Here is a 112,499-nt window from a genome sequence, read left to right as displayed (position 1 = left end):
GGGCAGCCGCGAGGTGCGCTTCGCCGGCGCCCCGGTCTCGGCCGGCCGGGCCACCTCCGCCCCGGCCCGCGGTGCGGGCAGCTGCTCAGACATCGACGTCCTCCTCGCGGACGGGGGCCGGCGCGCCGGCGCCGACGGGTTCACGGGTGCGCAGCCGCGGTGAGGGCGGCACGACCAGGTCCAGCGGGGGCACCGGGAACCCGCCCTGGGCGGTGGGGCGGCCGCGGGGCGGCAGCACCTCGGTGGCGGGCGGCCGCAGCGCACCGGCCGCGGCGGCCCGGGCACCGAGCCGGGTGTCGCGGTTGCGGCGGCGCGAGGCGACGAGCAGCCCGGCGATGACCAGCAGGGCGATCGGCACCCCGACGACGACCGCGACGACGCCGCCGTCCAGGCCGGCCTCGCGGGAGACGGTGCGCATCGTGGCGACGACGAGGATCCAGACCAGCGCCGTGGGCACCAGCACCTTCCAGCCGAAGCGCATGAACTGGTCGTAGCGCAGCCGGGGCAGGGTGCCGCGCAGCCAGATGAAGACGAACAGGGCGGCGACGACCTTGCCGAAGAACCACAGCAGCGGCCACCAGCCGGTGTTCGCGCCGTCCCACCACGAGATGGGCCACGGTGCGCGCCAGCCGCCCAGGAAGAGGGTCGCGGCCAGCGCGGAGACGGTGACCATGTTGACGTACTCGGCCAGGAAGAAGAGCGCGAACTTCAGCGACGAGTACTCGGTGTGGAAGCCGCCGACCAGCTCGCTCTCGGCCTCGGGCAGGTCGAAGGGCGCCCGGTTGGTCTCCCCCACCACGGCGATCACGTAGATGACGAAGGACACCGGCAGCAGGACGGCGAACCAGCCCGGGCCGTTGCCGGTGCCGCCGAACAGCGACGTCCCGTTGGCCTGGGCGGCGACGATCTCCGAGGTGGACATCGACCCGGCGTAGAGGAACACCGCCACGATCGACAGCCCCATGGCGATCTCGTAGCTGACCATCTGCGCCGCACTCCGCAGCCCGCCGAGCAGCGGGTAGGTGGAGCCCGACGCCCAGCCGGCCAGCACGATGCCGTAGACGCCCATCGCCGAGCAGGCCAGCACGATGAGCACCCCGATGGGGGCGTCGGTGAGCTGCAGCGGGGTGCGCTCGCCGAAGATGCTCACCGTCGGGCCCAGCGGGATCACCGAGAACGCCAGGAACGCCGGGATGGTGGCGATGACCGGGGCCAGGAAGTACACCGGCCGGTCGGCCAGCGCCGGCATGATGTCCTCCTTGAACGCCAGCTTCAGGCCGTCGGCGAGGCTCTGCAGGTAGCCGCGCGGGCCGACCCGGTTGGGGCCGGTCCGCTGCTGCATGCGGGCGACGACCTTGCGCTCGAAGACGATCGCGAACAGCGTCATCGCGACCAGCACGCCGAAGATGCCGACGATCTTGATCAGCACGATCCACCAGACGTCCTGCCCGAAGTCGGCCAGCGTGGGCTGGTCGGGGCTGGCCAGGGTGCTCATGCCGCACCGCCGCTCAGGGTCACGACGGCGCCCGGCCGCAGGCCCGACCCCATCGGCAGCCAGACCACGTCGTCCGGCAGGTCGGCCAGCTCCAGCGGCAGCGTGACCGACCCGGCCACGGTGAGCGGGTCGCCCTCGGTCAGCCCGAGCCGGGCGGCGGTCGCCGCCCCCAGCCGGGCGACCGGCCGGCGGGCGGTGCCGGCCAGCGCCGGCTCGTCGCGCAGCAGGGTGCCGCCGTCGAGCAGCTGCCGCCAGGAGGCGAGCACCGCCTGGCCCGGGGCGAGCCGGGGCACGGGCGCCGGGGCGACGTCCGGCCCGGGCGGTGGTGCCTGCGCGGCGCCGCCCAGGGCGACCAGCTCCCGCCGCGCGTCGGCGACGGTGGCCAGCCCCAGGTCGACGCCCAGGTGCTCGGCGACCCCGTGCAGCACGCGGGCGTCGGTGAGCTGGCCGGTGCCGTGCAGGGTGGCGTCGAAGGGCCGCACCCGGCCCTCCCAGTCCAGGTAGGCCCCGGCCTTCTCCGGTGCCGCGGCGACCGGGAGGACGACGTCGGCGTGCGCGGTGACCGCGCTCGGGAACAGCTCGAGGCTGACCACGAAGGGCGCGGCGGCCAGGGCCTGGGCAGCCAGCGCCGGGTCGGGGCAGTCGGCGGGGTCGACGCCGCCGACGAGCAGCCCGCCCAGCACGCCGTCCCGGGCGGCGGTGAGGATGCCGGTCAGGTCGCGGCCGGGCGAGGTCGGCAGCTGCACGCCCCAGACCCGCTCCATCTCGGTCCGGTCGAGCAGGGTGGCGAGCGCCCGACCGCCGGGCAGCAGCCCGGGCAGCGCGCCGGCCTCGACCGCGCCGCGCTCCCCGGCCCGCCGCGGCACCCACGCCACGCGGGCCCCGGTGGCCCGGGCGAGGGCGGCGACCGCGGTGAACCCGCCGGGCACCTCGGCCAGCCGCTCCCCCACCAGGACGACGGCGCCCGGGCGGCGCAGCTCCTCGCTGGCGTGCAGGCCGGCCAGGGTGCGGGGCTCGTCGCCGGGGACCGTGGTGAGCACGGTCGCCTGCAGCTTGGCCGCGGCGCGGGTGCCGAACGGGGCGACGTCCAGCACCTGCTGCCCGCCCTGCCGGACCGCGCGGCGCAGCCGGAGGAAGACGATCGGCGACTCCTCCTCCGGCTCGAACGCCACCAGCAGCACGGCCGGCGCGGCGCTCAGGTCGTCGTAGGTGACCGCGCCCGCGCCGGGGGCCGTGCCGGCGACGGCGCTGGCGAGGAAGGCGAGCTCCTCGGCGGAGTGGGCGCGGGCGCGGGCATCGACGTCGTCGGTGCCGAGCGCGACCCGGGCGAACTTGGCGTAGGCGTAGGCGTCCTCGACGGTGAGCCGGCCGCCCGGGAGGACGCCCACCCCGCCGGCCGCCCGCGCCGCCGCCAGCCCCGCGGCGGCCGCGGCCCAGGCCTCGGGCCAGGAGGCGGGGACCAGCTCACCGTCCCGCCGGACCAGCGGCGTGGTCAGCCGCTCGGCACTGGCGGCGTAGCGGAAGGCGTAGCGGCCCTTGTCGCAGGTCCACTCCTCGTTGACCGCGGCGTCCTCGCCGGCGAGGCGGCGGGTGACCTCACCGCGCCGGTAGTCGGTGCGCTGGGCGCAGCCGCTGGCGCAGTGCTCGCAGACGCTGGGCTCGCTGCGCAGGTCGAACGGGCGGGAGCGGAACCGGTAGGTGGAGCTGGTGAGCGCACCGACCGGGCAGATCTGGGTGGTGTTGCCGGAGAAGTAGGACTCGAAGGGCTCGTCGTCGTACACCGCGACCTGCTCCAGCGCCCCGCGCTCGAACAGCTCGATGAACGGGTCGCCGGCCACCTGCTGGCTGAACCGGGTGCACCGGGCGCAGAGCACGCAGCGCTCGCGGTCCAGCAGCACCAGCGGGCTGATCGGCAGCGGCTTGGGGTAGGTGCGCTTGACCTCGACGAACCGGGTCTCGGTGCGCCCGTTGCTCATCGCCTGGTTCTGCAGCGGGCACTCCCCGCCCTTGTCGCAGACCGGGCAGTCCAGCGGGTGGTTGGCCAGCAGCAGCTCCATCGTGCCCTGCTGGGCCTTGTCCGCGACCGGGCTGGACAGCTGGGTGTGCACCTCCATGTCCGGGGCGACCGGGGTGGTGCAGGAGGCGATCGGCTTGCGCTGCCCGCCCACCTCGACCAGGCACTGCCGGCAGGCGCCGACCGGCTCCAGCAGCGGGTGGTCGCAGAACCGCGGGATCTGCACGCCGATCTGCTCGGCGGCCCGGATGACCAGCGTGCCCTTCGGGACCGCCACCGGGAAGCCGTCGATGGTGAGGTGGACGGCGTCCGCGGGGGTGTGCGGGCCGGGGACCGCGGGCGGCGTGGCCGGGGCCGGGGTGGGGACGGTGGTGGTCATGCCATGGCTCCGACGGGCACGGCCGCCACGGGCTCCAGGCGCAGCGAGCGGCCGAGCCGGACCTGCTCGTCCGGGGGCAGCAGGGCCACGTAGTCGTCGCGGAAGTACTTCATGGAGCTGGCGATGCAGCTGGTGGCGCCGTCGCCGAGGGCGCAGAACGACCGGCCGAGGATGTTGTCGGCGATGTCGGTCAGCAGGTCCAGGTCGGTGGCCTTCCCCTGCCCGTGCACCAGCCGTTCCAGCACCTGGACCAGCCAGGACGTGCCCTCCCGGCACGGGGTGCACTTGCCGCAGCTCTCGTGGGCGTAGAACTCGGTGAACCGCAGGGTGGCCTCGACGATCGAGTCGGTCTCGTCGAAGACCATCAGCGCGGTGGTGCCGAGCATCGACCCGGCCTTGCCCACGGAGTCGAAGTCCAGCGGGACGTCGAGGTGCTCGGGGGTGAAGTACGGGGTGGAGCTGCCGCCCGGGGTCCAGAACTTCAGCCGGTGCCCGGGCCGCACGCCGCCGGCCATCGCCAGCAGCTCGCGCATCGTCGTCCCCATCGGGGCTTCGTACTGCCCGGGGTGCACCACCCGGCCCGACAGCGAGTAGATCTTCGGGCCGGGGCTCTTCTCCGGGCCGAACCGCTTGAACCACTCCGCCCCGCCGCGGACGACGTAGGGCACGGTGGCCAGCGTCTCCACGTTGTTGATCACCGTCGGAGAGCCGTAGAGGCCGGCGACGGCGGGGAACGGCGGCTTGAGCCGGGGCTGGCCGCGGTAGCCCTCCAGCGACTCCAGGAGCGCGGTCTCCTCCCCGCAGATGTAGGCGCCGGCGCCGGCGTGCACGACCAGCTCCACGTCCCAGCCCGAGCCGAGGACGTCGGTGCCGAGGTAGCCGGCGGCGTACGCCTCCTGCACCGCGGCGACCAGCCGGCGGTGGGCGTGCACGGCCTCGCCGCGGACGTAGATGACGGCGAAGTGCGAGCGGATGGCGTAGGCGGCGATGGCCACGCCCTCGATGAGCGAGTGCGGGTCGGCCATCATCAGCGGGACGTCCTTGCAGGTGCCCGGCTCGCCCTCGTCGGCGTTGACCACCAGGTACTTGGGCGCGGCCGCCGGGCCGGTCGGGGTCTCCCCCGGCTTGGGCTGCGGGATGAAGCTCCACTTCATGCCGGTCGGGAAGCCGGCGCCGCCGCGGCCGCGCAGGCCGGAGTCCTTGACCAGGGCGACCAGCTCGTCGGGCGTCATGGCCAGCGCCTGCCGGAGCGCGGCGTAGCCGTCGAGGCGTTCGTAGGTCTCCAGCGTCCACGAGCGTTCCGCGGCGAATCGCTGGGTGAGGACCGGGGTCAGGGGCATCTCAGACCTCTCGCTCGACGGACGTGCCGGACCCGGCCTGGCCCTGGGTGGCGGGCCGGTCGGTGCCCTCGGCGCCGCGCTCGGCGGGCTGCCGGCCGGCGGGCTCGGGGGTGTCCGGGTGGTGCTGCTCGGCGCCGGCCCGCTCGGCCGGGTTGCCGGCCGCCGCGACCGCGGTGTCGGCGGCCTGCTCGGCGGGCGTCTCCCCCGTCGTCCCGGCCGTGGGCACGTCGGGTGCCGGGGCGGGCTCGGGCTCGGGGGTGTCGTAGGGGGGTGCGGTCTCGCCGCGCTCGGCGGCGAGCCGGACGCCGACCAGCGTCGGGACGCCGGCCGACGGTCCGTCCACCGCGGCCTGGGCCGCTGCGGCGTCGGCGTGCTGGGACAGGCCGGCGAGCTGGCGGGAGACGCCGCGGAAGTCGGTCAGCGGCGCGCCGCGGGTGGGCGGTGGCTTCTCCCCCATGCGCAGGGCGGTGACCAGGGCGCGGGCGGACTCGACGTCCTGCTGGTCGTAGAACTCGTAGTCGACGGTGACGACGGGGGCGTGGTCGCAGGCGGCCAGGCACTCGGCGTGCTCGAGGGTGATCGTGCCGTCGGCGGTGGTCTGGTCGTGGCCGACGCCGAGGTCGGCCGACAGCGCGTCGTAGATGCGCTTCCCGCCCAGGACGGCGCACAGCGTGTTCGTGCAGACGCTGACCAGGTGCTCACCGGTCGGGTGCCGCTTGAACATCGTGTAGAACGTCGCGACCGCGCCGATCTCGGCCTTGGTGAGCCCGAGCAGCCGGGCACAGAAGCCGACGCCCTCGGGCGAGACGTACCCCTGCACGGACTGGACCAGGTGCAGCATCGGCAGCAGCGCCGAGCGTGGCTGCGGGTAGCGCGCCATGAGCTCGCGGGCCTCGGCCTCGGTCTGCGCGGTCAGCGGCGGCAGATCTGCGACGTGCGCGGTCGGGCCCGCGTCCAGCCCGGTGGTGGCCTCGGCCTCGCGGGACGACCCCAGCGCCGTCATCGGTCCACACCCCCCATGACCGGGTCGATCGAGGCGATCGCGGCGATGACGTCGGCGATCATGCCGCCCTCGCTCATCGCCGCCGTGGCCTGCAGGTTCACGAAGCTGGGGTCGCGGACGTGCACCCGGAACGGGCGGGTGCCGCCGTCGCTGACCACGTGGTAGCCGAGCTCGCCGCGGGGGGACTCGATGGCCTGGTAGACCTGCCCGGCGGGCACCCGGAAGCCCTCGGTCACCAGCTTGAAGTGGTGGATCAGGGCCTCCATCGACTGGCCCATGATGTGCCGCACGTGGTCGAGGGAGTTGCCCATGCCGTCGGCGCCCAGCGACAGCTGCGCGGGCCAGGCGATCTTCTTGTCCTCCACCATCACCGGGCCGGGCTCGAGCCGGTCGACGGCCTGCCCGATGATCTTCAGCGACTCGCCGATCTCGGCGACCCGCACCAGGTACCGACCCCAGGCGTCGGCGGTGTCGGCGGTGGGCACCTCGAAGTCGTAGGTCTCGTAGCCGCAGTAGGGCTCGACCTTCCGCAGGTCCCAGGGCAGGCCGGCCGAGCGCAGCACCGGGCCGGTGACGCCGAGGGCGAGGCAGCCGGTCACGTCGAGGTAGCCGACGTCCTTGAGCCGGCGCTGCCAGATCGGCTGGCCGGTGAGCAGTCGGTGCATCGCGGCGATCCGCTCGGGCATCACGGTGAGCAGCTCGCGGATGCGCACCTCGACGCCGGCGGGCAGGTCCTGCGCCAGGCCGCCGGGGCGGACGTAGGCGTGGTTCATCCGCAGGCCGGTGATCTCCTCGAGCACGTCGAGGACCAGCTCGCGCTCGCGGAAGCCGTTGGTCATCCCGGTGAGGGCGCCCATCTCCATGCCGAAGGTGGCCAGGCCCACCAGGTGCGAGGCGATCCGGTTGAGCTCCATGACCAGCACCCGGATGGTCTGCGCGCGCTGCGGCACCGCGATGCCCAGCAGCTTCTCCACGGCCAGGCAGTAGGCGGTCTCGTTGAACAGCGGGGCGAGGTAGTCCATCCGCGTGACGAGCGTCGTCCCCTGCGTCCAGGTGCGGTACTCCGTCGTCTTCTCGATGCCCGTGTGCAGGTAGCCGATGACGACTCGGGCCTTCGTGACCGTCTCGCCCTCGAGGTCGAGCACCAGGCGCAGGACGCCGTGGGTGGAGGGGTGCTGCGGGCCCATGTTGACGACGAGCCGCTCCTCCTCGTGCAGGTCGGTGCCGAAGGTCTGGTCCCAGTCGCCGCCGGTGACCGTGTAGACGCGACCCTCGGTGGTCTGGCGCGAACCGGCGTACGGGTCGCTCGTCGTCGTCATCGGTAGCTCCGGCGCTCGTCGGGCGGCGGGATCTGGGCGCCCACGTACTCGACCGGGACGCCGCCGAGGGGGTAGTCCTTGCGCTGGGGGTGGCCGTCCCAGTCGTCGGGCATGAGGATCCGGGTGAGTGCGGGGTGGCCGTCGAAGACGACGCCGAACATGTCCCAGACCTCCCGCTCGTGCCAGTCCGCGGTCGGGTAGACGCCGGTGACCGAGGGGACGTGCGGGTCCTCGGCGGTGACCGCGACCTCCAGCCGGATGCGGCGGCGGTAGGTCATCGAGGTCAGGTGGTGGACGACGTGGAAGCGCGGTCGGCCGGCGTTCGCGGCCGGGCCGCCGGAGTCCAGGTAGTCGACCGCGGAGACGCTGCTGCACAGCTCGAAGCGCAGCGCCTCGTCGTCCCGCAGGGCCTGCACCAGGGTGAGCAGGTGCTCGCGGACGACGAAGTAGGTGATCTCGCCACGGTCGACCAGCACCCGCGGGACGGCGGCCGCCCAGGTGGCCTCGCCGACGGCGTCGATCAGCGCGTCGGTGACCTCGTCGAACCAGCCGCCGTAGGGGCGGTCGGTGGAGTGCAGCGCGACGGCGCCGCCGGGCTCGACCCGGACCAGGCCGCCGAAGCCGGAGGTGTCGCCGCTGCCGGTGACGCCGAAGGCGCCGCGGCGGAACCCGTCGGTCACCGGGGTGCTCCCGTCCCCGGCAGGAGGAGCGCGTGGCCGCCGCGCTGCTCGCTGGCGAACTGGCCGGTGCGGCCGGCGGCGGCCGCCGCCTCGTAGGCGCGGCGCTTCTCCGGGTCGAACCGGACGCTGGAGGGCATCTCCAGGTGCAGGTCGGGTGCGGTGCCATCGGCGCGGGCGGCGGCCTGCTGGGCGGCGCGCTTGGCACCGAGCGGCTCGTGCTGGATCTTGTAGTGGAGCTTGAGGATGGCGTCGGTGAGCATCTCCGGCCGCGGCGGGCAGCCGGGCAGGTACATGTCCACCGGGACGACGTGGTCGACGCCCTGGACGATCGCGTAGTTGTTGAACATGCCGCCGGAGCTGGCGCAGACGCCCATCGCGAGCACCCAGCGGGGTTCGGGCATCTGGTCGTAGATCTGGCGCAGGACCGGGGCCATCTTCTGGCTGACCCGGCCGGCCACGATCATCAGGTCGGCCTGGCGGGGCGAGGCGCGGAAGACCTCCATGCCGAAGCGGGCCAGGTCGTAGCGCCCGGCGCCGGAGGCCATCATCTCGATGGCGCAGCAGGCCAGGCCGAAGGTGGCCGGCCACAGCGAGGACTTGCGGGTCCAGTTGACCAGCTTCTCCACGCTGGTCAGCAGGACGCCGGACGGCAGCTTCTCTTCCAGGCCCATGGTCAGCTCACTCCCACTCGAGCCCGCCGCGGCGCCACACGTAGGCGTAGGCGATGAAGACGGTGCCGATGAAGACGGCCATCTCGACGAGGCCGAAGACGCCCAGGGAGTCGTTGGCGACGGCCCAGGGGTAGAGGAAGACGATCTCGATGTCGAAGACGATGAACAACATCGCGGTCAGGTAGTACTTGACCGGGAAGCGGCCGCCGGTGAGCGGCTGGTCGACCGGCTCGATGCCGCACTCGTAGGCCTCGAGCTTGGCGCGGTTGTACCGGCGCGGGCCGATGAACGGCGCGGCCGTGACCGAGAACAGCGCGAAGGCGGCGGCCAGGACGAACAGGCCGACGAGCGGGACGTAGTTCGCGAGCATCAGGCGTGCTCCCCGCCCACGGGGGTCGGCGGCGGACCAGCCGCCGGACGACCGCCGCGGGGTGTGCACCTCGTTGTGCAGACCACCGGACGACCTCTCTCCCGCACCCGGCGGACCGGGACGGCGCTTGTGAACTACTTCACAAAGTCGAGCGATCGGAGCTTATCGCCGCCGGAGTCCGGCACACCAGTCCTTTCGTGACACATTTCACAAACGGTTGGTCAGGCAGCGCTGAGCAGCGCGTTCGGGGGTCTGCGGAGTCCTCCCGGCCACGGCGGCGGGACGGGAGGTCGAGCAGCAGGGCTCCAGGGGTCGGTGGACGGCGGTGCGGGAGGCCCGGCGGTCAGCCGAGCTCCGGTGCCGGGGCGGGCGGTGGTGCCACGGGGTCGGTCGGGGTCGGTGTCGGCACCGGCGCCGGTGACGGCGGGGAGACGGGGTCCATGGGCGACGGGGACGGCGAGGGCGGCTGGGGCGCGGGCGGCGGCGGGAACGTCATGGCGGCAGGGTGCTCCTGCCACGGGTCCCACGGCGGGGTCCGTCGCGCCGTTCGCTGAGGGCGTGGACCGCTGTCCCGCACACTCGATCGCGGGCTGCCGCTCGTCGGGGTGCTCGGGTGCGCACCCGGCAGCCGAGCCCCTCCCCCGCCGCGGTCCGTCGTGGTCGGCAGTCGACGCCGCACCGACCGGGCGCAGCAGCGTGCGTGGCGTCCGGTCGGCGCGGTGGTCAGAAGGGCGGCGGGTCGTCGGCGTCCGGTGGGGCGCCGCTGGTCACCAGCTGCGGGCCGGTCAGCCGTCGCTGTCCGGTGAGCATCCGCAGGCCCGGTGGCCGGGTCGTGCGGGTGACCCCGCTCGGCATGGTGACCGACAGGACCCCGTCGCCGGTCATGGTGAACCGCCAGCCGGGGGCATGGGTCTTGAGCCGGTGGTGTCGGCGGCACAGGCAGCAGAGGTTGGCGCAGTCGGTCGGGCCGCCGTCGCCGTGGGCGTGCACGTGGTCGAGGTCGGTGCGCGCGGCGGGACGACGGCAGCCGGGATGGCGGCACGTTCGGTCCCGGGCGTGGACGAACCGGCGTTGCGCTGGGGTGGGGCTGTAGCGGTGGACCGGCGGTGGCCGGTCCAGCACTGCACACCGGCACGACCCTGGCGGGTGGTCGGAGCACCCGCGCCGGACCAGCCGTTGCAGCTCCGGCCGGGTGACCGTGGCCTGCAGCGCTCCGGTGACCGGGTCGACCAGCGCGACGTCCATCGAGCCGCCGGCCGGCGCCTGCAGGCCGCCGGGGCACAGCGAGTCCAGCTGTCCGAGCAGCTCACGCAGCTGCTCGTGGGTGATCGGTGCCCCGCCGACCGACGCAGCGTCCTCGTCGATCGCCGCGCCTGCCGGCGATGGCTGCTGCTCCTCCACACCCGCAGAGCGCGCGCCCGTCGCCGGCAGCGGTGCGATCACCTGAAGGTGCGCGGTCACCGGCGCCCGGCTGGTGTCCCACGGACGCAGGATCAGGTCCGAGAGCACGAGTGCCCTCAGCTGACCGATCGACCGCTGGTCGCCGTCGTCCTTCGCCATCCGCGCGTAGGTGTCCACGGTCTCCCGGCACGCCGCAGCCACCGGCGTCGGCAGGTCGGCGATCAGCTCGGACATGCCGTCACCCACTGCCCGCACCCGCACGTCGGCGGCCCGTTCCGCCTTCTTCCGCCGACGGTCGGCCGCCGCAGCATCCAGGGCGATCAGCGCCGCCGCCGTCCGCTCCCGCAACCGCACCGGCGTCTCCCCCGCCCGAGCCCAGCCCAACGCCTGCGCCTCGACCTCGGCCACCACGGCCGGCTCCACCGGCCCACCGGCCGCCTGGGACTGACCGGCGAGTGCCCGCACGATCGCGTTCGCCCGCGGCTCGTCGACCAGCCCGTCCGCCAGCGCCGCCCACGTCTCCGGCAGCTCCTGCACCAGTGCCAGTGACCGCTCCGCGAGGCCCGTCGCCGCGGCCAGCGAGATCCCCCGCAGCAGGGCCAGCTCATCGACCAGGAACTCCGACACACCTGCCTGCACGCGGGCAGGCGACCAGCCCTCCACCCCGTGGCCGGGCTGGTCCTCGGTCAGGTCGGTCTGCGCCGGCCGACGAGCCGCCAGCTCCGCGACCAGCACCGCCTCGTAGGCGGCCAACTGCGCCCGCGCGTCAGCGACCGCGGCCATCTCCCGCACCAGCTCCGCGTCCGAACTCGACTCGGGAGCCAGCACCTCCGCCAACCGCGTCCGCCGGCGGGTCACCCCCGCCGGAGGCGGCGGCAGGGCAGGCAGGGACTCGGCACGGTCGACGACCGTGAGCCCCATCCCGTATCCGCTGAACACACCCCGAACTTAGGCGAGGGGTACGACAGATCCTGCAGGTCGGAGCCCTGTCGCGCGGCTCCCTCGCACAGCGGGCCCAACGCTCGGGCAACACCGCGTCGCGAGGGTTCGAGCAGCACGACGCAACTCCCTCGGGCAGCGGCTCGAGTCCACGGACACGTGGGGACCACGGCCAGGCGACGTTGTGACCGGAACGTCCTGACCCCACCGCGCGAAGCGCCCCACAGCGGGAAGGGCCGAGCGCACGAGGAGGACGCCGACCGACGCCGGGCCGACAGGGTCCGAGCCACCCCGCGCGCCCCGTCCGCACTGTGTCCTCGAGCCAGGCGCACGAGAGCGACGACGCCCGGCCGGGGCGGAAGTCGGTGGCCCCACCCAGCGTCAGCAGGCAGGGTCCGGGGCGTGCAGCCGACCGCGCTCGACGAGGCCCTGGTGCGTCGGCTGATCGCCGCGCAGTTCCCTCGGTGGGACGACCTGCCCGTTGCCCGCGTGGAGCCGGGCGGCTGGGACAACCGCACGTTCCGCCTGGGCCCGGACATGCTGGTCCGGCTGCCGAGCGCCGCCGAGTACGCTGAGGCCGTCGCGAAGGAGCAGCGCTGGCTCCCGGTCCTCGCCCCCCACCTCCCGCTGCCGGTCCCGGTCCCGCTGGCGCACGGCACACCCGGCGCGGGCCTTCCGTGGCCATGGTCGGTGTACCGCTGGCTCGACGGCGAGGACGCCGCCCGCTCACCGGTCCGCGACCTCGCCGCCCTCGCCACCGACCTGGCCGCGTTCCTGCGCGCCCTGCAGGCGATCGACCCCGCCGGCGGGCCCGCCCCCGGCGTGCACAACTGGTTCCGCGGCGCACCGCTGACCCACTACGACGACGAGACCCGGCAGGCGCTCGACGTCCTCGGCGACACCGTCGACCGCCGCGCCGCCGCGAGGGTCTGGGACACCGCCCTCTCGACGTCCTGGCGAGGCCCACCCCGCTGGTTCCACGGCGACGTCGCGGTCGGCAACCTGCTGGTCCGCGACGGCCGCCTCGCCGGCGTCGTCGACTTCGGCACGTGCGGCGTCGGCGACCCCGCCTGCGACCTCGTCATCGCCTGGACGCTCTTCGGCGGCCCGAGCCGGACGGCGTTCCGCGAGGGCCTCGACCTGGACGACGACACCTGGGACCGGGCCCGCGGCTGGGCGCTGTGGAAGGCGCTGGTCGTCCTGGACGGGACGTCGAACGGCGACGTCGGTGACGCCGAGCGCGTGCTCGGGGAGCTGCTGGCCTAGCGCTTGGTGCCGCGGTGCAGGGCGACGACGCCGCCGGTGAGGTCGCGCCACTCGACGCCGGACCACCCGGCCTGCTGCAGCCACGAGGCCAGCTCGGCCTGCGCCGGCCACGCCCGGATCGACTCCGCCAGGTAGACGTAGGCCTCGGGGTTGCTGCTCACCGCACGCGCGATCGCCGGCAGCGCCCGCATCAGGTACTCGGTGTAGACGGTGCGGAACGGCCTCCAGACCGGGCTGGAGAACTCGCACACCACCAGCGTGCCGCCGGGCCGGGTCACCCGGGAGAACTCGCGCAGCGCGGCCACCGGGTCGGCCACGTTCCGCAGCCCGAAGGAGATGACCACGCCGTCGACGCTCTCGTCGGCCAGCGGCAGCGCCATCGCGTCCCCGGCGACCTTGGGCACGTCCCGCGCCGCCCCGGCCCAGAGCATGCCCTGGGAGAAGTCGCAGGCGATCGCGTGCACGCCCCCGGCGGCGAGCTCGACGGTGGACACCGCCGTCCCGGCCGCGACGTCGAGCACGGTGGCCCCGGGCCGGGCGCCGAGCGCCTCCCGGGTGGCGCGCCGCCAGCCGGCGTCCAGGCCCCCGGAGAGCACGGTGTTGGTCACGTCGTAGCGGCCGGCGACGCGGTCGAACATCGCGGCCACCTCCGCCGGGCGCTTGTCCAGCCCGGCCCGCACGCCCGTCGCCTCTGTCCGTCCACCGGTCGCCACGTCGGCGACGCTACCCGCGGGCCTCCTACCCTGGAGCGGTGACCACGACCGCCGCGAGCACCGCTGCGGTGACCACGACCCCCCTGGGCACCCGCCGCACCCCGCTGCTCTCGCTGGTGCCCGCCGACGGCGCCCTGGCCTGGGTGCGCCGCGGCGAGGGGCTGGTCGGCTGGGGCGAGGCCGACCGCCTGGAGGTCAGCGGACCCGACGCGCTCGCCGAGGCCGCCGCGTGGTGGGCCGACCGCTGCGCCCGCACCGCGGTCACCGACCCGCTCGGCGTCCCGGGGTCCGGACCGGTCGTCTTCGGCTCGGTCGCCTTCGACCCGGCGGCCGGGACGTCGGTGTTCGTCGTCCCGGAGGTCGTCGTGGGCCGCCGGGGCGGCGTGACCTGGGTGACGGTCACCGGCCAGGACCCCGACGCGGTCGTCGAGACCTCCGAGCAGCACGCGGCCACCTCGATCGGCCGTCTCGCCTACGCCGACGGGGCGCTGGACCCGGTCGCCTGGTGCCGCGCGGTCGCCGCCGCCGTCGCCCGGATCGAGGCCGGTGAGCTGGACAAGGTGGTGCTGGCCCGCGACCTGCTGGTCTCCGCCGACCGTCCGCTGGACCCCCGCCGGCTGCTGCTGCGGCTGGCCGAGCGCTTCCCCGACACCTGGACCTTCGCCGTCGACGGGCTGCTCGGCGCCACCCCCGAGCTGCTGCTGCGCCGCACCGGCCGGGACGTCGACTCGCGCGTGCTGGCCGGCACCGCCCCGCGCGGCGCGGGCGCCGAGGACGACCGGCTGGCCGCCAGCCTGGAGGACTCGGCCAAGGACCACGCCGAGCACGCCTACGCCGTGGACTCCCTCGCCGACGCGCTGCGCCCGCACGTCGAGGAGCTGTTCGTCCCCGAGCGCCCGTCGGTGCTCACCCTGCCCAACGTGCGGCACCTGGCCAGCGACGTGCGCGGCCGCCAGCGGGACGACGACCCCACCGGGCTGCTGGAGCTGGTCGCCGCCGTGCACCCCACCGCCGCCGTCTGCGGCAGCCCGACGCCGGCCGCCGCGCGGGTCATCGGCGAGCTCGAGGGCATGGACCGCGGCCGGTACGCCGGCCCGGTCGGCTGGCTGGACGCCCGCGGTGACGGCGAGTTCGGGCTGGCCCTGCGCTGCGCCCAGCTCACCGGCGCCGACGGCGGGCGGCAGGCACGGCTGTTCGCCGGCTGCGGCATCGTCGCCGGCTCCGACCCGATCGCCGAGCTGGCCGAGACCCAGGCCAAGCTCGCCGCCTTCCAGGCCGCGCTGGAGGACTGACCCTCCCCCTCGTCCGGGGGGAGGACGCCTCCGGACGCTGGAGCCCCACCCCCGAGCTGCCGACACCTCACGGGACGACATCCGTCGACCGGGAGGACAACGCAGTCATGGGCACCACGCCGGTCACCACTCGCGGACGGGCGATCGTCGGCGGCTGGCTGCTGGCCGCGACCGCCCTGGTCCTGGTCCCCTCCTTCGCGACCGAGTCGCTGTTCACCGAGACGAGCTACGTGCTGGTCAGCTCGGGGGCTGCTGCCGCGGCCTGGGTCGCCACGCGGCGACGCGGCCCCGGTGGAGGCGTGCGCCGACTCGCCGTCGCCCTCACCCTGAACGCCGTCGGGGACCTGGTGTGGCAGCTCGAGGACTGGGTGACCGGCAACACCCCGGACGTGTCCCTGGCCGACGTCGCCTACCTGCTGAGCTACGTCGCCCTCGGCGCCGCGCTCATCGGCCAGGCCGGGGGCCGGTCCGCCACCCCCCGGGACCGGCTGCACGCCCTGCTGGACTCCGCTGCCGTGCTGGTCGCGGCCCTGCTGATGGTGTGGCAGGCCTCGATCGGCACCACCCTGGCCGACGACTCGCTCCCGCTCTTCAGCAAGGTGGTGCTCGCGGCCTACCCGGTGCTGGACGTGCTGGCCCTCGGGCTGGTCGTCCGCGCCGTGGTCCTGCGCGCCCGGCTGGACCGCCAGGCCGTCCTCCTGGCCCTGGGCGCCGCCGCCTGGACGGCCTCGGACCTCGGCTGGCTGCTGCTGGCCTCCGCGGACCAGGTCGAGGACTGGCTGAGCGCCGGCTGGCTGGCCGGCGCGGTGGCCCTGGCCGCCGCGGCCTGGGCCCCCCGCCCGGCCACGGCCGAGCAGTCCACCGACTCGGTGATCGGCCACTGGCGGCTCACCTGCGCGTTCCTGCCGCTGCTGGTGCCCGGCATCATCGAGTTCGACGCGTGGCTCACCGGCGTCGACGTGGACCCGGTGCCCGGCCTGCTGGCCACCGTCCTCCTCACCGCGCTGGTCGTCGTCCGGGCGCAGCGGCTGCTCGCCGACGCCGTCCGCTCCCGCGCCGACGTCCGGTCGCTGGCCCGCCGCTACGAGGCGCTGGCCCTGAACTCCTCCGACGCCGTGGTCGTCGTCGACCCCGCCGGGGTGCTGACCACGGACTCCGCGTCGCTGGCCGAGCTGCTCGGCCAGCCCGGCGAGGCCGGCCGGTCGCTCCCCGCGCTGCTGGGCAGCGTGGGCGTCGACCCCGCCGACGTGCACGCCGTCCTCGCCCGGGCCACCGCCGCGCCCGGCGAGCCGGTCGAGCTGGAGCTGCGCGGTGGGCACCCCACCGGCGGCGTCGTCTGGCTGGGCGGCCGCGCCGTCGACCTGCGCACCGACCCCGACGTCGAGGGCGTCGCGGTCAACCTCTACGACATCACCGCCCGCAAGCTGGCCGAGGCCGAACTCGCCCACCAGGCCTTCTACGACGGCCTGACCGGGCTGGCCAACCGCGCGCTGTTCCTCGACCACACCGAGCAGGCACTGCGCCGGGCCGCCCGCACCGGCAGCCCGCCGATCGTGCTGTGCCTGGACCTCGACGGCTTCAAGGACGTCAACGACAGCCTGGGCCACCTGGCCGGCGACGAGCTGCTGTGCACGATCGCCCGACGCCTGCTGGGCGCGGTGCGGTCCGCCGACACCGTGGCCCGGCTGGGCGGGGACGAGTTCGCCGTCCTGCTCGACGACACCCGCGGCGGCGTGCCGTTCGCCACGACGCTGTCCCAGCGGCTGCTGGACGTCATCGGCGAGCCGGTCGAGCTCGGCGGGCACCGGGTGCACGTCGCCGCCAGCATCGGCATCGTCACCGCCGACACCGGCGCGACCCCGCTGTCGATGTTCCGGGACGCCGACATCGCCATGTACCGCGCCAAGGCCGCCGGCCGCGCCCAGGCCGTCGTCTTCGACCCGGGCATGCGGGCGGCCGCGCTGCAGCGGATCGAGCTCGAACGGGAGCTCGCCGGCGCCCTGTCGGCCGGTCAGCTGCGGCTGGTCTACCAGCCCGTGGTCGACCTGCAGACCGAGTGCGTCGTCGGGTTCGAGGCGCTGCTGCGCTGGCAGCACCCCACGCTCGGGGCGATCGGGCCGGACCGGTTCGTCCCGGTCGCCGAGGACGCCGGCACCATCGTGCCGATCGGCCGGTGGGTGCTCGCCGAGGCCACCTGCACCGCCGCACGCTGGCAGCGGGCCCACCCCTCGGCCACCCCGCTGTCGATGGCGGTCAACGTCTCCGCCCGGCAGCTGGCCGACGGCACGCTGCTCGCCGACGTCGCCGAGGCGCTGACCACCAGCGGCATCTCGCCGTCCTCGCTGGTCCTGGAGGTCACCGAGACGGCGCTGGTCACCGACCCCGACGCCGTGGCCGAGCAGCTGTGCGCGCTGCGCGGTCTGGGCGTGCGGCTGGCGCTGGACGACTTCGGCACGGGCTACTCCTCGCTCAGCTACCTGCGCCAGTTCCCCGTCGACGTCCTCAAGATCGACCGTTCCTTCGTCGACCTGCTCGACGGCTCGGCCGAGGACGCCGCGATCGTGCACGGCCTCGTGCAGCTGGGCCGGACCCTGAGGCTGGAGATCGTCGCCGAGGGCGTGGAGACCGTGGCGCAGCGCGACCGGCTGCGGGCCGAGCGGTGCCAGCTCGCCCAGGGCTGGCTGTTCGCGCCGGCGCTGGAGGCCGACGAGGCCGAGCGGCTGCTGCTGCAACGAGCCGTGCCCACCCCGGCGCTCCCCCGTCCCCGGGACGGCCGGACGCCGGGCGAGACGCCGCTGTCCCTGGCCTGACCGGGAACGGCGGGAGCCGCTAGCCCAGGGCCTCGGCGGCGGCGTCGCGCAGCCGGGTGGCCAGCGCCGCCTCGGCGGCGGCGTCGGTGCGGACGACGACCACCCGCGGACCGCCGGCGCCCAGCGCGGCCACCAGCTGCGCCGGGTCGCTGACCGCGGTCGCCGCCCAGCCCAGCGCGCGGGCCACCGCCACCAGGTCCCGGCCGTGCGGGGTGGCGAACACCCGGCGGAAGGAGGCGGCGTGCTGCGGCTGCCCGGGTTCCAGGGTGTTGAAGATGCCGCCGCCGTCGTTGTCCGGCACGACGACGGTGAGGTCGGGCCGCTGCTCCCCCGACCCGGTGAGCAGGCCGGTGAGGTCGTGCAGGAACGTCAGGTCGCCCATCAGCGCGAACGCCGGCCCGCCCCCGGCGCCCTGGTGCGCCAGCGCCGCGCCCACCGCGGTGGAGATCGTGCCGTCGATGCCGGCCACCCCGCGGTTGGCCAGCACGGTCAGCCCCGGCCGCGGCACGGCGAGCCGGTCGACGTCGCGCACCGGGGTCGAGGAGCCGAGCACCAGCAGCGCACCGGCCGGCAGGGTCGCCACCAGGTCGCGGGCCAGCCGCGCCGCGGTCAGCCCCCGCCCGGGGACGTCGTCGAGCTGCGCGTCGACCGCGCGGCCCACCCGGTCGGCCGCCGCCGACCACTCCGCGGCCCACCCCCCGGCCGGCGACCCGGCACCCGGACGCAGCCCGGCGTCGCGCAGCGCCAGACCCGGGTCCAGCTGGGCGCTGCCGACGACGGCGGTGCTGCGGGACGGGTCGGCCCAGCGCGGCGAGGGCGTGTAGGTCTGCACGGTCACCGCCGGGTCGGCCAGCAGCGCGTTCACCGGCCGGGACAGCGTCGGGCGGCCCACCACGACCACGCGGTCGGGCCGGTGCGCGGCCAGCCACCCGGGTGACCCCAGCAGCAGGGCCGGCCCGCGCAGCGCGCCCGCGGCACCCCAGGCACCGCTGCTGGGCTCGGCGAGCACCGGCCACCCCCGCTGGTCGGCGACGACGGCGGCGGCCCGGCCGACCGCGGTCGGTGCGTCACCGGCGACCACCAGCGTGCGGCCCGACGCCGCCGGGTCCGCGCCGGGGAACGGGGCGCTGCGGTGGCCGCCCTGCCCCGCCACCACGGTCCACGGCTCGCCGTCCGGCCGTCCGGAGAGGTCCCCGGCCAGGGCCGCCGGCCGGTTGCCGGGGCCGGCGTCGTCGGGCATCAGCGGCTCGCGCAGCGCCAGGTTCAGGTGCACCGGGCCCGGGTCGCCGGACAGCTCACCGCGGGCCACCACCAGCGCCTTGGCCACGACCGAGCGCCAGTACCGGTTCTGCGCGGCCTCCCGGCCGGCTTCGGGCGCCCCGACGTCCAGCGCCCAGCGCACCGCGCCGCCGTAGAGCCCGACCTGGTCGATCGTCTGGTTGGCGCCGGTGGCCCGCAGCTCCGGCGGCCGGTCGGCGGTGAGCGCCAGCAGCGGCACCCCGCTCTCGTGCGCCTCGAGCACCGCGGCGTGCAGGTGGGCGGTCGCCGTGCCGGAGGTGGTGAGCACCGGCACGGGCCGGCCGCTGGACTTGGCCAGCCCGAGCGCCAGGAAGGCCGCCGTCCGCTCGTCGATCCGCACGTGCAGCCGCAGCCGGCCGGCGACCTCGGCGTCGGCCAGCGCGACGGCGACCGGCGCGGACCGGGACCCCGGGGAGAGCACGGCGTCGGTGACCCCGCCGCGGACCAGCTCGTCGACCAGGACCCGGGCGAACGCGGTGGCCGGGTTCACGCCTGCACCGCCGCCAGCCGGGCGAGCCAGCGCTGGGTCGTCTCGGCGTCCGCGGCGGTCTCCGCGAGCCGGTCGGGGGTCACCGCGCGCACCGGCAGCGCCCCGTCGACCGGCAGCAGCGGCTCGGCGGTGACGTCGTCGGTGAAGAGCGCGACGGTGGCCAGCCCGCAGGCGAAGGGCAGCTCGGGCAGCGCCGCGGCCAGCGCGACGCCGGCGGCGATGCCCACCGAGCTCTCCAGGGCCGAGGAGACGACGCAGGGCAGGCCGTGCGCCTGCGCGACCTCCAGCGCGGCGCGCACCCCGCCCAGCGGCTGCACCTTCAGGACGACGACGTCGGCGGCCTCGCGCAGGTCGACCCGGCGTGGGTCGGCGGCGCGGCGGACCACCTCGTCGGCGGCGATCCGCACGTCGACCCGGCGGCGCAACCGCGCGAGCTCCTCGACCGTGGCGCACGGCTGCTCGACGTACTCCAGGCCGACGCGGTCCAGGGCGGTGATCCGGGCGACCGCCGTGTCGACGTCCCAGGCGGTGTTGGCGTCGACCCGGATGGCGCCGTCGGGGCCCAGCGCGTCGCGGACCGCCTCGACCCGGGCCTCGTCCTCGGCCGGGGCCTGCCCGGGCTCGGCGACCTTGACCTTGGCGGTGCGGCAGCCCGACGCGGTCACGATCGCGTGCGCCCGCTCGGGCCCGACGGCGGGGACGGTGACGTTCACCGGCACGCTGCTGCGCAGCGGCGCGGGCCAGCCCAGGACGGCGGCCTCGTGCGCGGCGGCCCACCAGCGGCGGCTCTCGGCGACGTCGTAGTCCCAGAACGGGGAGAACTCGCCCCAGCCGGCCGGCCCGCGCAGCAGCACGCCGTCGCGGACGTCGATGCCGCGGAAGCGGGTGCGCAGCGGCACCCGGTAGACGTGGGTCTCGCTCGCGGGCGCGGGATCGGGAACCACGGGCCCAGCCTAGGCGCGCCACGACCGGCGTCCTGGCGCACGATCGGTGTGCCGTGCACCCGGGTGCCCTACCGTTCCCCCCGGCTGCGGGCTCGTCGGCCCCGGTCCCGTGCACGTCGAACCACCCGGAGGTCGCTGTGGCAGCTCGGACGGGGCACCCGCCCGCCGCGGACCGCTCGCCGCGGTACCCCGGTGGCCCGGTGCGGTGCGGGGTGCGCGGCTGCGGCTGCGAGGACCCGCGGGTGCTGCTCAACGCCGCCAACGCGGTCACCGTGCTGCGGACGGTGGCCTCGCTCGGCCTGGTCGTCGCCGCGTCCGTCGCGCACTCGTGGCCGCTGCTGCTGGCCGCCTACCTCACCTACTGGATCGGCGACTCCGCCGACGGCAACATCGCCCGGTTCCAGCACCAGGAGACCCGGTTCGGCGCGTACTTCGACGTCATCTGCGACCGGATCAACTGCATCAGCTGCGCCCTGGTGTTCCTGCAGTTCGTCGACGCGCCCTGGCCGATCGCGGTGTTCCTGTTCCAGTTCGTGATCGTGGACCTGCCGCTGACGCTGCTGCCCATGCGCTGGCCGGTGCTGTCCCCGAACTACTTCCACCTGATCGACCCGCTGGCCTACACGCTCAACTGGCACGTGGTCGCCAAGGTCACCAACACGACCCTGCTGATCACCCTGCTGGTCGTGCTGCCCGACCAGCAGTGGATCGCCCTCGTCGCCGCCTCGACCGTGCTCGTCATCAAGCTCTGGTCGCTGAACCGGGTGCTGCGGCTGACCGTCCCGAAGGACACCCCGCACGTGCCGCAGGGGATGCCCGCCGGTGCCTGATGCCGGCACGATCGGCCTCGTCGCGCTCGGCCTGCTCGTCGGCGCGGTCTCGGCCGTCACGCCGTTCCTGCCCGTCGAGGCCTACGTCATCGGCCTGGCCGTGCAGAACACCCAGACCGTGGCCGTCGCCGGCGCGGTCGCCGCCGCGGTGGGCCAGACCGTGGGCAAGGTGCTGCTGTTCTCCACCGCCCGCGGGGCCACCAGCTCGCGTTGGCTGACCCGGCTGCGGGAGCGCGGCGCGAGGGAGGCCGCGGCGATCGAGGCCGCCGAGCAGGCCGGTGAGCAGCCGCCGGGCGGGCCGGTGAAGCGGGCGCTCCGGCCGGTCGGCCGCTGGCTCAAGCGGGTCAACTCCCTCGGCGTCCGGCTGCTGTCGGGCCGCTGGGGCCCGGCGGTGGTGTTCCTGTCCGGCTCGGTCGGCATCCCGCCGCTGCTGGCCATCGCGTTCTACGCCGGGACGTCGCGGATGAGCCTCAAGGCGTTCATCGTCACCTGCCTGGCCGGCCGCACCGTCCGCTTCGTGGCACTGGCGCTGGTGCCCGACCTGGTGCCCGACCTGTTCTGAGCGGGACCGGCCGGGGCGCGCCGTAGCCTGACTCCTCGTGGTGGTCCCGAGCGCGCGGCAGCTGGCCCTGGTGCCCGCGCCGCCCCCCGAGGCCGCCGGCACCGTGCTGACCACCGTCTGGCCGGCCCTGCGCCGCGCCCTGGACGGCGGCGCCCCGCTCGCCGTGCTGCCCGCCGGCCCGGGTCCGGCCGAGGCGGCCCGCGCCGTGCTGCGGCCCGACGAGACGCTGGAGCCGGGCACCGACGTCGTCGTCGTCACCTCCGGCTCGACCGGCGGCAGGAAGGGCGTCCTGCTCTCCTCGGCCGCGCTGCGCGCCTCGGCCACGGCCACCCTCGACCGGCTGGGCGGTGCGGGCAGCTGGCTGCTGGCGCTGCCCACCTCGGCCGTGGGCGGGCTGCAGGTGCTGGTGCGCAGTGCGCTGGCCGGCCGCGAGCCCGCCGTCCTGGCCCGTGGCGAGCGGCTCGCCGACGCGGTCAACCGGCTGCCCGACGGCGACCGGCGCTACACCTCGCTGGTGCCCACCCAGCTGCGGCGGTACCTGGCCGAGGAGCCCGAGGTGCTGGCGTCCTTCGCCGCGGTGCTGGTCGGCGGGGCGGCCACCGACGCCGGGCTGCTCGACGCGGCGCGGGCCGCCGGGGTGCCGGTGCGCACCACCTACGGGATGAGCGAGACCGCCGGCGGCTGCGTCTACGACGGGGTGCCGCTGGACGGGGTCTCGGTGCGCATCCGCGAGGGCATCGAGCTGGCCGGACCGGTGCTCGCCCACGGCTACCGGCTCGACCCGGCCGGCACAGGTACGGCCTTTCGCGACGGCTGGTTCGCCACCCGGGACGCCGGCTCGCTGGCCGCCGACGGCACCCTCACCGTGCACGGCCGGCTGGACGACGTCGTGATCAGCGGCGGGGTCAACGTGTCCCCACAGGCGGTCGAGGCGGTGCTGCGCGAGCACCCCGCGGTCGCCGACGCCGTCGTGGCCGGGCTGCCCGACCCGACCTGGGGGCAGCGCGTGGTCGCCGCCGTCGTGCCCGCGCCCGGCGCGGTGCCCGACCTCGCCGAGCTGCGGCCCTGGGTGGCCGGCCGGCTCGGCGCCGCCGCCGCCCCGCGTGCCCTCACCCTGATCGACGCCGTGCCCACCCTGCACACCGGCAAGCCCGACCGCCGTTCCGTCACCGAGACGCTCGCCCGAGGAGACCTGTAGTGGCCACCCCCGCCCAGTGGCTGGAGGGTGCCCGTCCCCGCACCCTGCCCGCCGCGCTCGCCCCCGTCCTCGTCGGCTCCGGCGTCGCCGCCGCCCTCGACGGCTTCCGGCTCGGACCGGCGCTGCTGGCCCTCGTCGTCGCGCTGTCGCTGCAGGTCGCGGTCAACTACGCCAACGACTACTCCGACGGCAAGCGCGGCACCGACGCCGTCCGGGTGGGGCCGATGCGGCTGGTGGGCTCCGGCGCCGCGACGCCGCAGCAGGTGCTGGTCGCGGCGATGATCGCCTTCGCCGTCGCCGGGCTGGCCGGGCTGGCGCTCGCCGCGGTCTCCAGCTGGTGGATGGTCGCCGTCGGTGCGGTGTCGATCCTGGCGGCCTGGACCTACACCGGGGGGCCGATCCCCTACGGCTACCGGGCGCTCGGCGAGGTGTTCGTCTTCGTCTTCTTCGGCCTGGTCGCCGTGGTCGGGACGACGTTCGGCCAGACCCGCAGCCTCGACGGGCTGGCGTTCGCCGCCGCCGTCCCGATCGGTCTGCTGTCGGTCGCGCTGCTGGTGGTCAACAACCTGCGCGACGTGCACGGGGACGCCGCCGTCGGCAAGCGGACCCTCGCGGTCCTGCTCGGCGAGGCCCGCACCCGGATCGCCTACACCGGGCTGCTGGTCGTCGCGTTCGCCTGCATCGTGGCGATCGGGGTCGAGCGGCCGTGGGCGCTGCTGGGCCTGCTCGCCGCACCGCTCGCCGTGCCGCCGGTGCGCACCGTGCTCGGCGGCGGGCGGGGCCCGGTGCTGATCGGCACGCTCAAGGCCACCGGTCAGCTGACCCTGGCCACCGGCGTCCTGCTGGCCCTCGGCCTCGCGCTCAGCTGAGGTCGTCGCCGCCGCGCAGCTCGGTGCGGAGGCGCTCCTTCTGCTCGGCGCGGACCACCAGCGCGGTGGTCAGCCGGGTGCGCACCGGGGCGAGCACCAGGTAGGCGACCGGCATGGCCAGCAGCACGCCGAAGAGGAAGCCCGGGGTGCCCGGCAGGCCGAGGACCCACAGCAGGGCGATCAGCGCGGCGGCGATGGCCAGCCGGCCCAGCGTGTAGACCGCCAGCCACTTCCCCACCTGGGGCTTCTCCCCCAGCACCGGGGTCGCTCCGGTGGTCTCGGCGGGTGCGGCCTTGATCGGTTCAGCCATGACGGCCCTCCCACTTGGTCGACAGGACGACGGTCGTCCGGGTGCGGGCGACGCCCCTGATCCTGTTCAACGCACTGATGGTGTCCTCGAGTGCCCGGATGTCGGGGACCCGGACCTTGAGCACGTAACCCTCGCTGCCGGCGACCCGCCAGCAGTCCTCCACCGACGGCAGCTCGGCGAGCGCCTGCTCGAGCCCGGTGTCGTCGACCTGGTCGCTCTCGATCACCCCGACCAGGGCGGTGACGCCCAGGCCGACCGTGGCCGGGTCGACGACCGCCTGGTAGCCGGTGATGACCCCGGCGGCCTCCAGCTTGCCGACCCGTTCGTGCACCGAGGGGGCCGAGAGCCCCACCTGGCGGGCGAGCTCGGCGTAGCTGGCCCGGCCGTTGGCCCGCAGCAGCCCGACCAGCTGCTCGTCCACCGCGTCGATGTCGGCCTCCGGCTCCTCGGGGCGCCCGCCGGGGCGCTGCTGTGCGGGTCCCGCCCGGACGGGCGGTGCGATCCCCACCCCCGAGTATCGCCGCGGTCGTACATTGGGGGAGATGAGGGGGGTGGCCGGATGGTCTTCCTGGTCCTGATGGTGATCGCGGTGGTCGCGGTCGTGCTGGTGATGCGTGCAGGTTCTGCCCCGGGTGGCGGTCCAGGCGGCTCCGGACGGCCGGGGAGCGGCCCGCGCGCCCCCCGGCCGCAACGGCCGACCCGGATGATCGCCCCCGACGACGACCCGGACTTCATCCGGGAGCTGGAGCGCCGGACCCGCAGGGACGACGGCAGCCTCAGCTAGACGCCGGCCCCCCGTACGCAGCACGAGCCGTCAGCCCACCGGGCTGACGGCTCGTCGCGTCCTGCGGTCCCTCGGCCCCGCTGCAGGGTCCCACCACGAGCCTGCGAGTGGTGGGGGGCAGCGGGGTCCTTACATCAGGCCGCGCTGTCCTGTCGTGCGCCGCCGAACAGCCGACGCCAGCCCCCGCGGCGGCGGGCGGGGCGCTGCTCCACCGCGTCCGTGTCGCGGGCCGGCCAGCCCAGCCCGGTGCCGTCGGCCGGGTCGCCGGGCCAGCCGAGGCCGCTCGTGCCGTCGGCGCCGACGGGGACCAGCCCGGGGGCGTGCCGCGGTGCGGCCGGCTCCACCGGGGCGGGGCGCTGGGCGAGCGCGGCCGCCACGAACGGGTCGATGCCGGCTCCGTCGTCAGCTGAGTGCTTACCCACCGTGAACAACACCGCCTTCAGTCATGCCGTCAGGATGACACGGACCGCCCGCCAGCGGCCCGTCCCGGACGTACCGCGCGGTCTCGTTTCACCCGTTCGTGACTGCCAGTGAGGTGCTCGCCTCACTCGGCAGTGGTCAGACGCCGCCGTAGCTGTGCAGACCGGTGGACACGAAGTTCACGTACAGCAGGTTGAAGACCATGACGGCCAGGCCCACGACGTTGATCCACGCCGAGGGGCGGCCACGCCAGCCCGACGTCGTCCGGGCGTGCAGGTAGGCGGCGTAGACGACCCAGGCGATGAACGCCCAGGTCTCCTTGGGGTCCCAGCCCCAGAACCGGCCCCAGGCGCTCTCGGCCCAGATGGCACCGGCGATGACGGCGAAGGTCCAGATCGGGAAGCCGAAGACGGCGGTGCGGTGTGCGGTGCGGTCGAGCACGGCCGCCGAGGGCAGCCGGTCCAGCAGCGAGGGGGCCGTCACCGCGCCGGAGGCGGCGCGCTCGTCGCGACGGCTGCGGACCAGGTACAGCAAGCTGACGATGCCGCTGACGAAGAAGATGCCGAAGCCCAGCGTGGCGGTCGAGACGTGCACGGCCAGCCACCAGGAACGCAGCGCGGCCACCAGCGGGCCGGCCTCGACGTAGAGCACCATCCGGATCAGGGCCAGGGCCACCACGACCGGGCCCATGACGAAGACGCCGATGTGCCGCAGCTCCGGGGCGCGCACCGCGAGCGCCAGGTAGGACAGCACGGCGACGAGCACGACGACGGTCGAGAACTCGTACATGTTGCCCCAGGGCAGCCGGTCGGCCGCCATGCCACGGGTGACCATGGAGGCGGCGTGGGCGAGCGCCCCGAGGCCGGTGAGCAGCATGCCGACCGCGCCCAGGCGACGGGCCCGGGAGGGCTCGGCGGCCGGGTCGGCGGCGGAGGACCCCTCGACCGGGGCGCCGGCACCCACCAGCTGGCGGCTGCGGGCGGGGCGCCCGAAGGCCAGCTCGGCGCAGAACGCCACCACCGCAAGCGAGTACACGACCACCGTGATCGTGAAGAACGTGTCGGACATCCTGGCCAGCGACTCGTCGATCACGACGGCGGAGCCTCCTCGGAGAGTGGTGGTGCGGCGGCCGGTCGCTGGGCCGCACGGGTGGCCAGCGCTGCACCGACGTCGTCGGTGAGCGCGGTGAAACGGGGCCCGGTGTCGGCACTCCCCCGGGTCAGCGAGCCGATGGACAGCACGGTACCCCCGCCGTCGGGGCCCGGGACGACGCGGGCGAACACCCGCTCGCGGCGCACCAGCAGCATCCCGAGGAGGCCGGCGAGCACCGCGATCGAGGCGCCCAGCACGTACACCTGGCCCGGGTCGTGGGAGACCTGGATCGCGGCGAACTCCTTGAAGCCGCTGAAGGTGACCACGGTCCCGTCGGGGAGCGTGGTGGACTCCCCCACGGCCAGGTTGGCCCGGCCGACCCGGGTCAGCGCGCCCCGGTCGATCAGGTCCTGGTCGAGGGAGTAGACCGACTGCGGCAGGCCGGAGTCCAGACCCAGGTAGCCGGTGTAGACGTTGATGCCGACCTGCGGACTCAGCGGCCGCGGGTCGACCGAGGTGAGCAGCCCGGCCTGCAGCACGCCGGTCGGGGCGAAGAAGCCCTCGACGGCCAACTGCTCGGTCGACCCGGCGCCCAGGTCGGGGACCTTGAGCACTCCCTGGCTGAGCATCGTGCCCTGGTCAGAGGGCAGGAACGGGGCGGACAGGTCGGTGAACGCCGTCCCGTCCGGGCGGGTGATGCTGAACGCCGGGGTGTAGCCGTGTCCGGTGACGTAGACCCGGTCACCGTGGGTGCGCAGCGGGTCGTTGACCCCGATCGTCCTGGCGATGGACTCGCCGCCGTCGACGTCGTAGCGGATGTCGGCGGTGAAGGAGGCCGCGGTGAGGTCCTGCTCGTACTGCGCCTCGAAGTCCTCGAGGTCCACGCAGAGCCCGGTCAGGTCACCGCCGCTGACCAGCGGCCCGGCGGAGTAGGTGTCGTACTGCTGGGCGGAGTTGCAGAACCCCTGGCCCTCGGTGACCAGGATGCTGCCCTCGTAGCCCCACATCTTGCCGCCGGCCAGGCCGAGCAGCAGGGCCAGCAGCGACAGGTGGAACAGCACGTTCCCGGTCTCGCGCAGGTAGCCCTTCTCGCCTGACACCTCGGGGCCGCCGCTGCCCTCGCGGCGGACGACGCGGAAGCGGCGGACCCGCAGCTCCTCCTCGACCACGTCGAGGGCGGCCGGGCCGGCGAGCGCGGTGGGCAGCGTCGCGTTCTCCGGCAGCCGCTGCAGGTGCCGGGGCGCCGGCGGCGGCGGGGTGAACAGCGAGCGGCCGTGCTCGATCGCCCGCGGCACCACGCAGCCGATGAGGGAGATGAACAGCAGCAGGTAGATCGCGGCGAACCACGGCGAGCTGAAGACGTCGAACAGGAACAGCCGGTCCAGCCACTGCGCCAGGGTCGGGTGCTCGGCGAAGTACCGGTTGACGTTCGTCTGCGACAGCGAGCGCTGGGGCAGCAGCGAGCCGGGGATCGAGGCGACCGCCAGCAGGAACAGCAGCATCAACGCGGTGCGCATCGCGGTCAGCTGCCGCCACCAGCGCAGCAGCCGGGCCAGCACCCGGCGCCCGGGTGAGGGCCGGGACGGCGGGGTGGCCGGCGAGGCCGGGCGGGGTGGGGCGGTGGTGGTCACCGGGCCTCCTCGCAGGCGTCGGTCAGGTGGGTGGCCGGGAGCGGCAGGGCGGTCACAGCGGCGCGGACTCCGCCAGGCCGCTGCTGGCCAGCCAGCTGCGCAGCCACCCCATGAGCTCGGTCCAGGCGCCGGTGACCAGCATCAGGCCCACCACGATGAGCACGATGCCGCCGACCCGGGTGACGGTGCCGGCGTTGCGGCGCAGGAACGACATCGCCCCGACCGCCCAGCGGGCGCCCAGCGCGACGAGCACGAACGGCACGCCGAGCCCCAGGCAGTAGGCCAGGCCGAGGAACGCGCCGCGGCCGGGGGTCGCCTCGCTGAAGGCCAGGTTCTGCACGGCGGCCAGCGTCGGGCCCAGGCACGGGGTCCAGCCCAGGCCGAACACGATGCCCAGCAGCGGGGCGCCGGCCAGCCCGACGGCGGGGCGGGCCTGCAGCCGGGCGGTGCGCTGCAGGAACGGCAGCCAGCCCAGGAAGCCCAGCCCGACCAGGATGGTGACCACGCCCATCGCCCGGGTGATCTCGTCGTTGTACTGCAGCAGCAGCCGGCCCAGCCCGCCGAACGCGCTGCTGATCGCGACGAACACGACGGTGAAGCCCAGCACGAACAGCACCGCGCCCAGCACCATCCGGCCGCGGGTGGAGCGCTCGTCCGTCGTCCGGACGGCGGTGGCGACCGGGCCGCCGGCCGGTGCGGGCGCAGGGGCCGCGGTGCGGGCGCCGCTGCCGACCAGGCCGGTGACGTAGGAGAGGTAGCCGGGGACCAGCGGCAGGACGCACGGCGAGGCGAAGCTGATCAGCCCGGCGAGCGCGGCGACCGCTGCGGCCACCAGCAACGGACCGTCGCTGATCAGGTCCGTGATCCCCTCGACCATCTCAGGCCTCCGCCGTCAGCCGTGCCAGCACCGCGCGCAGGTCGTCCTGGCGCACCTCACCGGTGTACACCGCCGCGACCCGGCCCTGCCGGTCCAGGACGATCGTGGACGGGATCCGGTCGGCCGGGTAGTCGCGGAACGCCAGCGCCACGCGCCCCTTGGGGTCGTACAGCGAGGGGAACGTGATGCCCTCGTCCGCCACGAACGCGTCGGCGAACTGCTGGTCGGTCTCCTTGACGTTCAGCCCCAGGAACTGGACGCCGTCGTCGCGGACCTCGTCGTAGACCTGCTGGAACTGCGGGGTCTCCACCCGGCAGGGCGGGCACCACGAGCCCCAGAAGTTGAGCACCGCGACGTCCCCGGCGAGCTCGGTGGAGCTGAACGTCTCACCGGTGAGCAGCGTGCCGGAGAACTCCGGGGCGCTGGCCCGCTCGGTGTCCGGGATCACCTGCGCGGCCGGGGTGCCGGCGACGAACCGGAACTCCCCGCCGTTGTTGACGTCGACGGCGTCCGAGCCGCTGGTGCACCCGCCGAGCAGCGCGACCGCGGCCACCGCGGCGAGCCCGGCCAGCCGACTACGCACCGGGCACCGCATCCGGGTCGGTGGCCCCGGCCGGCTCGGCGTAGGTGAGCCCGACCATCCGGTCGCCGTCGTAGGTGACCGAGGTGACGCTGGCCAGCCCGCACTGCCGCTTGCGCGGGTCGTGGGCGTAGCTGCGGCCCTCCAGGTGCAGCCGGACGGTCCAGACCGGCAGCTGGTGGCTCACGCAGACGGCCTCGTGGCCGCGGGCGGCATCGCGGGCGGTGGCGATCGCGCCGATCATCCGGGCGGCGATCTCGCGGTACGGCTCGCCCCAGGACGGCTTCCACGGGTTGCGCAGCCGCCACCAGTTCTCCGGGTGCCTCATCGACCCGTCCCCGACCCCGAAGGTCTTGCCCTCGAAGGAGTTGCCGGCCTCGATCAGCCGCTCGTCGGTGGCGATCGACAGCCCGAGGGTGTCGGCGATCGGCTGGGCGGTCTGCTGGGCGCGCTCCAGCGGGCTGGCGACCAGGTGGGTGACGTCGCGGGCGGAGAACCACTCGGCCACGGTGCGCGCCATGCCCTCGCCGGCCTCGGACAGCCGGTAGCCGGGCAGGCGGCCGTAGAGCACGCCGGCGGGGTTGTGCACCTCGCCGTGCCGCATCAGGTGGACGACGGTCTGCTCGCTCACGAGCTCTCCTCGCTGGCGCTCGTCGTGCGCGTTCGCGCAGCTGCGGTGCACATCGGTTCGCTCGCACGCTCGCTCACGGCTGCAGCTCCTCCGGGTTGCGCGCCTCGGCGGAGACCGGCGCTCCCCCGGCGGCGGCCGCGGCGGCCTGCGCGGCGGCCGGCAGCGCGGCCAGCACGTGCTCGACGGCGTCGTCGTCCAGCGCGGCGCTGACGAACCACGACTCGAAGGCCGAGGGCGGCAGGTAGACGCCGCGGGCGAGCATGGCGTGGAAGAAGGCGGCGTGCGCGGCGACGTCCTGGGTGCGGGCGTCCTCGTAGTCGCGCACCTGGCGCTCGTCGGGGACGAAGAACACCGAGAACATCGAGCCGGCCTGCTGGACCCGGTGCGGGACCCCGGCGGCGAACAGCGCGGCGCTGGCCGCGCCCCGCAGCACGGCGGCCACGGAGTCGCAGCGCTCGTAGACCTCGTCAGTGCACAGCCGCAGCGTGGTCAGGCCCGCGGCCACCGCGACCGGGTTCCCGGACAGGGTGCCCGCCTGGTAGACCGGCCCGGAGGGGGCCAGGTGGTCCATGACGTCGGCGCGGCCGCCGAAGGCCGCAGCCGGCATGCCACCGCCCATGACCTTGCCGAAGGTGAACAGGTCGGCGTCCACGGGGTCCAGGCCGTACCAGCCCGCGCCGGTGACCCGGAAGCCGGTCATCACCTCGTCGACCAGCAGCAGCGCGCCGTGCGCGGCGGTGATGCGGCGGAGTGCGGCGTTGAACCCGTCCAGCGGCGGGACGACGCCCATGTTGCCGGCCGCGGCCTCGGTGACCACGCAGGCGATCTCGGACCCGCGCTCGGCGAAGACGGCCTCGACCGCGGCGACGTCGTTGTAGGGCAGGACGACGGTGTCGGCGGCCGCGCCGGTGGTTACGCCGGGGGTGTCGGGCAGGCCGAGGGTGGCGACGCCGGACCCGGCCGAGGCCAGCAGCGCGTCGACGTGTCCGTGGTAGCAGCCGGCGAACTTCACGATGACCGGCCGGCCGGTGTAGCCGCGGGCCAGCCGGATCGCCGAGAGCACCGCCTCGGTGCCGGAGTTGACCAGCCGGACCCGCTCGACGGGTGCGACCCGGGCGACGATCTCCTCGGCCAGCTCGGCCTCGGCGGCGGTGGGCGTGCCGAAGGTGAACCCGCGCCGGGCGGCGTCGGTGACCGCGGCGACGACCTCGGGGTGGGCGTGGCCCAGGATCATCGGGCCCCAGGAGGACACCAGGTCGACGTAGCGCCGGCCGTCGGCGTCGGTGATCCACGGACCTGAACCGGAGGCCATGAACCGCGGGGTGCCGCCGACGGCCTTGAAGGCACGGACCGGGGAGTTGACGCCGCCGGGGGTGACCCGTCGGGCTCGCTCGAACAGCTGCGCCGACGCGGGCGCCTCGTACGGGTACGACTCAGTCACGGTCCCACTCTCCCAGGGTCAGCTGTGTGCCCGGTGGCACACCCTGGGTCCCCCGGCGCGGGGGGACCCAGGGTCCTCCATCAGCGGAGCCAGCGGGCGGCCTCGACCGCCCAGTAGGTCAGCACCGAACCGGCGCCGGCCCGGCGGATGGCGGTGAGCGTCTCGAGGACGGCGCGCTCGCGGTCGATCCAGCCGTTCGCGGCGGCCGCCTCGACCATCGCGTACTCACCGCTCACCTGGTAGGCCGCGACCGGCACGTCGACGGCACCGGCCACCGCCGCGACGATGTCCAGGTAGGGCCCGGCCGGCTTGACCATCACCGCGTCGGCACCCTCGGCGAGGTCCTGACGGACCTCCCGCAGCGCCTCGGCGGTGTTCGGCGGGTCCATCTGGTACGTCGAGCGGTCGCCGAACTGCGGCGCGCCCTCGGCGGCCTCGCGGAACGGGCCGTAGAAGCCGGAGGCGTACTTGGCCGCGTAGGCCAGGATCGGCGTCTCGGTGAACGCGCGCGAGTCCAGCCCCGCCCGGATCGCCGCGACCTGGCCGTCCATCATCCCGCTGGGGGCGATCACGTGCGCCCCGGCCTGGGCCTGGGCGATCGCGACCGCCGCGTAGCGGTCCAGGGTCGGGTCGTTGTCGACCACGCCGGCCGGGGTGACCACGCCGCAGTGCCCGTGGTCGGTGTACTCGCACAGGCACAGGTCGGCCATCAGCACGAGCTCGTCGCCGAGGTCGGCGCGCAGGTCCTGCAGCGCGACGTTGACGATGCCGTCGGCCGCGTCGGCCTGGGAGCCGACGGCGTCCTTCTCGGCCGGGATGCCGAACAGCATCAGCCCGCTGATCCCGGCCTCGGCCGCCTCGTGGGCGGCCTGCCGCAGGGAGTCCCGGGTGTGCTGGACGACGCCGGGCATCGAGCTGATCGGCTGGGGGGCGGAGATGCCCTCCTTGACGAACACCGGCAGCACGAGGTCGGCCGGGGACACCCGGGTCTGCGCCGTCCACCGGCGCATGGCCGGGGTCGAGCGCAGCCGGCGTCCCCGCGCGAAACCGGGGTTCGCGCCTCCCTGCAGCGAGCTCACTTCGAGGCCTCGCCCTCCGCCTCGGCCCGGCGGGCCTGGGCGAACGCGGCGAGCGCGTCGACGAGCGGGCCGACGGCGGCGGTCTCGGGCTGCACGTCCACGCGCAGGCCGAACTCGACGGCGCTGGCCGAGGTGGCCGGGCCGATCACCGAGACGACGGTGCGGGCGTGCGGCTTGCCGGCGATGCCGACCAGGTTCCGCACGGTGGACGAGGAGGTGAAGCACACCGCGTCGAAGCCACCGCCCTTGATCGCCTCGCGGACCGCGGCCGGCGGCGGCGCCGCCCGGACGGTGCGGTAGGCGGTGACGTCGTCGATCTCCCAGCCGCGCTCCTTCAGGCCCGCGGCGAGGGTCTCGGTGGCGATGTCGGCGCGGGGCAGCAGCACCCGGTCGATCGGGTCGAACACGTCGTCGTAGGGCGGGAAGTCGGCCAGCAGGCCCTCGCTGGACTGCTCACCGGTCGGGACCAGCTCGGGCACGATGCCGAACTCGCGCACCGCGTCGGCGGTCTGCTGGCCCACGCAGGCCACCTTGACCCCGGCGAAGGCGCGGGCGTCCAGGCCCAGCTCGGTGAACTTCTCCCGCACCGCGCGGACGGCGTTGGTGGAGGTGAAGACGATCCAGCCGTAGCGGCCGGTGACCAGGCCCTTGACGGCGCGGTCCATCTGGGCCGGGCTGCGCGGCGGCTCGACGGCGATGGTCGGGACCTCGACCGGCACGGCGCCGTAGGCGCGCAGCCGCTCGCTCATGTCGCCGGCCTGCTCCTTGGTGCGTGGCACCAGCACGCGCCAGCCGAACAGCGGGCGGCTCTCCCACCACGACAGCTTGGCGCGCTTGTCGACGGCCGCGCCGACGGTGACCACGACCGCACCGGTCAGGCTGTCGACCCCGGCGGACTTCTCGGCCACCGCGGACAGCTTGGCGGCCACGCTCTTCTGCGCCGTGCCGGTGCCCTCGGTGGTGACGACGACCGGGGTGTTGCCGGACAGCCCGCCCTCGACCAGGCCGGCGGCGATGGTCGTCAGCTGCTCGGCCGCGGCCTGCAGCACCAGCGGGCTGCCGGTGCCGTTGGCAGCGGCGGCCAGCGCGGCCAGCCGCTCGGGCGCGTCGGCGTCGACGGCGCGCAGGTCGGCGTGCACCGAGCCCGCGCCCAGCGGCACGCCGGCGTAGGCCGGGACGGCGGTGCCCACGGCCACACCGGGGACGACGTCGAACGGGACGCTGGTGCGGGTGACCGCCAGCGCCTCCTTCACCACGGCGTCGCTGGTGAACGGGTCGCCGGCGACGAGCCGGACCACCACGTTGCCGTTCTTGGCACCAGCCACGGCGCTCTTGGCGACCTCGGCCGGCTCGCCGGAGACGATGCTCAGCTCGAGGTCGGGGTGGGCCTCCAGCAGCGCCTCGCGCACGGCGACGGAGACGTCGGGGTCGGCCAGCACCGTGTCGGCGCCGGCGATCGCCGCGCTCGCCCGGGTGGTGAGCAGCTCGGGGTCACCGGGACCGGCGCCGACGAAGACCACCATGCCCTTGCCGGTGCCGTTCTTGCGTGAGCGCGTCATCGCGTGCTCCTGTTCTTCTGCCCCGGAGTGGGGCGCTGCGGGTGGTACGGGACGGGTGGGGGTGCGGAGGTCGCTCACCGGCTCATCGCCATGAGCGAGGCGGCGCCGCGGTCGAGCAGCTCGGCGGCCAGCGCGCGGCCCAGCTCGGCGGCCTCGGGCGCGGGCCCGGAGATCGAGCCCCGGACGCCGTCGCTGCCGTCGATGGCGGTGACCGAGGCGCGCAGGTAGAGCTCGGTGCCGCCGTCCTCGGCCTCGGCGAGCTCGGCGTAGGCGGCCACGGGGGCGCTGCAGCCGGCCTCGAGCGCGGTGAGGACGGCGCGCTCGGCGGCCACGCAGGCCCGGACGGCGGGGTCGTCGAGGACGGCGACCAGCTCCATGACCCGGGTGTCGTCGGTGCGGCACTCCACGGCCAGGGCGCCCTGGGCGGGGGCGGGCAGCACCTGGATCGGGTCGAGGGTCTCGGTGACCGCCGACAGCCGGTCCAGCCGGGCCAGCCCCGCGCGGGCCAGGACGACGGCGTCGAGGTCGGCGTCGGGGCCCAGCGCCCGGGCCATCCGGGTGTCGACGTTGCCGCGGATCGGCACCACGTCCAGCCCGAGGCCGAGCGCGCGCAGCTGGGCCATCCGGCGCGGTGCCCCGGTGCCGACGCGCGCGCCGACCGGGAGCTCGCCGAGGGTGAGGCCGTCGCGGGCGACCAGGGCGTCCCGGGGGTCCTGCCGGGCCGGGACGGCGGCCACGGTGAGGCCGGCGGTCGGCGCGGTCGGGAGGTCCTTGAAGCTGTGCACGGCCAGGTCGACCGTGCCGGCGTGCAGGGCCTCGCGCAGGGCGGTGACGAACACGCCGGTACCACCGAGCTGGCTGATCGCCTCGGTCGAGCGGTCGCCGTAGGTGCTCACGTGCACCAGCTCGACCGGCACCCCGCTGGCGGCGGTGAGCGCGTCGGCGACGTGCTGGGACTGGGTGAGGGCCAGCGCGCTGGCCCGGGTGCCCAGCCGCAGCGGCGCGGTCACGCGGCACCGCCGTGCATGCCGTCGCCGGTGGCGTCGATGCGCGGGTCCAGCGCCGACAGCGGGGTGCCGGCGGGCACCTGCGGGTCGACGGTGACCGCGTCGGACAGCGTCGTCCGGTCGTCGCCGGTGGCCCCGGTGAGGCCCAGGCCGAACAGGGCGCGCAGCGCGTCGGCGTAGTCGGTGCCGCCCGGCGCGCTGGCCAGCTCCTTGACCCGCACGGTCGGCTCGTGCAGCAGCTTGTCGACCACCCGGCGCACGGTGCGGGCGATCTCGCTGCGGGCCTTGGCGTCGAGGTCGGGCAGCCGGGTGGACAGTCGCAGCAGCTCGGCGTCGACGACCTCGGCGGCCTGGCTGCGCAGCGCGGACACCGTGGGGGCCACGGCCGCGGCCTGGCGCTCGGCGCGCAGCAGCGAGGTCTCCAGCTCCACCAGCGCGTGCGCGGCGGCGATGTCGTCGGCGGCCACGGAGCCGGCGACCGGCCGGCCGGGGTGCGCGGCGCGCTCGCCCTGCAGCATGGCCAGGTCGATCAGGTGCACCCCGGGCAGGGCGGCCACGGCCGGCTCGACGTCGCGGGGAAGCGCCAGGTCGACGACCGCGAGCGGGCGGCCGTGCCGGTCGCCGACCTCGTCGGTGCCGATCACGGTGCCGGTGGCGCCGGTGCAGGTGACCAGCACGTCGGCGGCGGCGACCTCCTCGGCCAGCTGCTCGAGGTCGGCCTGGCGCCCGCCGATCGACTCGGCCAGCCGGGCCGCGCTCGCCGGGGTGCGGCTGCTGACGGTGACCGCGGCGCCGCGGCGGGCCAGGGTGGTCGCGGCGAGGGCGCCCATGGAGCCGGCACCCACCACGAGCACGGGACGGCCGGTCAGGTCGCCGAGGACGTCGGTGACCCGGTCGAGGGCGACGGACACCAGCGAGGCACCGGCCTTGTCGATGCCGGTCTCGGCGTGCACGCGCTTGCCCACCCGCAGCGCCCGCTGGGTGATCGGGTGCAGCTCGCGACCGACCGTGCCCTCCTCCTGCGCCAGGGCGTAGGCGGCACGGAGCTGGCCGAGCACCTGGGTCTCCCCGACGACCATGGAGTCCAGGCCGGCGGCGACGGTGCACAGGTGCCCGATCGCCTGGTCCTCGTAGTAGACGGTGACGTACGGGGAGAGCTCCTCCACCGTCGCGCCGGCGTGCCGGGCGAGGACCCGGCTGACGTCGGTGATGCCGCCGTGGAAGCGGTCGACCTCGGCGAAGACCTCGATCCGGTTGCAGGTGGCCAGCACCAGCGCCTCGGAGACGTGCTCGCTGTCGACGAGCTCGTGCAGGGTCTTGACCTTGTCGTCGCCGGTCATGCTCACCTGCTCGAGCAGGGCGACCGGCGCGGTCTGGTGGCTGATGCCGACGGCGAGCAGGCTCATCGGGCACCCGCCCGGGCCGGCAAGGGGCGGACGACGTCGGGGACGCCGAGCTCCGGGGAGGTGTCGCGCTGCTGGTCCAGGAAGGCCAGCACCTGCAGCTCCACCGAGAGGTCGACCTTGCGGACGTCGACGCCCGCAGGCACCGCCAACGCCACGGGCGCGAAGTTCAAGATGCTCCTCACCCCCGCCGTGACGAGCCGGTCGCAGACCGACTGGGCCACCTCGGCGGGTGTCGTGATGACCCCGATGGAGGCCCGGGTCTCGGCCACGACGGTCTCCAGCTCGGCGACCGGGCGGACGGTCAGCCCGCCCACCGCGGAGCCGACCGTCGCAGGGTCGGTGTCGAGCAGGGCGACGAACTCGAAGCCCCGGCTCGGGAAGCCGCTGTAGTCGGCCAGCGCGGAGCCCAGCCGGCCGGCGCCGACGAGGACGCAGGGCCGGGACCGGGCGCCACCGAGGGTCTCGGTGAGCCGGTCGCGCAGGCCCGCGACGGAGTAGCCCACGCCCCGGACGCCGCAGGGGCCCAGGTGCGAGAGGTCCTTGCGCAGGCCGGCGGGGTTGACCCCGGCGGCGGTGGCCAGCTCCCCGGAGGAGACGTGGCTGCGACCGTCGTCGGCGAGACCGGCCAGCACCCGCAGGTACACGGCCAGCCGGGCAACGGTGGCCTCCGGGATGTTCCGGGGCCGCGACTCGGGCACGGGCAGACTCCACAGCGTTCCGAGGGCGACCGGCGGGGAGCCGGGGACGCTCGGGAGGACTTCGGGAACGCGGGCGCGTCGGCGCCCGGCGAACGCAACGGTAACCGCTTGTGAACGCCTGAACAAAGTCGGCGAGCCCGTATCCGCAGGTCGGCGGCCCTGCTGTGGTGAGGACCACGCCCGCGCCACCCGAACGGGTGCCCGGGGGTCAGCCCGGACCGGGTGGCACCCCGAGGTCGCGGCGCAGCCGCGGGACGTCGACGGTGAAGTGGCTGTGCTCCCGGCCATCGAGCAGCACCACCGGCACCCGGTCGCCGTACTCGATCCGCAGCTCGACGTCGGCGTCGACGTCGACCAGCTCGACGCCGAGGCCGGCCTCGGCCCCGATCCGGGTGAGCGTCTCGGCGGCCACCACGCACAGGTGGCAGTTCTGCCGGGTCAACAGCTGCAGGCGGGCGCCGGGCTCAGTCACCGGACACCGCCCCGGCGGCCGCGGCCCGCTCCAGGCCCAGCTCGCGCAGCCGGGCGCGGCTCACCTTGCCGGCCAGCGAGTGCGGCAGCTCGGGCACGAAGTGCACCGCGACCGGCACCTTGAACCGGGCCAGCGAGCGGCCGGCGTGCTCGCGCAGCTCCTCCTCGGTGAGCGCGGCGCCCTCGGTGCGGACGACGACGGCGTGCACCGCCTCCCCCGTGGCCGGGTCGGGCACACCGATGACGGCGGCCTCCACCACCTCGGGGTGCTCACCGAGGACCCGCTCGACCTCACCGGGGTAGACGTTGAACCCGCGCACCAGCACCAGGTCCCGGCGCCGCTCGACCAGGTGCAGGTCGCCGTCGGCGTCGCGGTGGGCGATGTCGCCGGTGGCCAGCCAGCCGTCGGCGTCGGGCCCGTCGGCGCCGTCGGGCCAGTAGCCGCTGAACAGGTTGGGCCCGCGGGCGCACATCTCCCCGGCCTCCTCGGCGTCCTGCTCGCCGTCCGGGCCGGTGAACGGGTCACCGAAGACCCCGGGGCGGACCCGGGTGCCCGGGTCGTCCCCGGCGGACGGGCCGCCGGCGGTGTCGCGCAGGACCAGCTCGACGCCCGGCAGCGGGCCGCCGATGCACTCGGGCTTGGCCCGGCCGGTGGCCAGCGTGCTGGCCAGCACGGGCGCGGCCTCGGTGAGGCCGTAGCCCTCCCAGACGGTCACCGCGGCCCGGTCGCGCATGGCGGTGAACAGCGCCCCGGGCATCGGGGCGGCGCCGCAGCTGGCGGTGCGCACGGCGGCGAAGCCGCGCCGCAGCACGGCGTCGCTGCCGGCGGCGTCGGCGACCGCGAGCCAGGCGCCGTACATCGGCGGCGCGCCGACGACGGCGGAGACCTCCTCGGCGCTCATCAGCGCCAGCGTCGCCGCGGGGTCGAACTCCTCCACGACCACCCCGCAGGCGGCGGTGGCGGCGACCAGGCCCCAGCCGACGTTGAACCCGTAGACGTGGAAGAGCGGGAGGACCAGCAGCACCCGGTCGCCGGCACGCACCGGCGGCGGGTCGAGGGCGAGCAGCTGCTGCTGGTTGGCCAGCAGGGCGGCGTGGGTGAGCATCGCGCCCCGGGGGCGCCCGGTCGTGCCGCTGGTGTAGGCCAGCAGCGCCAGCGCGGAGGGGTCGTCGGGGTCGGCCGGGGCGGGGCCGTCGGCGTCGGGCGGGCCCACGCAGACCGGCACGCCCGCGATGGCCGGCCGGTCCGCGGCGACCACCAGCAGCGCGGCGCCGGAGTCGGTGAGCAGGTGCTCGACCTCCGGGCCGGTGTAGGCGGTGTTGACCGGGACGACGACCAGCCCGGCCCGCAGCGCGCCCATGACGGCGACCACCCAGTCGACGCCGTTGGGCAGCTGCACCGCGAGCCGGTCGCCCGGCTGCAGCCCGCGGGACACGCAGCCCGCGGCGGCCCGGTCGACCAGTGCGTCGAGCTCGGCCCAGGTCAGCCGCCGGTCGCCGTGCACCAGCGCCGGCGCGTCCCCGGCGGTGGCCGCCGCCCGGCGCACCAGCGTGGGGAACGTGCGCACGTCGTCGACCGGCACAGGAGACCTCCGCGGGGCAGCAGCCGTCTCGGACGGCGGGAACGTGGACGCAGCGGCACGATGTTGTCACCATGGTCGCCGGGCCGCACTGCGCCCGGACGGGGCCGACCGGCTCGACGGGGTGGGAGGGGTCGACGCCAGCATGTCCCGTCCCCGGCCGGCCGCGCCCAGCGTCGCCCCGCCCCCCTCGCCGGCGGCCGCCCGACCGGTCCGGTGGCCGCGCGCGTCGGCCCGCCCCCGGCCGGCCCCGCAGCCGCGCACCCCGCTCGACGCCGTCCCGCCCGGGCAGGCCGACGTCTGGGAGCTGGTCCGCCGGACGCAGGACGGCGACGCCGAGGCCTTCGGCCAGCTCTACGACCGCTACGTCGACGTCGTGCACCGCTTCCTGTCCGCCCGGGTGGGCGACCGGGCCACCGCGGAGGACTTCACCAGCGAGACCTTCGTCCGGGCGCTGCGCCGGATCGACTCGCTGAGCTTCCAGGGCCGTGACGTCGGGGCCTGGCTGGTCACCATCGCCCGCAACATCGTGCTCGACCACGTGAAGAGCAGCCGCTTCCGGCTGGAGGTGCCCACCGCCGACATGCGGGACGCCGACCGGGCGACCGAGGGCCCGGAGGACGCGGTCCTGCAGCGGCTGACCAACGCCGCCCTGTTCGCCGGGATCGCGCAGCTGTCCGAGGACCAGCGGGTGTGCCTGGCGCTGCGCTTCCTGCAGGGGCTGTCGGTCGCGGAGACGGCGGCGGCGATGGGCAGGAAGGAGGGCGCGGTCAAGGCGCTGCAGCACCGGGCCGTGCGCCGGCTGGCCGCCCTGTTGCCCGAGGGTCTGGCATGACGTGCCGTTGACCACGCGGCGACTCCCCGTGCCGACGGCCTGCACGTCCCCGTCGACCGCTCAGGGACACCGCCTCGGCCGGGGCGGTGGCTCGCGTCCGCCGGTGCCGCGGGTGTGCCTGCCCCTGGTGGTCACCGTCGACTGCAGGCCCTCCGGCGGCTGAGCGGGCGGCGGCGCTAGGGTCGCCGGGACCGGGAGCCGAGGCTCGGAGGGTGGTGCGGGGTGGCGCGAGTTCCCTTCCTGGGGCGGGCTGCACGCAGCCCGGTCGAGCTCGAGGACGAGGAGGCGCGCGCGCTCCTCGCCGGTGCGGCCTCGGCGGCTGCGGCGGAGACCGAGTTCACCGCCCCGGAGCCCGACCGCACGGCCGCGGCGTTCTTCGACGTCGACAACACGATGATGATGGGCGCCTCGCTGTTCTGGTTCGCCCGCGGTCTGGCGGCCCGGAAGTACTTCACCTCCCGGGACGTGGCCTCCTTCGTGTGGCAGCAGGCCAAGTTCCGGGTCGCCGGCAGCGAGAGCGCCACCGACATGCACACCGTGCGGGACAACGCGCTGGCCTTCGTCGCCGGGCGGTCGGTGCACGAGATCGTCGAGGCCGGCGAGGAGATCTACGACGAGCTGATGGCCGACCGGGTCTGGTCGGGCACCCGCGCGCTGGCCCAGCAGCACCTCGACGCGGGACAGCGGGTCTGGCTGGTCACCGCCACCCCGGTCGAGCTGGCCTCGATCATCGCCCACCGGCTGGGCCTGACCGGTGCGCTGGGCACCGTCTCGGAGATCGTCGACGGCCGTTACACCGGGCGGCTGGTCGGGGAGATGATGCACGGGGAGTCCAAGGCCCAGGCGGTGCGCGCGCTGGCCGAGCAGGAGCACCTGGACCTCACCCGGTGCACCGCCTACAGCGACTCCACCAACGACCTGCCGATGCTCTCCCTGGTGGGCAGCGCGGTCGCGGTCAACCCCGACGCCGAGCTGCGCGCGGTCGCCCGCTCCCGGGGCTGGACGGTCAAGGACTTCCGCACCGGGCGCAAGGCCGCCAAGATCACCGGCTCCACGGTCGGGGTGGCCGCGGTCTCCGGCGGTGTGGTCGGCGGACTGGTCAGCCTGCGCCGCAACCAGCGCTGGCCCTTCTGACCCAGCCCGGCCCGCGGCCGGCCGGATCGGTGCGCGCGCCGGGTCGCACGTCCCCGGGCGCACCCCGTCGTCGGTCGGGGCCGTCGCCGCGGGCCGGTGCCGTCAGGAGAAGACGGAGCGGCGCTGCAGCAGCAGGCGGTAGAGCGAGTGCTGGATGGTCTCGCGGACCTGGTCGGTCAGGTTGAACACGACCATCGGGTCGTCGGCGGCGGCCGGGCCGTAGGACGCGGTCTCGATCGGCTCGCCGAAGGCGATGAACCACTTCGAGGGCAGCGGCACCGCGCCGAGCGGACCCAGCAGCGGGAACGTCGGGGTGATCGGGAAGTACGGCAGGCCCAGCAGCCGTGCGGCGGTGCGGGCGTTGCCCAGCATCGGGTAGATCTCCTCGGCGCCGACGATCGCGCAGGGCACGATCGGCACCCCGGTGCGCAGCGCTGCGCTGACGAAGCCGCCGCGACCGAAGCGCTGCAGCGTGTACCGCTCGCTGAACGGCTTGCCGACGCCCTTGAACCCCTCAGGGAACACCCCGACCAGCTCACCGGCGCTCAGCAGCCGCTCGGCGTCCTCGTTGCACGCCAGCGTGACGCCGAGCTTGCGGGCCATCGACCCGATGAACGGGTACTGGAACACCAGGTCCGCGCCGAGGAGCCGCAGCCGCCGGGCCGCCGGGTGGTCGTCGTGCAGGGCGACCGTGGTCATCAGCGCGTCGACCGGGACGGTGCCGGAGTGGTTGGCCACCACCAGCGCGCCCCCGACGTCGGGCACGTTCTCCAGACCCTGGGTCTCCACCCGGAACCAGCGCTGGAACCACGGCCGCAGCGCGGGCAGCAGCAGGTGGTCGGTGAGGTCGGGGTCGAAGCCGAACTCGTCGGTGTCGTAGTCGCCGGTCACCCGCCGCTGCAGGAAGTCCAGCACGCCGGCGAGCTGGTCGTCCCAGCCCGGCGGCGTCTCCGGCGGCGGGGGCTGCTCGCCGTCGGGGCGCAGCGGGATGACCCGTGCCTCAGGCATCGTGCACCGCCCGCAGGCCCGGTACCGAGGGGGCGGGCTGCGGCCGGCTGCCCCGCAGCGTCGTGGCGAGGTTGCCGAGCACCGCGGCGCCCCGCGCGACCTGATCGATCGCCGCACGCGCCGAGGAGGCGGCCGACCCGACGACCTCGGGGGGCAGCACCGGCGACAGCGTGCGCCCGAAGTCGGCCAGCGCCTCGGCGGTGCTGTGGCGCGGGGTGGAGCCGAACTCCTCGCGCAGCACGCGGGTGTCGACGACCCGGCCGGCGTCCAGGTGCCGCAGCTGCTCCGGGGACCACGCGGGCAGCCCGGCCCGGCGGGAGAGCCGTCCGGCGGAGCCGAGGGCGGACCCGGGGAGCGGCAGCGCCACCCGGCCGAGCCGGCGGACGGCCTGCGACAGCAGCACCGTCCCCTCGGCGGCGACGTTCACCGTGCCCACGTGCGCACCGGTGGCGGCACGGGTCAGCACGGCCACGGCGTCGTCCTCGTGCAGCAGCTGCAGGCGGGCGTCGTGGCCCAGGACGGTCGGGACGACCGGCAGCCGGAGGAAGGCGGCCAGCTGAGAGTCGATCCGCGGGCCGATCACGTCGGTGAAGCGCAGCACCGAGACGCCGACGTCGGGACGGCGGCGGGCGAAGCCGCGCACGTAGCCCTCGATGTCCAGGCTGTCCTTGGCGAAGCCGCCGGAGGGGACACGGCGGGCCTGCATGGTCTCGGTGAAGACGGCCGGGTCGCGCGGGCTGGAGCCGTAGACGGCCGTGGTGCTCTTGAGCACGAGCCGGCGGACCTGCGGCGAGCGCTGGCAGGCGGCGAGCAGCTGCATCGTGCCGATGACGTTGAGCTCCTTCATCGACACCCGCCCACCGGGCGCGGCCGGCGAGGCGCTGATGTTCATGTGCACGACGGTGTCCACCGACGCCGACTCGATGACCTTGCCGATCAGCGGGCTGCGGATGTCGGCACGGACGAACTCCGTGCGACCGAGGCGGCGGAGCACCTCGGGGGCCGGGGGGACGGTGTCCACCCCGATGACACGGCCGATGGCCGGGTCGGAGGCGAGCTCGGCCGCCAGCGCGCCGCCCAGCCATCGGCTGACGCCGGTGACGAGGACGACCGCGGGCGGCACGAGCGTCAGCTCACTTCTTGTTGCGCCGCTGCACGCGGGTCTTCTTGAGGAGCTTGCGGTGCTTCTTCTTCGCCATCCGCTTGCGGCGCTTCTTGATGACCGAACCCATGTCCTGCTCCCGACGTCGTTTCGCTGGTGCCCGGGGCTGCGGACCGAGGTCGTTCCGCAGGTCCGTCGTCCGTGCACCGAGCGAGGTGATCAGCTCGTGCGCGGGCCACCCCATCCGGGGCTGCACCGCTCAGCGCACGAGACTACCCGGAAGGTGAGGTGCTGGAACGGCCGCCTCGCAGGGCCCCGCCCTGAGCGTGCGAAGGGTGGGGGGCGAGGTGGTCCTTTTTCAGGCGATGTCGGTGTAGGCGTCGCGCAGGTACTCGTGGACGGCGCGCTCGGGCACCCGGAAGGACCGGCCGACGCGGACGGCGGAGAGCTCGCCACCGTGGACCAGGCGGTAGACGGTCATCTTGGACACGCGCATGAGGGCGGCGACCTCGGCGACGGTCAGGAAGGCGACGGCGGCGCGGGGGGCCGGGACGGCGGCCTGGCGGCCGACGGGCATGGCGGCCGGGTGGGCGGCGGGCACGGGGCGGGACATCGAGGCTGCCGAGATGGGCCGGCCCATCGGACGCGGCGCCGGGACGCCGGGACGGGAGGTCTGGATGGTGGCGCGCTGGGGCATGGTCACGTCGTTCGTCTCCGTAGTCAGCACGCTCCGTTGCCACCGGCTTCCCCACCGGCGGGCGTGTCACGTTCGTGCTGGAAAAGACCCTAGGGCGACCGGAGTGACAGAAGCGATGGGTGAAACGGACAGGCGGACCGGTCCGTACTGGGCACAAGTGGACAGAGACACCCTGTGACCTTCCCGTGACGGCGTGTTGTCCCCAAGTCGACTCGTCCGTCGCACGGCCCGTCCACAGGAATCTGGGGACAACCACACACCTGTGAGTCACCTGGAGCCGCGTGGGACGAACGGTGCGTCGTGCAACGGGAGCCGTGGGGACGGTGGGATGAGTGGGGTCTGACGCCCTTCTCGTCGCAGAGCGTCACCGGACGGCCCGGCAGGTGTCACGCCGGACGGGCGTCCGACCCCGGAGGAGCTCCCCGGCGGGTCAGTCGGCCGTGCGGCCCAGCTCGACCGAGCGGTCGTGCGCGGCCTCCAGCGCGGCGATCAGCGCGGCCCGCACGCCGTGGCGCTCCAGCTCCCGGACGGCGGCGATCGTCGTCCCGCCGGGGCTGGTGACGGCCTCCCGCAGCTGGACCGGGTGCTCGCCGGACTCCCGGAGCATGACCGCCGAGCCGTAGGCGGTCTGCACGATCAGGTCGGCGGCCAGGGTGCGCGGGAGGCCCAGCAGGATCCCGGCGTCGATCATCGCCTCGACCAGGAAGAAGAAGTAGGCCGGCCCGCTGCCCGACAGCGCCGTGACGGCGTCCTGCTGGCTCTCCGGCACCCGCCGCACCGCGCCCACCGAGGACAGCAGCGCCTCGGCCTCGTCCAGGTGCGCCTCGGTGGCGTGCGCGCCGGCCGACAGCACGCTCATCCCGGCGTCCACCAGCGCCGGGGTGTTGGGCATGACCCGCACGACCGGGGTGCCCGCCGGCAGCGCGGCCTCGATCCGGGCGGTGGGCACACCGGCGGCCACGGACACCACGAGGTGCTCGGGGCCGACGTGCGGGGCGAGGGAGTCGACCAGGACGTCGACGTCCTGGGGCTTGACCGCCAGGAGCAGCACCCGGGACCGGGCCGCGGCCGCGGCCAGGTCGGTGACCTCGACGCCGTACCGGGTGGCGACCGCGGCGGTGCGCTCGGGGCTGCGCCCGACCAGGACGATCCCCGCCGCGCCGCCCGCCCGCCGGACCAGCCCGGCCAGCAGCGCCTCGCCGATCTTCCCGCCCCCGACGATGGCCAGCCCGGTGCGGCGTCCCTCTCCCGGTCCCTCTCCCGCGATCATGCCCGCGACCGTAGTGCCCGGCCGTGTGTCCGGTGGGGGCGCGGGGTAGGCGCCGGGGCATGTCCGGAGAACTGAACGGCAAGCGGGTGGCGGTGCTGGCCACCGACGGTGTGGAGCAGGTCGAGCTCGAGCAGCCCTGGCAGGCGCTCGTCGACGCCGGGGCGACGCCCCAGCTCATCGGCCTGGAGCCCGGCAGCATCACCGCCTACCAGCACATCGAGCCCGGCGACAGCAAGGACGTCGACCTCGCCCTGGCCGACGCCGACCCGGCGTCCTACGACGCCCTCGTGCTGCCCGGTGGGGTCGTCAACGGCGACTTCGTGCGGGCCGAGCCGGCCGCCGCGGCGTTCGTGAAGGCGTTCTTCGACGCCGGCAAGCCGGTGGCGGCGATCTGCCACGCCCCGTGGGTGCTCATCGAGGCCGACGTCGTGCGGGGCCGGCGGATGACGTCGTGGCCCTCGCTGCGGACCGACCTGCGCAATGCCGGCGCGGAGTGGGTGGACGAGGAGGTCGTCGTCGACGGCAACCTGACCACCAGCCGCAACCCCGACGACCTGCCCGCCTTCGGCCGCACGATCGTGGAGCAGTTCGCCCGCTGACCCGCCCCCCTCGTCGCCGCCGGCTCAGCCGGCGGCGATGAGCCCGGCCGCCGGGGCGACGGTCAGGACCGTCCCGGCCAGCAGCAGGACCGCCAGCAGCGGGACGCCGGGTGCCCCCTCGCCGTGCCGCTGCCGCCAGACGTGCACACCGGCGACCAGACCGGTGATCGTCAGCGGCGCCACCACCATCGCCACGTAGGGCATCACGCCCCAGAGCACGGTGAAGGCGAAGTACAGCCCGATGCCGACGGCCAGGGCGACGACGAGCTCACCGACGAACCGCAGCCAGGCGAGCACCCCCTGCCGGCCGGTGAGCGGCTCGGCGTCGGCCTCGGCCAGCTGGGCGGCGGTGACGACCGGGATCGGGCCGGTGACCGGGTGCTGGGCGGCGCGCCGGGCGCGCTCGACGCTGTCGGGGAGCGCGGTCGAGCCGGTGACCCCCGAGCGGACGGCGGAGGTCGCGGGCCCCGTGCCGAACAGCGACGGGGAGTCGGCCGCGGGCTCGGCGGTGTCCAGGTCGCCCTTGCGCCGCCCGGTGCGCACCGGCGGGGGCGCCGTCGCCTCGGACCTGCCGTTGACCCGGCCGGTGCCGGCGGGCCCGTCCCGGTCGTCGAGGTCCCAGGCGGCCGGCAAGGAGGCCGACGTGCGGGCCGGCTCCGGCGTCCGGGCGGGTGCGGGGGTGCGGGCGGGGGCGACCGGCCCGGCGAGGCCGGCCGCGGGCCGGGCCGAGGGCTCGGGTGCGGGGGTCCAGCTCTGGCCGGACGGACGGGACGGCGCGCCTGAGGCCGGACGCGCGACCGGCGCCTGGGCCTGCGCCCGGGCCTTGGCCTGCGCCTGTGCCGCGGCGCGCGCCGCGGGCGGCCGGACGGGCGGCTCGGCCCGGGGGGTGTGCGGCGAGGACTCGACGCGCGCCGACCGGCCGGTGGACTCGACGTCCTCACCGGGACGGCGGCGACGCCCCGGGCGGGTGCCGAGCTCGCTCTCCAGGCCGTGCTCGCGGAGGATCTCGGCGAGCGAGCGGACGCTGTACTCCCCCGAGTCGGGCTGCGACATCAGGCTCCCTCCAGCTGGTCCATCCGGCGGAGGATGACTCCCTCACGCAGTGCCCACGGGCAGATCCGCACAGACGTTACGTCCACGGCGCGCATCGCGGCCTGCGCCACGACGGCACCGGCCGGGACCTGGTGCGCGCGTTGCGCCGACACGCCCTGCAGCTCGGCCAGCGCGGTGGCCTCGATCCGGGAGACGAAGCCCCGCACCTGGGTCAACCCGGTGGCGGTCATCCCGCGGGGCGTGCGCAGCCCGGCCCCCGACGGCGCGGCGCCGGCGAGGCGGGCCAGGGTGCGGAAGGTCTTGGAGGTGGCGGCCACCAGGTCGGGCTCGCCGGCGGCGCGCAGCTTGTCGCCGACCGGGGCCAGCACCTCGGCGGCGTGCTCCTCCAGGGCGGCCAGCGCCTTGAGGTCCGGCCGGCCCCCGGTCTCGGCGTCGGGCAGGAAGCGCCGGGTCATCCGCCCGGCGCCCAGCGGCACCGACAGGGCGACGTCCGGGTCCTCGTCGATGCCGGTGGCCAGCTCCAGCGAGCCGCCGCCGATGTCGAGCACCAGCAGCCGGCCCGCGCTCCAGCCGAACCAGCGGCGCACGGCCAGGAAGGTCAGCCGGGCCTCGTCCTCACCGGTGAGCACCTGCAGGTCCACGCCGGTCTGCTCGCGGACCCGGCGGAGCACCGCGGCGCCGTTGTCGGCCTCCCGGATCGCCGAGGTGACGAAGGCCAGCAGCTCGTCGCAGCGCTGCTCGGCGGCCTGCTGCTTGGCCCGCAGCACCGCGTTGAGCAGCGTCCTCTCCCCCGCCTTGGACAGCTTGCCGTCCTCGCCCACGTGCTCGGCCAGCCGCAGCACGGACCGGTCGTCGTGCATCGGCGTGGGGTGGGCACCGACGTGCGCGTCCACCACCAGCAGGTGCACCGTGTTCGAGCCGACGTCCAGAACCCCGAGTCGCATGCCGTCAGTCTGCCTGGCCCCCTCCAGGGGCTCGCGCCGAGCGGAGCGAGGCGTGAGGAGGAGGGGGCCCTGTCACTACCCTGCTCCGGTGGACCCGAGCACCGCCGTCGAACCGCCGCCCGAGGTGGGCCTGGACTTCCCCCGCGAGTGGGTGGAGTTCCCCGACCCGGCCGACCCCGAGCACTGGGTGCGCGCCGACCTCACCTGGCTGACCAGCGCCTGGACCTGCGTCTTCGGCCGCGGCTGCGCCGGGGTGGTGGCCGGGCGCGCCGAGGACGGCTGCTGCAACCACGGCGCCTTCTTCACCGACACCGACGACCTGGAGCGGGTGGCGGCGTCGGTGGCCGACCTGACCCCGGCCGACTGGCAGCGGCACCCGGGCACCGCGGTGGGCCGCGACGACTGGACCGAGGCCGACACCCTCGACGAGCCGGCGGAGGACGGGACGGCCGAGCAGGCGCTGCGCACCCGGGTCGTCGACGGCGCCTGCGTCTTCCTCAACCGGCCCGGCCACCCCGCGGGCGCCGGCTGCGCGCTGCACGCGATGGCGCTGCGCCAGGGGCGGCACCCGCTGGAGACCAAGCCCGACGTGTGCTGGCAGCTGCCGGTGCGCCGGGAGCAGGAGTGGGTCGACCGTCCCGACGACACCCGGGTGCTGGTGTCCAGCATCGGTGAGTTCGACCGGCGCGGCTGGGGCCCCGGCGGGCACGACCTGCACTGGTGGTGCACCGGCTCCCCCACCGCGCACGTGTCGGCGCAGCCGCTGGTGGAGACCTACGGCCCCGAGCTCACCGCGCTGCTGGGGCCCGCGGCCTATGCCGAGCTACGCCGGCTGACCGAGGCCCGCATGGACGCCGGCCTCGTCGCCCCGCACCCGGCCAGCCCCCGGCCCGTGCCCGTGGAGCTGCACCGCCGACGTCCCGGCTGAGCCGGCGGCCGGCCGGAAGGTCTGCCGGTAGGCCCGCGGGGAGACACCCCGGCGGCGGCCGAACTGCTCGCGCAGCCCGGCCGCGGTGCCGAAGCCGACCAGCCGGGCGATCTCCTCGACGGGGGCGTCGCTGTCCTCCAGCAACGCCTCGGCCGCGGCCAGCCGCTGGGCCAGCAGCCAGGCGTGCGGCGTCGTCCCGGTCGTGGCCTTGAACCGGCGGGCGAAGCTGCGCGGGCTCATCAGCGCGCGGCGGGCCAGCAGCGGGACGCTGATGTCCTCGGCCAGGTGGGCCCGCGCCCAGTCCAGGACGACGCCCAGCAGGTCGTCCTCGCACCGCGCGACGGGGGCGTCGATGAACTGCGCCTGCCCGCCGTCGCGGTGGGGTGGCACGACCATCTCGCGGGCCAGCGCGTTGGCCGCGCTGGTGCCCCACTCGCGGCGCACCAGGTGCAGCAGCGTGTCCACCCCGGCCGCGGTGCCGGCGCCGGTGACGACCTGGCCGTTGTCGACGTAGAGGACGGCGGGGTCGACGTGCACGGCCGGGTACCGGGCGGCCAGCTCGCCGGCGAACCGCCAGTGCGTGGTGGCCCGCTGCCCGTCGAGGAGCCCGGCCTCGGCCAGCACGAACGCCCCGGTGCAGGAGCTGATGATCGTGGCGCCGCGGGCGTGGGCGGCCCGGAGACCGTCGAGCAGCTCCGGCGGCGGGACGGCGTCGACCAGCTCCCAGGCGGTGACCAGCACGATGTCGGAGACGGCCAGGCGCTCGAGCCCGTGTTCGACCAGGACCGGGATGCCGGTGTCGGTGCGGACGACGCCCGGCACCGGCGCGACCATCGCGAAGTCGAACAGCGGCAGCCCCATCGCCCGGCGGTCGTAGCCGAAGAACTCGGCCACCACGCCCAGCCCGAAGCCGCCGACCAGCCCGTCGTCGACCACCACACTGACCACCACGGGGGAGCTCGCTGTCGGCATGGTGCACACGATGGCAGAAGTGACGCGGTCGCGGTCAGCTCTGCCACTCGTCGTCCTGCGGCGTGCCTACCAGGCTCGGGACATGATCCTGATCACCTGCCCCGTCACCCGCACCGACGAGCTCGTGGCCGACCGGCACGTGCGCTCGGTGACCAACCACCCGACGCACGTCGCGCTGGACGTCGCCTGCCCGTGCGGCGGCGTGCACGTCTACCGGACCGCCGCCGGTGGGAGGAGGCCCGGGCACGCGTCGCGGCCCGCGCCACCGCCGCAGCACTCGAACTCCAGCGCGTGTGAGCCGCCGGACCGCCGGGTACTTCGAACACATGAGCGAAGACAACGCACCTGTGAACAGCGGCCAGCCCGGCGACCCCAGCGCCGAGAAGGACCCCTCCGACTGGGTCACCGGCGGCGAGCCGGCCACCGGCGCCCAGAAGAGCTACCTCCACACCCTGGCCAACCAGGCCGGTGAGGACGTGCCGGACGACATCAGCAAGGCCGACGCCTCGATCAAGATCGACGAGCTCCAGAACGAGACCGGCCGCGGCAAGTGACACCAGGCTGGTGTCCACGGACACCAGCCACCGGGGCGCTGCCGCAGCAGCCCCCCGGAGCACCACCGACCGACCACCGCCACACCCAGGCAGGAACGGCGCAGCCGGTCAGCCCGGACGGTGGGCCCGCAGGGTCCACCTCCGGGCTGACGGGAAACGGCTCAACGCAGAGTGCCCCGCACGCGAGTCGCGGGGTCCGTGACGCCGCAGGCGGTGACGCCGGACGGTGGGCCCGCAGGGTCCACCTCCGACGTCACGGCAAGCGGCTCAGGGCGAGGCGACCCCGCTCCTGGCCGCGGTGCGACCCGGAGGGTCGCGATGTGTCACGCCTCGAACTTGTAACCCAGGCCGCGGACGGTGACCAGGTAACGCGGGTTCGCCGGGTCGGGCTCGAGCTTGGCGCGCAGCCGCTTGACGTGGACGTCGAGGGTCTTGGTGTCGCCGACGTAGTCCGCGCCCCACACCCGGTCGATGAGCTGACCGCGGGTGAGCACCCGGCCGGCGTTGCGCAGCAGCAGCTCGAGCAGGTCGAACTCCTTCAGCGGCAGGGACACCGGCGCCCCGTCGACGGCGACCACGTGCCGGTCGACGTCCAGGCGGACCGGGCCGGCGGCCAGGGTGGCCTCGGTGGACACCTCGGCCTCGGACCCGCGCCGCAGCACCGCCCGCATGCGGGCGACCAGCTCCCGGGCCGAGTAGGGCTTGGTGACGTAGTCGTCGGCGCCCAGCTCCAGGCCGACGACCTTGTCGATCTCGGTGTCCTTGGCCGTCAGCATGATGATCGGCACGGAGCTCTTCGCCCGCAGCGACCGGCAGACCTCGGTGCCGGACAGACCCGGCAGCATGAGGTCCAGCAGCACGATGTCGGCTCCGGCCCGATCGAACTCGACGAGCGCGTCCGTGCCGGTCGCCGCCACGACGGTGTCGTAGCCCTCCCGACGCAGCATGTAGGACAGCGCATCGGAGAAGGACTCCTCGTCCTCCACCACGAGCACTCGGGTCATTGCCGTCCTCTCCTCGCAGCCCCAGCGGGGCCGTGGTCGGTGTCCCCGGCGGCGTCGGCGCCGGTGGCGTCGATCCCCCGGGGGGAGTGCAGTGGGGGGACCGGCGGGCGCTCGGGCGCCGCCTGGTCGTGCGGTTCCTCGGCGTCGGCGTCGAGCGGGATCCGCAGCGTGAAGGTCGAGCCGAGGCCCTCCTCGCTCCAGACGGTGACCGAGCCGCCGTGGTTGCTGGCCACGTGCTTGACGATGGCGAGCCCGAGGCCGGTGCCGCCGGTGGCGCTGGCCCGGGACTGGTCGACCCGGTAGAAGCGCTCGAAGACCCGGGAGCGGTCCGAGCGCGGGATGCCGATGCCGGAGTCGGTGACGGCGATCTCGGCGAAGCCGGACCGGGCCCGGGCGCCGACGGCGATCGTGGTGTCCGCGGGGCTGTAGGCGACGGCGTTGGCCAGCAGGTTGGTCAGCGCGGTGGCCAGCTGCGCCTCGTCGCCGCGGACGACGAGGCCGGGCTGGGCGGCGACGGCGAGCTGGATGCCCTTGGCCGCGGCCGCGGCGCGGGTGCGGTCGACGGCCTCGGCGACGACGGTGGCGACCGCGACCGGCACCAGCTCGGGCAGCGGCTCGGCGCCCTGCAGCCGGGAGAGGTCGATGAGCTCGCGGACCAGCCGGGCCAGCCGGTCGGCCTCGTGCTGCATGCGGGCGGCGAACCGCTGCACGGTCTGGGGGTCGTCGGCCGCGCCCTGGACGGCCTCGGCCAGGAGTGCGAGCGCACCGACCGGCGTCTTGAGCTCGTGCCCGACGTTGGCGACGAAGTCGCGCCGGACGGCCTCGACGCGGCGCGCCTCGGTGACGTCCTGCAGCACCAGGGCCACCGGACCCGGCTGGACGACGGGTCCGGTGCCCAGCCGGATGCCGTGCACACCGACCATCCGGGGGCCGGTGCCCACCAGGTCGCCGGGCAGGGCGACGTCGGAGCGCCGGCTGCCGGTGACCTGCACGTTGCGGGCGACCTCGACCAGGCCGGGCACGAGCACCCGGTTGCCGCGCAGGACGCCCAGCGCGCGGGCAGAGGGGTTGGCCATGAGCACGGCGTCGTCGGCGCCCAGCACGATGACGGCGGGGTCCATCAGGTCGACCAGGCGGCGGCTGAGCGCGCCCTCCTCGTCGGCCCGGAGCCCACTGCGGTCGTCGTCCGCGCCGGGGGCACCGAGGCCCTTGCGGCGTTCCTCCCGCCGCTGGCGGGCGCGCGGGGACCGCACGGCCACTGCCACCGAGGCGAGCAGCAGGCCGAGCACGAGGCCCACCAGCAGGGCGACCAACGGGTCCACGGGGCCGATGCTAGACACGGACGGGCCCGTCACCGGACCCGCAGGTGATCATCACCCACCCGAGGGTGATCTGTTCACCGCGGGGTACCAGGGCGTTCACCGGCCAGCCGCCTGTGTCCGGCGCGGCGGTCTCTACCCTCGGGGCACACGTGTCGCGCACAGCCCGGGCGCGCACGGCTGGGGAGCGTCGCCGCCGTCGGGCGCCACCTGGGCGCAGACGACGCTACGAGGAGGAACCGTGCGCGAGAGCTACCGCGAGGAACTGGACGACATCAACGCCTGCCTGGTGGAGATGTCGAACTCCGTCGGGTCGGCCATGAGCACGGCGACCACCGCCCTGCTCGACGCCGACGTGGCCCTGGCCGACCTGGTGATCGCCGGGGACGAGCGCATCGACGCCGTCCGGGAGAGCATCGAGGAGCGCTGCTTCACCCTGCTGGCCCGTCAGCAGCCGGTCGCCACCGACCTGCGCGCGATCACCACCGCGATGCGGATCGTGGCCGACCTGGAGCGGATGGGCGACCTCGCCGAGCACATCGCCAAGGTCGCCCGGATGCGCTTCCCGGAGCACGCGGTGCCCCAGGAGGTGCGCCCGATCTTCCTGGAGGCCGGTCACGTCGCGGAGAGCCTGGTCACCAAGGCCGGCCAGGTCATCGCCAAGCGGGACGTCGAGGCGGCCATCGAGCTCGAGGCCGAGGACGACGTGATGGACCAGCTGCACAAGTCGATGTTCCGCGAGCTGCTGAGCGAGGACTGGCCGCACGGCATCGAGGCCGCCATCGACGTGACGCTGCTGGGCCGCTACTACGAGCGCTTCGCCGACCACGCCGTGAGCGTCGCCCGCCGGGTGGTCTACCTGGTCACCGGCGAGCGCCCGCTGCCGGCCCCGGCCGAGGCGCACTGACACCGACGACGGAGGCCCCACCCGCTCAGCGGGTGGGGCCTCCGTCGTTCCGGCCCCTCTGCAGGGTCCCGTCCCGAGCTTGCGAGGGGTGGGGGCAGAAGGGTCCTCCTACTTCTTGCCCTGGTTCTTGACGGCCTCGATGGCGGCGGCGGCCGCATCCGGGTCGAGGTACTGGCCGCCGGTGGTGAGCGGGCGCAGGTCGTCGTCGAGGTCGTAGCGCAGCGGGACGCCGGTCGGGATGTTGAGCCCGACGACCTCCGCGTCGCCCATGCCGTCGAGGTGCTTCACCAGGGCCCGCAGGCTGTTGCCGTGCGCGGTGACCAGCACGGTCTTCCCCGCGCGCAGGTCCGGCACGATCGCGTCGTACCAGTAGGGCAGCATCCGGACGACGACGTCGGCCAGGCACTCGGTGGCCGGCCGCACCTCCGGGGGCAGGGCGGCGTAGCGCGGGTCGGCGTCCTGGCTGAACTCGCTGCCGGCCTCGATCGGCGGCGGCGGGGTGTCGTAGCTGCGGCGCCAGGTCATGAACTGCTCCTCGCCGTACTCGGCGAGGGTGGCGGCCTTGTCCTTGCCCTGCAGGGCGCCGTAGTGGCGCTCGTTGAGCCGCCAGGAGCGGCGCACCGGGACCCACTGCCGGTCGGCGGCGGCCAGCGCCAGCTCCGCGGTGGTGATCGCCCGCTTGAGCAGCGAGGTGTGCAGGACGTCGGGCAGCACGTCGTGCTCGGCGAGCAGCCGGCCGCCGCGGGCTGCCTCGGCGCGGCCCTTCTCCGACAGCTCGACGTCCACCCAGCCGGTGAAGAGGTTGGCCTTGTTCCACTCGCTCTCGCCGTGGCGGAGCAGGATGAGGGTCCCAGAGGAGGTCACGCCGCCATCCTGCCCGACCGGGGCCGGGCCGGTGGGGTGGCCACCCCCGGGGCCCACCCCGAGCACGATCGGCTAGGCCATGACCGCGACGTCGCGGTCGCGCGCCGGTGCGCGGCCGGCCAGGACGGCGGCGGCCACGATCTCACCGGCCCGGACCAGCTGCTCCTGCGTGTGGGTGGCCATGGCCACCAGCCGCAGCAGCCCCTTGCCCCGCGGCACGGCCGGGTGGGCGACCGCGTTGGTGTAGACGCCGGCGTCGTGGGCGGCGGCCCAGGCGCGCCGGGTGACGTCGTCCTCGCCGGTGGGGACGGCGATGACCGCACCCCGGCCCGGCAGCGGCGCGGCCCCGCACTCGGTGAGCACCCGGCGGAGCAGGTCGCCGTTGTCGCGCAGCCGCTGCATCCGCTCGGGCTCCCGGCGCAGGACGCGCAGCGAGGCCAGGGCCGCAGCGACCGCGGACGGGTCGTTGGCGGCGCTGAACACGTAGGGCATCGACGTGCAGCGGATGCCCTCGGCGACGGCCCGCGAGGTCATGACCGCACCGCCCACGCTGGCCAGGGACTTGCTGAAGGCCACGGTCACCGCGTCGACCCGGTCCAGCACCCCGGCCTCCTCGGCGGCGCCCCGGCCGTGCTCGCCGAGCACGCCCAGGCCGTGGGCCTCGTCGACGACCAGCCGCGCCCCGAACCGCCGGCAGAGGCCGGCGATGGCCGCGAGCGGGGCCGCCTCCCCGCTCATCGAGTAGACGCCGTCGACGACCACGACCGCGCCGGCCTCGGGGGCGAGCGCGGACAGCCGCCGCTCCAGGGAGGCCGCGGAGTTGTGGGTGAAGCGTGCGACGGTGCCCCGACTGGCGGCCGCGGCGGCGTGCAGGCTGGCGTGCGCGTGGGCGTCGACGAGCAGCACGTCGCCGGGGGCGCAGCTGGTGGACAGCACGGCGAGGTTGGCGTTGACCCCGGCGGAGGTCAGCACGGCGTCCTCCGTGCCGTAGTGCTCGGCGAGCTCCTGCTCCAGGGTGAGGTGCAGGCGCGTCGTCCCGTTGAGCATGCGGCTGCCGGCGGCGCTGGTGCCGTACTGGCGCAGTGCGCCCACCGCGGCCTCGACCACCTGCGGGTCGCCGGCCAGGCCGAGGTAGTTGTTGGTGCCCAGGTTGATCCGCGTGCGGCCGTCGTCGAAGACGGTCATCGGCTGCGGCGCGCCCGCGGTCGGGACGGCGTGGGTGGCCAGGCCCGCCCGGTCCAGCCGGCGCAGCATCGCGGCGAAGTCGCTGTCCAGCAGCGGGGCGAACGGGTCCCGTCGGACCGGGTGGGCGTCGAACACGTGGGTGGCCTCCTCGTCGCCGCGAGGGCCGCGGCGGTGCTGCGTCGACCCTGACCGTCCGCACGCTCCGTGGTCAACGACCTTCGCTCAGTCCGGTCGAGGGTCACCCGACCCGGCGAGACGCAGGTCACTCCCGCACGCTCGGTGACGGCACGCGGCAGCACCGAGCCGAGTGGGTGTCACCCGGCCGTGCTCACCCGGTGGTGCGCACGGCCGGCGGTCCCGGCGGGCAGCGCCCGGCCGGTCAGCGGGCGCGCAGCCTCATCGGGGTGCGGAAGCGCTCACCGGCGCTGCGGGCGACCTGCCGGGCGGCCCGGCGGGTCTCGGCCGCCGCCCGCATCTCGGCCATCGCGGCGGCGTAGGCGTCGACGAGGGAGTCGGTGGTGCGGTCCCAGCTGAACGCAGCGGCGTGCCGGCGGGCGCCGACAGCCAGCAGCGCGCGCCGGGCCAGCACCCCGCGCACGGCGGCGGCGTAGTCCTCCGGGTCCCGGCTGTCGACCAGCAGACCCGACACCCCGTCGTCCACGGCGGTGGGCAGGCCGCCCACGGCGGCGGCCACCACGGGCGTGCCGCACGCCTGGGCCTCCAGCGCGACCAGGCCGAAGGACTCGTTGTGGCTGGGGACGACGGCCACGTCGGCGGCCCGGTAGTGGTCGGCCAACCGCTCGGCGCGCTGCGGCGGGAGGAAGCGCACCACGTCGGTGATGCCCAGCGCCACGGCCAGCTCCTGCAGCCGCTGCGGCTCGGCGAGCCCGGAGCCGCTGGGGGCGCCCACGACGAGCACCTGCAGGCGGCGGCGCAGCGCCGGGTCGGCGGCGAGCATCCGCGCGGCGGTCTCCAGCAGCAGGTCCGGGGCCTTGAGCGGCTGGATGCGGCCGACGAACAGCAGCACGACGGCGTCCTCGGGGACCCCGATCCGCCGCCGGGCCGCCCGCTGGTCGCCGGGGGCGAAGCGCTGCAGGTCGACCCCGGGCGGGACGACCAGGGTGCGGCGGGGGTCGGCGTCGTAGAAGTCGACGAGCTGCCGGGCCTCCTCGGCGGTGTTGGCCACCAGCCGGTCGGCCTCGGCGACCACCTGCTCCTCACCGATCACCCGGGCGCGCGGCTCGGGCTCGTCGCCCTCGGCCAGCGCGGCGTTCTTCACCTTGGCCAGGGTGTGCGCCGAGTGCACCAGCGGCACGCCCCACCGGTCACGGGCCAGCCAGCCCACCTGGCCCGACAGCCAGTAGTGGGAGTGGACGACGTCGAAGTGCCCCGGGTCGTGCTGGGCCTCCTCGCGCAGGACGGCGGCGGTGAACGCGCACATCTGGGCGGGCAGGTCGGCCTTGCCCAGGCCCTCGAAGGGGCCGGCGCTGACGTGCCGCACGGTCACGCCGGGCGCCATCTCGACGACCGGCGGCTGCTCGCTGGAGGTGGCCCGGGTGAACACGTCGACGGCGATGCCGCGCTCGGCGAGCCGGCGGGAGACCTCGACGACGTAGACGTTCATGCCCCCGGCGTCACCGGCGCCGGGCTGCTCCAGCGGGCTGGTGTGCACCGAGAGGGTGGCGACCCGGCGGGGCAGCACGAGGCGGGCCGGGTCGGGCACCGGCCCGGCGCGCCAGGGCGTGGGCTGGCGGGGGTGACGGCGAGCGGGCACAGGACTCCTCCCCCGCTCGGGCGCCGGGACGCATGTGGCTGGTGTGCCACCCGGTCGGGCACCCCTGTCTCGTTCCCAGTGTGCAACAGCGCCAGGATGGACACATGTCCAGCCCCGAGCTCCCGCCGTCCCCCGTCCGTGGTCAGGGCCGTGTCGCCGTCGTCACCGGTGCCTCCAGCGGCATCGGTGCGGCCACCGCGGAACGCCTGGCCGCGGACGGGTTCACCGTCGTGCTGGCCGCCCGCCGCGTCGACCGGCTGACCGCCCTGGCCGAGCGGATCGGTGGCCGCGCGGTGGCCCTCGACGTGACGGACCAGTCCTCCGTCGACGCCCTGGCCGCGGGGCTGGAGCGGGTCGACGTCCTGGTCAACAACGCAGGTGGGGCGTTCGACACCGCGCCCGTGGCCGACGCCGACCTGGACTCCTGGCAGCGCACCTACGAGGTGAACGTGCTGGGCACCGTGCGCGTCACCCGGGCGCTGCTGCCGGCGCTGCGTGCCTCCGGCGCCGGGGACGTCGTCTTCATGAGCTCGACCGCCGCGCTGATCAGCTACGAGGGCGGGGCCAGCTACACCGCCGCCAAGCACGGGGTGCACACGCTGGCCGAGACGCTGCGCCTGGAACTGGTCGGCGAGCCGGTGCGGGTGATGGAGATCGCACCCGGGATGGTGAAGACCGAGGAGTTCACCCTCAACCGGACGCAGTCGCAGGAGAAGACCGACGCCGTCTACCGCGGCGTGCGCGAGCCGCTGGTCGCCGCGGACGTCGCGGACATCGTGAGCTGGGTCGTCACCCGCCCGCACCACGTCAACGTCGACCTGCTCGTCGTCCGCCCCCGCGCCCAGGCCGCCCAGCACAAGGTCGCCCGCGACCCCGAGTGATGAAGGACCCCGTCCTCCCCACCCCTCGCGAGCTCGGGGCGGTGCCCTGGACGGGGCCTACTCGGCGTGGTGCAGGAGGACGTCGTAGGCGCGGGTCACCCGCGCGGAGTCGGCGGCGGTGCCACTGCGCTCGAACAGGGCCTGCGCGTCGGTGACCTCGACGGTGGTCGCGGTCCCGGAGTGGAGCACGCGGGAGATCAGGCCGGACAGCGCGGCGTCGGCCTCCAGGCGGGCCATCCACCCGGTCATCTGCCGGGGGTCGGCCGGCATCGGGGCGGGCGTGCGCAGCGCGTCGTAGAGCGCCCCGAGCTGCAGGGACTCGTCCGGACGCATGCTCACGGCCGCACCTGCGTGGGCTCGGGCACCAGCGTGACGCCGAACTGCGTGCGCACCGCGGAGACGACCTCGCCGGCGAAGGCCATCAGCTCCGCGGCGGTCGCGCCGGGCTCGGTGGTCAGCGCCAGGCTGTGCCGGGACGACGTCCCGACCCGCCCCGCCCGGGTGCCCTTGCCGTAGCCGGAGTACTGCACCAGCCAGGCCGCGCTCAGCTTCACCTGCGCGGCGCCGTCGGCGCCGATGCCGGCCGGCCAGGACGGGCACTCGGGCACCGCGGTGCCCACCGGCACGACCGGGTTGGTGAAGAACGAGCCGGCGCTGCGGGTGTCGGGGTCGGCGGGGTCCCAGACCATGCCCTTGCCGCGGCGCAGCTCGAGCACGGCGTCGCGCACCTGCGCCAGCGGCGCGGTGTCCCCGAGCTCCACGCCCAGCTTCTTGGCCAGCTCCGCGTAGCTGACCGGACTGGAGGAGTCCGAGGCCCGCAGCGCGAAGGTGACCGACAGGACGACGAAGACGCCGGGGCGCTGCTTGAGCATGCTGTCCCGGTAGGAGAAGGCCAGCTCGGCGGGCATGAGCACCCGCTCGGTGCGTGCCGTCCGGTCCCAGACACGGACGGCGGTGATCAGCGCGGCGACCTCCTGGCCGTAGGCGCCGACGTTCTGCACGGGGGTGGCGCCGGTCGAGCCGGGGATGCCCGAGAGCGCCTCCATGCCGGCCAGCTGCTCGGCGACGGTGAGGGCGACCAGGGCGTCCCAGTCCTCCCCCGCCTCGACCTCGAGCTGCACGGCGTCGGCGGTGTCGGTGCGGGTCACCCCCCGGCTGCGGACCAGGACGACGTCGCCGGGCCAGCCGCTGTCGGGGGCGACGATGTTCGACCCGCCACCCAGCACCAGCAGCGGGCGGCCGGCGTCGTCGGCGTCCCGGACGGCGGCGACCAGCTCGGCGCGGGTGGCGACCTCGACCAGCCGGTCGATCGGACCGCCGACCCCCAGGGTGGTCAGGTCCGCCAGGCGGGCGTCTCGGCGTTCCAGCACGCACCCACGGTAACGGCCCGTGCGGCTAACCTCGTCGTCCGTGAGCGACCACACCCAGCGTGCGTCGCTGCCCCCGGTCCGCAAGGTGCCGAAGCTGGCCGCCGGCCGGGCCCGCGCGCTGGGTCTGCCGACCCGTGGCACCACCAACGCCAACCGGCTGCGCCGGGTCGACCGCTGGCTGGTCGCCACCCAGGTCGCCCGGCTGCGCGACGCCGCCCGCCCGCTGGTCGTCGACCTGGGCTACGGCGCGTCGGCGGTCACGACCCTGGAGCTGGTCGACCGGCTGGCCCCGGAGGTCGAGCGCCTGGAGGTCGTCGGGCTGGAGATCGACCCGGAGCGGGTGGCCGCGGTGGCCGAGGACCGCGACCCGCCGCGGGTGGACTTCCGGGTCGGCGGGTTCGAGCTGGCAGGGCTCCGGCCGGTGCTGGTGCGGGCGTTCAACGTGCTGCGCCAGTACGACGAGGAGTCCGCCGGCCGCGCCTGGGACACCATGCGCGCCGCCCTGGCCCCCGGCGGGCTGCTGGTGGAGGGCACCTGCGACGAGTGGGGACGGCGGGCGAGCTGGGTGGCCCTGGACGAGGACGGCCCGCTCACCCTGACCTTCGCCGCGCGGGTGTCGGACCTCGACCGCCCCTCCGACCTGGCCGAGCGGCTGCCCAAGGCGCTGATCCACCACAACGTGCCGGGCCAGCCGGTGCACACGTTCCTGCGCGCCTTCGACGCCGCGTGGGCGGCGGCCGCGGGGCTGTCGGCGTTCGGCCCACGGCAGCGCTGGGCGGCGGCGTGCGAGGCGCTGGCCGCCGACGGCTGGCCGCTGCTGGGCCCGACCCGGCGCTGGCGGCACGGCGAGGTCACCGTGCGCTGGTCGGCGGTCGCCCCGACGTGAGCGGGGGCTCCCCCAGCTCCGCCACGAACGTCGCCCAGGCCCGGTCGACGCGGTCGGTGTCGCCGGTGGCGTCCAGGTCGACGATCAGCCCGCGGACGACGGCCAGCACCAGCGTCGCCAGGTCGGGCCGCCCGATCGTGCGCAGGCCCTCCTGGAGCGGGGCGAGCCAGTCGGTCGTGGCCTCGCGCCGGAAGCCGGGCCACAACTGCTGCTCGGCGTCCTCCCGCAGCCGGTTGAAGACCGCCAGGTAGCGCTGCCCCGCAGGCCCCGTCATACCTGCCCAGGCACGGGCCAGCGTCGTCCGGTAGTCCTCGTCCGGACGCACCCGCAGCAGGGCCTCCCAGTCCCGCCGCTGGCGGGCCCGGGCGCGCTGCAGCACCGCGCGGAGCAGCGCCTCCTTGGTGCCGAAGTGGTACAGCAGCATCCGGGACGACGTGCCCGAGGCGACGGCGAACGGCTCGAGACGGTCGGGCAGTCCGCCGGCCAGCGCCGCGTCGGTGCACACCTCCAGCAACCGCTCCCTGATCTCCGGCTGCCGCTGACGCCCCACCGCCGGATCATTTCGCGTAACTGGCGGTACGTCTAGCGTCGATCGCGTCGGTCCGACGTCGTGGAGACTCAGATGCGAGTGGTGTTCGTGCACGGGGCGTGTGTCCGGGACGGCGCGTGGTGGTGGCACCGCACCGCCGCACTGCTGACCGAGCGAGGCGTGGCCAGCGTGGCGCCCGCGCTGCCCAGCTGCGGGGAGACCGGCGTCGCCGGCCTCGGGTTGGACGCGGACGTCGCCGCCGTCCGGGCGGTGCTGCAGGACGGCGGTGACGAGCCCACCGTCGTCGTGGCGCACAGCTACGGCGGCATCGTCACCGCCGAGGCCGGGGCCGGGGTGACCGCGGTGCAGCACCTGCTGCTCGTCTCCAGCTACCTGCCCGAGGTCGGCGAGAGCCTGTCCACCTTCGGCGGACCCGAGCCCGCGCCGTTCCTCGACGTCGACGTCGAGGCCGGCACGTTCGGCGTCCGACCCGAGCTGCTGACGGAGACGTTCCTGCAGGACTGCCCCGAGGTGGCCGCCGACGCCGGCGAGCGGCTGGTCCGGCAGAGCCTGTCGGTGCTCGGGACGCCGGTGACCACCGCCGCCTGGGCGCACGTCCCGACGACCTACCTGGTGTGCACCGACGACCGGGGCACGCCCGCCGCGGCGCAGCGGGAGTTCGCCCGCCGCGCCAGCACCGTCGTCGAGCTCGATGCCGGGCACCACCCGTTCCTGTCCCGGCCGCGGGAGGTGGCCGACCTCGTGCTCGACCTGCCGGCCTGAGCGGTCAGAGCGCCGCGACCCGCCGCCCGAGGGCCCGTGGCGCCAGGCGCAGCCCCGTCGGCAGCATCCGGGTCTGCCCCGGCAGCGCCATCGGCCGCCGCCGGCGGAGCGCGTCGAGCGTGACCGCCGCGACCTCGGCCGCGGACAGCATCGGCCGGGTGAGTCCGGCGTTCATGGGCGTGTCGGTGGCCGGCGGGAGGAGCTCGAGCACGTGGGTGCCACGGGGGGCGAGCTGGCGGCGCAGCCCGTCGGCGAAGGCGTGCAGCCCCGCCTTGACCGCGCCATAGGTGGGCGCACGGGTGGGCGAGACCAGCGCGAACCCCGACGTAACGAACACCACGGACTCCAGCGAGGGCCAGGTCCGCAGCACCTCTCCGGTCAGGTGGATGGGCGCGGTGAGGTTGAGGTCGACCTCCTCGTCGAGCGCCACGGTCGCGTCGTCCGCGGCGAAGTCCCGCTCGACGAACGTCCCGGCGTTGTTGACCAGCACGTCGAGCCGGCCGAACCGGTCGGTGACCGCCGCCAGCAGCGCGGCGCGCGCCTCGGGCACGGTCACGTCGGCCCGGACGGCGAGCGCCTGCGGGTGCGCCCGGCCGAACCGGTCGAGGGCCTCCTGCGACCGGCCGCACACGGCGACCGACGCCCCCTCGGCCAGGAACGCCTCCGCCAGCGCCAGACCGATGCCCGACGTCCCCCCGGTGATGAGCACGACCTTCTCCACGACTGCCTCCCAGATTTTTGCACCGATCGGTACCGAAGGGACGCTAGCACCTCGGTACCGGTCGGTACCGAACGCGCGTAGGCTGCGCCTGTGACGAGCGGACGGACGGCGACGGTCGGCAGGCCGCGGGGCTTCGACGTCGACGAGGCGCTGGACGCCGCGGTGCGGGTCTTCTGGGCGCAGGGCTACGAGGGCGCCAGCCTGGACGACCTGACCGGCGCGATGCGCATCAACCGCACGAGCATGTACCGCGCCTTCGGCAACAAGGAGGAGCTCTTCTCCCGGGCGCTGGCGCGCTACACCGAGGGCCCGGCGTCCTACGTCGCGCAGGCGCTGGCGCAGCCGACCGCGCGCGAGGTGGCCGCCGCGTTCCTCGGCGGGTCGGTGCGGGCCACCACGCTGCCCGACTGCCCGACCGGGTGCCTGGGCGTGCAGGGCTCACTGGCCGCCGGCGCCTCCGGCCGACCGGCCCGTGACCTGCTGGCCGCCTGGCGGGAGTCGGGCACCGCCCACCTGCGGGACCGCTTCCAGCGCGCCGTCGACGGCGGCGACCTGCCGGCCGACGCCGACCCCGGACTGCTCGCCCGGTACCTGATGACCGTGGCCAACGGGATCGCCGTCCAGGCCGCGGGCGGCACCTCCCGCGACGAGCTCCAGCTGGTGGCCGACCTGACGATGCGGAGCTGGCCCCCGGTCAGCTCCTGACGGAGATCTCTCCGCCCGCGCGGGCGAACCGCTCGGACAGCGTGCGGAAGGCCTCGGCCAGCGCGGGCGGGCCGACGGTCAGGACGTCGGTGTCGTAGCGGGCGACGGCGGCGGCGAGGCCCACCCACGACCACGCGCCGAGGGTCAGCCGGCAGCGGTCGGGGCCCAGCGCCTCCACCACGCCGTCGGCGGCGAACGGGGCGACCCGGGCGGCCGGCAGCCCGAGCTCGACGGTGCCGGTGCACGGCCAGGCGCCGTCCGCGCTGCCACGGAAGGCACCGTCGACGAAAGCGGCGAGGTCACCGCCGGGCAGCTCGCGCGGGCCGAAGCGCGGGCCGTTCGGGGTGCGGAGGGCCATCCGGTCGCAGCGGAAGGTCCGCCAGTCGGCCCGGTCGAGGTCGAAGGCGACGAGGTACCAGCGACCGTTGCGGGCGACCAGGTGGTGCGGCTCTGCCCGTCGCGGCGGCGCCTGCTCACCGGCGTACCCGAAGCGCACCACCTCGCGGGCGCGGACGGCTGCGGTCAGCCCCACCAGCACCGCCGGGTCGACCTCCGCCGTCGGGCCGCCGGCGAGCGGGGTGACCTGGACGGCGTCCACGCGGTGCCTCAGCCGGGCGGGCATCACCTGGCGCACGGTGGTCAGCGCGCGGGCCGCCGCCTCACCGACCCCCGCCCCGCTGGTGGTCGCCAACTGCAGCGCCACGGCCAGCGCGACGGCCTGCTCGTCGTCGAACAGCAGCGGCGGCAGGTCGGCGCCCGCGCCGAGGCGGTAGCCGCCGTCGGGCCCCTTGGACGCCTGCACGGGGTAGCCGAGCTCGCGCAGCCGGTCGACGTCGCGGCGCACGGTGCGGCTGGTGACCCCCAGCCGGTCGGCCAGGGTGGCGCCGGGCCAGTCGCGGCGGGCCTGCAGCAGCGACAGCAGCACCAGCAGCCGGGACGACGTCCCGCTCGTCGGGGGCATGTTCTCGATGGTGCGCAGAGTAGAGGACAAGACCTGTCCGCTACCACTGCGACTGTCCTCTCGTCGCCACCGGAGGGGTGGCGGGTAACCGAGGAGCCGGACATGAGCATCACCACCACCACGCACCTGAACTTTCGCGGCCAGGCGCGCGAGGCACTGGACTTCTACGCGTCGGTGTTCGGCGGGGAGGTCATGGCCTTCACGTTCGCCCAGGGCGGCGACGAGCGGGACACCGCCGACGGCGCGGTGGCCGAGCAGGTCCAGTGGGGCGGCGTGCAGGCCCCGAACGGCTTCGCGGTCATGGCCTTCGACGTCCCGCCGGGCCGGGCGTACGACGCCGGCACCGACGCCGTCTACGTCTCCGTCCGCGGCACCGACACCGAGGAGGTCACCCGGTACTGGCAGGCGCTGGTCGTCGGGGGCACGGTGCGGGCCGAGCTCGCCCCGGCCGGCTACGCCCCGCTGTACGGGATGGTCACCGACCGGTTCGGCGTCACCTGGGTCCTGGACGTGCTCCCGCCGTACAACGGCTGACCCCGTTCCGGGTGCGGGTGGACCTCGGGCCACCCGCACCCGGTGGGGCACGATGGACGGCGTGCCCGACGAGCTGTTCGACACATGGACCGCCGCCGTGGAGCGGGAGGGCGAGCGCTTCGGCGTCGTCGCCCAGGAGCTGGACGCCGGCCGCACCCCGGCAGTCGGTGGGCTGCAGACCGCGGCGCCCTCGCTGACCGACTGGACCGCCCGCGACCTGGTGTCCCACCTCGGCGTCGTGCACCGCTGGGTCCTCGGCATCCTGCGGGCCGGCACGACCCAGCCGCCCCGCTCACCCCGCGAGATCGCCACGCCGGACGAGGACCTGCACGGCTGGTACGCGCAGGGCCTGATCGAGCTGGTGGCCACCCTGCGCACCACCGACCCCGGCACCCCGGCCTGGCACATGAGCCCGGCGGCCGCGCAGACCGCGGCGAGCTGGGCCCGGCGGCAGGCGCACGAGCACACGGTCCACCGGCACGACCTCGAGGCGGCCGCGTCGCTGGCGCACACCCCCGTCGACCCGGTGCTGGCCGGCGACGGCGTCGACGAGCTGCTGACCGTCGTGCTGCCCCGCTGGCAGCACACCGCGCCGCTGGCGACCGGCCGGGCCCGGGTCGGCGTGGTCGCGACCGACCTGTCCCGCAGCTGGACCGTCGAGGTGGCCGACGGCGCCGTGCGGTGCACGGCCGGTCCCGCCGCCGACCCCGACGCCGAGGTGTCCGGGACGGCGACCCAGCTGCTGCTGCACCTGTGGGGGCGGCCGGGCGAGGTCGCGGTGCGCGGCGACCGGTCCGCCGAGGCCCTGCTGCGGGGGCGCTGAGGATGAGCCGCAAGGACCGGGCGCACCTGTCCGCCCTCCCCGGGCCGACCCAGGTCGCCGGGGGCACCGCCGAGCTGCTGGCCGACGCCGACCGCGAGGGCTCCTGGCAGCTGATGCTCGACGGCGTCCCGCAGTCGCACGTGGACCTCCTCGACCCCGCGTACCTGGAGTTCGAGTACGTCCGCCGGATGGGCCACGTGCTCGACCTGGCCGCCGAGCCGGGCGAGCCGCTGGACGTCGTCCACCTGGGCGGGGGTGCGCTCACGCTGGCCCGCTACGTCGCCGTCACCCGGCCCGGCTCCCGGCAGCGCGTCGTGGAGCTCGACGAGCCGCTGACCGAGCTGGTGCGCCGCGAGCTGCCGCTGCCCCGCAACGCCCGGGTCCGGGTGCGTGCCGCCGACGCGCGGGAGGGGCTGGCCGCGCTGCCGGACGCCTCGGCCGACGTCGTCCTGGTCGACGTGTTCGCCGGTGCCCGCACGCCGGCGCACCTGACCACCGTCGAGTTCGCCGCCGACGTCGCCCGCGTGCTCACGCGCGGGGGCGTGACGGCGTGGAACGTCTCCGACGGCCCGCCGCTGCGCTTCGCCCGCGCGGAGGCGGCGACGCTGCGCGCGGTCTTCGGGCACGTGGCGCTGCTGGCCGAACCGGGGACGCTGCGGGGACGGCGGTTCGGCAACACCGTGGCGGTCGGCTCCGACGCCGAGCTGCCCATCACCGGACTGACCCGCCGCTGCGCCGGTGACCCGATGCCGGCCCGGGTGGTCAGCGGTGCGGACCTGGAGGCGTTCGTCGGCCAGGCGTCGCCGGTGACCGACGCGGACGCCCAGCCCTCACCGCAACCACCGGCCGGGGTCTTCGACTGAGGCCCGCGGCGTCGTAGGGTCGGGCGATGACGACTCCCTCGTACGGTCGGCTCACCCGCGACACCCGGCACAAGGTGGTGGCCGGGGTGTGCTCCGGCCTGGCCCGCAGGTTCGGGCTCTCCCGGGGCGGCCTGCGCGCGGCCTTCGTGATCTCCTGCGTGCTGCCGGGCCCGCAGTTCATCGCCTACGTCCTGCTGTGGGCGCTCATGCCGGCCGACGACAGGTACTGACGGCCGGCCGGCCTCACCAGGGGTTGTTGCCCGGCTTCAGGCTGCGCACCGCGGGCCGCACGTCGACCAGGTAGACCACCGCGGCGACGACGGCCGGCAGCCCGAGGAAGCTCAGCGGGCCCAGGACGAACAGCAGCAGCGCGGCGACACCGGTGATGCCGAGCCAGGCGGGCTTGCTCAGCTTGCCGGCGGCGACGTAGGCCGACGCCGGGCGGATCACGGCGTCGACGAGAGCCCAGAGGGCCAGGGCCAGGGTGCCGTAGTACACCAGGTCGGTCACGAAGCCGTCGAAGCCCATGGACCGAGGATAGGCGGGTCCGGCCACCCGCTGCCCGGGAACGCCCCCACCACCGGCGCGGGTGACCCCTCCGGGTGGGACGACGACGCCCCGGCCGCCCGCGGGTGCGGGCGGCCGGGGCGTCGACTCACGTGGTGGAGCGGTCGGTCACTTCCCCGTGCGGCGGGTCTTGGCCGGGACGGCGAGCGGGTCGGGCACCGTGGCCTTCGCCCGCTTCGCGGCCGGCGCCTCCACGGACGGCGTCACGGCCGGCTCGGCGGGGGCGGGCTCGGTCGTCGCGGGCTCGGCGGCGGCGTCGGCCACGGTGGCCTTCGTGGCCTCAGCGGCGTCCTGGACCTCGGCGGTGGCCGACTCGACGGCCGCGCCGGTGCGGGCCGCCGTCTTCTGCGCCACGGAGGTCACGGTGTCGGAGGCCTCGGCGACGGTGTCGGCGGTCTCGGCGAGCGCGTCCTCGAGCCCGTCCTCGACGGCGTCCACGGCGCGCTCGGTGCGGGCGACCACCTTGCGGAAGGCCGGCTGCCGGCGCAGGTCGCCGACCAGCTGCTCGCCGCGGCCGGCCAGCTCGCCGATGGCCTCCAGCGCCTGGGTGCGGGCGCTGTCGACCAGGCCGGTGACGGTGCCGAGCACCGCCTCCGGGCGCAGCTCGGTCACGGTGGTGCGGGCCTGGGCGGCGGCCCGGCGGGCCTGCTCGCGCGCGGCCTCGACCCGGGTGCGGGCCTCCTTGGCGCCCAGGTCGACCTGGACCTGCGCCTCGCCGGGGAGCGCCTCGGCGCGGGAGCGCAGGCCGCCGACGACGGTGCGGGCGCGGTCGACGGCGACGTCACCGGCGCCGAGCGCGGCCAGCAGGCCGGTGCGGCCGGTCTCGACGAGGGTCTCGCCGTAGTGCTTCAGGGTGTCGGTGCGGCTCATGCCGTCTCCTCCGAGGGGGTGGGGGTGGGGGCGGCCGCCTCGAGCTCGCGGGCGAGCTGGGCGGCGTGTTCGCGGGCGTAGGTCTCGTACAGCTCCAGGAGCACGGCCTTGTGCCGCTCCGACAGCGCCTCGTCGCCGCGGATGGCGGCGACCGTGCCGGCGGTGCCCGACCGGCGGTCGAGGATGCCGGCCTGCTCGTAGAGCGTCTCGGCGGAGATCTTCAGGCCCCGGGCGATCTGGGCCAGGATCTCCGCCGACGGCTTGCGCAGGCCGCGCTCGACCTGGGAGAGGTAGGGGTTGCTCACCCCGGCCACCCGGGCCAGCTCGCGCAGCGACACCTGGGCGGCGCTGCGCTGGGAGCGGATGAACTCCCCCACCTGTGAGCTCACGGCCGCGGGCACGGTCTGGGCCTCGGCGGCCGCGGTGACCACGCTCTCGCGGACCGCGGTCACCTGCTCGCGGACGAACTCCGTGGGTCGCTGCACATGATCACGTTAGCCCCGACTGCTAGCTCCTGCAAGCGCACCGCTAGCACCCTCCTCGACCCGCCGGCCCACGGTGCCACGCCGTGCGGCCCGTCGTACGTCCGCGCCCCCGCAGTGCCGCGCCGAGCCGCTGCGCGGGTCAACCCGGGCGAGCTGGGGTCGAGCCGCGTGAGGACGCGGCTCAACGTCTGCTGGTGCGGGTTGACCCGCGCTGGCACGGACTGGCCCGCAGCCCCCATCACGGCCGGACCCGGCCGAGCCGGCCGACGAGGGCTCAGCGCAGGACGTCGGACGGGCGGATGCGGCCGACCACGCCCTCGCCGCCGGAGACCGCGGTCGACGACCAGGGGGCGAGGGTCTCGGCGGGCACGCCCAGCTGCAGCAGGCCGGCGCAGAGCGCGGGCAGCCGGCCGCGGTCGCCGCCGTCGTCCAGCTTCAGGGCGACCGCCCCGGCACCGGGCAGCGCCGCGACGTGCACGCCGTCGGCCCCGCCCTTGACCAGCAGCCCGTCGACGGCCTGCATCAGCTCGGTGTCCTCGCGCCCGGTGCCGGCGACCAGCCACGGGTGGGCGCGCATCGCGTCGGCGACGCGGCGGCCGGCCGTGCCCGGCTCGGCCTGCACCAGCGAAAGGACGCCGCGGGCCAGCCCGGTGAGGGGGATCGCGTGCTGGGGCGCCCCGCACCCGTCGACGACGACGGCTGACACCGGGTCTCCCCCGGCCTCGCCCAACCGCGCCTCGATCGCCTGCTGCAGCGGGTGCGCGGGGTCCAGGTAGCCCTCGGTCGGCCAGCCGGCCGCCACGCAGGCGGCCAGCATCGCCGAGTGCTTGCCCGAGCAGTTCATCGCCAGCCGCTCCGACGCCCGGCCCTCGACCAGCCAGTGCGCGCGGGTGGCCTCGTGCCCGGGCAGCGCCGGCGGGCAGCCGAGGTGCGCGGGCTCCAGCCCGGCGTGCGCCAGCACCTGCCCGGCCAGCTCGCGGTGGTCGTCCTCACCGTTGTGCGAGGCGGCGGCCAGCGCCAGCTCCCGGTCGTCCCGGGGCTGCCAGCCGGCGTCGAGGTAGACGGTGGCCTGCACCGGCTTGTTCGACGACCGCGGCAGCACCGGCCGGTCGACGTCCCCGACGGCCAGCTGCGGCGCACCGTCGGCACCGAGGACGACGAGCGACCCCCGGTGCACCGACTCGAGCACGTCGGACGCCAGCCCGCCGCGCCACACCTCCACCAGCACCGGGTTCTGCGGCCACTCGCTCATGCGGCCATCATCCCGACGTGCCGGGACGGCCCCCTCGCAGGGCCCCGCTCCGAGCTCGGAGTGGGGTCGGGCCCCGTCCCGAGGCTCGGTACGAGCTTGCTCGTGCCGAGGAGGACGGGGTCCTTCGACCTTCAGCCGTGCCGGGACTCGTCGGCCAGCAGCTGGGCGACGTCGGCCAGGCCCTCGCGGTAACGGCGGGCCAGCTCACCGGCGACGGCGTCCATCACCGCCTGCACGCCGCGACGGCGCTCGGACAGCGTCCGCTCGCCGGCGGCCAGCGACCGGGCCGTGCGCTCGAGCAGGTCGTCGGGCATGGACGGGACGTCGGTGAGGTCGGCGCCCGGCGCGAGGCTGTTCACCCAGGTCTCGAACTGCTCGGGCGAGGTGGGCTGCACGGTCTGGTGCCGGCCCAGGCCGTGCGCGGGGCCGCGGCCCTTCTCGGACAGGATCTCCGGCAGCAGGTCGACCAGCGAGCGCCCGTCGTGCTCGGCGCGGCGCTGCAGCTCGCGCCGCACGATGTCCAGCCGGCCCTGCAGCAGGCGCCGCGTGTAGGAGAGGTTGACCTCCTCCTGCTCGGCGCGGTGCCGCAGCGCCCGCACCTCGGCCATCGGCACGTCCTGGACGCCGTCGAGGAACGAGGGGTCCAGCAGCTCGTCGACGCCGGCGCCGCCGGCAGCGGCAGGGGTGGGAGCAGTCATCGCGCGACCTCCGCGGGAGTGGGGACGGTGGATGCCAGCCCCGGGCACGCGCCCGGGGTCACCGGCCGATCGTCGCAGACCGGACCGCCCGGACGCGGTCGCGGGCCGCCGCCCGGGTGTCGTCGAGGGTCGCGGGGGTGTCGTCGGGGTCGATGGCGGCCGCCGCCTCGCCCACCTTGAGCGCCGCGTCGGGCGCCAGTGACTGCTTGACCAGGGCGAGGGCGATGACGCCCAGCTCGTGGTGGCGCACCGCGGTGCCCAGCCGGCCGACCTCGCGGGTGCCGGAGGTGACCGGCGTCCCGGGGCGGGGCAGCGTCTCGGCCATGCCGTCGAGGTGCAGCAGCACCAGCCGGCGCGGCGGGCGGCCCAGGTTGTGCACCCGGGCGACGGTCTCCTGACCGCGGTAGCAGCCCTTCTCGAGGTGGACGGCGGTCTGCAGCCACTCCAGCTCGTTGGGGATGGTGCGGTGGTCGGAGTCGACCCCGGCCCGCGGACGGCGGGCCTCGACCCGCAGCGCCTCGTAGGCGTCCACCCCGGCCAGCACGGCACCGGCGGCCTGCAGCTCGGCGGCCCGGGCGTCGAGGTCGGCGCGGGGCACGAGCAGGTCGACCACCGCCGCCGTCCCGTCGCCGATCGCCGGCATCCGGCGCACCCAGCCACCGCCGTCCAGCGGCAGGACGGCGTAGGGCGTCGCGGGCACGGGCCAGCCGGCGGCGGCGAGCACCTCGTCGCCGCGCGGGCCGACCAGCGACAGCAGCGCCCACGCGTCGGTCACCAGCGCCGGGTCGACCCGCAGCATGAAGCGCATCCGCTGCAGGAAGGTCACCAGCGCCGCACCCGTGCCGGGCTCGACGTCGCCCCAGGTGGTGCCGTCGAGCTCGGTGAGGACGACGTGGTGCTCGACGTGGCCCTGCGGGGAGAGGACCAGCGCCTCGGACCCGGTGGCGTCGCCGAGCCGCTCGAGGTGCTGGCTGGTCAGGCTGTGCAACCAGGACAGCCGGTCCGCGCCCGGGACGACGAGCACGTCGCGGTCGCTGCGGTCGACCAGGCCGGCGCCCTCGGCCAGCCGGCGCTGCTCGGGCAGCGGCTCGCCGTAGTGGGCCGCGACGGTGGCGGCCTCCTGGTCCAGGGCGACGGCGCCGGGGCGCTGCAGCAGCGGTGAGGTCGATGTCATGACTCGACTCCGGACTCGTTCCGCTCCTCGGTCGCTGGCGCTCCCTGCGATGATCGCTCGCCCGTCGTCTTCGCGCTCATGGGGTCTCCTTCTCCGTGCAGGCTCGGCAGGTGCCGGACAGCGCCACGTGGCCCACGTCCAGGCTGAAACCCAGGTCGGCCCTCAGACGTTCCGCCGCCCCGTCGAGCACCCCCGGGTCGACCGAGCTGATCTCCCCGCAGGTCTGGCAGACCACGTGCACGTGCCGGTGCTGCTGGCCGGCGTGGTAGATCGGCGCGCCCTTGCCCAGGTGGGTGTGCCAGACCAGCCCGAGCTTCTCCAGCAGCTCCAGCGCGCGGTAGACCGTGGAGGTGTCGGGCGCGGCGCCGTCGGGCCCGGCCTCGGCGCGCAGCCGGGCGCCGATCTCCTCGGGCGTGCCGTGCTCGAGCGCGGAGACCGCGGCCAGCACCCGCTGTCGCTGGCTGGTCAGCCGCATCCCGCGGGAGCGCAGCTCCGCGGCCAGGGGTCGCTGGGCCGGAGCCCGTGACGGCTCGACGTTCTCCGGTCCGGACACGCTGCCGAGCCTAGAGCGCGGGTGGCAGGGTGGACCGGGTGACGAGTCCTCGGGTGGCGGTCTGGCGGAACGGTGCGGCGACGGCGGTCTCCCCGGACGAGCCGGTGGTCACCGCGTTCGACCTGGGCCTGGGCCGCGGTGACGGCGTCTTCGAGTCCGCACTGGTCGCCGGCGGGGCGACCCCGCACCTGGACGACCACCTGGTCCGGCTGCAGCGCTCGGCGCGGATCCTGGGCATCACCCACCCCGGGGACGACGCGGTGCGGGCCGTGGTGGCCGCCGCGGTCGACGGCTGGCCGGCTGACGTCGAGGGCGCCTGCCGGGTGTTCCTCACCCGCGGGCTGGGCGAGGGCACCCCGCCGACGCTGCTGGCGCTGCTGGCCGCCGTCCCGGCCGAGACGCTGCGCCAGCGCACCGAGGGCATCAGCGTCGTCACCCTGTCGCTGGGCCTCCCGGCCGACTTCCGGGCGGGGGCGCCGTGGCTGCTGGGCGGGGCCAAGACGCTGTCCTACGCGGTGAACATGGCCGCGGGCCGGCACGCGCACTCCGTCGGCGCCGACGACGTCGTCTTCACCTCCCTGGAGGACCGGGTGCTGGAGGGTCCGACCTCGACCGTGGTGTGGGCCGCCGGCGGCCGGCTGCACACCCCGCCGGTGGAGACCGGGATCCTGGCCGGGACCACCCAGGCCCGGCTGTTCACCCGCGCCGAGGCCGACGGCTGGCCCACGTCGATCACCCCCGGCACGGTGGCCGACCTGCACGCCGCCGACGCCGTCTGGCTGCTGTCGGGCATCCGCGGGGCCTCGCCGGTGACCCGGCTGGACGGCGTCGACCGCGGGGACGCCGGGCTGTCCGGGCGGGTGCGGGAGCTCCTCGCCCGGTAGGGTCGCCACCGGTGCGCCGGGAAGTCTGGTCGGCAACTCCTCAGCCGACCCCGCACCCCGGAGGCGTTCCCGTGCCCAGCACCCTGTTCGACCGCGGCTCGTACCGCGAGGCCACCCGCATCGCCGACGTCCTGCGCAAGGAGACCGTCGGCGGCGTCCTGCTCATGATCGGCGCGCTGATCGCGCTGGTCTGGGCGAACACCCCGTGGTCGGCGGCCTACGAGTCGCTGCGCGACCTGCGGGTCGGCCCGTCGGACCTGTTCGGGCTGCACCTGGACCTCACGCTGGGCACCTGGGCCGCCGACGGCCTGCTCGCGGTCTTCTTCTTCGTCGCCGGGCTGGAGCTCAAGCGCGAGTTCGTCGCCGGCGACCTCCGCGACCCGCGCAAGGCCGCGCTGCCGGTCGCCGCGGCCGTCGGCGGGATGATCGCCCCGGCGGTGTTCTACGTGCTGGTCAACCTGCGCGCCGGCGACGGTGCGCTGACCGGCTGGGCGATCCCCACCGCCACCGACATCGCCTTCGCCCTCGCGGTGCTGGCGGTCATCAGCACGCACCTGCCCACGGGGCTGCGCACCTTCCTGCTCACCCTGGCGATCGTCGACGACCTGCTGGCCATCACGATCATCGCGATCTTCTACACCTCCACCCTGCAGGTCGTGCCGCTGCTGCTGTCGCTGGTGCCGATCGCGCTGTTCGGCGTGCTGGTGCAGAAGCGCATCCGCTCCTGGTACCTGCTGCTCCCGCTGGCGCTCGTCGCCTGGGTGCTCATGCACGAGTCGGGCGTGCACGCGACGGTGGCCGGCGTGCTGCTGGCCTTCACCGTGCCCGTGGTCCGCAGCGACGCCGCCGGCGGCCCGGACGCCGGGCCGGGGATGGCCGAGCACTTCGAGCACCGGGTGCGGCCGATCTCGCAGGGCCTCGCCGTCCCGGTCTTCGCGTTCTTCTCCGCCGGGGTCACCGTGGGCGGGCTCTCCGGCCTGGGCACCGCGCTGTCGGACAGCGTGGCCATCGGCATCGTCGTCGGCCTGGTGGCCGGCAAGACCGTCGGCATCGCGGGGGCCACCTGGCTGGTCTCGCGCTTCACGAAGGCCGAACTGGACCCCGAGCTCGGCTGGCCCGACGTGATCGGCCTGGCGATGCTGGGCGGGATGGGCTTCACCGTCTCGCTGCTGATCGGCGAGCTGGCGTTCGGGGCGGGTTCCGAGCGCGACGAGCACGTCAAGGTCGGCGTCCTGACCGGCACCCTGCTGGCCGCGCTGCTGGCCGCCGTGATCCTCCGGCTGCGCGACCGCCGGTACCGGCTCATCGCCGAGCAGGAGGCCCGGGACGACGACGCCGACGGGGTCCCGGACGTCTATCAGCGACCGTCCGCTGAGAGCTGAAAAAAGCCGTTGCCGACCCCCAGATCGCGTCGTACGGTTGGGTCACACGAGAGAGGAGGTGGTCCCGAAGTTGATGACTTACAGGACGCGTGAGGTGGCTGTCCGCTAGCCGCCGTCCAGATGGGCCGCCCGCCCAGTCTCTGTGGAAGACCCACAGCTCGGACTGAGCAGCGGCATCCCGCCCGTCCGTCGATGGCGGCGAGCGAGAACCGGACAGTCACCCGACCCCCAGGCTGCCGACGTTGTCCAGTCGGCCCGTGCGCAGCTCCCCCACTACGGTGGGGTACAGCGCCACGGAGCAGCCTGGGGGTTGTCCGTTTGTCCGGGGAGGTCCGACGTGCAGTTCACCGGCCGATCCGTCGCCCTGGACACCTCCGCCGGGATCTGGCTCGCCGAGTCCGCCCAGGCCGCCGCCGCGGGCACCGTCGCCGCCCTGGTGCCCGCCTCGTTCGAGGCCGTGGCCCGGGTCTTCCACCCCGCGGTGCGCTACGTCGGTGACGACGACGTCGAGGTCCCCTGGTCCTCCGTCGCCGCGGCCAACGGCACCACCGCGCACCCGCTGATGCAGTGGGGCTCGGTCACCGGGGCCATGGAGTACTTCGAGAACGACGACCAGGCCCCGCTGTGGCACGGCGCCCCGGCCCGCGGCCACCTGCCCGCCCCGGTCGCCGAGCGGCTCGTCGCCGTCCTCACCCGCTGGACGACGACGCCCGACGTCTGCTGGTTCGCCGTGGCCCAGGGCGGCGCGGTCATCACCGACCACCCGACGCTGTCCCTGCCCGACCGCGAGTACTGGCTGATCAACGGCCCGATCGGGCTGGCCGCGGAGAACATGGCCGCCGAACCGTTCGAGCAGAGCGCCAACGTGTGGTGGCCGGCCGACCGCGCGTGGTGCGTGGTCACCGACATCGACCTGGTCACCACCTACGTCGGCGGCAGCGCCGGCTGCATCGCCGAGGTCCTGGCCGCCGACGGCCTCGAGACCGCCCCGGCGGACAAGAAGCAGCGCACCACCTGGGACGCCGACCGCGTCAACCCCGCCCCCAGCGACGCCCCCGACTGAGGAAGGACCCCACTGAGGGGCGAAAGTGGCCACTTTCGCCCTGCAGGGAACACGGCCCCTCGGGAGCCTCAGAGCTGGGCGAGCTCGGCGGCCAGGTCGTCGAGGCCGAGGCTGCCCTGGGAGAGGGCGGCCATGTGCCAGGCCTTGAGGTCGAAGTCCGCGCCGCGGGCCTGCCGGGCGGCGTCCCGGCCCTCGAGCCACGCACGCTCGCCGAGCTTGTAGCTGATCGCCTGTCCGGGCATGCCCAGGTAGCGCACCAGCTCGCTGTCGAGGAAGTCGGCGTCCCGGCCGCAGTTCTCCCCGAAGAAGGCCCGCGCCAGCTCCGGCGTCCACGGCTCGCCGCGGTGCTCGGCGACGGCACCCTCGGCGTCGTCCGGGATCGGCAGCTCCAGGTGCATGCCGATGTCGACGACCACCCGGACGGCGCGCATCTGCTGGGCGTCGAGGTAGCCCAGCCGGGCGCCGGGGTCGGACAGGAAGCCCAGCTCGTCCATCAGCCGCTCGGCGTAGAGCGCCCAGCCCTCGAGGTTGGCGCTCACCCCGCCCAGGGTGGTCTGGTAGTTCGACAGGTCACCGGCGACGTGCACCCACTGCGCGAGCTGCAGGTGGTGGCCCGGGACGCCCTCGTGGTACCAGGTGGAGACCAGGTCCCACAGCGGGAAGCGCTCCTTGCCCAGGGTGGGCAGCCAGGTGCGGCCGGGCCGGGAGAAGTCCAGCGAGGGGCGCGTGTAGTACGGCGCGGCGGCGCTGCCGGGCGGGGCGATCATCGACTCGACCCGGCGGATCGGCCCGGCGATGTCGAAGTGGACGCCGTCGAGGGCCTCGATCGCGGTGTCCATCATCGCCTGCAGCCGCTCGCGCACCGGCTCGACGCCGTCGACGGCCTCGCCGTGCTCGCCCAGCCAGCGCATGGCCTCCATCGGGGTCGACCCCGGGAGCACCTGCTCGGCCAGCTCGCGCTGCTGCACGAGGATCCGCTGGTGCTCGGCCCACCCCCAGGCGTAGGCGTCCTCCAGGCCGATGCCCGACCCGAGGTCCGAGCCGTTCCAGGAGCGGGCGAAGCGGGCGTAGCGCTCCCGGCCGACGGCGTCCGGCGTCCCCTCGCACTGCGGGGCGTAGGTGTCGCGCAGGAAGTCGCGGACGGCGGCGACCGCGGCGTCGGCGGCGGCGGCACCGGCGTCCAGCTCGGCGCGCAGCTCGGCCGGGCCGTCGGCGACGAACGTGGCGAAGTAGGGGCCCTCGAGCCAGGCGTCGAGCTGCCCGACCACGGTGCGCACCTGGCGCGGGGCGGCGAACAGCCCACGCTCGGCGCCGGCGGTCAGCGACTCCTGGTAGCCGCGGTAGGCCGCGGGCACGCGCACCAGCCGGCGGGCGACCACGGCCCAGTCCTCGGGGGTGGCCGTCGGCATCATCGAGAACACCGAGCGGATCGACTGCACCGGGGAGAACAGGTTCGACACCGCGCGCAGGCCCTCGCCCGCCTCGTGCAGGGCGAGGGCGGCGGTGAGCCGCTCGCGCAGCAGCCGGGCGCAGCGCCGCTCGACCGGGTCGTCGGCCAGCGACGGGTCCGCGGCCAGCACCCGGTCCAGCTCGGCCAGCGTCGAGCGCATCAGCTCGGCCTCGGCATCCTGCCCGGCAGGGGTGGTGTCCGGGAGCCGGTCGTCCCCGGGGCGGTTGCCGAGCCCGGTGGCGACGATCGGGTCCAGGTCGCAGACGGCCTCGACGTAGGCGTCGGCGACCTGGCGGGGGGTGGTGGGCACGGCGGCGGTCATCGGATCCGATCCAGTCGGGCGGACATGGTGGGGCGCAGCGGCTGGTCGGTCGCCGCGCGGTCGACGGCGTACATCAGCGCGCCGTCGACGATGCCGTAGAGGCGGGTGGCCCGGCTGACGTCGGGGTGGTCAGGGGTGCGGGCCAGCACGTCGCTGGTCAGTTCCCAGCTGGTCGTCGTCCGGGCGGTGCCGACGTAGATCTCGACCAGGCCGGCCGGGGAGCTGACCAGCAGCTCGACCTCGTCCTCGCCGCGGGGACGCCAGAAGCCGGACTCGCGGACGTCGGGGCCGGCCACCTGGCCGTCGTCGGTCAGCCGCCAGGTGCGGGACTCGTAGGAGAGGAAGTCGCGGCCGTCGTGGGCGAAGCGGACCCACTGGCCGAAGCGGTGGTCACCGCCGGTGCCGGCGGCCTGGCCCTCGCCGTGCCACTCGCCCAGCAGCGGCAGCACCGACAGCAGCTCGTGCGCCACCTCGGGGCCGGTCCGGACGTCGACGGTGTCGGGCACCGGCAGCTCGGTCGGGCCGGCGGCGGGGCCGTCGGGCAGCCCGGGCGGGACGGGTGCGCTCATCGGGCGTCACCCCTCTGCTGCTCGGTGCGGGTGAGCCGCCACGCGGAGGCGGCGAAGCCCAGCGCAGTCAGCCCGGTGAGGGTGACGAGCACCCAGGCGGAGACCAGACCCATGCCGCCACGGTAATCCGGGCCGCCGTCGCCCACCGGGGCAGGTCGCGCTCACCCCTGCGGGGTGGCCGGCTCAAGCGCACCGGCCGGGGCGCCGACTCACGAGGGGAACGACGGATCTCCAGAAGCGTGGATCCGATCCTGTGACGAGGAGACCAGGTGTCCATCGACGCCGCGCCGCACCCCACCCGAACCGCCGCCGGACCGGTGACGGCGCGGCTCAACGTGACCTGGACGGGCCCCGAGGACGGCCCCGTGGTGCTCTTCGCCCACGGTTTCGGTTGCGACCAGGGCATGTGGGACGGCGTCCTGCCGCACTTCAGCGACGACCACCGCGTCGTCCGCTACGACCTGATGGGCTACGGGCAGTCGGACTTCTCCGCCTACGACCCGGTCCGCTACAGCACGCTCGACGGCCACGCCGACGACATCCTGGCCATCTGCGCCGAGCTGGACCTGCGCGACGTCACGATCGTCGCGCACAGCGTGAGCACGATGATGGCGGTCATGGCCGCCATCCGGGAGCCCGGGCGCTTCCGGCAGGTCGTGCTGGTCGCCGCCAACCCCTACTTCCTGCAGGACCCGGCCACCGGGTACGACGGCGGCTTCTCCGACGCCGACATGACCGAGGTCGCCGGCGCGCTGGACAGCAACTACTTCACCTGGGCCGAGGCGATGGCCCCGGTGATCATGGGCACCCCCGAGGCGCCCGAGCACGGCGAGCGGCTGACCGCCAGCTTCTGCCGGGTCAACCCCGACGTCGCCCGACAGCTGCTGGGCATCATGTTCACCACCGACTACCGGCCGCTGCTGCCGCAGGTCACCGTCCCGACGGTGGTGCTGCAGGCCCGCGCGGACGCCCTGGTGCCCGCGTCGACGGCCGGGTACCTGCACGCCCACCTGGCCGGGTCGACCCTGGTGCAGCTGCAGGCCCTCGGGCACTGCCCGCACATCAGCGCACCGGAGGAGACCGCAGCGGCCATCCGCGCCCACCTGCTCACGACGTGACGCCGGACTACGCGGACCTGTGGGAGCACGCCCCCGGCAGCCACCTGCTGCTGGACGACGACGGGCTCATCACCGCAGCGAACGCGACGTTCTGCGAGTGGACCGGCCACGCCGCCGCCGACCTGCTCGGCCGGCCGTTCACCTCGCTGCTGCCGATCGGTGACCGGGTCCTGCACACCACGCACGCGCTGCCCCAGCTGATGGTCACCGGCCGGATCGCGGAGGCCTCCGTCCAGGTGATCGGCGCCGACGGGCAGCGCCACCCGGCGCTGATGGGGGCGACGCGGGTGACCGCCGGGCTGCCGGCCCCGGAGACCCGCGTCGTGCTGGTCGACGCCCAGCAGCGCCGGCGCTACGAGGAGGAGCTGCTCACGGCCCGCCGGCGGGCCGAGGAGTCCCAGGCCCGGATCGCCGCGGCCGAGGCCGCGCTGACCGAGCTCGTGCACCACGACTCGCTGACCGGGCTGCTCAACCGCCCCGGGCTGCTGCACGCCCTGCACGGCCGGCTCGGTCGCTGGGGCGCCGACGCGACCGGGCCCGGGACCGCCGTCCCCACCGTGTTCTTCATCGACCTCGACGGGTTCAAGGCCGTCAACGACGGGCTGGGCCACAGCAGCGGCGATGAGCTGCTGCGGGTCGTCGCCCGTCGCCTGGAGGACGCCTCCCGGGCCGGCGCCGACGTCGCCCGCCTGGCCGGCGACGAGTTCGTCGTCCTGGACGACGTCTCCCCCGCCGGGACCCGGCGGGTCGCCGCACGGCTGCTCGACGTGCTCGCCGAGCCCGTCGTCCTGCAGGGCGTCGAGGTGGTGGTCGCCGCCAGCATCGGCAGCTGCGCGGCCGAGGTGCCCGTCGCCCCCGCCGACGTCGAGGGCGCCGCGGACCTGGTGCTGCTGCGGGCCGACACGGCCATGTACCGGGCCAAGGCCCAGGGCAGCGGGCGCTGGGAGGCGCACGTCCCCGGCAGCCCCGACCCGGCCGCCGACCGGCTGGTGCTGCTCGAGCAGCTGCGCGGCGCCATCCGCGACGGCGAGCTGCGGGTGCACTACCAGCCCCGGATGGACCTGCCCACCGGCGGCGTGAGCGGCGTCGAGGCACTGGTCCGCTGGCAGCACCCCACCCGCGGGCTGCTCCAGCCCGACGCCTTCATCGACGCCGCCGAGGAGTCCGGGGTCATCCGCGACCTCGGCGCCTGGGTGCTCAGCGAGGCCGTCGAGCAGGCCGTCCGCTGGGACGCCGCCGGCGTCGCCCCCGGCCTCCAGGTCGCGGTCAACGTCTCCGCCCGTCAGCTCGCCGACACCGACCTGGTCGCCCGGGTGGCCGGGGTCCTGGCCCGGGCCGGGCTGCCGGCCTCCCGGCTGGTCCTGGAGATCACCGAGACGGCGCTGATGCACGACCCGGAGTCGGCGCTGACGACCCTCCAGGCGTTGCGGGCGCTGGGCGTGCTGCTGGCCGTCGACGACTTCGGCACCGGCTACTCCAGCTTCACCTACCTCAAGCAGTTCCCGGTGGACGAGCTGAAGATCGACCGCTCCTTCGTCGCCGGGATGACCACCGACGCCGGGGACCGCGCGATCGTGGCCAGTTGCGTGCACCTGGCCCACGCCATGGGGCTGGTCGCGGTGGCCGAGGGCGTCGAGTCCCCGGACGAGCGCGACGCCCTGGTCGCCCTGGGCTGCGACCAGGCGCAGGGCTACTGGTTCAGCCGACCCGTGCCGGCCGACGAGGTGCCCTTCCCGGCCGCCGTCGGCGTCTGAGCCGTCGCCCGCACCACCTCCGCCCAGGGGGTGGCCTGCAGGCCGAGGACGGCGGTGGTCTCACTGCTGTCCAGCACGAAGTCGGCGTCCCACTGGTGCCGGATCGCGACGAGCTCGCGCATCTGGGAGTCGACGGCGCCCAGCGCGCGCAGCACCGGCCACGGGATGCCGGTGACCCGGGCCGGCCGGGCGCCCATCGCGGCGGCCACGTCGGTGAGCACCTCCCGCTGGCTGCGCGGCTCCCCGGTGGGCACCATCCACGCCCGTCCCTCCGCCCGCGGGTCGGCGCCGAGCGCGACCAGCGTGGCCGCGACGTCGGGGACGTACGTCCAGCTGTGCCGGACGTCGGGATCGCCGACCACCCAGGCCCGCCGGCCGGCGCGCAGCGTGGCCAGCTGCCGGCCGACGTGCGACTGTGCGGGCGGCACGGTCGGCCCCACGAAGTCCGAGGCCCGCGCCTCGGTGACCCGGATCCGGCCGGCGGCCCGAGCAGCCAGCAGGTCGGTCCAGAGGCCGGCCTTGAGCCGGCCCTTGACGTCGGTCGCCGCGAGCGGGGTGGCCGCGGTCATCGGCCCGGTGGGGCGCCCGTACCCGTAGAGGCTGCCCACGACGACGAGCACCCCGGCCTGCTCGGCGGCCACGCGCACCGCGGCGGCGATCGGCGGCCAGTCCTGGGTCCACCGGTCGTAGCGCGGCGGGTTCACCGCGTTGTAGAGCGCGTCGGCCGGGCCCACCGCGGCGATGAGCGCCGCCGCGTCGGCGGCGTCCACGGCCCGGTGCTGCACGACGTCGGTGCTCGTGCCGCCGCTGCGGGAGAGCACCACCACCTCGTGCCCGCGCTCGGCCAGCAGCTGTGCGGTCGCCGTCCCCACCGGGCCCTTGCCCAGCACCACGTGTCGTCCCATGACGTCCTCCGATCGTCGGCGAGAGCAGTGCTCTCGGTGATGCCGACGACCGTCCTCCTGCCCTCGCCGCCTGTCAAGAGCACCGCTCTTACTTGCGTGCACTGCTCTCGTCAGTCATCCTGGGCCGGTGCCGACCGCCCGTGACCGTGCGCGCGCCGAGCTGACCGCGGAGATCGCCGACCTCGCCCGCGCCCAGCTGGCCACCGTCGGGGCTCCCGGGTTGTCGCTGCGCGCCGTGGCCAGGGAACTGGGCATGGCGTCCTCGGCGGTCTACCGCTACTTCCCCAGCCGGGACGAGCTGCTCACCCGGCTGATCATCGACGCCTACGACGCCATCGGGGCAGCCGCCGAGTCCGCCGACGACCCCACCGCCCCGCCCGCCGCGCGCTGGCTGGCCGTCTGCCGGGCGGTCCGCCGCTGGGCGCAGGACCACCCGCACGAGTACGCACTGCTCTACGGCTCCCCCGTGCCCGGCTACTCGGCACCCCGGGACACCGTCCCGTCGGCCGTGCGGGTGGGTGCGGTGCTCGGCCGCGTGCTCGGCGACGCCGCTCGCGCCGGCCTGCTGCCGGAGACCGCGCACCGGACGACGGGCCTGGTCGAGCCCGCGGCGGTCGACCTGCTGGGCGGGGACGACCCGGCCCTCGACGACGCCGTGCGAGGCCGGGCACTGCTGGCCTGGAGCTCGCTGTTCGGCGTGGTCAGCTTCGAGCTCTTCGGCCAGTTCACCGGGGCGGTCACCGACGCCGACCGGTTCTTCGACGACGCGATGACCGACCTCGCCGGCCTGGTCGGGCTCCACCCCGCGGGGTGACCCCGGGTCACGGCGTCACCCGGGTGGGCGACCGTCGTACGGGCAGAGTTGCCGCGTCGGTCACCGACAGCGACCCCTTCCTCGATCAAGCTGTCCCCCGACCTCGCCGGGGCCGCGCACCGCGCCGGACCCTCCCCGGCCGGCCACCCGAGGAGCAGACCCGCCGATGACCGCCACCGACACCACGGTGACCAGCACGACCCCCCGGACGGCGGGCACCGCGACCGCCGAGGCGCTGCGGGCCGCGACGGCGGTGGTCGGCCCGGCCCGGGCGCGGCACCACGTGGACGCCACCGGCACCGCCCTGCCGCTGGTCCGCAGCGCCAACGTGAGCATGGCCCGGTCGCGCGACGTGTTCGGCGTGCTGCGCCCCCGCACGGTCGCCGAGGCCCGCCGCGTGGTGCAGGTCTTCGACCGGTTCCCCGGCGCCTGCGGGCTGCAGGCGATCAGCACCGGCCACAACTGGGGACTGGGCTCCCGCGAACCGGCCCACGACGACGTGGTGACCCTGGACCTCGGGGACCTCACCGAGATCCGCGCGCTGGACGTCGACCGCGGCTGGGCCGTCGTCGAGCCCGGTGTCACGCAGGGCCGGCTCGCCGCCCGGCTGGCCGGCACCTCCCGGATGCTGAACGTGACCAACTCCGCCTCGACCACCAGCGTGATCGGCAACGCCCTCGAGCGCGGGGTCGGCTTCCGCGCCCAGCGCACCGACGACGTCCTGGGCCTGGAGGTGCTGCTGCCCGACGGCGAGCTGGTGCGGGTCGGCTGGTGGCCCGACGCCACGCGGCACACCCCGGTCTACCCGCACGGCCTCGGCCCGGGGCTGGCCGACCTGTTCGTCCAGTCCGACCTGGGCATCGTCACCGCCGCCGCCGTCCGGCTGCTCCCCCGGCCGCAGGCCCAGCGGGTGGTGCGGCTGCGGTTCACCGACGCCGGCCTGGTCGAGGCGATGGACGCCGTCCGCGGCTGGCTGGTCGCCGGCCTCGTCGACGCCGTCCCGAAGGTCTACGACGCCGCCGCCACCAACCGCTACGGCGGCGAGGCCGGCGCCGGGGAGTTCGTCGCCCACCTGTGCGTCGACGGCACCGACCGCACGATCGACACCCTGGTCGGGCTGCTGGTCGACGAGGTACGGGCCAGCGGCGCGTTCACCGAGGTCTCGGCCTACGAGGAGGACCGCGACCTGGTCGACGTCGACGTGGCGCACAACTTCGCCGGCGACCCGTCCAGCAACGACGCGGTGTTCGCGAAGACCTTCGGCACCACGCCCGCCGGCCTCGACGAGAGCGGGCACGGCTGGCTGTTCTTCCTGCCGATGGTGCCGATGACCGGCACCGACGTCGCCGCCGCGCACCGGCTCAAGGAGCGGATCGCCACCGAGACCGGGGTGCGGTTCGGCTCGGTGGTGCACGTGCTGAGCACCGACTACGCCGACTTCGTCATGTCGGTGCGGTTCACCGCGGCCGACCGGGACCAGGTGCACGCCGCCCTGGACCTGGCCCACGAGCTGTTCGCCGAGGCCGGCTTCCGCCCCTACCGGCTCGACGTCGACCACGCTGCGTGGGTCGACCGGCTGGACCCCGACCCGGGCGCCCGGGCGCTGCTCGCCCGGCTCAAGACCGCCCTGGACCCGCGCGGCACCATCGCCCCGAACCGCTACGGCGTCCCGGCCCGCTGACGCGACAGGGCCCGCCTCCCCGCGGGGGAGACGGGCCCTTCGGCCCCCTTACAGGGTCCCGCGCCGAGCCTGCGAGGCGTGGGGGGCAAGGGGGTCCTTCGTCACGCGATGGCCAGCGTCGTCTCGTTCAGGCCGATGTCGGCGGCGAGGCTGCGCTCGGCGCGGCCGAGCGGCGACAGCGACCGCAGCGTCCAGTCACCGGGGGCGGCGAAGAACCGGAAGTGACCCTCCGGGCTGGTCACCACCTCCGCGGTGAACTCGTCGGTGGCGTCCAGCAACCGCACGTAGGCGCCGGCGACCGGCGACCCGTCGTGCCAGACCTGCCCCTGGATGACCGTCTGGGTCGTCAGGTCCACGCCGGCGAGACCGCCACCCTGCTCGGGGGCCCCGCACACGGTCAGGCGCCCTTCGCGATCGGGACGCCGACCAGGGAGCCGTACTCGGTCCACGAGCCGTCGTAGTTCTTGACGTTCTCGTGGCCGAGCAGCTCGCGCAGCACGAACCAGGTGTGACTCGAGCGCTCACCGATGCGGCAGTAGGCGATGGTGTCCTTGGTCCCGTCCAGACCCGCGTCGGCGTAGAGCTTCGCCAGCTCCTCGTCGCTCTTGAAGGTGCCGTCCTCGTTGGCCGCCTTGCTCCAGGGCACGTTCACCGCGGTCGGGATGTGCCCGGCGCGCTGGGCACCCTCCTGCGGCAGGTGCGCCGGCGCCGTCAGCTTGCCGGCGAACTCGTCGGGCGAGCGCACGTCGACGAGGTTCTTGGTGCCGATGGCGTCGACGACCTCGTCGCGGAAGGCGCGGATGGAGGCGTCGGGCTCACCCGCGGCGTAGGAGGTGGCCGGGCGCTCGACGGCGTCGGCCGACAGCGGGCGGCTGTCGAGCTCCCACTTCTTGCGGCCGCCGTCGATCAGCTTGACGTCGCCGTGGCCGTAGACCTTGAAGTACCAGTAGGCGTAGGCGGCGAACCAGTTGTTGTTGCCGCCGTAGAGCACGACGGTGTCGTCGTTGCTGATGCCCTTGGCCGACAGCAGGGCGCTGAAGCCCTCGCGGTCGACGAAGTCACGGGACTCGGCGTCCTGCAGGTCGGTCTTCCAGTCCAGCTTGACCGCGCCCTCGATGTGGCCCTTGTCGTAGGCGCTGGTGTCCTCGTCGACCTCGACGAAGACGATGCCGGGCTGCCCCAGGTGCTCCTGGGCCCAGTCTGCGGTGACGAGCACGTCGGTACGGCTCATGGGGTGGCTCTCCTTCGGTGGTTGCTCGGACGGGTGCGGGCGTCGCGCGCCCGCCGGACGGCGAGGTGGAGCTCGCGGCCCCGGCGGGTGCCGGGGACCGCGTCGGGCTGTGCAGCGGCCGGTGCAGGACCGGTCACGAGGGCGCCGGGCCGTGGACCACGGACGTCGACCGCGGCAGCGGCGCGGCAGGTGGGGACATCGGGGAGGGCCTCCGGACGGCGGTCAGGGCACGTCTGGGCGGGTGGGGTCCGCCCTCAGGGAGCCGGACACAGGCTGCTGCCGACGCGGCACAGGTCGACTGTGCGGCGCGAGGTCAGCAGGGGGCCCACGGCGCGAGGGTAGCGGATCACGCCCGTGCGCCGGTGTGGGCGTCCACCAGGGCGGTGAGCTCCGCGGCGCGGGGCGCGCCGGTGCTGCGCCCGAGCACCGCGCCGCTGCGGTCGAGGTAGAACAGCGTCGGGGTGACCCGGACGTCCAGGGCGCGCACCTCGTCGAGGTGGCTCTCGGCGTCCACGTGCAGGTAGGACAGCCCCGGGCGGGAGATCTGCAGCTGCTGCAGGCGGGCGCGGGTGGCCCGGCAGGGGCCGCAGAAGGCGGTGGAGAACTGGACGACGGTCAGGTCGGCGTCCTGCGGACGCGCCCCGAGCGCCTCCAGCACGGCGAGATCGGCTCCGGCGGGCACGCCAGCGGGAACGCCGCCGGCCGCCGACCGCATTCCCCCGCTCAGCCGGTGAGCACGGTGTCGGTGGCCTCGACGCGGACGTCGACGCCGCCGGCCGCCGGGACCGCGCTGGTCAGCTGCAGGCCGAAGGGCAGCGCGGGCACGCGGTAGCGCAGGTCCAGCAGGTCCGCGGCCTGGTCCAGCACCGCGTCGGGCACGTCCAGGGCGCCGGCCGAGGCCTCGCCCACGTCGACGACGACGTCGCCGTCCTCCAGGCGGACCGTGCCGGTGGCGCTGAGCGGCAGCCGGACGCCGAGCACCTCGACCTGCCGGGTGACCCGGATGCCCTGCCCGTCCTGGGCCAGCGTGGTCTCGCCGTCCAGCTGCTGGGCCAGCAGCGCGTAGGACAGGGTGGCGGTGCCCTCGACCCGGTCGACCGGGATCTGCTGCACCGAGCCGGACACCACGTCCGACAGCGGCACGTGCACCCCGCGCAGCGAGACGTCGGCGCTCGTCCCCGCCGGCTGGCCGAGCTCCTCGGCGGTCAGCCGCAGCCGGACGTCGTCGTACTCACCGCCCAGCGCCTGGGTGAGGAACGGGAAGCCGGCGATCTCCACCTCGGGCGGCGCGGTGAGCCCGCCGCGCTGCGCGACCTGCTCGGCGACCCGGTCCTCGGCGATGCCGACCCCGACCCGGTCGACGACGACGAGGAGGCCCACCACGAGCAGCAGGAGGAAGACGAGCGCGCCGAGGCACCCGGCCCGGCGGCTCATGCGGTGCCGTAGAGGGCGAGGGCGTAGGCGACCGGCGCCGCGGCGGCCAGCGGCAGCACCGCCTGCACCACCGGCAGCGACCAGCTGGGGGCACCGCGCTCGACCACGACGTAGGACGCACCGACCGCGGTCAGCGCGGCCACCCCGCCGAGCGAGGCCCCGAGGACCGCCGCCGAGAGCGCGTCGACCAGCGCGCCGCCGTCCCGGCGCAGCAGCGTGACCACGACCGCCGCCAGGACCGCGACGACCAGGCCGAGCAGACCGCGCGGGACGCCGTCGGCGATCTGCGGGCGGGGCAGGACGAGGTCGACGAGGTGGCCGGCCAGCACCGCCCCGCCGACCGCGAGCGCCGCGGTCTGCACGGCCTGCGCGCCGTCGTGGACCCGGGCGACGGCCAGCAGCACAGCGAGGGAGCTGACGCAGCACAGCAGCAGCAGGACCCCGGCCAGCGAGGCCACCAGGTAGCGGCGTGGCGAGGGACGGGTCATCTGGTGGACGACGGCGAGCAGGAAGCCCAGCCCCAGGACGGCGAGCAGCCGGTCCAGCTCCGGGCGCTCGGGCAGCACCATCGCCAGGTCCGCCCCCACCGCGGCCAGCCCGCCCAGCGCGAGGGAGCCGGTGGACCCGCGGATGCCGGTGGCCACCACCCACGCGGCGACCAGCGCCAGCTGCAGCACGAGCACCGCGGCGAACCGGCCGGCGTCGTCGAGGGCGACGGGCAGCAGCGCGAGCAGCGCGGTCGCCACGACCACGGCCCCGGCCGCGGGCAGGTGGTGCACGCGCCGGGACAGCTCCACGTCCACCCCCGTCGCCGTCACCCCGCGATCGTCCCAGAGACCGGCGCCGGAGCCGTGCGGACCCGCCCGACCGTCGAGCGTCCTGGCGGGGCCGCGCGTCCGCTATCCTGCCCTCTCACCTCGACAGCGCGGTCGACGGCCTGGGACCACGCCCCAGTGAGGAGAGACATGCGACTCGTGCTCATGACCTCGGCCCGGCAGGCCACCACGGAGGTCCTCCCCGCACTCGGGCTGCTGGCCCACCAGGTGCGCGTCGTGGCCCCCGAGCTGTCCAGCCTGCTCGACGGTGACGCCGGTGACGTCGTCCTCGTCGACGCCCGGCACGACCTGGTCTCCGCCCGCACCCTGTGCTCGCTGCTCGCCTCCACCGGCGTGGCCGCGTCGCTGGTCGCGGTCCTCTCCGAGGGCGGGCTGGTCGCGCTGTCGGCCGACTGGGGCGTCGACGACGTGGTGCTCGACACCGCCGGCCCCGCCGAGGTCGACGCCCGGCTCAAGTGGGCCACCGCCCGCCGGCTCGCCGCGGCCGCACCGGCCGACGGCGGCGAGGGCGGCGTGACCAAGGCCGGCGAGCTGGTCATCGACGAGCACAGCTACTCGGCCAAGCTGCGCGGCCGCCCGCTCGACCTCACCTACAAGGAGTTCGAGCTCCTCAAGTACCTCGCCCAGCACCCGGGCCGGGTCTTCTCCCGCGCCCAGCTGCTGCAGGAGATCTGGGGCTACGACTACTTCGGCGGCACCCGCACCGTCGACGTCCACGTCCGCCGGCTGCGGGCCAAGCTCGGCACCGAGCACGAGGCACTGATCGGCACCGTGCGCAACGTCGGCTACAAGCTCGACCAGCAGGTCGCCGACGCCACGGCCGCGGCCACCGCCGCCGCCGACGTCGCCACGACCGACACCCTCGGCTGAGCACCGGTCCGCTGAGCACCGAACCGCCCGCCCACCTCGTCGAGGTCACCGAGCGGCTGCCCGCCGCCGCGGTGGCCGAGGTCGAGGCGCTGCTGGCCACCGCCCTGGCCGCCGACGGCGTCCGGCCGGTCTCCGAGGAGTCCGAGCTGCGGCTGGCCCACGGCGGCCCGGCCGGCGGTGCCGACCTCACCGCCCGGGACGCCGCGGGCAGCCTCGTCGGGTACGCCCGCCTCGAGCGGCCCGCCGACGACGATGCGGAGGCCGAGCTGGTCGTCGCACCGGCCGCCCGCCGCCGCGGCGTCGGGACGGCGCTGCTCGGCCGGCTCGAGGAGCTCGCCGGCGACCGCCCCCTGCGGGTCTGGGCACACGGCGAGCTGCCCGGCTCCGCCGAGCTGGCCCGCGGCCGCGGGTACGAGCGCGCCCGGGTGCTGCTGCAGATGCGCCGCCCGCTCGACGGCGTCGACCCCGACCCGCACCCGCGACTGCCGGCCGGCGTCACCGTGTCGCCCTTCCGGCCGGGCACCGACGAGGACGCCTGGCTGCGGGTGAACTCCCGCGCCTTCGCCCACCACCCCGAGCAGGGCTCCTGGACCGCCCGCGACCTCGCACTCCGCGAGGCCGAGGACTGGTTCGACCCGGCCGGCTTCTTCCTCGCCTGGCGCGAGGACCCGACCGGGCCCCGACTGCTCGGCTCGCACTGGACCAAGGTCCACCCCGCGGGTGAGGTCGGCGACGCACCGGCCGGCGAGGTGTACGTGCTCGGCATCGACCCCGACGCGCAGGGCACCGGCCTGGGCCGCGCGCTGACCGACCTGGGGCTGGCCCACCTGCGTGCCCGCGGGCTGTCGCACGTGCTCCTGTACGTCGAGGAGGACAACGCCGCGGCCGTCGCACTGTACGAGCGCAGCGGGTTCACCCGGCACATGGTCGACGTCTCGTGGCGGCGGCCGACCCCTCGCTGAGGGTCCAGTTCCGGCTCCCCACCGTCTCGCCACGCGGTGGTTCACCCGGTGGACGGACAGCGTCCGCCGAGTCGTGGCCGACGTCTCAACCCGCGTTCATGCCTCGTTCACCGACGGAGCCGGATCCGTCCACCTGGGCTGCTTAGCGTCTTGCCACGTCACGCAGACAGCCCGGCTTCGACGTCCGGGCACCCTTCAGTTGAAAGGCACTGAGTTGAAGCTCAGCACCACGACGCGCGCAGCTGCGGTCTCCTCCGCTCTCGCCGCCACCCTCGCCCTGGCCGCCTGTGGCGCGTCCAACGAGGAGCCCTCCGGCAGCGCCGGTGCGGCCGCCTCCGGCGGCAGCGCCTCGAGCGCCGCCCCTGAGCTGAGCGGTGCCCTCGTCGGCGCCGGTGCCAGCAGCCAGCAGTCCGCCATGGAGGCGTGGCAGGCCGGCTTCGAGGGTGAGAACCCCGACGTGCAGTTCAGCTACGACCCCAGCGGTTCCGGCAACGGCCGCAAGGCCTTCCTCAGCGGCGCTGCCGACTTCGCCGGCTCCGACGCCGCGCTGAAGGACGAGGAGCTCACCCAGGCCGCCGACCGGTGCGCGACCGCCGACGTGTTCGAGCTGCCGAACTACATCTCGCCGATCGCCATCGCCTTCAACCTCGAGGGCGTCGACACCCTCAACCTGAAGCCGGCCACCGTCGCCGACATCTTCAGCGGCAAGGTCACCACCTGGAACGACCCGGCCATCGCCGCCGACAACGCCGGCGTCACCCTGCCGGCCACCCCGATCGTCCCCGTGCACCGTGGTGACGACTCGGGCACCACCGAGAACTTCACCGCCTACCTGCACGAGGCGGCCCCGGACGCGTGGACGGCCGAGCCGGACGGCGTCTGGCCGCTCGAGGGCGGCGAGAACGCCAACGGCACCTCCGGCGTCATCGACGTCGTCACCAGCACCGCCGGTGCGATCACCTACGCCGACGCCAGCCGGGCCTCCGACCTGGGCGTCGTCAGCGTCGCCGTCGGCAGCGAGTTCGTCGCCCCGTCGGCCGAGGCCGCCGCCGCCGTCGTCGAGAACTCCCCGGTGGTCGAGGGCCGTGGCGACTACGACTTCGCCATCGAGCTCAACCGCGCCACCGAGGGCTCCGGCGAGTACCCGGTCGTCCTGATCAGCTACCACGTCGGCTGCGTGCAGTACGACGACGCCGCCAAGGCCGCGGCCGTCAAGGGCTTCATGCAGTACGTGATCAGCGAGGACGGCCAGGCCGCGTCCTCCGAGAACGCCGGCAGCGCCCAGATCTCTGAGACCCTGCGCACGCAGGCCCAGACGGCCGTCGACGCCATCACCGCCGCCGGCTGACACCGGCACACCGCGATGGCCCGGGACGTCGACCGACGTCCCGGGCCATCGCACCGCCCGGACCCGGGCACCCGCACCGCCTGACCCACCCCACGAAACACCTTCCGAACGACCCACGGAGCAGCGGTGACCGCCACGAAGGCCCCGACCGAACCCCCGGCGCAGCGCCCAGTCCGCCGCCCGGGTGACCGCCTCTTCGCCGGCGCCGCCAGAGGCTCGGGCATCTTCATCCTGCTCGTGCTCGCCGGCGTCGCCGCCTTCCTGATCAGCGAGGCGATCCCGGCCCTCACCGCCGCACCGTCGGAGATCCCCGACGGCAACGGGCTGGGCCCCTACATCGGCCCGCTGGTGCTCGGCACCCTGCTCGGCGCCGTGATCGCGCTGCTGGTCGCCACCCCGCTCGCGGTCGGGATCGCACTGTTCGTCACCTACTACGCGCCCCGCCGGATCGCCGCGACCATGGGCTACGTCATCGACCTGCTCGCCGCGATCCCCAGCGTCGTCTACGGCTTCTGGGGCCTGGCGGTCCTGGCGCCCAAGCTGGTGCCCTTCCACGCCTGGGCGGCCGACCACCTGGGCTTCCTGCCCTTCTTCGCCGGCCCCGCCTCCGCCAGCGGCCGCACGATGCTCACCGTCGGCATCGTGCTCGGCGTGATGATCCTGCCGATCATCTCGGCCATCTCGCGGGAGGTGTTCAGCCAGGCACCGGCCCTGCACCGCGAGGCCGCCCTGGCCCTGGGCGCCACCCGCTGGGAGATGATCAAGATGGCGGTGCTGCCCTACGGCAAGTCCGGCGTGATCGCCGGCTCCATGCTCGGCCTGGGCCGCGCGCTCGGCGAGACGATGGCGGTGGCGATCATCCTGTCCGGTGGCGCCGGCGCGACCGTGAACCTGATCAGCAACTCGAACCCCTCGACGATCGCCTCGAACATCGCCCTGCGCTTCCCCGAGGCCACCGGCATCGGCGTGAACACGCTCATCGCCAGCGGCCTGGCCCTGTTCCTCATCACGCTCGCCGTCAACATGCTCGCCCGCTGGATCGTCAACCGGCGCGCCGACTTCTCCGGAGCCAACTGATGAGCACCCAGACCCCCCTCGCCCCCGTCGGCGCCACCAGCTCCGGCAACTCCGGCCCCGTGCGCGAGCAGCGCCGGCTGCCCCGCTTCGCCCCGCTGGGGCTGTTCCTCCTCGGGGTGGCCGTCGGCGCCGGGCTGTCGGCCCTGACCGGCTTCAGCGTGGCGCTGACCGTCATCTACGGCGTCGTGCTGGGCAGCCTGTTCGTCTACCTGGCCTCCCGGTCCGTCGAGGGCCGCCGCAAGGCCAGCGACCGGCTCGTGACCACCCTGGTGACCACGGCCTTCGCCATCGCGATGGTCCCGCTGCTGTCGCTGGTCTACACGGTGCTGGACAACGGCCTGCCCCGGCTCGACGGCGCCTTCTTCACCAACTCGATGTACCGGGTCGTCGGCGAGGGCGGTGGCGCCTACCACGCCATCCTCGGGACCGTGATCATCACGGCCCTGGCCACGGTCATCTCGGTGCCCATCGGCCTGCTGACCGCCGTCTACCTGACGGAGTACGGCACCGGCCGGCTGAAGAAGGCGATCACCTTCTTCGTCGACGTCATGACCGGCATCCCCTCGATCGTGGCCGGCCTGTTCTCCTACGCGCTGTTCACGCTCATCTTCGGCGTCTCGGTGCGGATGGGCGTCATGGGCGCGGTCGCCCTGTCGGTGCTGATGATCCCGGTGGTCGTGCGCTCCTGCGAGGAGGTGCTCAAGCTCGTCCCGAACGAGCTGCGCGAGGCGGCCTACGCCCTGGGCGTCCCGAAGTGGCGCACGGTCGTCAAGGTCGTCCTGCGCACCGCGATCGCGGGCCTGGGCACCGGCATCACGCTGTCGGTCGCCCGCGTCATCGGCGAGACCGCGCCGCTGCTGATCACCGTCGGCCTCATCACCGGCACGAACCTCAACCCGTTCGACGGACGGATGGCGACCCTGCCGGTGTTCGCCTACTACCAGCTCACCCAGCCGGGCACCGCGACGCAGGCCTTCCTGGACCGGGCCTGGACGGCGGCGCTCGTCCTCATCATCCTGGTCATGGCGCTCAACGTCGTCGCCCGCCTGATCACCCGCTTCTTCGCCCCCAAGACCGGTCGCTGACCGACCCATCCGGAGGAACACCACCGTGGCCAAGCGCATCGACGTCAGTGACCTGGACATCTACTACGGCAACTTCAAGGCCGTGGAGGGTGTCAACATCTCCATCGAGCCGCGCAGCATCACCGCGCTGATCGGCCCCTCGGGCTGTGGCAAGTCGACCTTCCTGCGGTCGCTGAACCGCATGCACGAGGTCATCCCCGGTGCCCGCGTCGAGGGCAAGGTCGTCATCGACGGCCAGGACCTCTACGGCGCCGGCGTCGACCCGGTCGACGTCCGCCGGCAGATCGGCATGGTCTTCCAGCGGCCGAACCCGTTCCCGACGATGTCGATCTACGACAACGTGGTCGCCGGGGTGCGCCTGAACAGCACCAAGATGAAGAAGAGCGCGATGGACGACCTGGTCGAGCGCTCGCTGAAGGGCGCCAACCTCTGGAACGAGGTCAAGGACCGGCTCAACCGCCCCGGCTCGGGCCTGTCCGGTGGCCAGCAGCAGCGCCTGTGCATCGCCCGCGCCATCGCGGTCGAGCCGGAGGTGCTGCTGATGGACGAGCCGTGCTCCGCCCTGGACCCGATCTCCACGCTGGCCATCGAGGACCTGATGACCGAGCTCAAGGAGCGGTTCACCATCGTCATCGTCACGCACAACATGCAGCAGGCCGCGCGCGTGAGCACCTCCACCGGGTTCTTCAACCTCAACGGCGTGGGCCAGCCCGGCCGGCTGATCGAGTTCAACCCCACCGAGAAGATCTTCAGCAACCCCGAGGAGAAGGCCACGGAGGACTACATCTCCGGCCGCTTCGGGTGATCCCCCGCTGAGCCGCCCGGCTCGACCAGCACGGACCCCGGCCCCGTCCCCCGCCTCGGCGGGGGGCGGGGCCGCTGTCGTGTGCGAGGCCCGCCCGTGCGTGCCTGCCCCGGTCCGGTCCCCCGTGGGCCCGTGACCGCTGCAGGTGACCGCCGACCGGGTGGGTCAGCTGGTGCAGGCCCGGCCCGCGTCGTCCGCGGCGGGCGGGACGGCCGTCGCCGGCACCGGCGTGCCGAACGGCGCCGCGGCCAGGCCGGTGTAGTCCGGGCCCACGACCAGCTGCACGGCGGCGCCCACCGCGGCGGTCTCCACCAGGACGGCACCGGGCACCGCCGTGGCCACCGTGCGGGCGGGCTCCAGCGCCGCCGGCCCGTAGCGGACGACGGTGCGGTCGACGGCGCCCGGCTCGACCCCGCGGGCGCCGATCCGGAACCCGCCGGCGGCCAGTCCGTCGGCGACCTCGGCGGTACGGCCGGTCCCGGTGGCGTCCAGCACGTCGACGGTCACCCCCTCCGGCGGCACGGTGACCGTGGTGCCCGCCGGGACCGGGTCGGTGGCGACCGGCGCCACCAGACCCCCGGCCGGCGCGGCGGCCTGGGCGGCGTCGGCGGGCTGCCCCTCGGCCGGCGGCTCGGGGACCGGCAGCCGGCCGCTGTTGATGACCTCGTCGAACAGCTCGCGGGTGGCCAGCGCGTCGATGACGACGGCGGCCTGGTCACTGCCGGCGGCCACCCGGCCGACCTGGGCGACGGGCAGCTCGGCGACCTCCACCGTCGACTCCCCCTGCGGCCCGAGCGCCAGGCCCAGCGACCGCACCTCCTGCAGGCTGGTCGCCTCGTCGACGGTGAGCGTGTCGCCGGCCCCGGACAGGAAGCGGGCGAGTGTCAGCGGGTCGGCGAGCGCTCCCCCGGTCAGCCCTGCGGTCAGTGTGGAGCTCAGCACCTGCTGCCCGCGCGGGCCGACGACGGCGCCGGTCACGTCGGACCCGGCCCCACCGGGCCGCAGGTGGTCGGCGACCGCGGTCCCGGCCAGCTGCTGCTCGCCGACGGTCGGGCACATGTCCACCTCGCCGAGCACCTCGACCAGCCCCGGCAGCCGGGCGGCGTCGACGCCGACGTAGTGGTCGACCCGCAGCCCGGTCAGCTGCTGCACCGACCGCACCAGGCAGGAGGGCCCGCCCTGCAGCAGGGCGTCGGCGAAGGGCTCGGTGGCCGGCGGGCGGAGCGACCCGTCGGCGGCCCGGCAGGCGGGGGTGTCGCTGAACGCGGTCGGCGGGAGCGTCACCACGACGACCTGACCGTCCTCGGCCACGTGCGCGACCAGCGCGCTCACCGACGCCAGGCCGCTGCGCCCGGGCAGGCCGCTGGTGACCACCAGCGAGGTCTCGGCACCGACCTGCAGCTGCGGGGCGAGCACCTCCGGCCCGTCGGGGACCAGGGCGTCCACCCGGCCCAGCGCCCGGTCGCCGTAGACGTAGAGCCCCCCGTAGGCGGCGACGACCACGCCGAGGAGGGCGAGCAGGGCGAACACCGCCCGGGTGAACCGGCGCCGGGCGGGGCTCGGTGGCGTCCGCACCCGCCGCACGGCGGTCGAGCCGGTCGAGGTCGGGAGGTCGCGGCCCGGGATCGGCGGGACCGGCAGGCTCCGGCGCACCCCGGGGACCGGGACCGAGGGCTGCGGCCCACCCGGCGCGGGGACGGCGGGCAGGACGGGGCTCCCGACGGCGCCGCGGGAGACCGGCAGCGGGGGCACCGGCACCGAGGGCGACACCCCGCGCGCGGCGGGTGCCGGGCCGGCCGCAAGGAGCGGGGGTGCAGCAGCGGAGGAGGCCCCCGCCGGGGCGCGGCCGGCGGCAGGTGCCGGGCTCGCAGCCGGCGGCGGGCTCACGGCAGGGCCAGCGGCGGGGCCCGCGGCCGCAGCAGGACCGGACGCCGGGACGGGGGCCGCCGGGCTCGAGCCGGCTGCCGCACCGGGTACCGACCGGGGAGCGGCGACCGCGCCGGCCGGTGGGCTCCCCCACGGGGACGGACCGGTCGACGTGGGGACGGGCCACGACGAGGTCGGGGCCGGGCCGGCCGGCTGCGGCGGAGCGGCCGCGGGACGTGCGGGCGGGGCGGCAGGCGGGGGCGCGTTGCGCCCGGTCGCCGGCAGCGGTGGAGCGGCCGATCGGGCGGCCGGCGGCGCCGCGGGCGGACGCACGTCGGCGGTGCTGCCCGGGAACAACCCGGTCAGGGGGGCTGCCGGCGGCCCGGCGTCCGGCGCCGGTGCGGCGGGCTGCCAGCCGGCCGGGCGCACCGGCGGGGCGGGCTCGGGGGCCGGGCGGTCGGCGTCGCGCCGCGCGCCGACGCGGGGAGCCGGGTCGGCGCCGCGCGGCCACTCGGTGCGCCGGCCCCCGTCCGGCGGCCCCGGCGTGGTCGGCCGCGGCACCCCACGGTCGTCGACCGGGGCCTGGCGGCCGGTCGCCTCCGCCTCCCGGCGGCCGGCACGCCGGCCGACACCGCTGCCACCGGAACGGGCGACGAGCTCGGCGACGGTCAGCGGGGCGGCCGGGCCGTCACCGGCGGCGCGGGAACCCGAGGCGGCGCGGTCGTCGACGGGCACGGCACCGTCGGTCCCGCTCGGCCTCGGTCGGTCCGCCACCGGTGTCGACATCCCATCGTCGTGTCCTGCGGCGCCGTGGCCGGGCCGCTCGATACGCGCCCCGGCCGCGCTCGAGCCGCCCGCCGGGGGACCTTCCCACGATACGGTCGGCAGACCCCTGCGGCGTCCTGACGCGCGGACGGCGGGCCGATGTCCTGCGCACGCTCGACCGGCAGGGACACCCGCCGGACCGTAGCGTCGGCCCGGTGAAGCTGCCCTTCCCCGGCCCGACCGACGTGCTGAGCGCGGCCGGTGGCCTGCGCGACGGCGTCGCCGAGGCGCTGACCCTGCTGCCCAGGATCGCCGGCGCGATGGGCGAGCTCGAACGGCTGCTGCAGCGTGGCACCGCGCTGATCGACCGTGCCGAGCTGCTCGCCGACTCCGCCGAGCGGGCGATCGCCGCCGTCGACGCGACCCGTGCGCACGCCGACGAGGCGATGACCCGGATCAAGGCGACGCAGGCCGCTGCCGACGACGCGATCGCCGGGGTGGCGGCCACCCGGGCGCGGGCCGACGAGGCGATCGAGCACATCGGCGTGACCCAGCGCGCCGCCGACCAGACGGTGCTGCAGATCGGGGAGACCCAGGCCGCGGCCGACCGGGCCGTGGCGCAGATCGGCGTGACCCAGGCGGCCGCCGACGCGGCGGTGGCCCGGATCGGCGGGACCACCGACGCCGCCGAGCAGGTGGTGGCCAGGATCGGCGGCACCACGGACGCCGCCGAGCAGGTGCTGGCTGTGGTCGGTGGCACGGCCGCGGCGGCCGGTGGCCTGCTGGGCCGGGCCGAGGACCTGATCGAGACCACCACTCCCCTGCTGGACACGGTGACCCCGCTGGTCGGCACGCTGGTCCCGCTGGTCGACCACTACGCCGACCCGCTGACCCGGCTGGCCCCGGCGCTGACCCGCTTCGTCGACCAGCTGGACCCCGACGAGGTGGCGGCGCTGATCGGGCTGGTCGACCGGCTCCCCGACCTGGTCGTGCACCTGGACGAGGACGTCGTCCCGGTGCTGGTGACCCTGGGCGACGTGGTGCCCGACGTGCACGCCCTGCTGGACACCGTCCAGGACATGCGCCAGGTGGTGAAGGGCTTCCCCGGCTCGAAGTTGATGCGCCGCCGCGGCGCGGAGGAGATCGCCGAGGAGGAGGCCAGCACCGGGCACTGAACGCGCGACCGGCGCCGCCCCGCAGGGACGACGCCGGTCGACGGGGACTGCCCGGCTCAGGTCTCGGTCGGGTAGCCCAGGGCGCGGACGACGTCACCGATCCGCTCGTAGGTCTCCCCGTCGGGCAGCCTCGCCAGCTCGTCGGCGACCGCGTCGGGTGCGCGGTGGTCGCGGGCTGCCTCCACCAGCTCCGGGCCGGTGGCCGGGAAGTCGGCACGGACCAGCCAGCGGGCCAGCTCGGCCCGGGCCACCACCGCGTCGGGGGTCATGCCGACCGGCACGCCACCGAGCAGGGTGTCGGCCGGGGAGCTGTCGACGTCCGGCTCGCCCTCGGCGGCGGGCTCGGGGTCCTTCCACTCCTCGGCGTGGGTGGACCGGCCGGAGCGCATCATGCCCTCGACCTCGTGCTTGAGCAGGTCGTCCTGGCGCGCGCTGTGCGTGGTGCTGCGGGCGGACGTGCCCGCGAAGGTGTCGTCGTTCTCGCTCATCGAGATCTCCTCGCTCAGTCCTGGTGCAGGGCGCCGGGCTTGTGGACGGCGGACTTGCCGCTCTTCTCGCTCTCCACCTCGTACTGCGGGTCGTCCTCGCTGGCCCGCACGGTGCGCCCGGCCGCCTCGGTGTCCTTCGTGATCTTCTTCGTGACGGTGCCCTCGGCCTCGCCGCCGTGGCTCTTCCAGCTCACGTGGTCGCCCTTGTCGAACTCCTGCGCCATCACCGGCTCCTCGTCGTCCACTCGTCGGTCCGCTCTGAGTCCGCCCTGCCTGCCCGGGGCGGGACGGGCGCACACATCGACCTGCCGGGCGCGGCAGCCCTCACCCGTTCGGGGGGAGTCCACCGGGACGGGTGGTCGGGCCGCGCGACCGTCACGTAGCGTGCTCACTCGACGGGCCGCTCCAAGCGTCTCCCCCGGTCAGCGCAGTCAGCTGGTCACGCTCGGTGAGTGCCCGTCCTCGATCGCCGGCCCGGTCGGCCCCATTCCCCCGGGGCCGGTCGGGCCGGCCCTCGTGGTGCCCGGCCCTCGTTAACCTGGCGACCGTGGAACCGACCGAGACCCCCGCCGGCGCGGACGCAGGCGTCGACGCCGTCGCCCGCCCGGTCGACGTCCTCACCGTCAGCGCCGTGCGCGACGTGACGCCCGCGGTCCGCCGGGTCACCCTGAGCGCCTCCTCCGCCGTGGTGGCCGCCGCCGGGCCGACGCTGTCGCTGCTGGTCCCCCGGGTCGGCGACGCCGCACCGCGGTGGCCCGAGATCGCCCGCGACGGCCGCATCGTGTGGCCGCAGGGCAGCCACGGCGTCGCACTGCGCAGCTACACCGCCCGTCGCCAGGACCCCGCCGCCGGCGAGGTGGACGTCGACTTCGTGCTGCACGGCGACGGACCGGCCGCCGCCTGGGCCGCCGCCGCGGCGCCCGGTGCGCTCCTCGGCATCGCCGCCGCCGCGCCGCTGGGCGCGGAGCTCGCCGGCTGGCTGCTGCTGGCCGGCGACGAGACGGCGCTGCCCGGGATCAGCCGGATCCTGGCCGCCGCCGCACCCGACACCCGCGGCGTCGCCCTGCTGGAGGTGGCCGGCCCCGCCGAGGAGCAGGAGCTCCCCGCCCCGGCGGGCGTCGAGGTGCGCTGGCTGCACCGGGCCGGCACCGGACCGGGCGAGAGCACGCTGCTGGTCGACGCCGTCGCCGCGCTCGAGCGGCCCGAGGGCGAGGACCTCTTCGCGTGGGTGGGGGCGGAGTCGGCCACGGTGCGCGCCGTGCGGGCCGACCTCCGCAGCCGCTGGGGGCTCCGGCGGCACCAGCACCACGCGATCGGCTACTGGCGGCGCGGCCGGGCCATGTCCCCGGCCGGCTGACCCGGACCCCCAGCCTCCTCACAGGGAACGCGCAGGCCCACCGCAGTACGCCGCCGCACCCTGGCACCATGACCACGACCACGGCGCAGAGTCCAACGGGAGGCCCCGTGTCCGGCAGCAGCTCCGGCTCCTCGGCGTCCGGTCCCCGGCCGGAGGCCCGGCTGCTCGTGGTCGACGACGAGCCGAACATCCGCGAGCTGCTCTCGGCCAGCCTGCGGTTCGCCGGCTTCGAGGTCGCCACCGCGCCCGACGGGCAGCAGGCCCTCGCCGTCGCCGAGCAGTTCCGCCCCGACCTGCTGGTGCTCGACGTGATGATGCCCGGCCTCGACGGCTTCGGCGTCGTCCGCCGGCTGCGGCAGAACGGCACGCACACCCCGGTGCTGTTCCTCACCGCCCGCGACGCCGCCGAGGACAAGGTCAACGGCCTGACCCTGGGCGGTGACGACTACGTCACCAAGCCCTTCAGCCTCGACGAGGTCCTGGCCCGGATCCGCGCGGTGCTGCGCCGCACCCAGGGCGCCCAGCAGGTGGCGGAGGCGCCGCGGCTGGTCTTCGCCGACATCGAGCTGGACGAGGAGTCGCACGAGGTCCTCAAGGCCGGGAAGCTGGTCAGCCTCTCCCCCACCGAGTTCAAACTGCTGCGCTACCTGATGACCAACGCCGGCCGGGTGCTGTCGAAGGCGCAGATCCTCGACCACGTGTGGAACTACGACTTCAACGGCGAGGCCAACGTCGTGGAGTCCTACATCTCCTACCTGCGCCGCAAGGTCGACACGACCGAGCCGCGGCTGCTGCACACGCTGCGCGGCGTGGGCTACTCCCTGCGCCTGCCCCGCGGCACGTGAGCGGCCCGGCCACCACCAGCGGGTCCGTCGGCACGCTCTCCTCGGACCCGGGCGAGAGCCCCGACGACCGTCCGCCCGACGACGGGGCGGCCGGGGACCCGGCACCGGCGACCGTCCGGCCGCCGTACGGCCCGCGGGCCCTGCGCGCGCGGGTCCCGTTGCGGGTCACCCTCGTGGCGCTGCTGGTGGCCCTGGTGGCCGCGGCGCTGACCGCCACCGGCTTCGCGGCCACGTCGCTGCTGCGCGACTACCTCCTGCAGCAGCGCAACCAGGAGGTGGTCAGCTACGCCCAGCAGCTGGCCAAGGACCTCCCGCTGCTGCAGCGCGCGTGCACGACCCCCGACGCCCAGCTCGCCGGCCGCGGGACCTTCCTGGCGTGCGTCTCGCCCGAGGACACCTTCGCGGAGCTGTCCGACGGGCGCTCGTCGGCCACGACCCCCGACCTGCCCCGGGCCGGCACCGAGGTGCTCAACGCGTACGGCCAGGCGCCCTTCACGGTCCGTTCCGACGACGGCACCACCCGCTGGCGGGTCGTCGTCCAGCCCGTCACCGACACGTTCACGATCGTCTACGGCGTCGACCTCTCCACCGACCGCGCCGTCCTCGCCCGGCTGATCGCACTCGAGCTCGTCGTCGGCATGGCCGTGCTCGTCGTCCTGGGCGTCGCGGGCTACCTGCTGGTGCGCAACAGCCTGCGGCCGCTGCAGGACGTCGAGCGCACCGCGCAGGCGATCGCGGCCGGCGACCTGTCCCGCCGGGTGCCGGTCGGTGACGAGCGCACCGAGGTCGGCCGGCTGTCCAACGCCCTCAACGGCATGCTCGCCCGGATCGAGGGCTCCTTCCGCGCCCAGCAGGCCTCCGAGGAGCAGGCGGTGGCCTCCGAGGGCCGGATGCGCCGGTTCGTCGCCGACGCCAGCCACGAGCTGCGCACCCCGCTGACCTCGATCCGCGGGTTCGCCGAGCTGCACCGGCAGGGTGCGGTGCGCGACCCGGCCGAGGTGCAGCGGCTCATGCAGCGGATCGAGTCCGAGGCGACCCGGATGGGCCTGCTGGTCGAGGACCTGCTGCAGCTCGCCCGGCTGGACCAGCAGCGGCCGCTGGACGTCGTCCCGGTCGACCTCGCCGAACTGACCGAGGACGCGCTGCACGACGCCCGCGCCGTGCAGCCCGACCGCCCCCTGGACCTGGTGCTCGATCCGTCACTGACCGAGGTCCCCGTCGTCCTGGGCGACGAGGCGCGGCTGCGGCAGGTGATCGGCAACCTGGTCACCAACGCGCTCACCCACACCCCGGCCGGGACGCCGGTGACCGTGCGGCTGTCCGAGCCCGCCGACGACCCGGACACCGTCTGCGTCGTCGTCTCCGACGCAGGCCCGGGGATGTCCGCCGCCGACGCCGACCGGGTGTTCGAGCGGTTCTACCGGGCCGACACCTCCCGCACCCGTGCGGCCGGGGGCAGCGGGCTGGGCCTGTCGATCGTGTCCTCGCTGGTCGCCGCGCACGGCGGCCGGGTCGAGCTGGCCACCGCGCCGGGTGAGGGCGCGACGTTCACCGTGCGGCTGCCCCGGTCCGGACCGGGGCCCACGGAGGTCTGAGCGGTCCCACCCGGCGGCGCCCCGGAGGCCATGCCGGACACTGGTCGCGGGGAATCCGCATCACGTCGATGCGGTTGCCCCGCTGACGTGTGCCGCCGTCCGGCGGTGCGTGCCGCCGTCCCCGGGAGCCCGAGAGCGTGACGACCGCAGACCACCGGCTCACCCAGCTGCAGACGCTGGAGGCCGAGTCCATCCACGTGCTGCGCGAGGTGGCCGCCGAGTCCGAGCGGCCGGTGCTGCTCTTCTCCGGCGGCAAGGACTCCATCGTGATGCTGGAGCTCGCCCGCAAGGCCTTCGCCCCGGCGCGGATCCCGTTCCCGGTGATGCACGTCGACACCGGGCTGAACTTCCCCGAGGTGCTGGCGTTCCGCGACCGCCGGGTCGCCGAGCTCGGCGTCGAGCTGATCGTGGCGTCCGTCCCCGACGCGATCGCCGCCGGCACGGTGCGCCAGGAGCCCAACGGCTCGCGCAACCGGATCCAGACGCCGGTGCTGCTGGACGCCGTCGAGCGGCACGGGTTCACCGCCCTGTTCGGTGGCGCCCGGCGCGACGAGGACAAGGCGCGGGCCAAGGAGCGGGTGTTCTCCTTCCGCGACGAGTTCGGCCAGTGGGACCCGAAGAACCAGCGGCCCGAGTTGTGGGACCTGTACAACGGCCGCACCCACCTCGGTGAGTCGATCCGGGTGTTCCCGCTGTCGAACTGGACCGAGCTGGACATCTGGGGCTACATCGCCCAGGAGGAGATCGCCATCCCGGCGCTGTACCTGGCCGCCGAGCGCGACGTCGTCGACCGGGCCGGGATGCTCTACGCGGTCAACGAGTTCATCACCCCGAAGGACGGCGAGCAGGTGGAGCGCCGCAGCGTCCGCTACCGCACCGTGGGCGACGCGAACCTGACCGCCGCCGTCCCGTCGGTCGCGGGCACCGTCGCCGAGGTCATCGCCGAGATCGCGGTGACCCGGCTGACCGAGCGCGGGGCCACCCGCGGCGACGACAAGGTCAGCGACGCCGCCATGGAGGACCGCAAGAAGGAGGGGTACTTCTGATGAGCGCTCTCGCCCAGGCAGCCGCCGAGCTCGCCACCGCCCGCAAGGACATCCTGCGCATCGCCACCGCCGGGTCCGTCGACGACGGGAAGAGCACCCTCATCGGCCGGCTGCTCTACGACAGCAAGGCCGTCTTCGAGGACCAGTACGCCGCCATCGAGCGGGCCAGTCGCGGCGACCACGTCGACCTGTCGCTGCTCACCGACGGCCTGCGCGCCGAGCGCGAACAGGGCATCACCATCGACGTCGCCTACCGCTACTTCAGCACCCCGCGGCGCACGTTCATCCTCGCCGACACCCCCGGGCACGTGCAGTACACCCGGAACATGGTCACCGGCGCCTCGACCGCGGACCTGGCGATCGTGCTGGTCGACGCGCGCAAGGGCATGCTCGAGCAGAGCCGCCGGCACGCCTTCCTCGCCTCGCTGCTGCGGGTGCCGCACCTGGTCGTCGCGGTCAACAAGATGGACCTCGTCGACTGGTCCGAGGACGTCTACGAGGGCATCCGCGAGGAGTTCGCCGCCTTCGCCACCAAGCTCGAGGTCCCCGACCTGACCGTCGTCCCGATCTCCGCACTCCAGGGCGACAACGTGGTCACCCGCTCGGCGAACACGCCCTGGTACGAGGGGACGTCGCTGCTGCACCACCTGGAGCACGTGCACGTGGCCAGCGACCGCAACCTCGTCGACACCCGGTTCCCGGTGCAGTACGTGATCCGCCCGCAGACCGACGAGTCCCGCGACTACCGCGGCTACGCCGGCCGGGTGGGTGCCGGCGTGCTGCGCCCCGGCGACGAGGTGCAGGTGCTGCCCAGCGGCCTGACCACCACGATCGCGGCGATCGACGGACCCGACGGCCCGCTGGACGCCGCCTTCCCGCCGATGTCGGTGACCGTGCGGCTGACCGACGACCTCGACGTCTCCCGTGGCGACATGATCTGCCGGCCGCACAACGCACCGCAGGTCACCCAGGACCTCGACGCGATGGTCTGCTGGATGGCCGACGCGCCGCTGGTGCCCCGGATGCGGCTGGCGGTCAAGCACACCACCCGCTCGGTGCGCGCCGTGGTCAAGGACCTGCAGTACCGGCTCGACGTCAACACCCTGCACCGGCAGACCGGGGTCGAGGGCCTGGGGCTCAACGACATCGGCCGGGTCACGCTGCGCACCACCCAGCCGCTGTTCGTCGACGACTACCACCGCAACCGGGTCACCGGCCGGTTCATCCTCATCGACGAGGCCACCAACGCCACGGTCGGCGCGGGGATGCTCACGCCCTCCTGACCTCCGGGTCCCCGGCGCCGCCCTCGGCGGGGCGGCGCCGGGTTCAGCGGGGCGGGCCCAGGACGGTGCTGCCGTACGCGGTGGCCACCTCCGGTCGCGGCGTGACGGTGAAGCCGTCGGGTCGCGGGGTGGACCGGTCCCGCCCGGTCTCGCGGAACATCCCCTCGATGCCGGCCGGGGTGTTGATCATCAGCAGGTCGGCCTTCTCCGAGGTGATGCGGTACGAGTGCGGCACGTTCCTGGGCAGGAAGACGATGCCGCCCGCGGTCAGCTCGTCCTCCTCGTCACCGGCCCACACCAGCGCGGTGCCGCTGATCAGCAGGAACACCTCGTCCTCCCTGCTGTGCACGTGCCAGGGCGGCGCCTCCCCCCTGCTCACGTCGAAGCGCCCGACCATGAGCCGGCCGTCGGTGGCTGCGCCGTCGAGCAGGATCGACAGGGTGTCGCCGTTCAGCCACTCCAGCTGCTGGTGCTGCTCGGGTCGGGCGAGGTACGGGATGCTCATGACTCCTCCAGGTCTCGTGAGTGGTCGGTCGGGTCCGCCTCAGGCGGGCAGGACGACGACCTTGCCGGTGACACGACCGGCAGCGGCCTCCGCGTGCAGCGCGGGCAGCTCGGTCAGCGGGATGCGACGGGTGACCTCGATCTGCAGGTCGCCGCTGTCGACGAGGGACGCCAGCTCGGCCAGCCGGTCCCGGTTCGGCAGCACGAACACGGTCGCCGCGCTGACGCCGCGGGCCTCGTCGCCGGGGGTGGCCATGAAGGCGGTGGTGCTGACGACCCTGCCGCCGTCGCGGACCACGGCGACGAGCGCGGCGAACTGGTCCGGCTCGATGGGCGCCAGGTTGAGCAGGACGTCGACCTGCCCGTCGACCGCGCCCAGCACGTCGGTGGTGGTGTGGTCGATGACCTCGTCGGCCCCGGCCGCGCGGACGGCGTCGATGCTGCGCGGGCTGGCGGTCGCCACGACGTGCACGCCGGCCCGCCTGGCCAGCGCGACGGCGTACTTGCCGACCACTCCCCCCGCGCCGTTGACCAGGACCCGCTGCCCGGCGGTCAGCCCACCGAGGTCGAACAGCGCCTGCCAGGCCGTCAGCGCCACCGACGGCAGACCGGCCGCGTCGGGGAGCGGGACCTTCGCGGGTGCCAGCACCAGCGCGTCGGCCGGGGCGATGACGTACTCCGCCGCGCCGCCGTCGCGCTCCATCGGCAGGAACCCGATCACCGCGTCCCCCACCTGCAGCCCACCCTCGCCGACGACCCGGCCCACGCCGTCCCCGAGCGCGTCGACCGTGCCGGAGACGTCGTAGCCGGGCACGTGCGGCAGCACGACCGGGATGGGGAGGAACCCGCCGCGCATGCCGTTGTCGGCGGCGTTGAACGCCGAGGCCGCCACCCGCACGCGCACCTCACCCGCGCCGGGGGTGGGCAGGTCGACGTCCTCGTACCGCAGGACCTCCGGACCGCCGACCTCGTGGAACCGCACTGCCTTCATCGCTGTACCTGCCTTCACCGGGTGCCGTGGGATCTCGTGCACGGCCCAACCTGGCAGGTCCCGGCGAGATCATCCTGGGCCGGACCGGCCCACCTTCACGACCGCACGCCCGTCGGCTGCACCGACCACCTCGACCAGGCGGGCGGCGTCCCGTGACCCCGGCGCCGCGGTGAGCATGACGGCCGCCAGGTCGTCGCCCGGGATCGCGATCAGGTTCCCGACGAGGGTGAGGGAGTCACCGTCGGACTGGGTGAAGGTCGCGGCGCTCTCGTAGGCCGCCACCGGTCGCGGTGCCCTCCACAGCGTGTCGAACCGCCGGCTCCGGCCACGCAGCTCGTCCACCAGGGCGGCGAGCGGGACGTCGGCGGGGTGGCGCAGCAGCGCGGCCCGCAGCTGGGCCACGAGCACCGCCTCGTGACTGGCCGCGTCGGCCGCGGACTGCTGGAAGGCACCGAAGGGGCTGCAGAACTGCCGCCAGGCCACGTTCCAGTCCCACCGCCCGCCGGTGAGGTCCCAGTGCTCGAGGGCCAGGAACGCGCTGTTGACCGCGACGAGGTTCATCGCCGCGTCCGTGACGATCATCGGGGTGTCGGAGAACCGCTCCAGCAGCCGCGTCGCACCCGGGCCGAGCTCGGTCGGCACCTGCCCGTCCGCCGCGGCGTAACCGGCCAGCGCGGACAGCCGCTCGTAGTCCGCCCGACCGACCCGCAGCGCCCGGGCGATGGCCCGGACTACACCGGCCGAGGGGTGGCTCCGTCCCTGCTCCAGACGGCGGACGTAGTCGGCGGACATCCCGGCGAGCTCACCGAGCTCCTCCCGGCGCAGCCCGGGCACCCGCCGGGGGCCCGGCGGCAGCCCGACGGACGCGGGGTCCGTGCACCCCCGCAGGTGGCGCACAGCGGCACCGAAGTCGTGATCCTCCACCGCGCCAGTCTGCCGGGCCGGACGACGTCCGTGACCGGCTGCTGCGCGCACGCTGGGTGGGGCGCCTCACCTGTCGGACCGGCACCGCCCGCCCACCGGGGCCCGCCCCTGCCGGCCGCGGTGGCCGACGGGACGGGCGTCAGACCGAGACGGCGTCGATCGCCTTGTAGATGCGCTGCTCGGAGACCGGCCGGGGCGTGCCGACGGTCTGGGCGAACAGCCCCACCCGCAGCTCCTCGACCATCCAGCGCACCCGCATGACCGGGTCGTCGGGAGCCCCGGTCGGGGGCACCGCGGCACGCAGCTGCTCGTACTCCTTGGTCACCGCCTCGACCTGCGCCAGCCACAACGCGTCGCGGGCCGCGTTGGCCGGCAGCTTCTCCAGCCGCAGCTCCATCGCCTTCAGGTAGCGCACCAGGTCCGGCAGCCGCTTGCGCCCGGCGGAGGCGACGAACCCACGGTGCAGCAGCCCGCCCATCTGCGCCCGCAGGTCGGCGATCGCGGCCTCCGGCACCCGCCGTCCGGGCGCGGCACCGATGGCGATCGCGGTCTCCCGCGCCTGGGTCAGCACCGCCTCCACCCTGCGGACGGCGTCGCTGGTCAGCGTGTGCAGCTCCGTGCGGGCCGCGGCCACCAGCGCGGTGAACGCCGCCTCGGTGCGCGGCGGGCCACCGGCGGCGGCGATCAGCTCGTCGGCCGCGGCGTCCACGCAGTCGGCCACCAGGTCGGGGATCTCGCCGTCGGGGTTGAACTGCAGCGCCAGCCGGGAGCGCGGTCCGATGCCCTTGACCACCTGCTTGACCGGGGAGCTGACGACCAGCTCCAGCAGCCGGCGGGCGCCCCGCCAGCTCAGCCGGGTCGCCTCCGCCTGCGTGGGGACCACCCGGACGCCGACGGTCTCGCCCTCGTCGACCAGGGCGATGAACGCGGTGACCACGTGCCCGCCGCGCTCGACCTCGACGGTGGCCGGCAGGTCGCCGAACGTCCAGGTGGTCTGCCGGCTGCGCTCGTAGGTCGACGCGGCGCGGGCCAGGCTGGCCCGAGCCTGCGGGGCGACCTGGCTGCGCAGCGCGGTGAGGTCCTTGCCCTGGGCGAGCAGGCGCTGGGAGTCGTCGAGCACCCGGTAGGTGGCGCGCAGGTGCGGGGGCACCTCGGCCGGGCGCCAGGCGTCCGGCGGGATCACGACCGAGGTGGCCCGGCGCAGCTCGCGCTCCAGGGCCGGCAGCAGCGCCTCGGTCGGGTCGATCTTCGGCAGCACCTCGCGGACCCGGTCCGGGATGGGCACCAGGCCGCGGCGCAGCTGCTTGGGCAGCGAGCGGAGCAGTTCGGTGACCAGCTCGGCCCGCTGCCCGGGCACGGTGAACGCCAGCGACTCCCCCGACGTCCGGGCGGCGACCGTGTCCAGCACGCCCAGCGGGACGTCGACGGTCACGCCGTCCTGCTCCGCCCCCGGGGCGAAGGCGTACGACAGCGGCAGGGTCAGGCCCTGGGTCAGCTGCACCTCGTCGGGGTAGTCCTCGAGCTGCACCTGCCCGGCGACGGCGGCGTTGGTGAGCATCTCCGGGGTGAAGGTCAGCAGGTCCGGCGTGGTGCGCCGGGCCTCCTTCCACCACCGGTCGAAGTGCCGGGTGGAGACGACGTCGGCGGGGACCCGGGCGTCGTAGAGCTCGAACACGGTCTCGTCGTCCACCCGGATGTCGCGGCGGCGGGCGCGCTCCTCCAGCTCGGCGACCTGCTCGATGGTGCGGGCGTTGTCGGCGGCGAAGCGGTGGTGCGTCGTCCACTCGCCCTGCACCAGGGCGTGCCGGATGAACAGCTCACGGGAGACGACCGGGTCGATCGAGCCGTACTGGACGCGGCGGCCCACCACCAGCGGCAGCCCGTAGAGGGTGACCCGCTCGGTGGCGACGACCGAGCCGCGCTTGGCGTCCCAGCGCGGCTCGCTGTACTGCCGGTGGACCAGGTGATCGGCCAGCTTCTCGACCGTCTCGGGGTCGATCCGGGCGACGGTGCGGGCGAAGAGCCGGCTGGTCTCCACCAGCTCGGCGGCGACCACCCAGCGCGGCGGCTTCTTGGCCAGCGGCGTCCCCGGGGCCAGCACGAAGCGGGTGTTGCGCGTGCCGACGTACTCCCGGCCCGGGCGGCCGGGCTTGCCGTCACGGTTCTTGGCCGGCTCGGCCTGCATGCCCACCTGGGACAGCAGCCCGGACAGCAGCGACGCGGTCACGCCGCGCTCGTCGGGTGCCGGGGCCAGCTCGCCCAGGGTCATGCCCAGCCGGCGGGCGGTGCCGCGCAGCTGGCCGTGCAGGTCCTGCCACTCGCGGATGCGGAGGTAGTGCAGGAACTCCTTCTTCACGGTGCGGCGGAACTGGTTGCCCGAGAGCTCCTCGGCCCGCTCCTCCAGGTACCGCCAGAGGTTGAGCAGGCCGATGAAGTCGGAGTTCTCGTCGGCGAACCGCTTGTGGGACTCGTCCGCGGCCTGCTGGTGCTCGGCCGGGCGCTCGCGCACGTCCTGCACGGTGAGCCCGGCGGCGATGACCAGCACCTCCTCCAGCACCCCGCGCCGGTCGGCCTCCACGACCATCCGGGCCAGCCGCGGGTCCAGCGGCAGGGTGGCCAGCGAGCGGCCGGTCGGGGTGAGCCCGCCCTGCGCGTCGAGGGCGTCCAGCTCCTCCAGCAGCGCGACGCCGTCGGCGATGGCGCGGCGGTCCGGCGGGTCGATGAAGGGGAACTCGGCGACGTCGCCGAGGTCGAGCGAGGCCATCTGCAGCAGCACCGAGGCCAGGTTGGTGCGCAGGATCTCCGGGTCGGTGTACTCGGGGCGGGCCTCGAAGTCGGCTTCCGTGTAGAGCCGGATCGCGATGCCCTCGCTGGTGCGCCCGCAGCGACCCGAGCGCTGCCGCGCCGAGGCCTGGCTGATCGCCTCGATCGGCAGCCGCTGGACCTTGGTGCGATGGCTGTACCGGGAGATGCGCGCGGTGCCCGGGTCGACGACGTACTTGATGCCGGGCACCGTCAGTGACGTCTCGGCGACGTTGGTGGCCAGCACGATCCGCCGTCCGGTGTGCGGCTGGAAGACCTTGTGCTGGTCGGCGGCGCTCAGCCGCGAGTAGAGCGGCAGCACCTCGGTGTGCGGGAACCCGCGCTCGCCCAGCGCGTCCGCGGTGTCCCGGATCTCGCGCTCACCGGCCAGGAACACCAGGACGTCGCCCGGCCCCTCGGCCACCAGCTCCGCGCAGGCGTCGACGATCGCGCTCACCTGGTCGCGGTCGGGGTCGGCGTCCTCGTCGTCCGGGTCGATGACCGGGCGGTAGCGGACCTCGACCGGGTAGGTGCGCCCGCTGACCTCGACCACCGGCACGCTCGCGCCGTCGACGGAGAAGTGCTTGGCGATCCGGTCGACGTCGATGGTCGCCGAGGTGATGACCAGCTTCAGGTCGGGACGGCGGGGCAGCAGCCGGGCGAGGTAGCCCAGCAGGAAGTCGATGTTGAGGCTCCGCTCGTGGGCCTCGTCGATGATGATCGTGTCGTACTGGCGCAGCAGCCGGTCGCGCTGCACCTCGGCGAGCAGCACGCCGTCGGTCATCAGCTTGACCAGCGTGCGGTCGCCGACGTCGTCGGTGAACCGGACCTTGAAGCCGACGACGTCGCCCAGCGGGCTGCCCAGCTCCTCGGCGATCCGCTCGGCGACGGTGCGCGCGGCGATCCGGCGCGGCTGCGTGTGCCCGATCCGGCCCCGGACGCCGCGGCCGAGCTCCAGCAGGACCTTCGGCAGCTGCGTGGTCTTGCCCGAACCGGTCTCGCCGGCGACGACCACGACCTGCGAGCTGCGCAGCGCCTCGGCGATGTCGTCGCGCCGCTGACTGACCGGCAGCTCCTCCGGGTAGCTCACGACCGGGACGGCGTCCCGGCGGCGGGCGACGCGCTGCTCGGCCGCGGCGACCTCGGCGGCGATCTGCTCGGTCTGCTTCGCGCGGACCGCGAGGTCCTTCGTGCGCCGGGTGCCGTCGAGCCGGCGTCCGAGGCGGTGCTCGTCGGCGAGGGTCAGTGCGGACAGCCGGGACCGGAGGTCGTCGTGCGGGGTGGTCACGGTGTGCTCGCACTTCCTTGTCGAGGGCAGTCGCTCCAGGGTCTCACCCGGCGGGCACGGTCGCGCGCCTCACGGCCAGTGCACCACCCAACTGGTTGCATGCATGGTGCAACGGCTTGTACCGTGCACCTGTTCCTCCGGCGCAGTGCGGCGCCCCCCGCTGACCTCCGGAGCGCCCCTGTGTCCGAGACCGCCGTGTCCGAGACCGTCGCATCGACGACCGCCTCCCCGCTCTCCCTCTCCGAGGAGCTGGTCCAGCTGGTCCGGGTCATGCACCTGCTCAAGAACCAGAGCACCAGCGGTGCCGGCCCCGAGGCCCGCGAGCGCGCGGCGCACGTGTTGCTGTTCCCGCTGACCCGGCAGGGTCCGCTGCGGCAGGGCGCGCTGGCCGAGCTCGTGCACGCCGACCCCTCGACGGTGAGCCGGCACGTGACGCTGCTCGTCGACCACGGGCTGGTCCGCCGGGTCGCCGACGCCTCCGACGGCCGGGCCAGCCGGCTGGTCGTCACCCCGGACGGCGAGGCCGTGGTCGACCAGATGCGCCAGGAGCGCGCCGCCCTGTTCGCGCAGGTGACCGCCGACTGGGCGGACGCCGAGCTGCACACCTTCACCGCGCAGCTGCACCGCCTGGTGCAGCAGCTGACCGACCACCTCCCCACCCTGGGCGCCACACCCGGCGCCGCCACCACCCCCGAGAAGGACCGATGAGCCAGACCACCGACCGCGGGACGGGGTCCGAGCGCAGCGCCGCCCGCGCCTCGGCCGCCGCGCCGGACGCCTCCGGGGCGTTCACGCACCGCCAGATCATGACCATCCTGGTCGGGCTGCTGCTGGGCATGTTCCTGGCCGCCCTGGACCAGACCGTGGTCTCCACGGCCATCCGCACCATCGCCGACGACCTGGACGGCTACGACCTGCAGGCATGGGCGACCACCGCCTTCCTGATCACCTCGACGATCGCCACCCCGCTCTACGGCAAGCTGAGCGACATCTACGGCCGGCGGCCGTTCTACCTGTTCGCCATCGCCGTCTTCGTCCTCGGCTCGGCGCTGTGCGGCCTGGCCGACTCGATGTACCAGCTGGCCGTCTACCGCGCCGTGCAGGGCATCGGTGCCGGTGGCCTGATGTCGCTGGCGCTGGCGATCATCGCCGACATCGTCCCGCCGCGGGAGCGCTCGAAGTACCAGGGCTACTTCATGGCCGTCTTCGGCACCTCCAGCGTGCTGGGCCCGGTCATCGGCGGCTTCCTGTCCGGGCAGGACACGATCCTGGGCATCACCGGCTGGCGCTGGATCTTCTACGTCAACGTGCCGCTGGGCATCCTGGCGCTGGTCGTCGTCTCCAAGGTGCTGCACCTGCCGCACACCCCGCGCGAGCACCGCATCGACTGGCCCGGCGCGCTGGCGCTGATCACCTTCCTGGTGCCGCTGCTGATCGTGGCCGAGCAGGGCCGCACCTGGGGCTGGGGCTCCACCCGGGCACTGGTCTGCTACGCCATCGGCGTGGTCGGGTTCGCGCTCTTCGTGCTCGCCGAGCGGGCGTTCAAGGACGACGCGCTGCTGCCGCTGCGCATGTTCGGCAACCGCACCTTCGCCGTCAGCAGCGCCAGCTCGATCGTGCTGGGCGCCGGCATGTTCGGCGGCATCCTGCTGCTCCCGCAGTACCTGCAGATCGTGCACGGCTCCAGCCCCACCGAGGCCGGCCTGCAGATGATCCCGCTGGTCCT

Annotated in this window: 112 protein-coding genes (2 of these 112 cut by a window edge); 43 read left to right on the top strand and 69 right to left on the bottom strand. The window is 75.2% G+C overall.

Translation table 11 applies throughout. The features are described 5' to 3' along the window. The 10 genes from nuoI to O2W14_RS03680 form a co-directional block, all read right to left on the bottom strand. Positions 1 to 93 carry the beginning of an NADH-quinone oxidoreductase subunit NuoI gene (gene nuoI / locus O2W14_RS03725; RefSeq protein ID WP_269174744.1) on the bottom strand. It extends 498 nt beyond the left edge of the window, so 93 of the gene's 591 nt are visible here — the first part of the coding sequence; its start codon is at positions 91 to 93; the stop codon falls past the left edge of the window. After that, on the bottom strand, positions 86 to 1,495 hold the full coding sequence (gene nuoH, locus O2W14_RS03720) for an NADH-quinone oxidoreductase subunit NuoH (RefSeq protein ID WP_269174743.1): 1,410 nt from the start codon (positions 1,493 to 1,495) through the stop codon (positions 86 to 88). The genes nuoI and nuoH overlap by 8 nt, the downstream gene beginning before the upstream one ends. Beyond that, positions 1,492 to 3,888 carry an NADH-quinone oxidoreductase subunit G gene (locus O2W14_RS03715; RefSeq protein WP_269174742.1) on the bottom strand — a complete coding sequence of 799 codons (2,397 nt, stop codon included), beginning with the start codon at positions 3,886 to 3,888 and terminating at the stop codon, positions 1,492 to 1,494. Before O2W14_RS03715 ends, nuoH begins: the two co-directional genes overlap by 4 nt. Continuing rightward, the gene (gene nuoF, locus O2W14_RS03710) at positions 3,885 to 5,228 is read right to left on the bottom strand and encodes an NADH-quinone oxidoreductase subunit NuoF (RefSeq protein WP_269174741.1); all 1,344 of its coding nucleotides are present in this window, start codon (positions 5,226 to 5,228) and stop codon (positions 3,885 to 3,887) included. Before nuoF ends, O2W14_RS03715 begins: the two co-directional genes overlap by 4 nt. A 1-nt stretch (position 5,229) precedes the next feature. Then, a complete protein-coding gene (gene nuoE / locus O2W14_RS03705; RefSeq protein WP_269174740.1) occupies positions 5,230 to 6,231 on the bottom strand; it encodes an NADH-quinone oxidoreductase subunit NuoE in 1,002 nt (333 codons plus the stop codon). Further along, complete coding sequence (locus O2W14_RS03700) at positions 6,228 to 7,550, bottom strand: NADH-quinone oxidoreductase subunit D (protein WP_269174739.1); 1,323 nt, start codon at positions 7,548 to 7,550, stop codon at positions 6,228 to 6,230. The genes nuoE and O2W14_RS03700 overlap by 4 nt, the downstream gene beginning before the upstream one ends. Beyond that, positions 7,547 to 8,230 (bottom strand): NADH-quinone oxidoreductase subunit C, encoded by a 684-nt coding sequence (locus tag O2W14_RS03695; RefSeq protein WP_269174738.1) that lies wholly within the window; start codon positions 8,228 to 8,230, stop codon positions 7,547 to 7,549. The genes O2W14_RS03700 and O2W14_RS03695 overlap by 4 nt, the downstream gene beginning before the upstream one ends. After that, positions 8,227 to 8,901, bottom strand: coding sequence for a NuoB/complex I 20 kDa subunit family protein (locus tag O2W14_RS03690; protein ID WP_442928819.1), 675 nt, complete (start codon positions 8,899 to 8,901; stop codon positions 8,227 to 8,229). Before O2W14_RS03690 ends, O2W14_RS03695 begins: the two co-directional genes overlap by 4 nt. Positions 8,902 to 8,908: 7 nt before the next feature. Further along, positions 8,909 to 9,271, bottom strand: coding sequence for an NADH-quinone oxidoreductase subunit A (locus O2W14_RS03685; protein WP_269174737.1), 363 nt, complete (start codon positions 9,269 to 9,271; stop codon positions 8,909 to 8,911). A 723-nt stretch (positions 9,272 to 9,994) separates the two neighbouring features. Further along, the gene (locus O2W14_RS03680) at positions 9,995 to 11,455 is read right to left on the bottom strand and encodes an HNH endonuclease signature motif containing protein (RefSeq protein ID WP_269174736.1); all 1,461 of its coding nucleotides are present in this window, start codon (positions 11,453 to 11,455) and stop codon (positions 9,995 to 9,997) included. A 558-nt stretch (positions 11,456 to 12,013) separates the two neighbouring features. On the opposite strand from O2W14_RS03680, the gene O2W14_RS03675 reads away from it, so the two are divergent. Next, positions 12,014 to 12,877 carry an aminoglycoside phosphotransferase family protein gene (locus O2W14_RS03675; protein WP_269174735.1) on the top strand — a complete coding sequence of 288 codons (864 nt, stop codon included), beginning with the start codon at positions 12,014 to 12,016 and terminating at the stop codon, positions 12,875 to 12,877. Here O2W14_RS03675 and O2W14_RS03670 read toward each other — a convergent pair. Then, entirely contained in the window at positions 12,874 to 13,590 is a 717-nt protein-coding gene (locus tag O2W14_RS03670) for a demethylmenaquinone methyltransferase (RefSeq protein WP_269174734.1), read from the bottom strand. The two genes, O2W14_RS03675 and O2W14_RS03670, sit on opposite strands and share 4 nt — an antisense overlap. Before the next feature lie 38 nt (positions 13,591 to 13,628). Here O2W14_RS03670 and O2W14_RS03665 point away from each other — a divergent pair, with 38 nt between their 5' ends. Then, on the top strand, positions 13,629 to 14,882 hold the full coding sequence (locus tag O2W14_RS03665; RefSeq protein ID WP_269174733.1) for an isochorismate synthase: 1,254 nt from the start codon (positions 13,629 to 13,631) through the stop codon (positions 14,880 to 14,882). Between the two features lie 107 nt (positions 14,883 to 14,989). Then, positions 14,990 to 17,692, top strand: coding sequence for a putative bifunctional diguanylate cyclase/phosphodiesterase (locus O2W14_RS03660; protein WP_269174732.1), 2,703 nt, complete (start codon positions 14,990 to 14,992; stop codon positions 17,690 to 17,692). Between the two features lie 19 nt (positions 17,693 to 17,711). Here the strand turns inward: O2W14_RS03660 and menD are convergent, their stop codons facing one another. Together menD and O2W14_RS03650 are read right to left on the bottom strand one after the other, a co-directional pair. Then, positions 17,712 to 19,481: a 2-succinyl-5-enolpyruvyl-6-hydroxy-3-cyclohexene-1-carboxylic-acid synthase gene (menD, locus tag O2W14_RS03655; RefSeq protein WP_269174731.1), complete on the bottom strand. Its 1,770-nt coding sequence runs from the start codon at positions 19,479 to 19,481 to the stop codon at positions 17,712 to 17,714. Beyond that, positions 19,478 to 20,425, bottom strand: coding sequence for an o-succinylbenzoate synthase (locus O2W14_RS03650; RefSeq protein WP_269174730.1), 948 nt, complete (start codon positions 20,423 to 20,425; stop codon positions 19,478 to 19,480). Before O2W14_RS03650 ends, menD begins: the two co-directional genes overlap by 4 nt. A 137-nt stretch (positions 20,426 to 20,562) precedes the next feature. On the opposite strand from O2W14_RS03650, the gene O2W14_RS03645 reads away from it, so the two are divergent. From O2W14_RS03645 to O2W14_RS03630, 4 genes are read left to right on the top strand one after another with little or no spacing between them, the layout of a single operon-like run. Continuing rightward, the gene (locus O2W14_RS03645) at positions 20,563 to 21,255 is read left to right on the top strand and encodes a CDP-alcohol phosphatidyltransferase family protein (RefSeq protein ID WP_269174729.1); all 693 of its coding nucleotides are present in this window, start codon (positions 20,563 to 20,565) and stop codon (positions 21,253 to 21,255) included. Next, positions 21,248 to 21,817 carry a hypothetical protein gene (locus O2W14_RS03640; RefSeq protein WP_269174728.1) on the top strand — a complete coding sequence of 190 codons (570 nt, stop codon included), beginning with the start codon at positions 21,248 to 21,250 and terminating at the stop codon, positions 21,815 to 21,817. Before O2W14_RS03645 ends, O2W14_RS03640 begins: the two co-directional genes overlap by 8 nt. A 37-nt stretch (positions 21,818 to 21,854) precedes the next feature. Continuing rightward, on the top strand, positions 21,855 to 23,015 hold the full coding sequence (menE, locus tag O2W14_RS03635) for an o-succinylbenzoate--CoA ligase (protein ID WP_269174727.1): 1,161 nt from the start codon (positions 21,855 to 21,857) through the stop codon (positions 23,013 to 23,015). Continuing rightward, positions 23,015 to 23,884 carry a 1,4-dihydroxy-2-naphthoate polyprenyltransferase gene (locus O2W14_RS03630; RefSeq protein ID WP_269174726.1) on the top strand — a complete coding sequence of 290 codons (870 nt, stop codon included), beginning with the start codon at positions 23,015 to 23,017 and terminating at the stop codon, positions 23,882 to 23,884. Before menE ends, O2W14_RS03630 begins: the two co-directional genes overlap by 1 nt. Here O2W14_RS03630 and O2W14_RS03625 read toward each other — a convergent pair. Then, entirely contained in the window at positions 23,877 to 24,194 is a 318-nt protein-coding gene (locus tag O2W14_RS03625) for a DUF4229 domain-containing protein (protein ID WP_269174725.1), read from the bottom strand. The genes O2W14_RS03630 and O2W14_RS03625 overlap by 8 nt on opposite strands. Beyond that, entirely contained in the window at positions 24,187 to 24,702 is a 516-nt protein-coding gene (locus O2W14_RS03620; protein WP_269174724.1) for an Lrp/AsnC family transcriptional regulator, read from the bottom strand. The genes O2W14_RS03625 and O2W14_RS03620 overlap by 8 nt, the downstream gene beginning before the upstream one ends. 51 nt (positions 24,703 to 24,753) lie before the next feature. Between O2W14_RS03620 and O2W14_RS03615 the strand changes: the two genes are divergently transcribed. Further along, positions 24,754 to 24,978 carry a hypothetical protein gene (locus O2W14_RS03615; RefSeq protein ID WP_269174723.1) on the top strand — a complete coding sequence of 75 codons (225 nt, stop codon included), beginning with the start codon at positions 24,754 to 24,756 and terminating at the stop codon, positions 24,976 to 24,978. 134 nt (positions 24,979 to 25,112) lie between these two features. Here O2W14_RS03615 and O2W14_RS03610 read toward each other — a convergent pair whose 3' ends face one another. From O2W14_RS03610 to O2W14_RS03545, 14 genes are all read right to left on the bottom strand, one after another. Further along, a complete protein-coding gene (locus tag O2W14_RS03610) occupies positions 25,113 to 25,400 on the bottom strand; it encodes a hypothetical protein (protein WP_269174722.1) in 288 nt (95 codons plus the stop codon). Positions 25,401 to 25,536: 136 nt separating this feature from the next. Then, positions 25,537 to 26,490 carry a c-type cytochrome biogenesis protein CcsB gene (ccsB, locus tag O2W14_RS03605; protein ID WP_269174721.1) on the bottom strand — a complete coding sequence of 318 codons (954 nt, stop codon included), beginning with the start codon at positions 26,488 to 26,490 and terminating at the stop codon, positions 25,537 to 25,539. After that, positions 26,487 to 28,121: a cytochrome c biogenesis protein ResB gene (gene resB / locus O2W14_RS03600; protein ID WP_269174720.1), complete on the bottom strand. Its 1,635-nt coding sequence runs from the start codon at positions 28,119 to 28,121 to the stop codon at positions 26,487 to 26,489. The genes ccsB and resB overlap by 4 nt, the downstream gene beginning before the upstream one ends. Positions 28,122 to 28,173: 52 nt before the next feature. Continuing rightward, a complete protein-coding gene (locus O2W14_RS03595; RefSeq protein ID WP_269174719.1) occupies positions 28,174 to 28,998 on the bottom strand; it encodes a cytochrome c biogenesis CcdA family protein in 825 nt (274 codons plus the stop codon). Position 28,999: 1 nt separating this feature from the next. After that, positions 29,000 to 29,581, bottom strand: a complete 582-nt coding sequence (locus O2W14_RS03590; RefSeq protein ID WP_269174718.1) for a TlpA family protein disulfide reductase — start codon at positions 29,579 to 29,581, stop codon at positions 29,000 to 29,002. Beyond that, the gene (locus O2W14_RS03585) at positions 29,574 to 30,209 is read right to left on the bottom strand and encodes a histidine phosphatase family protein (RefSeq protein WP_269174717.1); all 636 of its coding nucleotides are present in this window, start codon (positions 30,207 to 30,209) and stop codon (positions 29,574 to 29,576) included. Before O2W14_RS03585 ends, O2W14_RS03590 begins: the two co-directional genes overlap by 8 nt. A gap of 73 nt (positions 30,210 to 30,282) precedes the next feature. Next, entirely contained in the window at positions 30,283 to 31,650 is a 1,368-nt protein-coding gene (gene hemL, locus O2W14_RS03580) for a glutamate-1-semialdehyde 2,1-aminomutase (RefSeq protein ID WP_269174716.1), read from the bottom strand. 80 nt (positions 31,651 to 31,730) lie between these two features. After that, a complete protein-coding gene (gene hemB, locus O2W14_RS03575; protein ID WP_269174715.1) occupies positions 31,731 to 32,729 on the bottom strand; it encodes a porphobilinogen synthase in 999 nt (332 codons plus the stop codon). Next, positions 32,726 to 34,288: a uroporphyrinogen-III synthase gene (locus O2W14_RS03570; RefSeq protein ID WP_269174714.1), complete on the bottom strand. Its 1,563-nt coding sequence runs from the start codon at positions 34,286 to 34,288 to the stop codon at positions 32,726 to 32,728. The genes hemB and O2W14_RS03570 overlap by 4 nt, the downstream gene beginning before the upstream one ends. A gap of 74 nt (positions 34,289 to 34,362) precedes the next feature. Beyond that, positions 34,363 to 35,298 (bottom strand): hydroxymethylbilane synthase, encoded by a 936-nt coding sequence (gene hemC / locus O2W14_RS03565; protein ID WP_269174713.1) that lies wholly within the window; start codon positions 35,296 to 35,298, stop codon positions 34,363 to 34,365. After that, positions 35,295 to 36,701, bottom strand: coding sequence for a glutamyl-tRNA reductase (locus tag O2W14_RS03560; protein WP_269174712.1), 1,407 nt, complete (start codon positions 36,699 to 36,701; stop codon positions 35,295 to 35,297). Before O2W14_RS03560 ends, hemC begins: the two co-directional genes overlap by 4 nt. Continuing rightward, entirely contained in the window at positions 36,698 to 37,399 is a 702-nt protein-coding gene (locus O2W14_RS03555; RefSeq protein WP_269174711.1) for a redox-sensing transcriptional repressor Rex, read from the bottom strand. The genes O2W14_RS03560 and O2W14_RS03555 overlap by 4 nt, the downstream gene beginning before the upstream one ends. Before the next feature lie 208 nt (positions 37,400 to 37,607). Continuing rightward, a complete protein-coding gene (locus O2W14_RS03550; RefSeq protein WP_269174710.1) occupies positions 37,608 to 37,871 on the bottom strand; it encodes a glutaredoxin family protein in 264 nt (87 codons plus the stop codon). After that, positions 37,864 to 39,453, bottom strand: a complete 1,590-nt coding sequence (locus tag O2W14_RS03545; RefSeq protein WP_269174709.1) for an AMP-binding protein — start codon at positions 39,451 to 39,453, stop codon at positions 37,864 to 37,866. The genes O2W14_RS03550 and O2W14_RS03545 overlap by 8 nt, the downstream gene beginning before the upstream one ends. Positions 39,454 to 39,595: 142 nt before the next feature. Between O2W14_RS03545 and O2W14_RS03540 the strand changes: the two genes are divergently transcribed. Next, positions 39,596 to 40,285: a sigma-70 family RNA polymerase sigma factor gene (locus O2W14_RS03540; protein ID WP_269174708.1), complete on the top strand. Its 690-nt coding sequence runs from the start codon at positions 39,596 to 39,598 to the stop codon at positions 40,283 to 40,285. A 222-nt stretch (positions 40,286 to 40,507) separates the two neighbouring features. Next, positions 40,508 to 41,419: an HAD family hydrolase gene (locus O2W14_RS03535; protein ID WP_269174707.1), complete on the top strand. Its 912-nt coding sequence runs from the start codon at positions 40,508 to 40,510 to the stop codon at positions 41,417 to 41,419. Positions 41,420 to 41,521: 102 nt separating this feature from the next. On the opposite strand, the gene O2W14_RS03530 is transcribed toward O2W14_RS03535, so the two are convergent. The 5 genes from O2W14_RS03530 to proC all read right to left on the bottom strand — a co-directional run bounded on the left by O2W14_RS03530 (position 41,522) and on the right by proC (position 45,496). After that, positions 41,522 to 42,427 (bottom strand): lysophospholipid acyltransferase family protein, encoded by a 906-nt coding sequence (locus O2W14_RS03530; RefSeq protein WP_269174706.1) that lies wholly within the window; start codon positions 42,425 to 42,427, stop codon positions 41,522 to 41,524. Further along, the gene (locus O2W14_RS03525; RefSeq protein ID WP_269174705.1) at positions 42,420 to 43,550 is read right to left on the bottom strand and encodes an NAD-dependent epimerase/dehydratase family protein; all 1,131 of its coding nucleotides are present in this window, start codon (positions 43,548 to 43,550) and stop codon (positions 42,420 to 42,422) included. The genes O2W14_RS03530 and O2W14_RS03525 overlap by 8 nt, the downstream gene beginning before the upstream one ends. Positions 43,551 to 43,560: 10 nt before the next feature. Next, the gene (locus O2W14_RS03520; RefSeq protein ID WP_012854759.1) at positions 43,561 to 43,659 is read right to left on the bottom strand and encodes a 30S ribosomal protein bS22; all 99 of its coding nucleotides are present in this window, start codon (positions 43,657 to 43,659) and stop codon (positions 43,561 to 43,563) included. Between the two features lie 228 nt (positions 43,660 to 43,887). Beyond that, complete coding sequence (locus tag O2W14_RS03515; protein ID WP_237496660.1) at positions 43,888 to 44,226, bottom strand: helix-turn-helix domain-containing protein; 339 nt, start codon at positions 44,224 to 44,226, stop codon at positions 43,888 to 43,890. Between the two features lie 430 nt (positions 44,227 to 44,656). Continuing rightward, complete coding sequence (gene proC, locus O2W14_RS03510; RefSeq protein WP_269174704.1) at positions 44,657 to 45,496, bottom strand: pyrroline-5-carboxylate reductase; 840 nt, start codon at positions 45,494 to 45,496, stop codon at positions 44,657 to 44,659. 59 nt (positions 45,497 to 45,555) lie between these two features. Between proC and O2W14_RS03505 the strand changes: the two genes are divergently transcribed. After that, entirely contained in the window at positions 45,556 to 46,095 is a 540-nt protein-coding gene (locus O2W14_RS03505; protein WP_269174703.1) for a type 1 glutamine amidotransferase domain-containing protein, read from the top strand. A 24-nt stretch (positions 46,096 to 46,119) separates the two neighbouring features. Here the strand turns inward: O2W14_RS03505 and O2W14_RS03500 are convergent, their stop codons facing one another. Together O2W14_RS03500 and O2W14_RS03495 are read right to left on the bottom strand one after the other, a co-directional pair. Continuing rightward, positions 46,120 to 47,148, bottom strand: coding sequence for a hypothetical protein (locus O2W14_RS03500; protein ID WP_269174702.1), 1,029 nt, complete (start codon positions 47,146 to 47,148; stop codon positions 46,120 to 46,122). Then, positions 47,148 to 48,092, bottom strand: a complete 945-nt coding sequence (locus tag O2W14_RS03495) for a Ppx/GppA phosphatase family protein (RefSeq protein ID WP_269174701.1) — start codon at positions 48,090 to 48,092, stop codon at positions 47,148 to 47,150. Before O2W14_RS03495 ends, O2W14_RS03500 begins: the two co-directional genes overlap by 1 nt. An 88-nt stretch (positions 48,093 to 48,180) precedes the next feature. Between O2W14_RS03495 and O2W14_RS03490 the strand changes: the two genes are divergently transcribed. Then, entirely contained in the window at positions 48,181 to 49,020 is an 840-nt protein-coding gene (locus O2W14_RS03490; protein WP_269174700.1) for a hypothetical protein, read from the top strand. On the opposite strand, the gene O2W14_RS03485 is transcribed toward O2W14_RS03490, so the two are convergent. Beyond that, on the bottom strand, positions 48,916 to 49,992 hold the full coding sequence (locus O2W14_RS03485) for a helix-turn-helix domain-containing protein (protein ID WP_269174699.1): 1,077 nt from the start codon (positions 49,990 to 49,992) through the stop codon (positions 48,916 to 48,918). The genes O2W14_RS03490 and O2W14_RS03485 overlap by 105 nt on opposite strands. A 326-nt stretch (positions 49,993 to 50,318) precedes the next feature. Here O2W14_RS03485 and O2W14_RS03480 point away from each other — a divergent pair, with 326 nt between their 5' ends. Further along, a complete protein-coding gene (locus tag O2W14_RS03480) occupies positions 50,319 to 50,546 on the top strand; it encodes a DUF3072 domain-containing protein (RefSeq protein ID WP_269174698.1) in 228 nt (75 codons plus the stop codon). A gap of 323 nt (positions 50,547 to 50,869) precedes the next feature. Here O2W14_RS03480 and O2W14_RS03475 read toward each other — a convergent pair whose 3' ends face one another. Beyond that, the gene (locus O2W14_RS03475) at positions 50,870 to 51,550 is read right to left on the bottom strand and encodes a response regulator transcription factor (protein ID WP_269174697.1); all 681 of its coding nucleotides are present in this window, start codon (positions 51,548 to 51,550) and stop codon (positions 50,870 to 50,872) included. Beyond that, complete coding sequence (locus tag O2W14_RS03470; RefSeq protein ID WP_269174696.1) at positions 51,547 to 52,872, bottom strand: sensor histidine kinase; 1,326 nt, start codon at positions 52,870 to 52,872, stop codon at positions 51,547 to 51,549. Before O2W14_RS03470 ends, O2W14_RS03475 begins: the two co-directional genes overlap by 4 nt. Before the next feature lie 238 nt (positions 52,873 to 53,110). Between O2W14_RS03470 and phoU the strand changes: the two genes are divergently transcribed. Beyond that, positions 53,111 to 53,776, top strand: a complete 666-nt coding sequence (gene phoU / locus O2W14_RS03465) for a phosphate signaling complex protein PhoU (protein WP_269174695.1) — start codon at positions 53,111 to 53,113, stop codon at positions 53,774 to 53,776. A 108-nt stretch (positions 53,777 to 53,884) separates the two neighbouring features. On the opposite strand, the gene O2W14_RS03460 is transcribed toward phoU, so the two are convergent. From O2W14_RS03460 to mshA, 3 genes are all read right to left on the bottom strand, one after another. Beyond that, positions 53,885 to 54,640, bottom strand: coding sequence for a phosphoglyceromutase (locus tag O2W14_RS03460; RefSeq protein ID WP_269174694.1), 756 nt, complete (start codon positions 54,638 to 54,640; stop codon positions 53,885 to 53,887). Between the two features lie 72 nt (positions 54,641 to 54,712). Further along, complete coding sequence (locus O2W14_RS03455; protein ID WP_269174693.1) at positions 54,713 to 55,960, bottom strand: aminotransferase class I/II-fold pyridoxal phosphate-dependent enzyme; 1,248 nt, start codon at positions 55,958 to 55,960, stop codon at positions 54,713 to 54,715. Positions 55,961 to 56,204: 244 nt separating this feature from the next. Then, positions 56,205 to 57,599 carry a D-inositol-3-phosphate glycosyltransferase gene (mshA, locus tag O2W14_RS03450; protein WP_269174692.1) on the bottom strand — a complete coding sequence of 465 codons (1,395 nt, stop codon included), beginning with the start codon at positions 57,597 to 57,599 and terminating at the stop codon, positions 56,205 to 56,207. A gap of 104 nt (positions 57,600 to 57,703) precedes the next feature. On the opposite strand from mshA, the gene O2W14_RS03445 reads away from it, so the two are divergent. Further along, a complete protein-coding gene (locus tag O2W14_RS03445) occupies positions 57,704 to 58,480 on the top strand; it encodes an SDR family oxidoreductase (RefSeq protein WP_269174691.1) in 777 nt (258 codons plus the stop codon). Positions 58,481 to 58,537: 57 nt separating this feature from the next. Here the strand turns inward: O2W14_RS03445 and O2W14_RS03440 are convergent, their stop codons facing one another. Then, the gene (locus tag O2W14_RS03440) at positions 58,538 to 58,819 is read right to left on the bottom strand and encodes a hypothetical protein (RefSeq protein ID WP_269174690.1); all 282 of its coding nucleotides are present in this window, start codon (positions 58,817 to 58,819) and stop codon (positions 58,538 to 58,540) included. Beyond that, positions 58,816 to 59,850, bottom strand: coding sequence for a UDP-N-acetylmuramate dehydrogenase (locus O2W14_RS03435; protein ID WP_269174689.1), 1,035 nt, complete (start codon positions 59,848 to 59,850; stop codon positions 58,816 to 58,818). The genes O2W14_RS03440 and O2W14_RS03435 overlap by 4 nt, the downstream gene beginning before the upstream one ends. A 40-nt stretch (positions 59,851 to 59,890) precedes the next feature. Between O2W14_RS03435 and O2W14_RS03430 the strand changes: the two genes are divergently transcribed. Further along, on the top strand, positions 59,891 to 60,736 hold the full coding sequence (locus O2W14_RS03430) for a class I SAM-dependent methyltransferase (RefSeq protein ID WP_269174688.1): 846 nt from the start codon (positions 59,891 to 59,893) through the stop codon (positions 60,734 to 60,736). Here the strand turns inward: O2W14_RS03430 and O2W14_RS03425 are convergent. Beyond that, positions 60,702 to 61,286, bottom strand: coding sequence for a TetR/AcrR family transcriptional regulator (locus O2W14_RS03425; protein ID WP_269174687.1), 585 nt, complete (start codon positions 61,284 to 61,286; stop codon positions 60,702 to 60,704). The two genes, O2W14_RS03430 and O2W14_RS03425, sit on opposite strands and share 35 nt — an antisense overlap. Positions 61,287 to 61,358: 72 nt before the next feature. Between O2W14_RS03425 and O2W14_RS03420 the strand changes: the two genes are divergently transcribed. Further along, a complete protein-coding gene (locus O2W14_RS03420; RefSeq protein WP_269174686.1) occupies positions 61,359 to 62,048 on the top strand; it encodes an alpha/beta fold hydrolase in 690 nt (229 codons plus the stop codon). A gap of 4 nt (positions 62,049 to 62,052) precedes the next feature. Here the strand turns inward: O2W14_RS03420 and O2W14_RS03415 are convergent, their stop codons facing one another. Next, positions 62,053 to 62,769 (bottom strand): SDR family NAD(P)-dependent oxidoreductase, encoded by a 717-nt coding sequence (locus O2W14_RS03415; RefSeq protein WP_269174685.1) that lies wholly within the window; start codon positions 62,767 to 62,769, stop codon positions 62,053 to 62,055. A 90-nt stretch (positions 62,770 to 62,859) separates the two neighbouring features. Between O2W14_RS03415 and O2W14_RS03410 the strand changes: the two genes are divergently transcribed. Further along, positions 62,860 to 63,474, top strand: a complete 615-nt coding sequence (locus O2W14_RS03410) for a TetR/AcrR family transcriptional regulator (protein WP_269174684.1) — start codon at positions 62,860 to 62,862, stop codon at positions 63,472 to 63,474. Here the strand turns inward: O2W14_RS03410 and O2W14_RS03405 are convergent. Continuing rightward, the gene (locus O2W14_RS03405; RefSeq protein WP_269174683.1) at positions 63,464 to 64,435 is read right to left on the bottom strand and encodes a helix-turn-helix transcriptional regulator; all 972 of its coding nucleotides are present in this window, start codon (positions 64,433 to 64,435) and stop codon (positions 63,464 to 63,466) included. The genes O2W14_RS03410 and O2W14_RS03405 overlap by 11 nt on opposite strands. A 102-nt stretch (positions 64,436 to 64,537) precedes the next feature. Here O2W14_RS03405 and O2W14_RS03400 point away from each other — a divergent pair, with 102 nt between their 5' ends. The 4 genes from O2W14_RS03400 to O2W14_RS03385 all read left to right on the top strand — a co-directional run bounded on the left by O2W14_RS03400 (position 64,538) and on the right by O2W14_RS03385 (position 66,885). Next, positions 64,538 to 64,969: a VOC family protein gene (locus tag O2W14_RS03400; protein WP_269174682.1), complete on the top strand. Its 432-nt coding sequence runs from the start codon at positions 64,538 to 64,540 to the stop codon at positions 64,967 to 64,969. Between the two features lie 61 nt (positions 64,970 to 65,030). Continuing rightward, positions 65,031 to 65,792, top strand: a complete 762-nt coding sequence (locus O2W14_RS03395; protein ID WP_269174681.1) for a maleylpyruvate isomerase family mycothiol-dependent enzyme — start codon at positions 65,031 to 65,033, stop codon at positions 65,790 to 65,792. Between the two features lie 2 nt (positions 65,793 to 65,794). After that, on the top strand, positions 65,795 to 66,655 hold the full coding sequence (locus O2W14_RS03390) for a spermidine synthase (protein ID WP_269174680.1): 861 nt from the start codon (positions 65,795 to 65,797) through the stop codon (positions 66,653 to 66,655). 26 nt (positions 66,656 to 66,681) lie between these two features. Then, positions 66,682 to 66,885, top strand: coding sequence for a PspC domain-containing protein (locus O2W14_RS03385; RefSeq protein WP_269174679.1), 204 nt, complete (start codon positions 66,682 to 66,684; stop codon positions 66,883 to 66,885). A gap of 13 nt (positions 66,886 to 66,898) precedes the next feature. Here the strand turns inward: O2W14_RS03385 and O2W14_RS03380 are convergent, their stop codons facing one another. The 7 genes from O2W14_RS03380 to O2W14_RS03350 all read right to left on the bottom strand — a co-directional run bounded on the left by O2W14_RS03380 (position 66,899) and on the right by O2W14_RS03350 (position 72,254). Next, entirely contained in the window at positions 66,899 to 67,183 is a 285-nt protein-coding gene (locus O2W14_RS03380; RefSeq protein WP_269174678.1) for a DUF2516 family protein, read from the bottom strand. A gap of 147 nt (positions 67,184 to 67,330) precedes the next feature. Beyond that, entirely contained in the window at positions 67,331 to 68,092 is a 762-nt protein-coding gene (locus O2W14_RS03375) for a hypothetical protein (protein ID WP_269174677.1), read from the bottom strand. Further along, positions 68,089 to 68,577, bottom strand: coding sequence for a helix-turn-helix domain-containing protein (locus tag O2W14_RS03370; RefSeq protein ID WP_269174676.1), 489 nt, complete (start codon positions 68,575 to 68,577; stop codon positions 68,089 to 68,091). Before O2W14_RS03370 ends, O2W14_RS03375 begins: the two co-directional genes overlap by 4 nt. A gap of 274 nt (positions 68,578 to 68,851) precedes the next feature. After that, the gene (locus tag O2W14_RS03365; RefSeq protein ID WP_269174675.1) at positions 68,852 to 69,829 is read right to left on the bottom strand and encodes an asparaginase; all 978 of its coding nucleotides are present in this window, start codon (positions 69,827 to 69,829) and stop codon (positions 68,852 to 68,854) included. A gap of 131 nt (positions 69,830 to 69,960) precedes the next feature. Beyond that, positions 69,961 to 70,527, bottom strand: coding sequence for an RsiG family protein (locus O2W14_RS03360; RefSeq protein ID WP_269174674.1), 567 nt, complete (start codon positions 70,525 to 70,527; stop codon positions 69,961 to 69,963). Between the two features lie 58 nt (positions 70,528 to 70,585). Beyond that, positions 70,586 to 71,701: a CAF17-like 4Fe-4S cluster assembly/insertion protein YgfZ gene (gene ygfZ, locus O2W14_RS03355; RefSeq protein WP_269174673.1), complete on the bottom strand. Its 1,116-nt coding sequence runs from the start codon at positions 71,699 to 71,701 to the stop codon at positions 70,586 to 70,588. 76 nt (positions 71,702 to 71,777) lie between these two features. Further along, positions 71,778 to 72,254: a Fur family transcriptional regulator gene (locus O2W14_RS03350; protein WP_269174672.1), complete on the bottom strand. Its 477-nt coding sequence runs from the start codon at positions 72,252 to 72,254 to the stop codon at positions 71,778 to 71,780. Between the two features lie 38 nt (positions 72,255 to 72,292). Here O2W14_RS03350 and O2W14_RS03345 point away from each other — a divergent pair, with 38 nt between their 5' ends. The 3 genes from O2W14_RS03345 to O2W14_RS03335 all read left to right on the top strand — a co-directional run bounded on the left by O2W14_RS03345 (position 72,293) and on the right by O2W14_RS03335 (position 75,583). Further along, complete coding sequence (locus O2W14_RS03345; protein WP_269174671.1) at positions 72,293 to 73,138, top strand: aminotransferase class IV; 846 nt, start codon at positions 72,293 to 72,295, stop codon at positions 73,136 to 73,138. Positions 73,139 to 73,209: 71 nt separating this feature from the next. Next, the gene (nhaA, locus tag O2W14_RS03340) at positions 73,210 to 74,520 is read left to right on the top strand and encodes a Na+/H+ antiporter NhaA (protein ID WP_269174670.1); all 1,311 of its coding nucleotides are present in this window, start codon (positions 73,210 to 73,212) and stop codon (positions 74,518 to 74,520) included. A gap of 337 nt (positions 74,521 to 74,857) precedes the next feature. Beyond that, a complete protein-coding gene (locus tag O2W14_RS03335; RefSeq protein ID WP_269174669.1) occupies positions 74,858 to 75,583 on the top strand; it encodes a hypothetical protein in 726 nt (241 codons plus the stop codon). 68 nt (positions 75,584 to 75,651) lie between these two features. Here the strand turns inward: O2W14_RS03335 and O2W14_RS03330 are convergent, their stop codons facing one another. Both O2W14_RS03330 and O2W14_RS03325 read right to left on the bottom strand, forming a co-directional pair. Further along, a complete protein-coding gene (locus tag O2W14_RS03330) occupies positions 75,652 to 77,355 on the bottom strand; it encodes a DUF885 domain-containing protein (protein WP_269174668.1) in 1,704 nt (567 codons plus the stop codon). Continuing rightward, positions 77,352 to 77,924, bottom strand: coding sequence for an FABP family protein (locus O2W14_RS03325; RefSeq protein ID WP_269174667.1), 573 nt, complete (start codon positions 77,922 to 77,924; stop codon positions 77,352 to 77,354). Before O2W14_RS03325 ends, O2W14_RS03330 begins: the two co-directional genes overlap by 4 nt. A 269-nt stretch (positions 77,925 to 78,193) precedes the next feature. Here O2W14_RS03325 and O2W14_RS03320 point away from each other — a divergent pair, with 269 nt between their 5' ends. Next, positions 78,194 to 79,042 (top strand): alpha/beta fold hydrolase, encoded by an 849-nt coding sequence (locus O2W14_RS03320; protein ID WP_269174666.1) that lies wholly within the window; start codon positions 78,194 to 78,196, stop codon positions 79,040 to 79,042. Further along, positions 79,039 to 80,796 carry a putative bifunctional diguanylate cyclase/phosphodiesterase gene (locus tag O2W14_RS03315; RefSeq protein ID WP_269174665.1) on the top strand — a complete coding sequence of 586 codons (1,758 nt, stop codon included), beginning with the start codon at positions 79,039 to 79,041 and terminating at the stop codon, positions 80,794 to 80,796. The genes O2W14_RS03320 and O2W14_RS03315 overlap by 4 nt, the downstream gene beginning before the upstream one ends. Here the strand turns inward: O2W14_RS03315 and O2W14_RS03310 are convergent. Further along, a complete protein-coding gene (locus O2W14_RS03310; protein WP_269174664.1) occupies positions 80,733 to 81,701 on the bottom strand; it encodes an NAD-dependent epimerase/dehydratase family protein in 969 nt (322 codons plus the stop codon). The genes O2W14_RS03315 and O2W14_RS03310 overlap by 64 nt on opposite strands. 127 nt (positions 81,702 to 81,828) lie before the next feature. On the opposite strand from O2W14_RS03310, the gene O2W14_RS03305 reads away from it, so the two are divergent. Together O2W14_RS03305 and O2W14_RS03300 are read left to right on the top strand one after the other, a co-directional pair. Beyond that, on the top strand, positions 81,829 to 82,515 hold the full coding sequence (locus O2W14_RS03305) for a TetR/AcrR family transcriptional regulator (RefSeq protein ID WP_269174663.1): 687 nt from the start codon (positions 81,829 to 81,831) through the stop codon (positions 82,513 to 82,515). Between the two features lie 166 nt (positions 82,516 to 82,681). Next, positions 82,682 to 84,196: an FAD-binding oxidoreductase gene (locus O2W14_RS03300; RefSeq protein ID WP_269174662.1), complete on the top strand. Its 1,515-nt coding sequence runs from the start codon at positions 82,682 to 82,684 to the stop codon at positions 84,194 to 84,196. 101 nt (positions 84,197 to 84,297) lie between these two features. Here O2W14_RS03300 and O2W14_RS03295 read toward each other — a convergent pair whose 3' ends face one another. From O2W14_RS03295 to O2W14_RS03275, 5 genes are all read right to left on the bottom strand, one after another. Further along, positions 84,298 to 84,591: a DUF1416 domain-containing protein gene (locus tag O2W14_RS03295; RefSeq protein ID WP_269174661.1), complete on the bottom strand. Its 294-nt coding sequence runs from the start codon at positions 84,589 to 84,591 to the stop codon at positions 84,298 to 84,300. Between the two features lie 2 nt (positions 84,592 to 84,593). After that, positions 84,594 to 85,427: a sulfurtransferase gene (locus O2W14_RS03290; protein ID WP_269174660.1), complete on the bottom strand. Its 834-nt coding sequence runs from the start codon at positions 85,425 to 85,427 to the stop codon at positions 84,594 to 84,596. A gap of 346 nt (positions 85,428 to 85,773) precedes the next feature. Beyond that, positions 85,774 to 86,109 carry a TlpA family protein disulfide reductase gene (locus tag O2W14_RS03285; protein ID WP_269174659.1) on the bottom strand — a complete coding sequence of 112 codons (336 nt, stop codon included), beginning with the start codon at positions 86,107 to 86,109 and terminating at the stop codon, positions 85,774 to 85,776. Positions 86,110 to 86,150: 41 nt separating this feature from the next. Beyond that, a complete protein-coding gene (locus tag O2W14_RS03280) occupies positions 86,151 to 86,861 on the bottom strand; it encodes an LmeA family phospholipid-binding protein (protein ID WP_269174658.1) in 711 nt (236 codons plus the stop codon). Next, positions 86,858 to 87,679, bottom strand: coding sequence for a hypothetical protein (locus tag O2W14_RS03275; protein WP_269174657.1), 822 nt, complete (start codon positions 87,677 to 87,679; stop codon positions 86,858 to 86,860). The genes O2W14_RS03280 and O2W14_RS03275 overlap by 4 nt, the downstream gene beginning before the upstream one ends. A gap of 147 nt (positions 87,680 to 87,826) precedes the next feature. Between O2W14_RS03275 and O2W14_RS03270 the strand changes: the two genes are divergently transcribed. The 6 genes from O2W14_RS03270 to pstB all read left to right on the top strand — a co-directional run bounded on the left by O2W14_RS03270 (position 87,827) and on the right by pstB (position 93,844). Further along, positions 87,827 to 88,567 (top strand): winged helix-turn-helix transcriptional regulator, encoded by a 741-nt coding sequence (locus O2W14_RS03270; protein WP_269174656.1) that lies wholly within the window; start codon positions 87,827 to 87,829, stop codon positions 88,565 to 88,567. Further along, on the top strand, positions 88,564 to 89,529 hold the full coding sequence (gene mshD, locus O2W14_RS03265) for a mycothiol synthase (RefSeq protein ID WP_269174823.1): 966 nt from the start codon (positions 88,564 to 88,566) through the stop codon (positions 89,527 to 89,529). Before O2W14_RS03270 ends, mshD begins: the two co-directional genes overlap by 4 nt. A 214-nt stretch (positions 89,530 to 89,743) precedes the next feature. Further along, on the top strand, positions 89,744 to 90,877 hold the full coding sequence (gene pstS, locus O2W14_RS03260) for a phosphate ABC transporter substrate-binding protein PstS (protein ID WP_269174655.1): 1,134 nt from the start codon (positions 89,744 to 89,746) through the stop codon (positions 90,875 to 90,877). A gap of 126 nt (positions 90,878 to 91,003) precedes the next feature. Then, positions 91,004 to 91,954: a phosphate ABC transporter permease subunit PstC gene (gene pstC, locus O2W14_RS03255; protein WP_269174654.1), complete on the top strand. Its 951-nt coding sequence runs from the start codon at positions 91,004 to 91,006 to the stop codon at positions 91,952 to 91,954. Further along, the gene (gene pstA / locus O2W14_RS03250) at positions 91,954 to 93,039 is read left to right on the top strand and encodes a phosphate ABC transporter permease PstA (protein ID WP_269174653.1); all 1,086 of its coding nucleotides are present in this window, start codon (positions 91,954 to 91,956) and stop codon (positions 93,037 to 93,039) included. The genes pstC and pstA overlap by 1 nt, the downstream gene beginning before the upstream one ends. 25 nt (positions 93,040 to 93,064) lie before the next feature. After that, entirely contained in the window at positions 93,065 to 93,844 is a 780-nt protein-coding gene (gene pstB / locus O2W14_RS03245; RefSeq protein WP_163609772.1) for a phosphate ABC transporter ATP-binding protein PstB, read from the top strand. A 165-nt stretch (positions 93,845 to 94,009) separates the two neighbouring features. On the opposite strand, the gene O2W14_RS03240 is transcribed toward pstB, so the two are convergent. Then, positions 94,010 to 95,602 carry an LCP family protein gene (locus O2W14_RS03240; protein ID WP_269174652.1) on the bottom strand — a complete coding sequence of 531 codons (1,593 nt, stop codon included), beginning with the start codon at positions 95,600 to 95,602 and terminating at the stop codon, positions 94,010 to 94,012. Positions 95,603 to 96,690: 1,088 nt separating this feature from the next. On the opposite strand from O2W14_RS03240, the gene O2W14_RS03235 reads away from it, so the two are divergent. Next, the gene (locus O2W14_RS03235; RefSeq protein ID WP_269174651.1) at positions 96,691 to 97,650 is read left to right on the top strand and encodes a hypothetical protein; all 960 of its coding nucleotides are present in this window, start codon (positions 96,691 to 96,693) and stop codon (positions 97,648 to 97,650) included. A gap of 56 nt (positions 97,651 to 97,706) precedes the next feature. On the opposite strand, the gene O2W14_RS03230 is transcribed toward O2W14_RS03235, so the two are convergent. After that, positions 97,707 to 98,138: a DUF2795 domain-containing protein gene (locus tag O2W14_RS03230; RefSeq protein WP_269174650.1), complete on the bottom strand. Its 432-nt coding sequence runs from the start codon at positions 98,136 to 98,138 to the stop codon at positions 97,707 to 97,709. Positions 98,139 to 98,152: 14 nt separating this feature from the next. Further along, positions 98,153 to 98,383, bottom strand: a complete 231-nt coding sequence (locus O2W14_RS03225) for a DUF2945 domain-containing protein (protein WP_269174649.1) — start codon at positions 98,381 to 98,383, stop codon at positions 98,153 to 98,155. Positions 98,384 to 98,685: 302 nt separating this feature from the next. Here O2W14_RS03225 and O2W14_RS03220 point away from each other — a divergent pair, with 302 nt between their 5' ends. From O2W14_RS03220 to O2W14_RS03200, 5 genes are all read left to right on the top strand, one after another. Then, positions 98,686 to 99,495, top strand: a complete 810-nt coding sequence (locus O2W14_RS03220; RefSeq protein ID WP_269174648.1) for a siderophore-interacting protein — start codon at positions 98,686 to 98,688, stop codon at positions 99,493 to 99,495. A 107-nt stretch (positions 99,496 to 99,602) separates the two neighbouring features. After that, on the top strand, positions 99,603 to 100,340 hold the full coding sequence (locus tag O2W14_RS03215) for a response regulator transcription factor (RefSeq protein WP_269174647.1): 738 nt from the start codon (positions 99,603 to 99,605) through the stop codon (positions 100,338 to 100,340). Further along, positions 100,337 to 101,935, top strand: a complete 1,599-nt coding sequence (locus O2W14_RS03210) for a sensor histidine kinase (protein WP_269174646.1) — start codon at positions 100,337 to 100,339, stop codon at positions 101,933 to 101,935. Before O2W14_RS03215 ends, O2W14_RS03210 begins: the two co-directional genes overlap by 4 nt. Before the next feature lie 137 nt (positions 101,936 to 102,072). Next, the gene (gene cysD / locus O2W14_RS03205) at positions 102,073 to 102,981 is read left to right on the top strand and encodes a sulfate adenylyltransferase subunit CysD (protein ID WP_269174645.1); all 909 of its coding nucleotides are present in this window, start codon (positions 102,073 to 102,075) and stop codon (positions 102,979 to 102,981) included. Continuing rightward, a complete protein-coding gene (locus tag O2W14_RS03200) occupies positions 102,981 to 104,264 on the top strand; it encodes a sulfate adenylyltransferase subunit 1 (protein ID WP_269174644.1) in 1,284 nt (427 codons plus the stop codon). Before cysD ends, O2W14_RS03200 begins: the two co-directional genes overlap by 1 nt. Positions 104,265 to 104,307: 43 nt before the next feature. Here O2W14_RS03200 and O2W14_RS03195 read toward each other — a convergent pair whose 3' ends face one another. From O2W14_RS03195 to hrpA, 4 genes are all read right to left on the bottom strand, one after another. Further along, complete coding sequence (locus O2W14_RS03195; RefSeq protein ID WP_269174643.1) at positions 104,308 to 104,769, bottom strand: cupin domain-containing protein; 462 nt, start codon at positions 104,767 to 104,769, stop codon at positions 104,308 to 104,310. 39 nt (positions 104,770 to 104,808) lie between these two features. Beyond that, positions 104,809 to 105,759 (bottom strand): NADP-dependent oxidoreductase, encoded by a 951-nt coding sequence (locus tag O2W14_RS03190; RefSeq protein ID WP_269174642.1) that lies wholly within the window; start codon positions 105,757 to 105,759, stop codon positions 104,809 to 104,811. A 69-nt stretch (positions 105,760 to 105,828) separates the two neighbouring features. Beyond that, complete coding sequence (locus O2W14_RS03185; RefSeq protein WP_269174641.1) at positions 105,829 to 106,683, bottom strand: helix-turn-helix domain-containing protein; 855 nt, start codon at positions 106,681 to 106,683, stop codon at positions 105,829 to 105,831. A gap of 139 nt (positions 106,684 to 106,822) precedes the next feature. Beyond that, positions 106,823 to 110,773, bottom strand: a complete 3,951-nt coding sequence (hrpA, locus tag O2W14_RS03180) for an ATP-dependent RNA helicase HrpA (RefSeq protein ID WP_269174640.1) — start codon at positions 110,771 to 110,773, stop codon at positions 106,823 to 106,825. A gap of 180 nt (positions 110,774 to 110,953) precedes the next feature. On the opposite strand from hrpA, the gene O2W14_RS03175 reads away from it, so the two are divergent. Together O2W14_RS03175 and O2W14_RS03170 are read left to right on the top strand one after the other, a co-directional pair. Then, a complete protein-coding gene (locus O2W14_RS03175) occupies positions 110,954 to 111,481 on the top strand; it encodes a MarR family winged helix-turn-helix transcriptional regulator (RefSeq protein ID WP_269174639.1) in 528 nt (175 codons plus the stop codon). After that, positions 111,478 to 112,499, top strand: the 5' portion of a protein-coding gene (locus O2W14_RS03170) for an MDR family MFS transporter (RefSeq protein WP_269174638.1). Its footprint extends 988 nt past the window's final position; only the first 1,022 of its 2,010 coding nucleotides appear in the window; it begins with the start codon at positions 111,478 to 111,480; its stop codon lies beyond the right edge, outside the window. Before O2W14_RS03175 ends, O2W14_RS03170 begins: the two co-directional genes overlap by 4 nt.

The sequence above is a fragment of the Modestobacter sp. VKM Ac-2986 genome (assembly GCF_026967795.1).
Lineage (GTDB): Bacteria > Actinomycetota > Actinomycetes > Mycobacteriales > Geodermatophilaceae > Modestobacter.
This window is presented reverse-complemented; position numbering and strand designations above follow the sequence as displayed.

Excerpts from the sequence above, each read along its gene's own strand:
- O2W14_RS03570 (WP_269174714.1), bottom strand. The coding sequence starts at position 34,288 with ATGACGCGCTCACGCAAGAACGGCACCGGCAAGGGCATGGTGGTCTTC.
- ygfZ (WP_269174673.1), bottom strand. The coding sequence starts at position 71,701 with ATGACATCGACCTCACCGCTGCTGCAGCGCCCCGGCGCCGTCGCCCTG.
- pstA (WP_269174653.1), top strand. The coding sequence starts at position 91,954 with ATGAGCACCCAGACCCCCCTCGCCCCCGTCGGCGCCACCAGCTCCGGC.
- O2W14_RS03365 (WP_269174675.1), bottom strand. The coding sequence starts at position 69,829 with ATGAGCGAGTGGCCGCAGAACCCGGTGCTGGTGGAGGTGTGGCGCGGC.
- O2W14_RS03270 (WP_269174656.1), top strand. The coding sequence starts at position 87,827 with ATGCGACTCGTGCTCATGACCTCGGCCCGGCAGGCCACCACGGAGGTC.
- O2W14_RS03515 (WP_237496660.1), bottom strand. The coding sequence starts at position 44,226 with ATGCCCCAGCGCGCCACCATCCAGACCTCCCGTCCCGGCGTCCCGGCG.
- O2W14_RS03495 (WP_269174701.1), bottom strand. The coding sequence starts at position 48,092 with ATGCGACTCGGGGTTCTGGACGTCGGCTCGAACACGGTGCACCTGCTG.
- O2W14_RS03595 (WP_269174719.1), bottom strand. The coding sequence starts at position 28,998 with ATGGTCGAGGGGATCACGGACCTGATCAGCGACGGTCCGTTGCTGGTG.
- proC (WP_269174704.1), bottom strand. The coding sequence starts at position 45,496 with ATGATCGCGGGAGAGGGACCGGGAGAGGGACGCCGCACCGGGCTGGCC.
- O2W14_RS03190 (WP_269174642.1), bottom strand. The coding sequence starts at position 105,759 with ATGAAGGCAGTGCGGTTCCACGAGGTCGGCGGTCCGGAGGTCCTGCGG.
- nuoE (WP_269174740.1), bottom strand. The coding sequence starts at position 6,231 with ATGACGGCGCTGGGGTCGTCCCGCGAGGCCGAGGCCACCACCGGGCTG.
- O2W14_RS03485 (WP_269174699.1), bottom strand. The coding sequence starts at position 49,992 with ATGCCGACAGCGAGCTCCCCCGTGGTGGTCAGTGTGGTGGTCGACGAC.
- O2W14_RS03360 (WP_269174674.1), bottom strand. The coding sequence starts at position 70,527 with ATGACTGCTCCCACCCCTGCCGCTGCCGGCGGCGCCGGCGTCGACGAG.
- O2W14_RS03420 (WP_269174686.1), top strand. The coding sequence starts at position 61,359 with ATGCGAGTGGTGTTCGTGCACGGGGCGTGTGTCCGGGACGGCGCGTGG.
- O2W14_RS03200 (WP_269174644.1), top strand. The coding sequence starts at position 102,981 with ATGAGCGCTCTCGCCCAGGCAGCCGCCGAGCTCGCCACCGCCCGCAAG.
- O2W14_RS03385 (WP_269174679.1), top strand. The coding sequence starts at position 66,682 with ATGACGACTCCCTCGTACGGTCGGCTCACCCGCGACACCCGGCACAAG.
- O2W14_RS03330 (WP_269174668.1), bottom strand. The coding sequence starts at position 77,355 with ATGACCGCCGCCGTGCCCACCACCCCCCGCCAGGTCGCCGACGCCTAC.
- nuoF (WP_269174741.1), bottom strand. The coding sequence starts at position 5,228 with ATGCCCCTGACCCCGGTCCTCACCCAGCGATTCGCCGCGGAACGCTCG.
- O2W14_RS03690 (WP_442928819.1), bottom strand. The coding sequence starts at position 8,901 with ATGGGCCTGGAAGAGAAGCTGCCGTCCGGCGTCCTGCTGACCAGCGTG.
- O2W14_RS03375 (WP_269174677.1), bottom strand. The coding sequence starts at position 68,092 with ATGAGCCGCACCGACACCCTGAAGCACTACGGCGAGACCCTCGTCGAG.
- O2W14_RS03230 (WP_269174650.1), bottom strand. The coding sequence starts at position 98,138 with ATGAGCGAGAACGACGACACCTTCGCGGGCACGTCCGCCCGCAGCACC.
- O2W14_RS03300 (WP_269174662.1), top strand. The coding sequence starts at position 82,682 with ATGACCGCCACCGACACCACGGTGACCAGCACGACCCCCCGGACGGCG.
- O2W14_RS03500 (WP_269174702.1), bottom strand. The coding sequence starts at position 47,148 with ATGTCGCAGCCCGACTCGGGGGAGTACAGCGTCCGCTCGCTCGCCGAG.
- O2W14_RS03520 (WP_012854759.1), bottom strand. The coding sequence starts at position 43,659 with ATGGGTTCGGTCATCAAGAAGCGCCGCAAGCGGATGGCGAAGAAGAAG.
- nuoH (WP_269174743.1), bottom strand. The coding sequence starts at position 1,495 with ATGAGCACCCTGGCCAGCCCCGACCAGCCCACGCTGGCCGACTTCGGG.
- O2W14_RS03680 (WP_269174736.1), bottom strand. The coding sequence starts at position 11,455 with ATGGCCGCGGTCGCTGACGCGCGGGCGCAGTTGGCCGCCTACGAGGCG.
- O2W14_RS03700 (WP_269174739.1), bottom strand. The coding sequence starts at position 7,550 with ATGACGACGACGAGCGACCCGTACGCCGGTTCGCGCCAGACCACCGAG.
- O2W14_RS03480 (WP_269174698.1), top strand. The coding sequence starts at position 50,319 with ATGAGCGAAGACAACGCACCTGTGAACAGCGGCCAGCCCGGCGACCCC.
- O2W14_RS03560 (WP_269174712.1), bottom strand. The coding sequence starts at position 36,701 with ATGAGCCTGCTCGCCGTCGGCATCAGCCACCAGACCGCGCCGGTCGCC.
- O2W14_RS03310 (WP_269174664.1), bottom strand. The coding sequence starts at position 81,701 with ATGGGACGACACGTGGTGCTGGGCAAGGGCCCGGTGGGGACGGCGACC.
- O2W14_RS03400 (WP_269174682.1), top strand. The coding sequence starts at position 64,538 with ATGAGCATCACCACCACCACGCACCTGAACTTTCGCGGCCAGGCGCGC.
- O2W14_RS03625 (WP_269174725.1), bottom strand. The coding sequence starts at position 24,194 with ATGGCTGAACCGATCAAGGCCGCACCCGCCGAGACCACCGGAGCGACC.
- O2W14_RS03530 (WP_269174706.1), bottom strand. The coding sequence starts at position 42,427 with ATGCCTGAGGCACGGGTCATCCCGCTGCGCCCCGACGGCGAGCAGCCC.
- O2W14_RS03290 (WP_269174660.1), bottom strand. The coding sequence starts at position 85,427 with ATGAGCCGTACCGACGTGCTCGTCACCGCAGACTGGGCCCAGGAGCAC.
- O2W14_RS03660 (WP_269174732.1), top strand. The coding sequence starts at position 14,990 with ATGGGCACCACGCCGGTCACCACTCGCGGACGGGCGATCGTCGGCGGC.
- O2W14_RS03540 (WP_269174708.1), top strand. The coding sequence starts at position 39,596 with ATGTCCCGTCCCCGGCCGGCCGCGCCCAGCGTCGCCCCGCCCCCCTCG.
- O2W14_RS03405 (WP_269174683.1), bottom strand. The coding sequence starts at position 64,435 with ATGCCCCCGACGAGCGGGACGTCGTCCCGGCTGCTGGTGCTGCTGTCG.
- O2W14_RS03380 (WP_269174678.1), bottom strand. The coding sequence starts at position 67,183 with ATGGGCTTCGACGGCTTCGTGACCGACCTGGTGTACTACGGCACCCTG.
- O2W14_RS03445 (WP_269174691.1), top strand. The coding sequence starts at position 57,704 with ATGTCCAGCCCCGAGCTCCCGCCGTCCCCCGTCCGTGGTCAGGGCCGT.
- O2W14_RS03280 (WP_269174658.1), bottom strand. The coding sequence starts at position 86,861 with ATGAGCCGCCGGGCCGGGTGCCTCGGCGCGCTCGTCTTCCTCCTGCTG.
- O2W14_RS03475 (WP_269174697.1), bottom strand. The coding sequence starts at position 51,550 with ATGACCCGAGTGCTCGTGGTGGAGGACGAGGAGTCCTTCTCCGATGCG.
- O2W14_RS03715 (WP_269174742.1), bottom strand. The coding sequence starts at position 3,888 with ATGACCACCACCGTCCCCACCCCGGCCCCGGCCACGCCGCCCGCGGTC.
- O2W14_RS03685 (WP_269174737.1), bottom strand. The coding sequence starts at position 9,271 with ATGCTCGCGAACTACGTCCCGCTCGTCGGCCTGTTCGTCCTGGCCGCC.
- O2W14_RS03325 (WP_269174667.1), bottom strand. The coding sequence starts at position 77,924 with ATGAGCGCACCCGTCCCGCCCGGGCTGCCCGACGGCCCCGCCGCCGGC.
- O2W14_RS03390 (WP_269174680.1), top strand. The coding sequence starts at position 65,795 with ATGAGCCGCAAGGACCGGGCGCACCTGTCCGCCCTCCCCGGGCCGACC.
- O2W14_RS03615 (WP_269174723.1), top strand. The coding sequence starts at position 24,754 with ATGGTCTTCCTGGTCCTGATGGTGATCGCGGTGGTCGCGGTCGTGCTG.
- O2W14_RS03505 (WP_269174703.1), top strand. The coding sequence starts at position 45,556 with ATGTCCGGAGAACTGAACGGCAAGCGGGTGGCGGTGCTGGCCACCGAC.
- O2W14_RS03195 (WP_269174643.1), bottom strand. The coding sequence starts at position 104,769 with ATGAGCATCCCGTACCTCGCCCGACCCGAGCAGCACCAGCAGCTGGAG.